We start from the raw sequence: 115,343 nt of genomic DNA, 5'->3' as shown, positions 1-115,343 counted from the left end.
TGTCTACTTCCGGGATTAAAAGCCAATTTAGTATCCGGCTTTGTTTTCAGATAATCCAAAAAATGATTATAAAATGGTCTGAAACTCTCGCCCATCGACGTGAGATAAACCCAGCCAACTTGCGGCAACGTTACCGGAAACTCATAGCTTCTTGGTGCATGGTAAGTAAAAATCGTTCTTTCGCCTTGATAACTGAGAATTGTTGACGAATTGGTCAAAGCATTTTCTTGCCTAATCGTATACGTCAGATCAACGCCTTCTTTGTTTAATTTCTCAAGAATCTGGTTGCCAATACTATCTCCGCCAAGTGTTGACACTAAACCGACCTTTAAACCGAGACGAGAAACCCCGACGGCATTGTTGCCCGCATTACCTCCGACGGAAATACTAAGTGACTTCACAGGTATTTTATCTCCATACGAAAAACATATCAGTGATTCTTTGCTGTCAACCATGCATAAAGTGTCACTTTCTTGAGGCACTAAATACGTATCTAGCGCGACGTCTCCAACTGATAATAAATCATACTTTGTTTCTTCCATACTAGAATTGTGTAACATTAAGACCGCTTTCTTTAGCTTTATTTAATCTCTCGTTAATACTTGTCAAATCAAGTAAACCTTGTTGCGGGCCGATAAATCCAATAACACTTGCGGCATTAATCGTACCACACAACAAACTGTCTTCGATACCAAATCCATTTATCGTAGCCGCCAAAAATCCTGTACTATATGCATCTCCGGCACCAGTTCTTTCAACCGAGGTAACAGGAATTACGCCGACTTTGTAGAAGTTACCATTATGCGCTGCATAACTACCCCCTTCTCCGTCCGTTATTACAACCGTAGTTGGTCCTAATGCCAGATACTTTTCAAGCAATTCCTTTTCTTTTCCGTGTGACTCTGCTAGTCCCACTATTTTTTCTGCTTCTTCTCTATTTGAGAATACCACTTGCGTTCGAGATAGGTATTTAGCAAGCCAGCTTTTTCCCTTGGCGATTTGTCTACCTCCCGGATTAAACGCCAACTTAGCGCCCGTTGACATTAACCAGTTATAGACGTCCTCGTAAAAGCCTTCGAAGTTTTCTCCAACAGAAGTTAGATACGCCCAATCGGAAACTTCAAGATTATCAGGAAATGGTGGCTGTTTGGGTGCGTAATAAGAAAGTATTGTCCGTTCTCCCTGATATACTATTACCGCGCCAAATCCCTGATTGACTCCTTCCGATTGTGTCACATAGTCCAAAGTTATCTCGTGACTTAACACTTCCTTGACGTAATCTGCAAGTGCCCCTTCGCCCAGTTCCGCAACCAAAGCGCTTTCTACACCCATCCTTTTTGCACCAATTGCTACATTAGCGCCATTTCCACCTGCAAGAAATGTTACATTATTCATTGAAATTTTTGCGGCGTAACTTAATTCGATAACACATTTTTTGGTATCAAGCGAACACTTTTTGTTGGCTTTTCCATCGGGAATTTCCATAAATGCATCCACTCTCGCCGAACCAAAAATACTTAATTTATTCATACTAATAAATTTGCAAAACCGCTAGTCTCCTTAGACACTCTAACATTTTTATGGCTAAAGTGGCAACCATTTGCTAAACTGTAAATATGACCCAAAACGATGTCCCTAAACCACCCTATGCAGACAACAAAAAAGCGACAAACTCTTTTCTTTATTTGAAGAAACTATTGGATAATCCCATGATCGGAGCTCTCGTAATGCTCATGATTACCCTTATAATATCAATATTTATTGGAGTCGTCGTTGTACGATGAAAAATATGTTTACCAGCTTCATGCATTCGGGAGTAAAATCTCCGTGGTTGTTTCAAGGTTGGGGAAAAACCCCAAAAAGAGTAAAGCTACTATTCAGGAAAGAGAATGATGGTTTTAGTGCAGAGCGGGAGTTGGAAATTATTACACAGAAAGCCAAAAGTGGAAAGGTAAAGATTATGCGTAAACATCGAATTCCACGATCACGGTTACTTACACTTGCAAGTATATTGGTACTAATCGTTTGCATATCCGTAATTGTGTTTTGTGAATTTCAAAAGAATAAAAGTGAGATAATCGTTACCAACTTTGATGAGTGCGTCAACCAAAAAGGAAGTATCATTCGGGAAACCTACCCGGAAACATGCGTGACTAAAAATAATTTAATATTTACAAGAATAATAACCGATGAAATAGACAATTCGGATTACAAACCGGATTCGCTAATTAACCAAGACTCACCCGATAGCAAAATTATAAATTGCGGAGGACGTACAAACTATCCGTGCCCCGAAGGATTTACATGCGTAATAGTCGACAATCAACCAGATGCCGGTGGAACTTGTATAAAAAATAATTGACAATATCCACGGCAAACTTATCACTACCCTTTCGACATGAGGGTGTTTACAATAAGTAAAGTATTATGAAAAAAAACGGTCTTGACACCACGGCTCTACTAGTGGTTGTTGTAATGTTCATCCTCCTTGGTACCGGAACATATCTATTTATCAAAAGCAAAATAACAATTCCCGAAAGTCAAAAAATTGTATCTTTGGATAAAAAAACATGGAAAAATTACAATGATGACAAGTTGGGTATTTCTTTCAAGTATCCTGGTGAATGGCACACAACGCAACTTCCTCAAGCGGCAAGGATTGAAATAGCTCTCAATGACGGTGAAGAAGGTTCAGGCAAAATTGCTAAATTCGAGATAACGCGTGGTGTTTATGGCAATCAGGGCGACAACGAAAAGTTAACTTTTGATCAGTTTATCGAACTACGAGGTCTCTCAAAGTTAACCCAGGAAGAGATAGACAGAGCAAACTTTGTTACCGACAAGTACAATATCGGCAAATACCAAGGCATACGCTACACCTATAAACCGACAAGTCTTGCGTATTTCGTCACGGAAATTCATCTTGCACAGTCGCCTACCTCAACCGACATTATTACAATCACATATCGCCACAATGAGAAAGAAAGTGTATCTGAGAAAAGTATTCCGGTAACGTTAAGCCAAATTCTGTCGACGTTTAACTTTACCAAACAATGACAAACAAAGGTTTCATTCAAATTGTTGTTATTATCATCGTGTTTGTAGTGGTGGGCATATCAACTATTGTTTATCTTCATCCAACCGATTACCAATCTTGTATGAAACTCCCGGGAAGTTCTGCAACGAAAATGATTCCATCAACTTGCACAACTTTTTGGGGGATAAATTTTCGGCAAGACGATTCAAGTAATTCTGAAATTTCCCAAACTGCAACATCCCAAAACGGTGACTATGTTCACTATTACAACGACAGATATGGATTTTCCTTTGAATATCCCAAGTATTTAGTCCTCGAAGAAAAAAATGACGGATCATATATTAATCTAAAGCGAGAAGTTATCTCCGATCCGTCACACTACGATGATAATTTTTATCTCGACGTTAGTGTACAAACCATCTCAAATAAAAACCTGGGAGATTTCTATTTGGAGAGTTATTGTGAAACGTTAAGGGGTTCGTCTATAACCTTCGACACCGACCATATGGTTGCAAACTGCATACAGCAATTTGAGAAAAGCAAAAGTGAACTTGTTATCGCCGGCAAAGATGCCCTTCGAGCCAATAATATATATTTTGTTTCTGAGAGAATTATAACGGTGATAAATAACGGAAGCTACATAAACTTCATTCTTTACCCCGGTGGTGAAGAAGGTTCGGGTATAAGTAAAAAAGCGATCGATACTTACGATCACATACTTGCTTCTATTAAGTTTGACCAGTAGTTAGCCTGTCTTGCCAGTCAATATGTCGCAGATTGCAAACTTGGCAAATGCTGTTGTCCAATAGGAGCATTGTGTGATTAGGAGTTTTTCCTTTTAATCACCTTCTTGGCGGCAATCACAATATCATCGGATTTCATGCCGTATTTTTTTAGCAATTGATCCGGTTTTCCGCTTTCTCCAAAGGTGTCATGCATACCAATAAATTCCATTGGTACGGGATAATTTTGAGAAAGTGTTTCAGCTATCGCTCCACCCAAGCCCCCTGCAATTTGGTGCTCTTCAACCGTTACAACACACCCCGTTGCCATAACCGATTGCAAAATAGTATCGGTATCAAGTGGTTTTATGGTGTGACAATTTATTACCGTGCTTTCAATTCCAAGTTTATCTAATTTATTTGCTGCACTTAGGGCTTCATATACCAAAGGCCCTGCGGCAATTATCGTTACTTGCGGATTTTTGCTCTCCCAAAAAACCTGCGCTTTTCCAATCTCGAAGGGAGTATCTTTAGATGTAATTACCGGCGTAGCCTCTCGTGCAAATCTTATATATGTCGGCTTTGAATTAAATGCAGCTTCATAAGTAACTTTCACTGCTTCATTAACATCACATGGATAGACAACGATCATATTCGGAATTACACGCATCGTTGCGATATCTTCTAGTGCTTGATGAGTTGCCCCGTCTTCTCCAACCGAAACCCCTGCATGACAACCGGCAATTTTAACCGGAACATCATTTAGTGCTATTGCCGTTCTTATTTGTTCCCAATTTCTTCCCGGTGAAAAAGCCGCGTAACTGGCAATAAAAGGAATTTTTCCGTAAGCGGCAAATCCTGCACCAAGTGTCGCAAGTAATTGTTCGGCTACACCTACTTCGATAAACCTATTTGGATATTTATCTCTAAAAACCGATGCCCTGGTACTTTCGGCAAGATCAGCACACAAAACCACAATCCTATCGTCTTTTTCCCCAGCCAAAACCAGTCCCTCACCAAACCCATTTCTGGTTGGCGATTTCTCAACATCTTTGTTAAATACACTTTCGTTTAGTTTTAATTTTTTGTTTAACATATAAATACAGTAAACAAGTAATTTTAGTTAATTGGTTGATTTAGATTTTCTAATACTAAGGATGTAACTATTAATCCCTTTTGCTAAACCTTGGTATTCAATGTCCAATAAGTCATAATCCGACTTTTCCAAATATCCCAGATTGTATGCTACAGACAAATGACTCTGAGTTTCAAAGCATTCACCCCTACTGATATATAGCACTCGTATCTTATCAGAATAATGATATCTTCCACTCGATTCGGCAATATTAGCAATCACACTATTTGATGACCTATTGGTTTGTTCAACCAAACCAAACCTCTCATCAATTGGATATCTAGATGTTAGTTTTCTTACTTTCATAGACAATTCCAAACCCTTCTGCCAAATTATCAAATCTTTAAAAGTTCCCACCATTCAAATATACTCAATTAACTAATTCGCTTCATTAACTTATAGTCCATCACTCATGCTCACTAACAATCTTTCCTCCCAATGTTCTAATATCATGTAACGCTTTTTGGGCTTCCTCACTATTTGGCGGTTTGCCATGCCACTCAAATTTATTCTCCATAAAACTTACCCCTCTTCCCGGAATTGTGTGGCAAATAATTGCCGTTGGTTTTTCATAAACTGCTCTTGCATGATTTACTGCATCGATTATTTCTTCCATGTTGTGGCCGTTAATATGCAGAGTATGCCAATTAAAGGATCTGTATTTTTCTTCCAAAGGCTCAAGAGGCATCACGTCCTCTGTAAATCCATCTATTTGAATATTATTTCGGTCGATAAAAGTAGTTAAATTGGACATTCTGTTTTTCCCAGCAAAAAGTACCGCTTCCCAGTGATTGCCGGCATTATGTTCACCGTCACTTGTAACACAATAAACTCTGTATCTTTTACCATCCATCCTGGCCGCATAAGCATACCCCGCTGCTTGGGCAAGGCCTTCACCCAAAGGACCCGACGTACTTTCAAGCGAGTGCATTTTAGTTCTTTCGGGGTGTCCTTGGAGTTTTGACCCAAGCTTTCTAAGTGTTTTAAGTTCTGACTTGGGAAAATATCCCGCTCTTGCCATTACAACGTAGCGAATTGGTGCGTAATGTCCACAAGACAAAAACAACCGATCCCTATCTTCCCAGTCAGGTTTTTCGGGATCGTGATTTAAAATAGCAAAGTAAAGTGCCGTAAAAAGATCAGCCGTCCCCAAAGGCCCTGCAGAATGCCCAGACCCGGCAGTAAGTAGCATGTTAATTAGATCAATGCGTGCTTTATTTGCTTCTTTTTCCAATTCTTCAATCGTCATCTTTTATATCAGTGTAGCAAAAGTATTTTGATTGCTCTATTGCTAGTTTAATTAGAATTCAAAGTGAAGAGGACAAAATCATTAAACCGAAGTTTCTACAGCTGGAAGGGCTTTTCGGGAGGATTAAAAACTCGGTTTTCGTTTTTGGCAAGCATTTCTTCAAAATACAAAATTGCTTCATAAGCTTCGTCGGGAGTTTCGACAATTCTAAATACTTTAAAGGCAATATCCCCAACGTGCATATTGTCTCGGAAAGCATTTACTATATTGTGCCAAAATTTACCGTACAAAATAAGTGGTTTGTGACGGCCAAAATAAAGTTTTGCCATTGCCCACGTCATACCAAATTCAGAAACAGTCCCTGTTCCTCCATTGAAGACTACATAAATATCCCCAAGTTCCAGAAGTTTAAGTGTCCTTTCCAGATAATTTTCTGTAACAATTTCTTGGTCAAATTTGTTTTCCATGTCCCTTCCTTCGAAATTAGTAATATCTTTGGGATAAAAAGTAACACCAATTGCGGTTCCTCCTGCTTCTTTAGCTCCTTCTGTCACTGCCCGCATGGTACCAGGCCCACCGCCGTTAATTGCAACATATCCCTTTTGCGTTAAAAATTTGGCACATTCAACGGCTTCTTCGTACAACGGATCTTCCCTTTGTGTGTCTGCCCATCCAAAATATGCAACTTGCCTGATTAGCTTTGCATTGATTGGTTGATGTCCGCCGATTGTTTGATCTGTCATATAATTTAGATTAATGCTTTTTCGTATTTTAATATATTAGCGTTAAAGTCTCCTTTTAACAACCGTCTTCCAATTACTACTTCATCAGCTCCTGCTTGAAAAATATTTCTAATGTTATCTTCGTTAACTCCCCCATCAACACCGATTGAAAAATTTAAATTATTTTCCTTTCTTATTTTTGCCAAGGAGCTAATTTTGTTAAGTGCCAAATTATCAAACTTCTGACCTCCAAATCCGGCTTTAACACTCATAACCAAAACCGTTTGGATATTTTTATAAATATTTGTATTTGTAGGTATGTCAGTATTAAGATCAAAAGCGATTCCGGCAATTTTCCCAGCTTGAGCTATTGTTGCCAAGTACTTTTCAAACTGATTTATACTTTCGTACTGAGTTATAATTCTGTCAAAGCCAGCGTTAATGGATTCCTCAACCCAATTATCCAAACTGTCAGAGGCAACCTGCACATGCGCATCAAAGAATCTGTTATCGTATTTAGTTAGATCAATTTCTGTGGGTGTGATTGTTGTGTTGTCCGCATAAACTCCGTCAATAAAATCTATATGAATTCCTTTTGAACTTCGTGCAACCTGCATTAAGCTTTCAAATTCGTCTAACTTTCCTGTAAGAATCGAGGGTATTATTATCATTTCAAAATTCTTTTAATTAAATAAGCCAACCAAAGTCACTTAAATCATTAGCTTTCCATTTGGTGGGAAAGGGAAATCGGATCACTGGGGGCAATTTCAGATCCTAATGTATGACCAACTCTTACTACTTGTTCCACCAATCTATTGGTATATCCCCACTCATTATCATACCAGGCAAAAACTTTTACTAAATTGCCGGCAACCACTTGCGTTAGCGGTAAATCAACAATTGCACTTTCCGTCCTTCCAATAATGTCAGAAGAAACCAACGGCTCCTCGGTAACTGCCAGAATTCCTTTGTATATTGCATTGTTTTCAGCTGCATTTTTGAGAGCTTCGTTTACTTCTTCTTTGGTGACATTTCTTTTAAGAAGTATTGTAAAGTCTGTTATTGAACCTGTGGCAACCGGAACTCTTAGTGACATGCCATCAAACAAACCTTTCAGCTCAGGAATTGTCTCGGTTGTAGCAATAGCCGCTCCCGTTGATGCCGGGATAATATTTTCGGCAGCGGCTCTAGCTCGTCGCAAGTCTTTATGCGAGTTATCTTTTAATCTTTGATCATCGGTGTAACCATGAATTGTCGTCATTAATGCCTTCTCAATCCCAAATGCAGAATGAAGAACCGACGCAACAGGTGCAACGCAATTTGTTGTACAACTCGCATTTGAAATTACTTCCGGATTCCCTTTTACTTCATTGACACCAATCACATACGTTCCCACATTTTCACCTTTACTCGGAGCAGAAATTACTACCCTTCTTGCTCCCGCTATCGCGTGTTTATGTGCACCTTCTTGTGTGGTAAATGCACCGGTTGCTTCAATCACAACATCGACGTTGTACTTTTTCCAAGGAAGTTTCTCGGGGTCTTTTTGTGCCAAAACGGGAACCTTTTTGTCGTGATATAGAAAGTTGCCAATTTCGGGATTATCATCTGTTGCCTCTTTGAGGTCTTTTGTTTCTTCCGATCTAATTACAGTTTCAAATTTTCCGTACGAAGTATCGTAATTAGTCAAATATGCCCAACCGGCAGTATTCATGCTACCAGAGGTGTTTATCGCGACTAATTCCAGTTCACTCTCGTGGGCTTTGGCAATCACGCGAAAAGCAAGTCTTCCGATTCTTCCGTAACCATTAATAGCAACTCTAATCATAATTATTGTTTTACTACAAGCTTAGATTGCAGCAACGTAGATCTATATTCAGTCTATCAAGGCAGGTTGTAAAGGTAAAGACATTAAATGAAATTGAAATATATTCCTACAGGAATCAACATGAAGTCGAAAATTAAACCAGCTATTGGATATGAAAAGGTTAGTAAAGCAATAATACCAAACCAAGAAAGGAGATTATCATATATCTCAGATCTTTGCCCTCTCCTGTGATAAATGTAGCTTACAACTATAAGTAAAGGTAAAACTACTGGAATAATTAATGTATAACCAAAATTAATATAAGTCTTCCATAAATTGACATTCGAGCATGGTTCAAAATAGTTTTGAAAACTATGCATCACTTCCTTGTCCATTGCTGGATCCAATGGGATGCGATATTTCACACAAGGAACAGCGAACATGATAATTAACAAAACAATCCACCACTTCCACAACTTTCTAAAGGACTTGTTCAACCAAAGGATCAAAGTCCCAATCGAAGGTTTCTGTATAAAATCTCTCAACTTTTCATAGTTATTTACCTTGTTCATTGTTGCACTTCTACTCCAATAGTATTCTCACCTGAGTTTGCAGTTACATCCTTAGGATCTGAAATTTCTTCAGACCTAATAACCGTTTCAAACTTTCCATATGAACTATCGTAATTCGTTAAATACGCTCAACCAGCGGTATTCATACTACCTGATGTGTTAATTGCAACCAATTCTATTTCGCTTTCGTGACTTTTGGCAATTACACGAAAGGCAAGTCTTCCTATTCTTCCGTAACCATTAATAGCAACTCTAATCATAATTTATAACCCACGACACCCACGTTAGTAGCATTAGGGTCATATATTCAGTCTAGTAGACGCGCCCCACCTTATCAAGTGTGTGTTATAGTATTACTCTAAAATGTATTTTACTATTGAAAATGATCCACCTGACAGAAAGGACGAGTACGATGATAATACGAACCCGCCTCTAGAAGATGAAACAGGTCATAATTATGACAAGGAAGATGCCACAGGAATTGGCAACGATGGATCTTTCATAACTGGTGACATAGAAACGGATCCCATTAGACATTCAGACAATTAAAGACTTACATCAATTCCCGGCATTGTCTTATTCTCCAAATAATAAAGCATTGCTCCTCCACCTGTACTAATCCAATCAAATTTGTTTTCCAGTTTAAAATATTTAATTGCTTCTTCGGTATCTCCACCCCCTGCTATCTTATAAGCATTAGAATTGGCAATTGCCGTAAACACTCTCTTTGTTCCCAATCTTTGACCTTCATCCTCGAATTTTCCAATCGGGCCTGAGACAATAATTGTCTTTGCCCCTTTGGCTGCTTCTTCAAAAATTTCAATTGATCTAATTGTGATATCTTCTTTATCTTGATTAAGATTTGCCACAACAACGTTTGAATTAATTAGCCTTTGCGTAATCGGGTCTTTGTCTATTTCTCCCATCAAATCGGGAAGCCGACCTGCAACCAACACTTCATCAAACTTATCCTTAAAAGCATCAATGTATTTTAGTTTATCTTCCTTGATACCGCTGATATAAACACGCGACGGTTTAGATGAATCGTTTAATACCTTTTCCAGCATTTCAATCTCTTTTATGAATCTTTCTCCAAAAACAATTTGACCGCCTTTGGTTTTAATAAGTTTAGGCAAACCAAAGATAGATGCATGCTCTCTATGACTACTGGCAAATGCTTCATTGATGTATATTTCAGGGCTAAAATAACTGTATAGATTGTCCACAAACTCACTTGCATTACCGGTTTCTCCTTCCCAAAATCTTAAGTTTTCCATTAAAAAAACTTGGTGATCTGACGAGCTGAATTTATTACCAAACGGAAAATCTTCGTAGGTGATAAATTCTACATGTCTTTTCATTTCATTCTCAAAAAACGCTTTGAAAATAGACATTGACAGCTTATCGACTTTTCCCTTTGGTCGTCCTCTGTGTCCGCAAATTACCAATTTTTTGGGATTTTGTTTTAGTAATTCTTTTGAAACCTGGAGGGCGACTTTTATTCTTGGATTGTCAAAATTGTCTTCATCCAAATCTACACGAAGAAACGCAAGCTTTCCTTGTGCATTTATTTGTTTACTCGCAATAAGGCTCATATCTCATGATAAAACTTACGCATATTAACTACAAGGTATAGCATAAGAAGTTTATTGATAAAGTTGAAATTTACTAACCTAAATCCTATGACACCTTTCATGGAACATAAAACTTGCGATGGGTGTGTGCTCTTTACATACTATTCTCCACCGGCTAGTTTGTTTAAGATGAGGCAGGAAATTTATTTGTTAGAACCAAGATTGAGAAGATTTAACACAAATCCACAATCTGACGAATGGGGAAAGCGCGGATGTAAGTTTGGTGGTGGGTGTCCATCCGCAAGCACTTGCATGTCTCCTAAAGACTTCGTGCAAAAATAACATACTTAAAAAAGGACGCTTGTTATTTCTTTTTAATTATTCGCCTCGATTCTTTTTATATCCTCCAATCTTCTTACGTGTCTAACCTCCCCATCAAACCGTGTTTGAAGAAAAGTCTCTATCATTTCTTTAGCTTCCGTTTCACTTGTGAAGTCAGCCGCAATAACCAAAATGTTTAAGTCATCATCACATCTGCCCGCTTTTACCTGATCAACTTCTTTGCCTACCGATGCTCGTATATTATCAAACTTATTGGCAGCTACTGCCATTCCGACTCCAGAACCACACAAAAGAATTCCAAAAGCTTCTTTCTCGCGTGCGACGACTGAGGCAACCTTTTCGGCATGCAAAGTATAATCATCATCAGGATTTAGTTCATATGCACCATAGTCTTCAACCAAATGTCCCCCATCAACAAGCCACTGAAAAATATTCTCTTTTAATTTGTAACCCCTGTGATCTGTTCCCAAATAGATTGTCATACCGGTGTGTTTCTAAGAGCTATTTTTAAAACCTTCAACCAAATCCATTAAACTCGCCATTGGATCTTCCGATTTGACAATACCGCTTGCAACGGCAATACCTGTAGCCCCCAAATCAAGCGCCGTTGTTACGTCTTTTTTTGACTTGATACCGGCTCCAACGATTAAAGGTAAACTATTTGCTTTTGCGATTTTTGAAGCCTCAGCTATTACTTCCGGTTTTGCTTCACTTACTGATGTTTCTTCGTTCCCTACAAGTTCGGGAGGTTCATATGAAACGAAATCGGGTTTCAAATTTATTATCTTTACTAATTCGTCTGTATCCTCGGCAAAAATCAATGTAGATAAATTTACCTCTTCGCATCTTGCCCTGGCTTTTACCAGACTTTCCCAATCGGCAAATTTATGTTCCGAATGATTCAAAAATACTCCTTTTATCCCGATGCGGACAACTTCTTCCGGTAAAGTCCAACCGGTATGAGCTCCATAACTAATCGGGTCAATGTGTTGTACCCAAACATCCAACCGCGTACTGTCAATCACTAATTCAGCATCAATCGCTTGAACAACAGGAATAATTTTTATGTGTTCACTTCTTGAAACCTCTTCAAGAATTTTTGTTAATGACACAGCACTTAGTCCGCTTCCCTTGCTATAGGTTTTGTAGTTTACAAAAATCATATTATTTTAAGATTTCATCTAATTTGTTTTTATCAAAACCAACCACTTTTTCTACCAAACCATCCTTGTCGACTACCGTATAAGGAACACCCAAAAAACCCCCGGAGATATTTGCCATTTCATTTTTGGCATCCTCATCCTGGTCGACTAATTTTTTGGTATAGTGAATTTGTTTTTCATCCAAATAATCCATTAGCATTTTGCAATACGGACATGTCATTGTTGAATAAACTGTTACTGTCATTAGTACCACCTCCTTTTTTTATCAAATACTTTAGCGATATCTTTATTCTACTAAATGAGGAGTTTTTTTCATACTATAAATAATCTATCCTTTTTCGAAAATTTATTAGTTTAATAAATTGGACACATAAGTATTTAAATACCGATAAGTATTAGTGACAAGCATTAGCCCAACTATCACAAGTATTGATCCTGCTATTATCGAAATGATATGAGTATATTTTGTAAATATTTTCAAATATTTCGGTGCCGAAATTAACGTAAATGTAACAATCAAAAACGGTATAGAAATACCAAGTGAATATACAAATAATAGCATCGCCCCACTTAACGCCTGATGCGTAGTGGCAGCCAAAGCCAATATCGACCCTAAAACTACTCCTACACACGGTGACCATGCAGTCGCAAAAATCACACCGACCAAAAACGACTTGACGTAATGTGTTTTTTCAACCCATGTCGGAAGAGAAAACTTATATGTTTTTGATAGAAATGGAAGTCGAATCAGACCAGAAAATTCGAGTCCAAAAAAAATAATAATTAATCCTCCTATTTGCTGTATCGGCAAACTGTATTGCCGAAAGATTACACCTAAGCCGGCAGCGGTTGTACCAAGCAATACAAAAACCGTCGAGAAACCCAAAGTGTAGAGCAGACTAGCCAGAATCATTTTCTTGCGATATGGTTTATATCCTTTCTTTTTGAGATCTTCAATTGCAATCCCGGTTACATAACCTATGTAAGTCGGTAATAAACCAACAGCACACGGAGACAAAAAGGATACAACTCCAGCCATTAACGCGATCGGATAAGTTATCTCAACCATGTAGTAGTAATAAATTTACAATAAGGAATATTATGCATCATTGTTATTATTAACCGTACTTTCTTTTTTGACCAAAATGAAAAGCTATCAACTTGCTCTCGTTACCAATACTTGACTTCTTCGGGTTTGGTTGAAGTATGATTCGATTAAATAAATCAGTTTTATTGTCATACTTATCGCAAGTATGTAAAACCCGACGGTGATTGTCAAGCACGCTTTAATATAAATGAATGACGTCCTCTACCGACAAAAGTCGGTAGTATCCGTCTTCTCAATAAGGATTCGATCTAAAACCACTGATTGAAATCAGTGGTTTTAGACTTAACGAGAATAAGCCCTAAGTTGAGACGGTTAAGAAAACAAAAATCCGATAACTCTAAACCACGAAGGTTGATCCACGGCAACTATTTCGCCCGTAAGCGCCGAAACACTTGCCGTAATACTAACGGGGTATGTATAAAAATTAAACACATTAATTTCTTTGGCACCAGCAATCTTGTAGGCGAGATCTCCTCCCGGTATTTCTTCTATCGTCACGCCGTCGTTGTCGTACTTAGTTAACGTTTTTGCCCGAAGCAAAGTCTGTGTTGCTTCTTTGGGATTAACGGATAAAAACCGCTTTCCACTTGGGGCATTAAGCATTAATCTTGCGCTTGCCGGATCAACCGTAATTTCATAATCGGTCGTAGCCCTGACACCCGATTCTTCGATGTTAAATTTATTTTCTTTGATAAATATTGACATTTTATTTACTTGAGGTCGTTCCTCGATTTTTACAACTTCGTCCCGATAATCCGAAACGTCCATTTTATGACTGGCTCCATCGGTCTCGACATTAAGAACAATTAGACCGTTTTCTTTGGTTAAGGTTACCGTAGAGTCGGATTTCTGATTTGACGAAGCTGTACTTGTCACAGTGACTTGTTCACTTACGGGAATTTCCAAACCGCTTTCGTCTTCCAACGATAAAACGTTTACAATCAATTCTCCCGACGACTCGACAACAACAATTGAAGCCATGGCAAGTTTGCTGGAAATTGAAAAAGCTAAAACTGCTAAAAAAAGAGAGAGAAATATTTTGCTTGTCATTACTAATACTATAGTAGACCAAAGAATGATTTAAAAAAAGTTTCGTTTTATTATTGCTATATAAATTATTTTGTTAATGTTACTATTCAAAGTGATTATTCTAATTCTCTCGATAACTTTTAAACAATAATGCTTTAAAATATATTTTTTGTAACTATGAACGCTTTGCGCTCTATTAAACACCATGGATGAAACTCTAACGTATGAAAAAAAACGCGAAATAGAACTAAATGCAAGAGATTTCAAAGGTCCCATAACTTCTCCCGATCACCCCTTGCATCATACAGTGCAAAATATTACACAACATTTAAGGTTAAGCGACAACTTCGTTCTAAGGGCAAACCGAGAATTGCCTTTAGAGATAAGTGAAAGAATTCCCATGGGAAGCGGATTTTTCCAAGTCGTTCAAAGAGAAAGAAAAACCGTTGGTCATGTTGGTTTTGAACCCGGAATACTTACTAGTAATCATACCCCTGACATCGAAACAAGAGTCGAAGAAACAATACATTGGCTCCATGATGCTGCAAATCCATTTACAAGAAATGAGTCACTCCAAATTTCAAGAAACCGAGAAACGTGGTACAGAATGAAAAGTGAAGGTGTCAACGAATCAGCGGCAATTATAGACAAAGTACGCGACGCTCAACTGATACAACTGAGAATCTTTTCGGAAAAAATTGGAATCACACCCCGGACGAAACCTGTAAGTGAATCTGATTTTGAACACGCAATTGGCTACTTAATTGAAAAAAATCAATCTGGAAAACACATTGTCAGAATGTCGATGGGTCAAGTTGCCAGGCTTCATTCTGCATTTGACGCCATGCAATTATCTGTTGACTCAAAAACAACCTCACTGGTAAGTAGTTGTTGTGCAAGTTTTGAATATTGTCAAAATCAGATCGCAATAACAGAAGGTGAACACTTTAGTGAAAAGATGAGAATGGATAGTGATCATGAATTATTGATTTACAAACTCGATAAAAGAATTGTTGGTGCTAGTGAAGATGGTGTCCAATGGACGCAAATTGCTAAAGCATTTGAGATTGCAGGAGTCAATCTAGACGACCCTGACTATCTACAAAGACAACTTGAAAATAAAATACGCAGTCTTAATCCTGATCAGCTTAGAAAATCAATTAGTAATTATATTCTACGAAAACCTTTATCGCCAACAGAAATTGGAATTCTTTCCAAGTTATTTGCAGACACACAACAACACGGCAATTTGACAGCTCTGCGTCAGGAATTAGTAAATGCAGAAGGAGAAAGACTTGAGGATATTAGAGATCGCACACAAAGTGTAATAGTCAGAGCTATTGATGAAATAACACCGCAAACAATAGAGGAAGATGGGGCAAGTATATTAATAAAGTTACTTAATAATCACCAGCGTTCAGTTATTAAAGAGCAGTATGTTAATTCTACTAGTGTTTTCTTTTTCGACGATTTACCTGGTGATGCGATAGCACGAGATAATTTACTCAGAAACCCACAATATCTTCTATATGCAAGAAAAGCGGCTTTGAAAGCAATAAATGAAGGAAACGAAAACCATCCGTTCCAGCCTGCAAAAGTAGCCTCAGGAATCACAACTTCCACAAGTGTACGTAATAGTTTTCTGGGCAAATCTTTTGGTAATCTTGCAAGTGCGGCATATGTTTCTGACACAACACGAAAAATTGAACGAGATAATTTTTATTCCGGCTATAGACAATTATCGGTAACGGCAAATGCGCATTACGACTCAGTCTTAACAAACAAACACAATGGACACAAACACGCTCTTCACGAAATCCCCACACAAGACGCTTTTTCAAGTAGCCGCCGCATAGCACAGGGGCAAAGTAATGAACTTATGCGATTAGCCCAAGTAATTCAATCGCATGCACACAGGAGAGATGTTTTAAAAGAACCAATTGCAAAAGTTATTCGTAAACAAATGGTACAAGGAAAACCTGAAGATATTGAATTTCCAAGTGCCATGATGGGCGAATACAGTGCAACACTTAGGACGGAGGGGGGACGCGAATGGGTCGATAAACTTTGGAGGTTTGTCGACAAACTACGTAGTAAAAAAAATGGTGAAGATGTTTTACTAAAATTCTTTGCGGCAGTAGATTTATCTCAACAACAAACTATTGTAAACGGTTACTTGGCTTGAAAGACACCAATTCTACTAGATTCGCTTTATTTTACGCATAATTCAAAATATTATTGCTTTCCAAACAAAGATTTCAAATTCCCTAATTTACAATCACTTAAAATTCGTTTTATACTTAAAACATGTTAGATACTCCTCAAGGATTTGAAAATTTGCAAAACGTTGAAATATCCCCCATTGTTCAGTACCTAATTACAATTATTTTTGTTCTTGCAGTTGTTTTATTCTTTTTTATGTTTCTAACGGGTGGAATAAGATGGATGCTATCAATGGGTAACAAAGAAAAAATAGAAGCAGCCAAGGGTCAATTAAAAAGTGCGTTTGTCGGTTTATTGATAGTTTTTCTCTCTTGGACGGTTATGCAGTTTATCGGTCAAGCACTCGGGGTCAATCTTCTCACGTTTAGCGTCCCGGGTCTGTAACTACACTAACTTCCATTGTTAGTTATTAGGATTAGCAATATCAAACTACGCCACCTTCTCACATTATGTAGACTCGCTACTTACTCACTATTCGTGTTTTCATCTCACTTTATCTATCCATCCTCAAATACACACCAAAAAGAGCAAGAACAGCTGCTACCAATAACCATTGCGTCGAAGCCAGCCAGATGTCGGTTCCGAGATATCCAAGACCCGACAACAAAACCGCGACTATTGCTCCACCCATTAACATTTGTGCAATCACCCGCATGTCTTTTTTTGATACCTTCATTTTAATCACCTCCAACCATCCCTATACTACGAAATGATCGAGCAAAAATCCGATGCCATACGCTGTAAGCGCCGCAAATCCACCCACCAACAAAGTCTCCATGGCAGCTTGTAGACTGTGTTTATTGGCATACTTCCCCCTTATATATCCGGTTGTAAACAGTGCAATAAAAACCATAACAATTGAAATCTCGAAAGCGTTAGTCAAGTGAAGTAAAAAAGAGATTAACGGAATTAAACCAATTATCACAAAGGACGAGAGTGTAATTAAGCCATGAACAAAAGGAGTACCATTATCATCGTCGTCGTCTCCGTTGGCAGCTCTATACTGTTTTTCCGATTTAACTCCTAAATAGTTTCCTGCCCCCATTGAAATGCCATCAGCCAATAAATTGGCAATTCCCATAATCAAGATAACGGAAGTTGAAAAAGAAGCGCCTTGTGCTCCTGCAACAATTGCAAAGGTTGTGATTATTCCATCATTTGCCGCAAATACACAGTCACGCAAAAAAGCAGCTTTTGTTGGAATAGACTTGTCTCTCACTGAGTTAATAATAATCTTATGTGTAGTTTAAGGCAAACGTTTGAAGAACAAAGAAGATCAGATATTATGCTACAAAACACAAAACCGTATTTGCCAAAAGACAAGTAAGGAGTGTGTTTTGTAGCAATAATCTGGAAACTATTAGTTTTCTCTAGGCTCTTTAGGACGAGCTTCGTTTACAACCAAGTTTCTTCCCTGGAAGTCTTTACCATTAAACATTTCAATTGCTTTTTTGGCCTCTTCGTCATTTTCGAATTCCACAAAACCAAAACCTTTACTTCTTCCGGAATATTTATCTGTGATAACTACGGCATCAAGTATCTTTCCTGCTGTAGCAAAAAGATCTCTAAGCTGATCGCCAGTTACATTGTAATCAAGATTACCTACGTATAATTTACTCAAATTTACTCACCTCCGCAAAACTGCTCTATTGGGAACTTGCATCTTTAGGAAACCTAACCAATGAAGTATCAAAAGAACTTTGACAAGTATAGCATTTTATTTTACAAACAAGAAATATCCGAGCGTTGTTGTTATACTTAGCACAATGAAACATGAATTTTTTAAATCCAAGGAGAAAAATATTAGACTACCTGTATTCTTCCCCGATGCTACACGTGCCGTAATTCGAACACTTGACCAAACTGATATTGCAAACACCCATACCCCGGGAATTTTGGTAAACACCTGGCACTTATATCGGGAACTGGGCAAAGATATTTTTAAAAAAGTAAACGGTGTCCGCGAGTTTATGAATTGGAATGGTGGTCTAATTTCCGATTCCGGCGGTTTCCAGGTAATGAGCATTGCAAAAAAAGATAGCAAAAAAAAGGCGGTTACAGATATTGGGGTAACTTTTCGTCTCTCAAGAAACAAAAAGGTGCTATTTACTCCTGAGAAATCAATTCAATTTCAAATGTTAATCAAACCCGACATGGCGGTTGTACTTGACGATTTCACCGATCCTGAAGCAACTGAAAAGTCAGCCAGAGAAACGGTCGAAAGAACTATTCTCTGGGCAAAAAAAAGCAAAGACGAATTCGACAGGCAATGCACAAGATTGAAATTGTCGGAAGACAACAAACCTTACTTACTGGCCGTTGTTCAGGGGGGTGAATTTCTCGACCTTAGAAAAGAATGTACGCAAAGGCTTGTCGAGATCGGTTTTGATGGTTTAGGTTACGGTGGTTGGCCAATCGACAAAGACAACAATTTTAATTACCAAGTCGCAAAAGTAATCGCCGAAAACGCACCCGAAAACTATTTGCTCTACGGGCTGGGTGTCGGCAAACCCGATGAAATTGTAGGTTGCGTAAAGCTTGGATATCAGATTTTTGATTGTGTTCTCCCCACTCGAGATGCGCGACACAAAAGACTGTACGTTTATAACGCAGATACGATTAACAATATCGACGTTCACGCTGAGAATTTTTATTCTTACTACGTTCCCGACAAAGAAAAACATTTTAAAGATCTGTCTCCGGTAAGTACCGCATGCGATTGTCTTTTGTGCACCAAATATTCAAGGAGTTACCTTGCACACCTATTTAGAATCAAAGAGCAGTCAGCTCTAAGGCTTTCGACAATACACAATTTGAGATTTTATTCTATCTTAATGGAAAAATTACAGCAGTAATCTTTGCCCCGCGTGTTAAACTTAAACCATGTCTAAAATGCCCAAAACAGCAAAAGCGTCTTTGTTGATTGTATTTTTCTTTCTCGCCTCTGCCGCAGTTTCTTACACCACTTTGGGTTTTACCAACGTCTTCTCGAAAAAAAATACCTTTCAGGAAACCAATAATTTTCCATCAAAACCCATCCCCACTCCCAAAACCGAAAGTGTGATAAGTGTACTTTTGCTTGGTTATGGAGGGGCAGGACATGATGGAGGCACCTTGTCTGATGTGTTAATGCTGGTTCGGTTGGATTATGCATCCAAACAGGTTGCACTAATCTCTATACCCCGTGATCTATGGGTTAATTTGCCAGTTAGATCTGATTTATCGCAACATTTTAAAATAAACATGGCACACGCGATTGGCTTAGATGATTCTCAATATGGTTTAAAACAACCGCAATACCAAGGTGAACTGGGTGGCGGTGAAATGGCAAAATATGCAGTTACCACTGTAACGGGTATTCCTGTAGATTATTTTGTATCGGTAGATTTTGCCAAATTTTCTCAGGCAATCGATCTTTTAGACGGGATAGAGGTTGAGATACCGGTTGATTTTGACGATTATTTTTATCCCATAAAGGGCTTAGAAAACGAAACATGCGGATTTTCTCCTGAAGAAATTGATAAATTTCATGTTGATTTCTCGGGTTTCGATCTGGAAAAACAATTTACATGCAGATATGAACATTTACATTTTGAAAAAGGCACAAGCCATATGGATGGCCAAACGGCTCTGAAGTTTGTCAGATCCAGACACTCCGACCAACACGGTGGAGACTTTGCTCGCAGTATTAGACAACAAGCAATCTTGGTTGCTACAAAAAACAAATTATTAGCACTTGGAGCATTAAACAACCCAATGGAATTTGTAAATACAATTGGAAGTATTATAAGAACTGATTTTGATTTCGCGGGAGTAACGGATTTAATTAACGTTGTCGGTAATACTGATGAGTATGAAATTAACAGTATTAATCTAACCACAGACAATGTTTTTTCCAATACAACCAGTGAAGCGGGGGCTTACATTCTGATCCCGAAAGAAGGCGCGGACAAGTGGAATCCCGTTCATGCGTTTATAGCAAACAGTTTAAATTCACACTAACTTCAGCAAATCGATAACAAAAAAAGTATAATTATGGAGTGAAAATACTAATAATTGAAGATGAAGCCAAAATTGCTAACTCGCTAAAAAAAGGTCTTCAACAAGAATCTTATGCAGTCGATATTGCACTGGATGGTTTAACTGGTTACGACATGGCGGGAAGTGAAAATTACGATGTGATCTTGCTTGATTTAATGCTCCCCGGAATGGATGGTATGCAAGTATGTTCTAAGTTAAGAAAGGAAAAAGTTAATACCCCAATACTCATGCTTACAGCCAAAGCGGAAATTGACAATAAAGTTGAGGGCTTGAATCTGGGTGCCGATGATTATCTTTCCAAGCCGTTTGCCTTTGAAGAATTGCTGGCACGGATCAAAGCGCTGTCAAGACGGCCCTCTCAAAGTACCGGACTTGTACTAACGGCAAACAACCTTAGTCTTGATACGGTTACTTATAAAGTAAAACGAAACGGGAAAAGCATTAAATTGTCAAAGAAGGAATTCGCACTGCTTAATTATTTATTGAGAAACAAAGGCGCAATAGTAACGAAAAACCAAATTATTCAGAATGTTTGGAATTTCGATGCCGATGTATTACCAAACACTGTCGAAGTTTATGTCGGATATTTAAGAAACAAAATTGACAAGAAATTTCCGAATATGAAACCAATGATTAAAACCTTAAGAGGATTTGGTTATAGAATTGATTAATACCATATGCGATTTAATTTAGGTAACATGTTCCAATCTGCCAGGATAAAACTTACAATCTGGTATGTAATTTTTGCGTTGGTGGTAAGTACTATCTTTAGTCTTATTATTTATAAGGAAATAACAGTAGTGCTGGAAAAGCAATTCTATTTAATCGAACAACAATTCAAAAGCGGTGCTTATGGATTCGAGGTTACACCAATACCTTCCCCGTTTTTTGAAAAAGACCTCGAAAAGGTTAATGAAAAATTAATCATAAGTCTGGTTTACCTAAATGGTTTCATTTTATTGTTTGCTACCGTAGCCGGTTCGTTTCTGGCCAGCAAAACACTTGAACCGATTGAAAGTACTCTGGAAAACCAAAAAAGATTTGTTATCGACGCATCACATGAGCTAAAAACTCCTGTTACCGCAATCAAAACAACAATCGAGGTAACCCTGCGAAACAAAAAACTGAAACTGGTGGATGCCAGATCGGTTTTGCTTGATTGTTTAGAGGAGGCGGACAATCTGCACAAATTGATTACTAATCTATTAAATCTCGCGCGTCTTCATGACAAAGACACCAATTTAAAGGTAGAAAAATTTGAAACTTCAAAATGCATCACAAACGTCGTTAGCAAATTCGAGTCCGTAGCAACACTTGCTGAAGTAGACATACACACACATCTAATATTCGGCAAAATTGAAGCTGAAAAAGAAAATTTTGAGAAAATTATAACTATCCTTCTCGACAATGCGCTTAAATATACGGGTAAAAAAGGAAAAATCGATATTACGTCCAAAATAAAGGGTAAATATTTTGTACTTTCACTTAGCGATACAGGGGTCGGAATACCCAAAAAAGATATTCCCCACGTATTTGACCGATTCTATCGCGTCGACAGATCCAGAAGTAAAGCTAACATTGACGGTTTCGGATTAGGATTGTCACTTGCCAAAAATATTGTCGATAACCATAACGGAAAAATTACTGTCAAAAGTAAAATCGGTAAAGGTACAACATTTACCACCAAACTCCCCGTCAAACAACAACGCAAATTCTAAGCAAATTCTCAACTTATCTTGCTAAGGTTATCCTAATTCTAATTTAAGACCAAACCAAATCAATCTAACAATCTTGGCATTGGGTTTTAAATTGGATACATAAGTTTATGGATAACAACTTAGTGTTATATATGCTGACTCTGGGTACTTTAGTCTCACTAACCAGAGCAACAAACCATGCCCTAAAAACAAGGAAAAATAACACACAAAAACCGGTTTACAAAAGACTCGCGGATAACTTTAATTTAAGTTCGCTTGATGTTCAAGCGGTTGTCGACGCTGTAAACGAAGAAAGAAAGACGGATTTCATGAGCAATTTTCCCCAGAGATTAGACCAACTAGTCAGCGACAAAACGATTACGGCAGGACAAAAAAGGATAATCCTTTTCAAAAAAGATGACATAGCGGAGGCATTTTTGTTAACAAACGGTAGTTTTGAATACGGTAATAACAAGGGAAAATTTGCCAACAAACTAAAGGCACTCAAGGCATGGGCGAAATACCATAATCTGGATTTAAAATTATTCAGTGTACTTTGCACAAATTATGTAAACGAGGTCGAAGGAATTTATATCTAAGAAAATTATTTTCGTTCGTTGACAAATTAATTTGTCAATCCTTTATTGTTTAAATATATTAGTATTCCTTTAGAAATCGCTCCGGCAGGTACTTCGGGATTGGTAAACAACAATCTCCTGTCGGATGAGTTTGTTAGAAAACCGGTTTCAATAATGAGCGAGGTAGTTGCAGGGTGTACCGAGTGCTCATATTTCCACCAAGAAAAAGCATAGTATCCGCGCATATTTCTTGTTATATTTGGATCTTTTTCTAAACCAGTAGCCTGTGCGTACTCCTCCTCGATAATTCGGACAATTTCTGCGGAGTTGCCAGTATAATCACGCCAGGGAGACGCCAGCTTGAAACCCGATTTTCTTGTGTCCTCACTTCCATCAGCGTGTATAGCTACAAAAAGATCAGCTTGATAACTTACGGGGACGGTTGCGGGGAGAATATCAACGATAACGCCTTCCTTTTCCAACATCGCAGCTGTTTCTTCAGCAATCTTTTTGTTTACTTCCCATTCAGCAATTCCCCCACCCGTTGCTCCCGTATTGTTTCTTAGTTTTGCAAGTTCATCGGGAAAGTCTTTGCTCCCCCAATGTCCCACCTGTAAACCAACTCTTGCTGGCCCATCCGGACGCTTCCAATTTTTTACCCAAGCATAGGGATCCAAGTTGGGAATCTCACTTTCAAATTCCCCGTATGGCGGCGCGCCGGTAATTGCTTCATTGCTTGCAGTAAAATAAATAACACCATTAAATACAAGCAACAATCCTGCAACTGCCAATAATATTGTTAATCTATTAGTCACAAGCAATAAGTTTACCATTTATAAAATTAATTTTTAGCAGATAAATCTTAACTTAAGCTGTGATTTACACAAGATGTTGTACGGATCACTTATATATACCACTTACAATGTAAATACCGGAAATGGCTAAGCTAAACAATAACCGCGTGAATCAAACACCAATTTAAGTAGAATATTATATAAGTTAGCCACAAAGCACATAAAAATGTCTACGGATATCGCTATCTACAGTTACTGATCCTAAGAAATTTCTAAATGTAAATTAAAAGCCATTTCGAATAAAACAGCTCAAGCAAATAAATTCCCAATCTCACAAATGACAAAAAACTATTACACAAAGTGTAGCCGTATTTTTAAGTAATTATTATTCGAGCAATAAGTTATACTTTGCTTGTGAGTAATAAACACATAGTATTAGCCATAGTTACCTTATTTACTATTTTCCAGGTGGTTAATTTATCAACCAAAAAAGAAAATCGTGTTACTTACTTAGATAAACTAACAAATCCATCAACGCCTACTCCAACCCCTTACATATTTCCGTACAAAATTCCCCAAATACCCAAAAGTCGATCGTATAGAACTGTAATTGTTGGCGATTCAATCGTTGAAAGTTTGGGGCTAAATGCAAACATTTTACGTGAATACTTGATTTACTATTACCCCGACAGTGAATTCGTGAATTACAATTACGGTTACGGGGCAACAAATATTTTATCACTACCGGAAAGATTAACTAGTTGGACGAAAAACCGCGAGTCATCAAATCAAGCAATATTAAAACAAGGCTTTGAGCTGATAATACTTGAAAGTTTTGCATATAACCCGCTTTCTGAATATCCCCTTGAGGAAGGATTAAAAATGCAGACTGACGTTTTGGAACAAAGCGTTTTACAAATCCTAAAAGAAAAACCCGGTTCGGTTATCGCTTTTATGACACCAATAGCTCCCAATCCGGACAATTTTGCCAGGGACGTTTATCATTTGTCGCAAGAGCAAAGTAGCTATTGGGTCAAAGAACGTATCGCCTACATAGAAAATCATAAACGCTTCGCGCTTGAAAAAGGAATCCCGCTTATTGATGTGTATACTGCTTCACTTAAGGATGATGGTTTGGTCGATACGCAATATATTTCAAATGATTTTATCCACCCTTCCAATGAGGGGCTTAATCTTATGAGCCGTCAGATTGCCGACTTTATTTACTACAACAAAATCTTTCCTGAGTAATAATCGATTTCTTAATTTGTATATTTTATTAAATAGTGTTCACGAAGATCCGAGTGCAAATACTCGCGGTTTTTGGGATTTGCACCTAATAACAACTCGACAATCTTACGATCAATAATCTGCAAACCAATGTTCCACATCTTGCAACATAATTAATTGAGAGTCTAATTAAAATATTAAGGAATATTGTCGGGTATTTTACTTTTTTTGCCTTAGATAATCCAACAAAAGTGTCATAAATAAGTGTGGAATTTTTTCAATTTTGTCTGGTGTCTCGGTGTATGCCAAGCGCATCTTGGTTGACGCTTTTTTCTTGTCTTTAGATGAATTATAAAAACCGCTCATAGGTGAAACCAACAAAGTCCAGTAAGTATCATCCATTTTTACTTTGCCGTATTTTGCACAATATTTTACGAAATCTGTCGCATCGAAATTACTTCCGGTAATATTTTTAACATCAACTACCGAGTAAATCGATGACTCAGGAAGAGACACAATTAGTCTTTTATCCAATGATTTAAAGGCCGATACAGTTTTTTCTATTAGACTTTTATAATACCCTCTTTGACTTCGAAACCATGCACTTAAGTCTTTTTTCGTTTCATCCAATAATCCCGTATACACGTATTGTCCGATTGTGTTTGCACAAAGATTAGCTGTTTGTTCGGCTACACATTTTTCATGAAATTCGAAGTTATCTGTGACAACTGCACCGATCCTTAAACCACATGCATTCCAAACTTTTGACGCACTTTCAATACTTATTCTCCGACCGGTTATTCCGGGTACCATTTTCTCGGTTATCGACCAAATGCTTACCGGTTTCTTTTTGGTAAAGTATAACTCTCGATATGCTTCGTCACTTACTATCCACAGATTATTTTTTACGGCAATTTTAGTTAGACCAATAAGTTCGTCAAACAACCAGTGTTGTCCCGTCGGGTTGTCGTAGGGGATAATTAACACTGCATTGGGTTTATATCTTTTTATCGCTTTCACAATTTCTTCTTCTTTGGGTAATTCAAACAGACCATTATTGTTTAATGTTCTTGTAATACTTACCGTTTTTCTTCTAAGGCGTTTGGCAAAAGAGTTGTAGTTTGCATACGTGGGGTCTATCGTTAAAATTGGTCTTTCGGTATTTTTCACTCTTCCGCTAATTCCAGCTAAAACCAGTTCCATTGCCATACTCCCCCCATCTGTAATTTGACTAAATAATAATTTCGTATCAATCCCTGAAGCTTGCATGACATGTAAAAGCGTTTTGTTCGCTTCACTAATTCCGATTGTCGCCGAGTAGCTGACTTCTCCTTGCGCAAATGGGCTTTCCTGCCCGGTCAAGTGCTTCATCTTGTCAAACATTGCAGGATGAATTGGAAGAGTAACATTCCCTATCGCAGCATTAATTGCCTTCACACCGTCTTTTCTTTTGCTAAATATAATTTGAGCAACTCTAATTACTGAAGGTTGAATATTTTCAAAATGGTCGGAGAAAACGGGTTTCATATTTATGTGGATTATAACATCATGTAAGTGTTTACAGACTATTTATATTTATACGAATTAGCTTGTCGTCAGTATCATCAGGATCGCCCCTACCGTCTTTGTTGCTCGTTGTTATATATACATAATTGTCAGGACCGAAAATCACCTCTCTTATTCTTCCAAATTGATCTTTGTATAATTCCTCGATTTCTACTACATTCTTTTTTGTGTCAACTTTATACAATGCTTGTCCGCGCAAACCACCAAAATAAAGAATGCCGTTTTTAATCGCAATTCCTGCAGGAGCCCAGGTCGTAAAATCCCCGGAATGTATATAGGGAGAAACCATACCTGTCCTTTTCTCATCACCCTGAATTTCCGGCCAACCATAATTTACACCCTTTTCAATTCTATTTATTTCATCACGTCCGGACAAAACACCCGATCTTCCATGTTCTGTTGCCCACAAATTTCCGTTTTCGTCCCAAGAAATTCCTTGCGGGTTTCTATGTCCGTATGAGTAGACAAGATTACCAAATGGGTTGTCGTCGGGCACCCGACCATCATCACCAACACGAAGAATTTTTCCTGCCAAACTGGTAATATCCTGAGCCAAAGAAGGTTCTTGTGCATCACCGGTTGTGATGTATAAATAATTATCCGGGCCAAACTTAATTCTTCCGCCGTTGTGGTTTGCGGCACCTTCAATTTTGTCAACAATTGTCATTTCTTCTCTAAGAGACTCATGTTCAAAAACCATTCGCGTCACTTTGTTTAAAGTAGATTCTTCGTTTCCACTGTAGGTATAGTAAAAATACACAAAGTGGTTTTCGACAAAATTGGGATGTGCTGCAATTCCCAAAAGACCCCCTTCTCCTATTTGCTTTACATCCAGTGTTGCTATTGGGGTATTTTGTTTTGAATCAACGCCAATTTGTCTGACTTTTCCAGAGCGTTCCGTAACAAGCATTGTGTTGTCGGGTAAAAATGTTATTGCCCAAGGTACTTCTAGATTACTTGCCAGTATTTCAAGAAATTCCACGGTTTCTTTTTCGACAACTGTGTTTTCGGTCGATTCAAGCTTAACCATCCCCAAAAGATCTTTTTTTGATAAATATAACTTATCAACCAAAACCAACAAAACGAAAGAGGAAAAGATAATTGACGCTACAATGAAACTTTTGACTTTCATCTTTTATATTTTACCATTTATACCAAAATACTCTCATAATTCTGCTATCTAGTATTTACAACAATATATGAGTATAATCTACTTCGTGAGAGATAATAATCGAAATAGAGGTGGAAGACCCAGTTGGAGAAATTCAAATCAGCGTGATTTCAATGATCGTGGCGACCGTGGTGGCAGAGGCGGATTTGGCGGCGGTAGGAGAGAAAGACCAATGATGCACAAAGCTGTATGCGATACATGCGGCAATGAATGCGAAGTTCCTTTCCAACCAACAAGCGGTAAACCTATTTATTGCGACAACTGCTTTACTAAAAAAAGCGGTGGTGGTCAACAGAGACGACCTAGCGGAAATGGTCAAATGGAAACAGTCATTGCTAAACTCGATAAAATTTTAGCATTACTTCAACCCACCCAACCGGTCGAAGCAAAGACTCTGTCAGAGGTTGAGGCAAAAGTCGTCGAAGAAAAACCCGAAGTAACCGAAGCAAAAGAAGTTGAGATTAAAAAAGCTCCCGAAAAAAAGGTAGTTAAGGTAAAAAAGCCTACCGAAGAAGCTTCAGAATAATTCCACAAGCTTTTCTTTTATCGTGTTTCATACATTGTTCGCGTAATGTCTCGAACTGTTATTTGGCAAAGTAATAACTGCACGACCTATTGTCCTCTATTAATACACTCCGGGGGATAAGATATAATAAATACATGAAATTTTTCTCTTCCCGATTATCCAGAATTATTTGGTTAACAATTTTGGCAGGCGTTATATTTTCCAAATTCGTATGGCTTGATAGATTTCCTGCCGGCATGGCACATGACGAAGCGATTTATCTGGCAAACGGGGTTAGTTATATGACAAACGGGTCTGATCTAAGCGGTTATTCCTTCCCGCTGTCACTTTTTCGCACCAAGACAGAAGGAGCAATAAGTTTTGTCCCTACCTATATATACGGCATATATTCCCTATTAACTCCTCTTACACCATTTTCAACCAGACTGTTACTGACACTGGTAAACTTAATGACCGCTTATATACTTTTCCTGTTTACAAAAAAAATCTTTAACAATACAAAACTTGCCACAACAAGCGCACTTCTATTTTTAATCAATCCCTGGAGTTATTTTTTGGCAAGATGGGCTGTCGACACTCCTTGGGCACTTCTTTTTTCGCTTGCATCTTTTCACTTCTTAATTAGGGCTAAAACAAAGTCGTATTTTGTTCTCTCAAGCGTTTTTTTCATATTGGCATTTTTTTCTTATCAAGGTGCCAAAATAATTCTTCTTCCTTTTATGTTAATCATCGCAGTTTACAAATTTAAACAAGACGGACAAGTTGCAAAAAAGATAACTGTTTGGTCTACTCTTCTTGTGACAATGTTTGTGATTTCGTATTTCGCAATCGACTCAATGCTTCCGGGTGATAGATTAACTGGACGAAAAAACGATATCGTTATTTTCAGACAGGATGACATTGCCCACACAGTTGATGCTATTAGAAGAAATTCTATCGAATTTCCGTATTCACATATATTAATCAATAAACCATCAGTTATGCTGGAAACGGTTGCAAAGAAATATTTTTCCGTCTTCTCTCCAGAAGTACTATTTTTTTCGGGTGACACTAGAGCAACATACCGATACGAAGATCATGGTCTATTCTTTGTTATTGATAGTGTGTTTATTTTTGTTGGAGCATTTGCACTCTTTAGGAAAAGAAGAAAGATTTTTTATTTACTTACCTCACTACTACTTGTATCACCACTCACTACCGCTCTCGGTGCCGTTGACACTTCCCAGGTAAACAGATCATTTCTGGCTCTACCGATTATGACAATGTTTGTAGCGTATGGTATTAATTACGCGTTTGGTGTCAAAAATAGAAGTTTCCAAAAAGCTGCGGCGGTCCTCATTTTCCTGCTTTACTTAATTTCGTATGTCAAATTTTTACATTTTTACTATTTTCAATTACCGATTTCTCAACAGGAAAACTATTTTTTAACCGACAAGATAATCTCAAGGTACATTGATTTCACAGACCCCGACCGTTCAATTTACGTTGTAACAAACACTCCCAGATCAAGTTTCTGTGGATATGCGCTATATACTAATAAACTAGAAAATCTCGCTTCACCCGACACAGCACGTGATTCATTTAGCTTAGATTCGCGGGTTATTTTCAGTGCCAACTGCCCCACGTTTAATGACAGCTCCACCTATATCATTATCGCCGGATCGGATTGCCATAAAGACAAAAAACAAGACAATGCTATTTTGGACCACAAAGATGCCGGTACGCTTTATAATATTTACAACGATGCAACGTGTAATAAAAATGATGCCATGTATCGTAGATTTCACCTATTGGACGACTATGACCTTGATAGTCTGGATAAGACAAGGTTTTGCGAGTCGTGGATTCATGCTCCCAAAATTTAATAACTGTTCTGCTCACTACTTTCGGTAATATTTAAAACAATGCAGTTTTTTAACGTAACACTTTTTATGTTAATTAGTTTTCTTTAATTATTACTTTCTCGTTTTCGTCGTCCGGCTTTTTCAAATATTTTAATAAGCGGCATTACGTTTTCGGCATGAGTTGCTACCTGTTTATTGGGATGATGCATGCCGTCGACATACTTTTCACGAAGCTTTCTCTCTGCATCTTGTGCAACACCATCATCAATTTTACTAGTCTCAACTTCGCGAGGCATCTAAATTCACTATATTCCAAATTTAGGAGAACGCAAATAATAACTTTGAGTTAGTTTCGCCAAGATAGATATTTTGCGGCGTTAATTTTTTTAGGGGGTAAGAAAAGTTTGCTTATTGATAACCCGGGTGTTTTTTACCCAAGAGCGTATCCGTGATATATTTTTCCGGATCAAAATCTATTCCAAAAATCGTGTCTAGAATTACTTTGGCGATATAGGAATTACCCAACTGATTTGGGTGCCACACATCCGGATCCCCTTCTTTGACGTTTTCCTCCGGTATTTCTTCCGATATAAAAGTAAAAAATTTCTCAACCGGGAAAGCGGAATATTTACCAAACATATCAATTTTAAAAAAAGACGTGGTGTCGGGAATTTGCATGAACAAATGCGTATATGGTTTATACTTCGTATTAATCTGCGTACTGATCGAGGCGATGGTATTTGACCAAGCAACTTTTACGCGTGAATCATTTATCGTCTTTGAAAACTTCATGATATTTTCAACAGATTGTTCGGGAGTTACGTGGTATGTCTTATCATTTCCTCCCATTAAACAAATTACCAGGTTGGGATTTACCATCATTATCTCATCAGTCTTGGTAACAATGTCACTCGTAGTTGAACCATCGTAAGCAAAGTTAAAACCCTTCAGTCCCCACTCAACAGTCTTCCAGTCACCGTCCATATACTTTGTAAATTCACACTGAAGTACATAGATGACAATATCGCGCCAATTTGGATGCACCCATTCACAGCTGGCAATTGAATCCCCTGTAAAGCTAATGTAGTACTTTCCACCTGTTCGTAAACTACGAATAATTTCTTCCTTATCAATAAACGACATGTCCAAAGTATACCAAATACGCTTAACGCGACGCACTAAAACACAGATTCAAAAACTATGATCTTTAATTAGTGAAGGATGTTGTTTCCAATAATTACTATTTAAACAAGCAACACAAGTCAGTGCGGTATTTCATAAGCAGCTTAATAAGTTGTATTACACAGCAAACCCGTCGACAAAATCCTTTCACAAGTTTAATTTTGTAAAGTTATTTTGTTGTTAAGATATTTGAGTGTCGCACTAAGGGAGTTATACCACTGAAGGCTAGTTCTCGGAGAAAATATTTGGATATAATCCTTCAAAAGTTTGCCTCATGCCGGGTAATTTATCAGCCACTACTCCACTAAAATTCTACTTGATCGACTTTGGTTTCATATTTTGGTAAATCACGTCTTCTGGCATACTCTATAATTAATTCAGTCGCGGTCTTACTGGGTAAATCCAATCGCCTGCAAAACGAAACTCCTTGTTGTACTAAAGGTTCAGATAATCTTTTTCCAAACTCCCCTGTCATTAGCTCAGAATTATACACCAAAGTACGTATCAAATATATTTATTGCGAAATTTTAATGTTATTTAATTAAGATACTTATTAAAATATCCAACTGACCGATCCAATGCCAGTTTTATGTAATCGCTTATAAAAATGTTTATGGCTGATCACAACCGCACAGGCATTTTCATCACTTGGTTTACAAATTCATCATCATCTCTCTAACCACCAAGGCAAAATAATAATATACCAGGTAAACCCAAAAGGCTTGAAGCAGTACACCAAAAAGAACATGCCGAGCACGTATTTTTCTTTTTAATTTCCTTTGCCTTATCACATATAATCCGGTAACAAACACAGGAATGCTTAAAAAGCAACCAATAAGAAAAATATTAACCATGCCGTTTAAGTTCATTTAAATGAAGCACTGTTTGACAAAAATTTCTCAATTAATTGTTTAGCGTCATCTAAATTGGTATACGTTACCAAGTTAAATTCTGGCGCTTCTTCTTCGGTGATTCCCCGAACCATACTGCTTAGATTGTGTAATAGATCTTCACGAACCAAACAAAGTATATAAGTTTTATTTAATCCCCTTTTGGCTTTTCCAATTGCACGCTCTATTTCCATACCTACTCCCAAACTTGGACTGTTTACTATGGCAACCAGATGCGTCGCTTCATCTACCCATGCCATGTCGACTTTTCTCGCCATCTCCCAAGGATTTTCCACCTCATCCCATTTAATTCCAACACGTTGCTCAAACACCTTGTCTATCTCTTTCTGATTTCTTCCGGCCACGTGTTCACTTAAAACATCAGCTCCATTATTTTTCATAAATTGCACCAGCTCGTACCCAAAATTCGGGTCGATATCGGGGACACCTTTGATCGAATTGGAAAAATACACCTTACAACCATCAAAAAGTTTATTCATGTAACTAGTTTAATCTAAACCTCTGTAATAATCTTGCCTTTGTTTGAAAAGTTTTGCAAACAGATCCAGGGCGTAATCGGTTATAAACAAAGGGTATCTTTTGGTATAAACACTTCTCATGTACCTAGCATTTGACACTGCATCAAAAGACGGCTTTACACTTTTTACATCTAATCCCGCTAGTGTATCTGCCTCCATCAACACCAATTCATCCGTGTCTTGTAAAATATCTAGGTTGTCATGAACGCGGACTAGATGCTCCACCCGACGTTTTTGTTTGTTGGACAAAAAATCAAACTCATCACTCGTCAGCAGATTTTTTATGTTATCGGCTCCGATAATCATATGAACCTTTTTAGCTTTATTGATATCCTCCAAACTTAAGCGCTTGCCCTTTTCAAACAACCTCGCATATCCCCAATCGTGGGCATAAGCGGCGATAATCAAAACGTCCTCGTCTAGATTCAATTCCTTTGATTTTTCAATAATTTTTTTAACATAGCAAACAACGGTTTCGGTGTGCGGCTTATCCCAATTGGGTCGACCCTTTTCAAGCTCGGGAAAAATTGCGTCTTGCAATACTTTTTCGTAAGGTTTCATAACAAAAAGTATATATTATTTGCACATTTGATACACAACAATACTCATACAGCTTTTGTCCTAATTAACTCTGTTGGTGAATTTTTACACTAACTAATATATAATCTAGACGTCCAAGGCTTATTGGGCAATATAACCAAAAATGACAGAAAGAGTTAGTAAGGAGTCAACAACAAGTATTACCCATGCTGATCGTGCGGCGGCTCTTGTTGGAGTGCTGCCAGAAGATGTAAGTAAGTTTATAAGTGAAGCAGTCAAAGCAAAACCAGAGATGATTGAACTTTTTGGAGAAAATGGACCAGAAATGCACGAAGGAGGTGTACACACCAATGTAATTGTTAAAGCCACTCCTGACGGAGGTGTATCTTTCCCGAACGGTTATACAGAACAACCTGAGGGTCAAACCGAATGGGACCAAGCTCATGACCCCAGGCCAATTCATGAAAAACAAATTCGAACTTGGGCAGCTTCATCTAGACAGGTGGGGTGGCTAAAAAAGAAAACTGTCGATATTCCTGACAGCAAAATGGTAAATCATCAGCATATCGGTTTCACTGAATTAGTCGGTACTGATGGACAAGTCGAAGACAAAAAACCAAAGGGGGAGGTAAATGGTGGAACCTATATTGTCATACGCGCGTTACATGCATCACCAACAGCCGGAGCTGCCCGAGAGCTCGAGGGAAAGCGTGGAACGGGTGTTTCAGCCTCTGATTTATGGAAAAATATGCCAAATACTATTCTCGCTAGATATATGGGTGTTGATACAGTAATTGAAGCCAGGCTAGTTGAAAATATTACGGTGTATTTGGCTCCTGAAAAAATGGGGCAGTATGAAGAAAATCTCACAAAACAAGTCAAACCCGCAAACGAATAACAGATATGTTTCAGAAACTTGTCTTATTTCTGTGACTTAATATTTAAAAGCCATTCTGTAAACACAGAGAATTTCCTAACTAATTGTATCTTTTCTTATATATTTCAATCCCTCTTTCCACGTTTTCTTTTCTTTTTGCGGTATGCTCGGGATCATTGCCTTGATAAATAGTCGCAACATTATCCAAATATCTACCCGCCAATTCGATTAATCTTGCCATAGAGCGACTAAAAAACAATAAGGAACCCGACGATTCTTTTATCAGGTCTCTTGCCGAAGCAGTGTCGACACGCCTTGCCAATTCACATACACCAATCAGAAACCTGGGCGGAAAAGAATTTACGACACCCGACGATCCTGATGCGGAATTTGCTGTGTATGGTTTAAGGGGTCAGGGTGTAACGCTTGGCAGTGTAAGGCGTGCTGTAACGACGATGATACTTGAGGCAGGTAACGTTAATCCACACTCCGAGCTCGCCCGTCAAGCTGAAAAAGAAATTTTCTTGGCACTGAATAACTTAAGGGAAAAATACTAATCCTTCCTACAAAGATTATTACATCAACAAAGCAAGTATTAAGGTACCTACTATTGCAGAAATCAAATTAGCACCAAAACTTAAAAGTAATATCTTTCTTACACGTATAGTTTTTATAACTAATTTTATAAACCATGCTTCAAAAACAACCACCGCTAATTCCATACCCAAAACTATTAAATAATTTGAATACGGGAGTGTTAGTGTAGCAAGGTACAATAAAGATACGGAAACCAAGTTGGCAAAAACTAGTGATAAAAATTGTTTCTTATTTTTAAACCCAACAAGAAAGTAAAAAATTGATTCAAGCGCAATTGTGATTATCACTAATGAAAATAACTTCTTTAAGTTTAAGAGTAAAAAATTAACTGAGTCGCCCTGCGTGTAGCAATATTTCTCCTTTCCCCCAAAGGAATGGCCTTCGCTTGTTAAATATGAGTAATTGGAATCATTCTTGTATTTGGCACACCCATCAAAAGTTTTTGGTCCAAACGGCTTACTGCTTCGATAACTGCATTCAACTTCGATTTTCCCCGGTGAACATTTTTTGGTTAAATAATCAGGATTTATTAAATCTGCCTTGATACTTGTAACGAAAATATGAAGAAGGATAAGTTGAAAGAAAACGACAAAAACTAATTTTTTCATAAACATCTTGTTTCAATCTCACATTCCCAAAAATACAATAACCGCAAATTAATAAAGTGCTGGATTCACAAAGGGAATCAGAGCAAATATCACAGCCGGTTCATAATACGACGTCCTAGTAATAACGTTTTTGGTTAGATTACCAACAGTACCATTTGATTGCTTTGAATTTACCTGTCCAAAAACTATATCATCCGCCTCGCCAAGTTCTTTTCCTTGCTTTACATGTTTTGCTATCTTTTCAGGTAATATAAATGATCCCGTTCTCCCTTCACCGACTACTCCGGATTTTGATCTTATTGTAACCCACGCAAAGGCTTCCATCTTCCCCTTTCTGATCTTTAATCCTCCTTCTACCCCAACACAAAAATTTGCGTTTGGATGTGTTTTGAATGCATTTCGCACCCTTTGTTGTGCACCCTTTCGGGTTTCTTCTTCAGATATTGGTTGATCTGATACTCCTGATTTAACATAAAATACCCTCAAAAGAAAATTTATTATCAGGAAACATTTTTCTGAATCCATGTTTGACACAATTTATTTTTACTGGATTTGTTGAAGCTATAATCACTTTTTTCATTATTTACTTAATCTACTTTAATATGTTGTGCCGGGTACCAGGCAGGGGTGCAAGGCATGAACATCGTCAACCTTCCTTCCCAGAAAAACTTTTCCCCCGGTTCTATCAGAATAACACTCCCTTTCCTGAGTTGAAATACTTTTTCTTCGATCACAACTTTTCCCCGTCCGGCTATTACTAAAACCAATTCTTTACAGGCTTTATTTACCGTATAGCCTTTATCGGGATATCTTCCAGTTATTGTAACCAGTGCAGCATTTATATCCTTATCATTTAAGCCATATTCAAGCACCTCACAATATCGACTATTCTGGAATTTTTTTGCTTTGCTTTGTGGAATTACCTTCACAACAGCGATTATACTACATACGATATTCAACAAACCTGGATACGCGGTATCTTTTGCGCCTTCGACGGCAAGACTATTCTCCACCCACACGATAAATCAGGTTGTATTGCCGAAAAGAAAAAATAAAGCACTTTTAGTATTTCTTGCTATCACTTTTTATCTCCCCATCTTTAATTTCAATAATTCTATTTGCGCGTTTGGCGATTTCTTCACTATGGGTAATTATGACAAAGGTGGTTTTTAAATCGTGATTAATCTTTTTAAATATCTCATATATATTGTCGGAGTTTTTTGTATCCAAATTTCCCGTCGGCTCATCAGCTAAGATTATTTTTGGTTTGTTCATCAAAGCTCGGGCAATTGCCGTCCTTTGCCTTTGTCCGCCGGAAATTTTTGTCGACAGTTTGTTTGCTTCCTCTTTTAGACCCACAAGGTCGATAAGCGTATCTGCCCACTTGTCGTCTTGGCTTCTTGTTTTGCCGCATCTTATCCAACACGGCATTTTGACGTTTTCAATTACGCTAAATTCAGGCAGAAGATAATGAAATTGGAAAACAAAACCCATTACTTCGTTCCTAAATTCGGCACGTTGGTCGTTTGTCAGATTTCGCACATCTTGTCCGTTTATCGTTATATTTCCATTAGTTGGAGTATCAAGCAATCCTATCATGTTAAGAAGCGTTGTCTTGCCACTTCCCGACTGGCCAATAATCGCCGTAATTTCTCCTTCGTTAATCTCCAGATTGATGTTTTTTAGTGCAACAGTGGGAGAAATATCTCCGTATGTTTTATTTAAATTGCTGATTTGAATTATTTTATTCATTTTGAATGATATCGATGGGATTTAAATTAGCCGACTTTCTTGCCGGTATATATCCCGCAAGAGTCGATGCAACAACAGTTAAAAGATAAGTTCCTGCTACATACGTCCATCTCACCGTAGGTTCAAACAACTTTGTTCCATTTATAAATCCCAGGAAAAGACCAAACCCACCCGCAATCCCAAGCGTTGACCCCAACAAACCGATAGCAAAACTTTCAATAATAAATATCGACATTGAATCACTATCTTTGATCCCCATGGCTTTTAATATTCCCAGTTGGCGTTGTTTTTGCATGACGGTAATACTCAAAATACTCGTAATTGCAATAATTACCGAAACAAGTACAAAAAACTGAATCATAAAGCTACTTGCTGTTTGACTAGATAAGGCACTTAAAAAATCCCGGTTTTCGTCTTTCCAATTGGTTACTTTGATCGATTCTTCTTTGATAGTCTGGTCAATTGTTAAGGCTAGCGTATCGGCAGCAAAAATGTCATCGACCTGAATTGCTATCTGATTAATATATTTCCTCAATCCAAAGAAATTTTGGACCGTTTCAACGTCCGCAGCAATCCAGTTTTCGTTAATCGCGCTGTTGCCTATATCGAAAATACCTGAAATCCTAAACCCTCCACCTGCTTGCGAAACATCGTCTAAAAATATTCTGTCGCCCAACTTGAGATTGAGAGTTTGCGCCAGTTGTGTTCCCACCAACACTTCACTCTGGGTTGTGGGCAGGGATCCTTCAACTAAACTTTCTGAAATTCCAAAAATATCATTATTAATTAATTCCACACCTTTGAAAATTACCCGTTTACTATCATCGCTTCCTATTGCCAACACACTCCCCTCAACTACTTTCTGAGCAATTTTTATACCCTCGATCGGCTTAATTAGTTCTAGAATGTTGTCGGAATTTTTTATATATTCTTTTTCTTTTTCTGCAATCACAGTAATATGAGCAGACCGACCAACCGTCTGATCAATCAAATTTGTTTGCAAACTATCAATCAATAGACCTACAAACATCTGCACGGTTACCCCAACTCCAATACCAATTGAAATAAACAGAGTCTGCAACTTATTGAAAGTAAGAAATCTCCACGCAACACGAAAATTAAAATTCATCACTTCAGTATATATTAACCATAGTTATCTTAATTACCGACTTTTGTTAAGACAAGCGTAAACTAAATTGATAAAATCTCTTTTACTTGACCCACGGATAAATTTGACAGGAAGTTGTTTTATTGTAGATATAGTATTATATATTTATGGAGTGGATGTCAGACTTACACGTCTTTCTGGTAAAGTATTTTCTTCTGGGTGGAACAATTAGTAGCTTCCTGGCTCTACTTGAAATTCAAATCGAAGGAAAAGATGGTTGGGCAAAAAATTTATCCACTTGGCGCCTTCACCCGAAGTGGTTTAATTATTTTCCGGGTGCCAACAAACCTCTAACCGGATATCACACCTTTTTATGGCTCTTTATACTTACACTTGCCCATACACCTCTACTTTTTTCCGCGTGGAGTTTAGCCAACGAATTCCTTATCATCTCGTTTGTATTGTTTGTCTTGAGACTGGGCGACTTTCTGTGGTTTGTTTTTAATCCCCACTATGGATTGAAAAAATTCAATAAAGAGGCAATCCCCTGGCATACTTCATGGTTTATCCTGCTACCGTCCCAATACTGGATATCCTTCGTTTTTATTGCTTTGTTTTTGTACCTAGGAATAGCTTTGCGATAATTAACCATAATTGCTCCGAACACGAGTTTGAAGTAAAGTTATATTTGACGTAAGTTATAAAAATACCCCGAGCGATCCTCGTGGAAAGTCTATAAATACATGAATTCACGTAAATTACAAACCAAGAAGAAACTTCGCCTGCCCAACGGAGCCGTCGGCAAAGACATTACAACCAAAATACCGGTAGTTGATAGCAACATGACAATTGGAGAAATAAGAAACAAGCTGTCAGAATTTACCCAAAACACAGACAGTGTCGATTATATTTACGTAAATAATATAAACAGTCAGTTAGCCGGTGTAATTTCCATAAAAGAATTATTCCAAAACGACCCCGCCAAAAAGGTCAAAGACATTATGATAACGGATCTGGTCGTTAGTCATCCAAAAATAAACAAAGGAAAAGTTGCGCACATGGCAATAAAACATAACATCAAAGCCGTTCCCATTGTCGATACTACCAATCACCTTGTGGGTGTACTCACGAACGATAAAGTGTTGGCAATTCTTTACAATCAATACAGGAACAGCTTTCATCATTTCGCAGGAGTCGTTTCAATTGGAGACAAATACCAAACAATTCTTGACTATGGTATTTTTAAAAACATCATCTCTCGTTTACCGTGGATATTAGTGGGATTAATTGGAGGAATTTTCTCCGCACAAGTAATTGGATTTTTCGAACACACCTTATCGGCAAATGTGGTTCTTGCGATATTCATTCCTCTTGTCGTTTATATAGGCAATGCAGTGGGTGCTCAGACCCAAACTTTCCTTGTTCGTGATTTAGCTTTTAGTCCCAAACTGACAATCCTTCCGTATTTTGCAAAGCAACTCGTCTCCAGTACTTGTATTGGCCTAATATGCGGTACTTTAATTTGGTTGGTAATCGCTACATTTTGGAAATTGTCTTTTATTGGAATTGTGGTTGGTTTGGCATCATTTGTTGCCATTTCCGTATCGACAATTGTCGCGGTCTTAATTCCCTACCTTCTTTTCAAGCTAAACCAAGAACCCGCGTCAGGTAGTGGCCCGTTTGCTACTATTTTACAAGATCTTCTGAGTGTTTCGATTTACTTTGGCGTTGCGAGCGTTTTTCTTTAATTTCATGCGTGCCTATTCTCACCATCACAAAAACATTAATCATACGGGTCAGATCGATGATGTTTTCAAACTATCACTGACAAAATCCCTCAAACACCGACTTCCGTGGCTATTTATTGGTTTACTTGGAGGACTTCTCGCTTCCAAAATTGTTGGAGGATTTGAAGAACTTCTCTCGACAAACATCGTTTTGGCGGGATTTATACCTTTGATTGTCTATATGAGCGATGCCGTGGGAACACAAATGGAATCGTATGTCATTCGCGATTTCGCCATGCATCCAAAGATAAATTTTATAAAATATTTCATGAAACATCTGACAACGGTCACCTTTGTTGGATTGATTGTCAGTTTACTTTTATTTCTCTCTACGCTGATACTTAATCACGAACTAACAATAAGCATGGTTTTATCAATCTCTTTATTTTTCTCAATTCTTTCTTCTGTTTTTACCGGTCTTATCATGCCGAGAATCTTTGAAAAAACAAATACGGATCCCGCTAACGCCAGTGGCCCAATTGCAACCATTATCCAGGACATCTTGAGTATCACGATTTATTTCTTTGTGGCGTCACTTATTTTGTAGATTTGTGGTGTACTAAAACACTTTAGTTGAACTGTTTAAATCTTGTTTTGCTTCAATAAACCAGTTCCTTTCATGAAATTACGCTGAGGATTTTAAATTATAAAATTGTTACACCCATACTTTACTAGTTTTCAATTCCGTATTTCCAAAAAAGCGAAGTGATATTAATTCCCCCGCTTGCGAGCTTTATTGCTTTTTTAAGTTCATATTGGCTAATGCTGTCACTAAGCGGCTCTCTTTCGGGAATGACACCTGTATAATAACTCTCCAAGACAGGCAAAGCCTTTTTATCTCCCAATTGACCTAACGCCCAAATCGCAGAATTTCTTGCTTTAAATCCTCTGTTTTCATCATCCAATAAGCTGGAAAGTGCTTCCGTGCAATCACCTCCATATTCTTCTTTTGCACTTTGACATGTAGTTTTTACATCAAAGCCTATCCATGTGCACGTAATAACGAAAAATAGCACAAGTACACTAACACCGATTGCACTCATGAATATTATTTTATTTACAACCTGATCTTTAAGTGTCATTTTTTGTCATCAAGAAAAATATCTTCAATTTTAACCTTAAACAAGTTTGCAATTTTGAAGGCTAATCCCAAAGACGGTAAGTATCTATTGCTCTCAATGGCATTGACAGTTTGTCTTGTTACTCCGATGTTTTTAGCCAATTGCTCTTGAGTCATAGCGTGCATTGCTCTTTGTACTTTAATATTATTCTTCATTGCCGCCCGAAAACTTTCGGTTTATAAAATGATATGAAATTGCATACACTGTTATTAAAAATAGCGTTAAATATGCAAATATTACCCCAAGAGACTCCAGATAAGTAAATTCACCATTGGCAAATACGGACAGATCACTTAGTGTGGGAAACATGATAAGGAATGTACCTATTGCCAAAGTCGGTGTGAAAATCGCATATGCCATCTGTGCGGCTTTTTCTCGTATCAATTTATCCCGTTCGTCAATTTTTATTCCCGCTTTTGACCGTACAATAACTAGAAAAATACATCCTGTCACAATCCCCGTCAGTGCCAATAAATAACTGCCGCGAACTGTTGCCATTGCGACAATCAAGCCAACGGTAAATGTGATTAACCTCCGCAATACAGTGTATGTTTTGAGATTCATTCGCTTAAATGTATATTATTTTTTACATTATGTCAACTATATTTTACAAATAATTCCAATCCATGTGAAGTCGGGAAAAGATTAGCTACTAGAATCCATAAGAACACCGCTTTTTGACACGCCGGGTACACAACACATATTGCGATTAAAACAGCATGGTCTTTTTTCCCCTTTAGCTAGTTTTGCAATCGCCAGATTAATTCTTTTTTCCCTAGTCGCTTTGTTACCTGTAGACTGAATCCAACGTATCCACTCCCATTTGGCATTTGGAGTAATACTGTCCCAGTGCTGTTTAATACTTAAGGTATTAAATATCCTATCAACATCTTTGGGTATTTTGGGATCCGGCCAATCGTCAATAGGTCCAAGTTTCAGATCAATCGTATCGCCTGCTTTGGCATTAATTTTTTTAAGTAAAACATCATCTACTCTAAACCAGTGACTCCCTTTCCCGTCCGGTTCAAGCGGTGTCTGGAAATACACACCATTAATCCTTCCTTCCACCATCACCATTCCTCGGGACGGAAGCTTTTTGCTGATATTTTCAGGTAATCTTGCAATTGTCCACAAACCAATGTTATATAGTTTTGTTGTACAAGTGTCCATTTATGTATTTAGCTTACCCCGTTTAACCAACATGGTGTAAGCAAGCTTTTCCGTTACGGCTTTGGAGGTATCTCCACTATTTGACATCTTTGACCTCAGGGTATTTATCCGGATTATCAAGGTAATACGAAACCCACTTGGTAACTTCGTCTGAAGTTTCTACTGTGTCAATATATTGTCTTTTCTTGAACGAACCTCGGTCTTCATTCTTTTTCTTCTGAACTTCTGCAAATTTTTCTTTTGAAATCTTTAGCGCTTCCAACAAGTTGTCAATTATTTCCTGTATGTCTGCCAATTCCTTAACTACTTCCGCTGGGTCATTTGTCCGTGGTACTTCCAAAGCCTCCTCGACAATCTTTTTCTTTAGCTCATGAACAAACTCTGAGTCGGATAGGGTTTTCCAGTTTGGTTTGTTACCCACTGCGATAATGCCTTCTACAATTTTGTCTCTTACCAGTTTTTTGAATTCAAATTTTCTCATGCCTTATTATGCCATGTAATAAAAATCGTTAAAATAGTAAACCTGAAAATTACTTAAACTCATATGTATAATTTGCGGTTAATACAGATACAGCTTCACAGGAATTTATGGAAGCGGAGAAAAAATATTTTATTGAAGGAATTTGCAAGCTAGCAAACATTACAGATGACTTTGGTGTTAACTAGTATATCACCCGTCGGGTGAAATGGCTTCACACCCTTCGGTGCTTTTCAAATAGTTATTTTTAATTACTATCTGGCTCCCCCTAATAGGCACATTTATAAATAACCCTAGTTCGCAATATCTTGATAAGCAAAGCGAGGTTATGCTTCAATGCCTACTTGCCTATCAGCAAGATTATAGTAAAGCCAATTACCTTACTGCAAATTAACCTTTATAATATGCTTATGCTTTATATTTTGATAGGACTTCCTTACTCAGGAAAAACTACACTTACCAAAGAACTCACTAAACGGTTTGGTTTTAGTGGTGTTTCTATGGACGATATTATGGACGAAAAAGGTTACGAGGTTGAAGAAATGACACAGGACGACTGGAACATAGTTTACTCAGAAGGATATAAGGAGCTTAAAAAGTTATTGTCCGAAGGTAAGACTGTCGTATTAGACCTCGGCAATCTTAAAAGGAGTGAACGAGAAACTGCTAAAAATATAGCAAAAAGCTTAAATGTTGGGTCAAAACTTATATACCTAAATACACCACTAAACGAAATTAGGGCTAGGTGGGAAAGGAATGAACAAACCAAAGAACGAGGTCAACTTGAAGAAGTAACCCTTAAAAGAGCCTTAGGTATGTTTGAAGCTCCAAGTGCTGACGAAAATTACATTACCTACAATATCAATATGGACTTAGACGAGTGGGTTAAGGAGAATATAGAAGCTAACTAATAGTAACAATTGTAGGCTTTTGACCCAATACTCCAATTGTTAATTTCCCTATTTTTCTATTAGGAAAATACTTTTTGGCGAGTTTTACAAGTAAATCTGGGTTTGAAACTAAAAGGCATATACTTCCTAACGGTTTAACCATACGAGCATACTCAGATAAGGTTCCGATATAAAGGTTCGTAACGCTATCAATTTTTATTTGTTTGTCCCAAGGTAAGTTTGAAATAGCAAAGTCAAAGTAATTGTCAGGCCAGTTTGTTTTAGTTGCATCCTGCTCTTTAATTTTGTCGCTAGGTTCGTAACCCATATTTCTTAATGTAGTTTTACAAACTTCTATGGCCTCGCCACTTATATCACCTCCATAGACCTCATTACCCGCGCCTAACGCCTCGGCTAAAATAGTGCCACTACCACAGAAACTATCCACCACAAGACCTTTAGTGCCTTGTATGGCTAATCTAACCATCGCAGAAGCTATTGTTGGCTTTAATGCGCCTATGACCGAAGCAACTTTATAAGTCCTGTGAAATAACGGCTTCTCGGTTAGCCTAACTGACACATAAATATCTTTTTTATCAATAAAAACCCGCACATCAAAAGTAGTATGGTCTAGTTGGGTATATTCCCATTTGTATTTATCAATTAAAGCATTAGCAATTTTTACTTGAAGATCATTTGTATCAATCTGGGTTCTTGCTTTACTAACCGTAACTGAAAAAGTATCTTCTATTTTGCGTATGTCACGAAGTTTGTCTTTAGCTTCACCAAAGTTAAGTTCTAATATATTAGAAGTGATTTCATCAATGTTTATCCCTTTATATTGGCTTACTAGCAAACCAATATCGTCCACTGTAGTTAGCTTTAATAAAGGCATTGCCTCATCAATTTCAAAAATAATCCTTTTGGGACCTACTTCCAGAACCTCAGCATTTGGCGTAAGTTGAAACAACTCGTCTTTTGCAATTTCTTCTAACCCCTTCACTGTATATGCAATAAACTTCATAAAAAATATTGGTCACTTTTTAGCCAAATCAAACTCGTCAAATAACCTACGCATTGCGATAACTTTGTCTTCTGGGAAATCTTTATTAACTTTCTCGCAATAAGTTCTTGTAGTTATTTCAAACAAATCAAAAAGCTCTCTAGTGGCTTTAGCTAAGTTGTTTGGATTATATCACCCGTCGGGTGAAATGGCTTCACACCCTTCGGTGCTTTTCAAATAGTTATTTTTAATTACTATCTGGCTCCCCGGGTAGGATTCGAACCTACGACCTTAGAGTTAACAGCTCTCTGCTCTGCCGCTGAGCTACCGGGGAATAATTATATTAATGTACTCGCCTTGCAAAACTACAAAGCGAGTAAAGTATATCAATTAAGCCTGATTTTATCCAGATCATACTTTCGATTCCTTAAAATCAAATTCTCTTGATATAATTCACATGTGATAAAAGAAATTAAAGTAAAAGCAATGTGCATAATTAAGCACAATGACAAACTTCTTTTGAATAAAGGTTTTGACAGTATCAAAAACGAAACCTTTTACCGACTAATTGGAGGACACGTCGAATTTGGAGAAAAAGCAATTGATACACTTAAAAGAGAAATATTTGAAGAGCTGGGTGTAGAAATATTTAATCTAGAATTTGTAACACCAATTGAGGAAATTTTTATTTATCAAGGCGAAAGAGGTCATGAAGTAATTTTTGTCTTTGAGGGTGAATTAAGAGACGAAAAGGTATTAGGCAGTGAGACAATTCCCAACCCCGACTCGCCCAACTTCCCTGCAGTGTGGATACCTGTTTCTTTGGTAAAGGATAAAAGCATAATCTGCTACCCCACGTTTGAAATTGAAAAGTATATTTAAAAGAAACGCAGAATGGCGTTTGTTGTTTGACTTTTACGACACCTATTTCTTTCAAGAGTTTTGTTGGCTCGTTTAATGACAGTTTGATATTCAGACCGAAATTTTTAAAATACCGTTATTGTAAAAGGGGGCACATAACGCTTAAGATGAGAGTATGGATGAAGGTATTCCTCCCGTAAACCAAATTTCCGATAATCCTCAAAACACAGAAAATATCAATGGAGAGCAAAGTGTGTTTAATAAAACTGATCCCGTTGCCCACACACCCAAAACAAAACCTATTACTTTAAAAAGGGTGTTATTGGCTATTTCTATCCTTGTCGCAATCGGGTTATTTACAATCACACACCTAGCAAAAAACAGGGCTGACTCAACCAATAATCTTGATACAAAACACAGTTTCCGTATTACAAGCCCAGGCGTCTTCGCAGAGTACAAAGAGATTAAATCAACTATTAAACCTTCCCTGCCTGCTTACACCATTTCTGTTCCTGAAATAACTAATTTATCGGAAGTATCACAAAGCGGAGGTTTTCAGATCGATGAAAATCTCACGTCCCAACTAACACGGAATGGTTTTTTTATAAAACCAACGCAAATCACATATTCAGACCCCGAGACTCCAATTTTTGAACCCCGATCCGGCAACGGAAACAGAGTCGACGATATGATTGATATATACATGAAGGTTGGTGGATCAACTAGTCAATATGACCGACAACCTGAAAATGCGGTTTTTATAACTTCGGACTTACTCCTTCATACGTACCATGTGCTTATTGATCGAACATTTCAAAAGATTGAAGAAACAAAAATGCATTCCAAATTACATACTTTGACCAAAGCACTATATGAAAGTTCTATCGTGAGTTACAAAGAAAATAAGGATTCCGAACTAACGAGCAGCCTGTCGCGAATTACTACTTATTATCTGATTCCACTCGTAATTCTTGACACCAGCAACACAGAAAACAAAACTATGTACTTCGAAACAGTCGAAGAACAGCAATCAGCATTGGAGACCGACGAATCAGTAGATACAAAAGAGCGCATGTTAACCAATCTGGAAAAATACAAGAATGATGTTCCGGATGAAATTTATTCTCTTGCAGAAAAAGAACTGAATTTAATTTTCGACGCACAAGCACCAAGCGAGTCTCCCCTTTTTGGAAAATTTACACCGGATTTACTTGAGGATTATACCCAGTACACTCCGCGCGGCCATTATACAAAAAATTCGACACTTCGAAGTTATTTCAGAGCTATGATGTGGTATGGCAGGCGCAATTTTGAATTGAGAAACGAATTCCTCACGCAAGATGCGGCAATAATTGCATGGCAACTTGGACATGTCGACTACGACAAAACAAGAGCATCAAGTCTCTGGGAAGATATTTACTTACCGACCGTGTTTTTTGTGGGACAAAGTGATGATCTTACTTACTACCAGTATTCCGATTTGGTAAACGAGGTTTATGGCGATAGTGTTAAACTAACCGATTTTAAAGATCTGGCTAAATTGGAGATCTTAAGACAAAAGGCACAGCTGTTGGCGGGTCCAAAAATTCTATCTGAAATAAAAACTTTTGATCCGCTGCAGGCACCCACAAAAGACGAGTTACTGCAAAGTACCAAAGGTTTCAGATTTATGGGACAGCGCTTTATTCCTGACAGTTATATGTTTAGTGAGTTAACACAAGGAGACGAAAAACCCGATGAGACAACAGGTCAATATTTACCTTCCACTCCGACATCGTTAATGGTCATGTCAATTCTCGGCAATAAAACCGCTGACCCACTTTTAGACGACTGGGTGAAAGAAAATGCCCCCGATTCGGATAGGGTTATTGCACAAGTACAAAATAAATTAAAGGGTGAATTTTTGTCATTGGATGAAAAAACATGGACGCAAAATATCTATTGGGCGTGGCTTTATAACTTTATGCCGCTTTTCGAAGAGCACGGTGATGGTTATCCCGGTTTTATGAGAAATTATGCCTGGAACAAAAAATCGCTCAATACCGTACTTGGTTCATGGACAGAACTACGACACGATACACTCTTGTATGCCAAACAATCGTATGCAGAAATGGGAGGTGGGCCGGAGGAGGGAGAAATTCCACCCGTCCCCAAAGGATATGTTGAACCCGATTTGTCTTTCATAACGAGACTTATTGCTTTAAACAAAATGACTCTCGAAGGTTTGGATGATAACGACCTTCTCATTGACGGAATGAAACAAAAATTCGAAAACTTCGACAAAGCGCTTAATTTCTTTAAAGAAATTGCCGAAAAAGAGTTGACTGACCAAAAAATTTCGGATGAAGAATTTGAGAAACTTAGAAATTACGTTACCTATAATTTCCCCAACATCGTATGGAGCTTAGATGGAGATATCATGCGCGAAAAAGATGCGCGCATGGGAATTGTTGCCGATGTACATACCGATGCGACAAAGAATCAAATTTTATATGAGGCAACGGGTACTCCGATGATTATCTATGTTGCCGTAAAAGACACCAACGGCACCAGATTGACACGGGGCGCAGTATATAGCTATTACGAGTTTACTCAACCGCTTGAACGAAGGTTAACAGATGAAAAATGGCAAGAAATAGTGTATGAGGGAAAGGAGCAATTACCCCCTACACCAAGTTGGGTGACAGACATCATTACTCCATAACATGAAGTGGTTGCTGATTGTTTTTTCTAGTTTTGTAATCCTATCTTTGTTTGGACAAATCTACCTCGTACACCGCGACAACAATGTCGACTCTAATCACACTCTTACTCATTCCTCGAGGCAGTATGATCTTGATTTTTACAATCAAGCCGAAGAAAAAGCCGTCAAATACCGCATATCTCCAAATGGAAAAGTACTTGGCGGAATTATCCCCCACCACTTACTTGCGGCACCGATAATTCAAGCATTTTTTGACGGTATCGAAGAAAATTTCGACACCATTATTTTGATTACGCCAAATCATTACAATGCAGGATATGACAATATCCAGGTTTCTTATGCGAGGTGGGAAACACCTTACGGTGAGTTAAACCCCAATGTGGAAATATTGGATAACATATCTAAAGACACAGCCGGACACAATGAAAATGTTTTCGAAAACGAACACGCCGTTTACGGAACAGTCGCCTTTATAAAAAAGAAATTTCCGTCTGCGAAACTTGTACCAATTACCGTCAAATCGACCACTACCAAAGAGGAATGTGACCAATTGACTGAAATTTTACGATCATTGAGTGAGGATGTTTTGGTTCTCGTAAGTGCCGATTTCTCGCATTACCAAACATCAAACATGGCAGACGGTTTTGACAAACAAAGCATAGAGGTAATTACCAACTTCCACCTTGATAAAATTTACAATTTAGATTCCGTAAAACATGTCGATACACCCGCCTCTGTGTATATTATCTCCAAACTTATGAAGGAAAACACCGCTACGCCACAGTTACTTGTAAACACAAATTCGGCTAAACTGGTAGATATCGATAATTTAGACGGCACAACCAGTTACATAACTTTTTATTTCGTGAAGTAATTGTTGTCAAAGTTTATTCGGGTGTCTTTAGATAATTCCAATTATTCCAAATAATCCTGAAGTTTTTTCCTTCTACTGGGGTGTTTGAGTTTTCTTAACGCCTTTGCTTCGATTTGTCTAATTCGTTCACGAGTTACACCGAAGACTTTTCCAACTTCTTCCAAGGTCATTTGTTTACTGCCCTCAAGTCCAAAACGGAGTTTAAGAACCTTTGCTTCTCTTTCCGAAAGAGTCGCCAACACTTCATCAAGGTGATCTTTTAAAAGTTGCTTGCTCGCGGCATCCACTGGAGACAATTGGTTATCATCGGGTATGAAATCCCCAAGAAAACTCTCTTTGTCCTCTCCGACGGGAGCTTCCAATGAGGCAACTTCTTGAGCTATTTTAAAGATTTCGCGTACACGTTCCGGTTCTACTTCCGCTTCTTCTGCAATCTCGTCAGCAGTCGGTTCTCTACCTTTTTCTTGCATTAAACGCCTGCTAATTCGGTAAAGTTTATTGATCGTTTCCACCATGTGGACAGGAATTCTAATCGTCCTTGCTTGATCTGCGATCGCTCGTGTTATCGCCTGTCTTATCCACCATGTTGCATAAGTTGAGAATTTATATCCTTTTCTCCAGTCGTATTTTTCTACCGCACGAATAAGACCCTGATTACCTTCTTGGATTAAATCAAGGAGAGAAAGTCCGCGACCGATATATTTTTTGGCAATCGAAACGACTAACCTCAAATTGCTTTCTGTAAGTTTATCTTTAGCAAATTTCTCACCCTTCTCAAAACGTTTCGCCAATTCCACTTCTTCTTCTGCAAAAAGTAAGGGTACTTTTCCAATCTCACGTAAATATTGTCTGACGGGATCGGTGCTTTCCGCACCTGAGAGTTTGGAAAGAATTTCGATTTCTTTGTCCAATTTATCCCGTGCCAAGTCATCGGTTTCAAATTCTTCACCGACAACACTCTCGAAAACATCCAATCCTTCGGCAATTAGGATATCGTACAAAGCATCCAATTCATCAAGATGTTTTTCTGCCTCGGGGTACACTTCCAAGATATTGTCTTGTGTCAAAAATCCCTGCTCTTTACCTTGTTTTATTAGATCTTCTTGCGATTTGGTTAATTTCGAAGGTTTTGAATTTGTTTTCGTATTTGTCATAAATTTCTTTAAGCTAGGGTGAATTATACAGCGATAAGCTCATTTGAGCAAAGAGCGTTTTTCAATTTCCGCCAGTTGGTGCGACTTTTCCCTAAACAATTTTTGTGCTTCCTTCAATTCTTTTTTCTGTTTAGTGCTTTCTAATTTTATAAATGACTCCGCGAGAGTTTCAAGTTCTTGTTTGATATCCAGTTTGTTTAATTCAACAACCAGCATGTTAAATTCTCGATCCGGGGAAGCATTTTTACCTTGATTGGATAAGTCCTCCATAATTGCGTCGCTGAAACCTTCATACAACTCTTGTGGTAAATATGAAGAAAATCCCGACAGATTATATTGTTTATTAATACGCATAAACGACTTGTAACAATCGATTATTTTTATTGCCAATACAGTACGGAAACTGGACTTGATTTCATTGGTTAATAAATTTGTCGGATCATTAGCAAAAGCAACCGCCAACAATCTTCGTTCAATCAGATCACGCCTATGAGTCCCTTCTTTCGGTTGAACAAATTCCAGTTTTGGAACCTGTGCGTTTTTTTCGACATGGTAACCAGCTACTTGTTTAGTTACGGCCTCGACCGGCACGCCGAGTTTTTTTGCTGCAATTCCGATATAATGCGCCTTTACAATCTGGTCATTAATCAAAGCGAGGACAGGAACAATTTCTTTACTGACTTTCGATTTTTGAACACCTGTAGAATCACCGTACCTTGCAATTGCACTTTCAATTAAAAAGTCCCAAATGGGTACCGCTGTTGCGATGATTTTTCTAAAATCGTCAGGGTTTGCCTTGACCGCATCATCGGGATCTTTATATTTACCAAGTTGCGCAATCCTAACTTCTAAACCGGCTTTTTCGGCAATTGCAATCCCCCGTCTTGCAGCAGCATCACCCGCAATATCAGCATCAAGTGCCAGGATAACCCTATCGGCAAATCGTCTTATCAAAAAAGACTGCTCTTGGGTAATTGCGCTTCCTTTAATTGCAACAGTGTTTTTTATCCCTGCTTGCCAAACCGAAATCAAATCAAGTTCACCCTCAACCATAATCACTTCCCGTTTCTTTTTAATGTCACTTCTGGTTATGTTTAATCCATACAAATGGAACGATTTTTGATACAAGGGGGTTTGGGGAGAATTGATGTACTTACCAACTTTTCCGGAATCAAACTGCGGTAATATCCGTCCTGCAAAACCAATCGGTTCACCCCTGTGATCAATTAGAGGAAAAATTATTCTTCCCCTGAATCTATCCCAGATCTTTTTCTCATCAACTAAAATTCCCAAGGTATGTAGAATTTTTGTGTCAATCTTTTTTTTGCCAATTATAAACTGACGAAAAATACTGCTGTCTTCCGGAGAAAATCCCAACTGAAATGTCTCAAGTGTTTCTCTTTTCAATTTTCTTATATCAAGAAGATAGTGCAAAGCGGGCTTGCCAATGGGATGTTTGACCAATAAATAATGATAAAATTTTGCCAACAGACTATTAACCTCAAGGAGCTTTTCTTTATCGCTTTTGTTTCCGGTCGGTTTTTTAAGTTTAATATTGGCTTTACTGGCTAGACTTTTCAGGGCTTCGTAAAATTCAAGTCCCTCGTATTCTTCTAAAAAAGTGAAAACATCACCTGACACACCGCAACCAAAACATTTGTAGCGTTGCATCTCGGGTGACACTATAAAAGATGGGGATTTTTCGTTGTGAAATGGACAATTAGCCTTGTAATTGCGGCCTGCTTTCGTCAAATTCACGTATTCTCCAATAACGGTCACGATGTCCGTTTTTGCCTTTACTTCCTCGACTTGATTATCTGTCATCCTTTGCCGATTTTAACACAAACGCAAAGTGCGTGGATTAAGTAATGCTATTTATCAATTACTTGTAATTTGAAAGTATACTACCTCTCTTTCCCGAAGTATCTATCTATAACAGATCTTCCAACTTCGTCACCTGCTATAACATGCTTTACGTCGCGATGTGCTTGTGTAAGTAACTGTGTATCGTCTACGTCTTTAGGCCATGGATCGGCTTCAGATTGCCGAACAAAGTCTGAAAATGGGACGTCTGATTCAATCATTCCTTCCGTAACAGCCTGGGCGTGTGCTTCGGGTAAAAAGTGACTTGTAATAAATCTAAACATATTCGCTCTTCTCATTATAACTCAAGGTAATAGTTATTGCCAATTTGTTTATCAACAGTGCTTGTACAGAAAATAACTACCAAGTCTGAAATGTATACATGCATATAATAATTTGAATTATAAAGTAAAAAAACTCTGTTAAAGAGTTGACCATGCTGCCACAAATATCATTAGAATTAGCATAAATTTTCCAGCAAACAAATATCCCTCCATACTTACATTTCAAAACAGTTTCAAGGTTACGAAAGGTCGTGAACCAAAACATGTTAATCTATAATCTTCAACAATCTTGTACATTTCTCAACAAGAAATATTTGTTGGTTTTTTAGTGTACATTTTTCATAACCCACTCCACGTTTATTGTTTAAACTAAATTAATAATGTGTACAAGATTGGGTTGAAAAACCCCAAATGAATTTAACTCTTAATATTTATATCCCTTCATCTCCAAAATTCTAAATGGATATCCTCTTAGATCCTCTTCTCCAACGCGTGCATTTAATTTCTTAAGTGTTTCAAAAAGTAACTTCTTTCCGTCTCGTGGATTTTCAAAATACGTTTTTGCCTCAAGTTCAATAAAATCGCCTAAATTTTTAACCTTATCAACCACAACCTCCACACCTTCGAATATCCAAGTTGTTCTCGTTTTTTCTACCGTCACAATTTCTTTAATATCTAGACTTTGAAGAATTTTTTTCATAACAGTAACGTCGTCGATTTTTGTCTCATACTCATCACAGTAATCGGTCTTTTTTACGTTCTCAGGGTAAAAATGTTTGTAATTTAGTGAAAAACCTTTTGAAGATTCCCTGAGCCTTAGCCACTCAAAAGGAAATTTAACATCTAAAAAATTCCTATGTATCGGTACAAAGTAAGTATCTTTTTGGAATATGTCGCGCGCTACTAACTTCCCTTTTTTATTAAGAAACTTCTTAACTTCCAACGCATTTTTTAAGGGTAGTTTTATTTCGATTTCAATATCTTTATTTGCCATATTGGAGTACGGATTTATATTTATTGGTTAAGTTATCTTATAATACAATGAAATCGATAAGCGCGGTAGAACAGTTTAATGGAGTTTCTTTAACATTACACCTCTTCGATAAACAAACTCATTGAAAGTTCGCTGTTTGTACTTTTTGACAACTTTAAAACCATTCTTTAGATAGAATCTTATCGTTTTGTCATAACTTCCATCAGCCGGTAACTGTTCTATAACCGTATCAACTCTTAACTCTTTTACTCCGAGATCTTTCAAGATGTTCTCCGCATGTTTCAATAAGTTAGTTCCAAACAATTGTCCTTGGAAACTTAAATCTACACCTATCCAATTTATCCACACTTTGCCTTCAAGTGACGAAAGAATAATGAAACCTTTAATTTTCTTATTATCTTGTGCGACAAAAGATCTTCCAAGCTGTGCATCTATCGGAATATTAACCACGGCGTTATTGTCAAACCACTTTGGATGTAATGAAGCTACAATTTCACTAATTTGCAACAAGTCGCTTGTCTGGAATGGTCTAATAATCATAATTCAATTTCGTGCGGAGGGTACAGGATTCGAACCTGTGCAGGGAAAAATCCCTCGGGTTTTCGAGACCCGTGCATTTGTCCACTCTGCCAACCCTCCACTAAAAAAGTTTTCTGGTAAGTTAATGTTTAACTCGAAAGCACATGAAATACTTATTAAGTGCTCCCGGCAGGAATCGAACCTGCATCTAGGCTTCCGCAAAGCCTTGTTCTGTCCATTAAACTACGGGAGCTTATTGGCTATTATACCGCACAGAAAGTATTTGATGAAGTTATTTATTTGCGGGGATTTTCTTTGACAACCATTCTGTCGCTTTATCGGTTCTCGTTGGAGAATCGGTTAGTTCCGGTAGATACGGGGAAAGCACCTTGCGCAATTTCTCTTTATCTTCTAATTTGTAAACCAAATCAAGTCTGCCGGGCATATTAACAGAGCCCAAAACCAACACTTCATTTCCAAGACTTTGTCCGAACCAGAACCAAATAAAATTCTCTAGTGGATTTTTCTCACCGGCAATAATAATACTTTTGTTTGTAATTTCATAGTCGATTTCTCCGGGTTCTACCGTGCTCAAAACGTAATATAGAAACAAGATTGAAATAATAAGTATTACAGAAATTATCCCTTCAATAATAAAAAGTATAAAACCGGTCACCGATGCAATGGCAATAACTGACACCCAAAAATCTCGATCACGTTTTTTAAAAGCTCGTGCGCTCCCCCGCCATTTATAAAGCGATTTTTCGTTTGGGGTCTCAACAATTACACGCTTGATATCATCTTCTTGTTCTACCGGTTTTTCAAGCTTAACGTTTTCCTTTTCCATGCTAGTACTTTAAGTATACATTATTATTTATTTTTTCAAACTTAATATTGCTACCCATTCGAGAAATTAAATTGCTGGTAAACTAACAATTGGTTGATTATGAAAATGCTTAAAACTATCTGCTTACAAAATTTGATTTAAGCAAATTCAAAACTACTGATAAGTCTTTAACTTTGGTATAATGACTTGCCAAAGCGTTAGTTGAAGTAAAGTTAACAATATTTCTGGTGCATTACTTTAAGCGTTTTTAAATAATTTAGGAGGAGTCGCATAAAAACCTCACTACGTGAGAACTTTGTGCACTCTCCTCAATGATTACATTTTGGAGGAGTCGCATAAGCGAAAGCTTGTCCGACTCTTGATTTATAAATAAGTTTTGGAGGAGTCGCATAAGCGGAAGCTTGTCCGACTCTTGATTTGTAAAAAAGATTTGGAGGAGTCGCATAGCGGCCAATTGCACAGGATTGCTAATCCTGAGCCCTTACCGGCTACGTGGGTTCGAATCCCACCTCCTCCGCTCACGAGGTTCGCGTCACAGTTGGCGTTCGATGGACACAACAAGTAAGGAATTTTATTTGTGTGTAGCGAATCCCACCTCCTCCGCAAACGAGAAAATCCTCACCAAAGTGTGAAGTTTTATGTTTTATGTATCGGGACGAGAAGCTTGCCTTGAGCGAACATAGTGAGCGAAAGGAATCCCACCTCCTCCGCTAACAAGAAAATCCTCACCAAAGTGTGAAGTTTTATGTATCGGGATGAGAGGCTTGCCTTGAGCGAACATAGTGAGCCGAAAGGAATCCCACCTCCTCCGCTAACAAAAATCCTCACCAAAGTGTGAAGTTTTATGTTTTATGCATCGGGATGAGAAGCTTGCCTTGAGCGAACATAGTGAGCCGAAAGAAATCCCACCTCCTTGCCCCATGTTCATCAAAGCTCACTTCGGTGGACACAATCCACCAACATTGCACGAGCGAATCATAAAAACACGAGACTTAAACCTCAATCAGGCTTCATAACTTACAAACTTCGTGTATAATAACAACAATGGATAAAAGTTTAGTGCTAATTTCAAGTACGGTTACTGCAAAACAAAAGGGTGAAAAAGATGATTGGTTTTTAGTTAAAACATCTGACGATGGTGAGTGGGAATTTCCCAAAACAATTGTCAGAAAAGGTGAATCATCCGTAAGAGCCGCAATCAGACTAATGGGCGAACAGGCGGGAATGACCGCACGAGTCTTAGAAGAAGCCGGTCGAGCCGGTGGAGTAACAACAATAAACGACAAAACCGTTCCGCAAAGACATTTGTATTATTTAATGATTGAGCTTTCCAGTGCAGGAGAAGCTGTCGGTTTTACCAAGGGCGAATGGTTTCCGTATGCACAAGCAACGAGAAAGCTATCATCAAAAAGAGATCAATCTATGCTGAAAGCTGCACGCAAAGAACTTGCCGAATGGAAAAAAAGCGGTAAAGACAAACAGATGGAAGAAGATGATCTCAAGTAATTTTATCTTCACTTTTTGATATAATACCCTCATTCCTGTTAACCTTTAGTAGTATATATTTATTGACCAACAATTTTATAACATTTACTAACGTAACATTCTTGTAGGTGATCATATTAGTAAATAAATTATATCTTGATAAATATTAGGTTAATGACATATAAGCAGTGTTTTATAAATAAGTTTTGGAGGAGTCGCATAAGCGAAAGCTTGTCCGACTCTTGATTTGTAAAAAAGATTTGGAGGAGTCGCATAAGCGAAAGCTTGTCCGACTCTTGATTTGTAAATAAGTTTTGGAGGAGTCGCATAAGCGAAAGCTTGAGCGACATCTTTTGAATAATAATGGAGGAGTCGCATAGCGGCCAATTGCACGGGCTTGGAAAGCCCGAGTCCTTACGGGCTACGTGGGTTCGAATCCCACCTCCTCCGCTAACAAAAATCCTCACCAAAGTGTGAGGTATTTTGTTTTATAAATCGGGATGAGAAGCTTGCCTTGAGCGAACATAGTGAGCCGAAAGGAATCCCACCTCCTCCGCTCACCTCCAACTTTTCTTAATTTCTTATGTTTTAGTCATCGTAATTTTATATTCTTCCCCTGATGTGTTGAATTTATTTACCAAACAGGCTAATGTAGCGTAAATGACAAAAAATCTTCCGTACTACAAAGTGTCAGGAAACTACGAAAAAGTAGGTGAATTTTTGGGAAACACATTTAGGGATAAAATCACACAAAGGATAAAGGAAAGAAGACGCTCCATTCCTAATTATGAAAGTTATTTAACCAAATCCCAAAAATGTTTGGATATAACAAGATACTTCTTTCCTCATTTAATGAAAGAAACAACAGAAATTGCCAAGGCTGCAGGTATTCCGCTTGTTGAATATTTTTTCATGAATAACCGAGAAGTGTTCGACGAAGCCGAAGCACACGACAAAAAACATTCAGCTAATATCGATCATTGCACCGTGGTGGCTGGGTTTGACAAGGGAAAACTTGTCATTGGACACAACGAAGACTGGTCGATTAGCGCACTGAGTGAAATATGTATTCTTGAAATTGAAATTGAGAATATTGCTTTTATTGGACTTAACTATATGTCTGTAATTCCAGGTTCCGCCGCTTCGTTAAACAACGCGGGATTGGTTCAATGCATAAACGATATTTATCAAACAGCACAAATTGGTGTCCCTAAAAACTACGTTGCCAGAGCAATATTGGAAACAAAAAGTCTTGATGAAGCCGAAAGGTTAATTAGAAATACCAATAAGGCGTCCGGGTTTAACCATGTCTTGGCGTGCGGAAATGAAATTAGAAATATTGAAATCGCGGGAGATAAACTCGGAATTCAAAATATTATTAACGAACCGTATGTGCACACCAATCATTATCTAACTAATGAGTTAAAACCGCTTGAAAAGTTTCACACCAAAAGTTCGGATGCACGATATGAAAGAGCATATTCGTTGTTAACAACCAATATGACTGACGAGGATATAAAACGGATTCTCTCCGACACGAATGACAATGAATATCCCATTTGCCGCGAGAACGAGACAATCGGTTCGGCAATTTTTATTCCATCCGAACTACAAGCAAGTTTTTGCTATGGACATCCCTGCAAGGGAACGTATATAAGTTACAATCTTTATTAACCGTGAATTGAATAGTGAAAACGTTTATGAATATGTTTAAAGAAAGTAGGGCTACTTCAATATCAACATACCTTGCTTTGGTGCCTGATGAAAGAAAAGAGATGGTAAATACTCTACATAACTTTATCCACAAGGCGGCTCCAAACTTAAGGGTGTACTTTGCACACAATATGCTTGGGTATGGCTCTTTCCCCTACACTAATTACAAGAAAGAAAAATTAAACTGGCCAATCATAGCTCTGGCTAATCAGAAAAATTACGTAAGTATTTATATTTGTGCAATCGAAGGTGGTGAGTATATTGCAGAGAAATACAAAGAAAAATTTGGAAAAGTGAGTGTCGGGAAAAGCTGTATTAGGTTTAGAAAATTAGAAGACATAAACCTACCTGCATTAAAAATGATTATTCAAAAAGCCGCAAAAAATCCTGGGTTAATTTCTAAATAATTACAATATACCTCATTCGCGAGTAATCGAAAAAGAGTATCATTAGACAATGAATCGTAATGAAAAAGTACTATTAATTAGTAGTAATATGTGGAATTTCGCAGACGGCATGTTGGGTCCTCTTTTTGCAATATTTGCTGAAAAAGTAGGAGGCGACATTCTCGACGTCGCTTGGGCTTGGGCGATTTATCTTATTGTTACCGGTATGTTTGTAATAATAATTGGTAAATACTCAGACCATCACAAAAAAGAGAAGATTCTTGTTTTAGGTTATTTTTTGACAGCTTTGTTTACTTTCTGCTACTTATTTGTCGCAACACCACTTCACCTAATTTTAGTTCAGGCCGGTTTAGGCCTAGCACTTTCTCTTAGCAACCCTACTTGGTATGCGCTTTACGACAAATATTCAAACCCAAAAACAACAGGAACAGTCTGGGGTCTAGCAGACGGCGAGGGAAAAATACTGGGCGGATTGGCCATTATTGTTGGCGGGCTGATTGTTCAGAATTTTTCATTTGACGTCCTTTTATCACAATGGGTACTATTCAACTTGCTGCTGCCTTCTATCAAATTCAACTGACTAGACAAGGCAAACTGGTTTAGTGAGCCAGGGTAATTCCCCAGACTTTTCCCGAACCGTGTCTTTTTAATACTTTAGTCGCCTCTTTCATCGTAGATCCCGTTGTCCACACATCATCCAACAATACAAAATTGGCATTTTGCACACTCTTGTTTTCGGAAACAGAAAATATCCCAAGCACGTTTTTACTTCTTTCATCTTTGGCAAGTTTTGATTGAGGGAGCGTATTTGCATGTCGAACCAACAAATCAGGTTCAAATCCCCACCGGTAATATTTCGCCAGGTGTTGTCCAATAATCTCCACTTGATTAAAACCTCTCCAGTTTTTCCTAATTCTATGAAGCGGAATCGGTATCAAGGTAACATTTATTGGCAACGGTTTATCGGCTGATCTCATTGAAATCACAAAGCCTTTGGTTAGTTCATTGGCAATTTCTGTCGCAAACTGAAACTTGAGCTTGCCGATTGCCTTTTTTATTACCCCTGTATATTCCCACAACGAGGTAAGCCCATCCATACCCAAGGGTTTTAGGCATGCTACATGTGTCACGCCATCTATTGAACTCTTCCCACACATTGGACAAATAGATTTCGCATACTTGACTTTCATCAGGCATTGCCTGCATACATATACGCCTTGCCTACCGCAAGTTATACACTTTTTAGGAAACAAAAAGTCAGAAACACTCATTAACTGATAGAATATAGTATTACCATGAATATCGTAAACAAAAAGGTTAATTTTAATTACATTCTGTTTGATAAGTATGAGGCAGGAATTGCGCTTTTAGGCGGTGAAGTAAAAGCAATTCGGGGAGGTCATGCCAATCTTTCCAACTCACATGTAAAAGTTATGGAAGATGAACTTTTTCTAATCAATGCGGATATACCGGTGGAAGGTAAGAAAAATTACAACCAAGCAAGAATCAGAAAGCTCCTACTTCATAAAAGTGAAATCGTTTCCATAAAAACCAAAATCAAGGCTAAAAAATTGACTATCGTGCCTACAAGACTGTATACTAAGAAGCGCTTAATAAAAATAGAGATTGCTTTGGCAAAATCTAAACTCAAACACCAGAAAAAAGAAAGTATCAAAAAACACGACATCGAAAGAGAAATAGAAAGAGAATTTAGGGGCGAGAAAGATAAGAATAGAATTTAAAAAATTAAAGTATTATCCCAATTTTACAAAATAAAATTGGAAAGGAGCAACCGACATGCGTTTGAAGTCCTTAAGCTTGGCGATGGACGAAAAATTGTTTGTCTGGTTGTATTAGATATTTCTAACAAATCGCATTGCGATTTGAGAGGAGGAATTGCATAGTGAAAAGCAAAAAGCATAAGCAATTTGCGGTAAACGAAGCATATTCCGACGAGGGGACGTACAGGTTTCGACGGAAAGTACATTTAAAAGATGCAAGTCGAGTTTGATCACAACTCGTTAATACAGGATCAAAAAATACATGCTGACGACGAAAGTCCCAGTCTGGCAGAGCGCTTTAATGCGCTTTTCGGCACCTTGGGGCAACCTAATGCTGCCGCAAGTTACGCATTAGCGTAACACCAGTGTCCGCAAGAAGCGCTTCTTAGCCGCATCTTGACCGGGCATAATAAAGCTAAGATAAGTAATAAGCGTTGACTGGCGTTTGTTATCTAATAAAATATTAGTCTTACCCAAATACATCCTGCAAGCCGGTAAGTAATTGGGAACATAAAAAGGTTTGCTAAACTTGTAGAAATTTCTTGAGTTGCTTTTACGGACGCGGGTTCAAATCCCGCCGTCTCCACCAAAAGTAAATATTTTATGTTATTCGTAAATGAATTGTCGTGGAAGTAATTTTACCTCACAAGGGCATGCTTAGAAATGTTTGAGGTCAATACTTTCCAATTTATCCCCTGTCAAAAATATTACTTTTTTACTTTTTTCACTTACTGCAAAATCTATTGCTCCTGTAAGTTTTTCCGAAATATATTGCGCTACAAATACTCCTTCTTTGTTTGTAACGACGACTCTTTTTTGTGAGGGTTCCAAAATATATAGGTATTCCAATTCATCGGTGGTAAATATTTGTGACGCATTCTCTATCTGGGGAAAGACACCACTCACTTCAAAGTTAATTTGATTCCCTAGTGAGAATTTGTAAATTCCGCCCGTTTCACTCACCATCCAAATTGATCCATCAATTGATAGAGATTTTATTTTTGATAAATCGGGATCAGCCGATGCAACAAGCCAGCTTTTTCCTTCACTGAAACCTCCCTCATAAGCCGAATAGCGAATAATTTCCGAATTTGCAGTATCGACTATATACAGGTTGGCTGCATATGAATACGGCAGATCGGCATAAGTTAAGTCCTCCTCACCAACAAGCTCTTTCCCCTCGTCTACTCTGTAAATGCCATCCTTTGTGCTGACATATACTCTATCGGCTGAGGAAGCTATATAGAAAGCTTCCTCGTCAATTGCGCCGGGTCCCGCCAACACTTCACTGCGTTTAGTTTCGATAGCCACGCTGATAAGTTTTCTGCCAACTCTGTCTAATACATATACTTTTTCATCGCTTGCCACCAAATCGTCTCCATGGAAATTGTCACTCAACAAAGTTAGGTCAACAAAACCCTGTGATTCTTCGATATATTCACCCAAGATTTTCCCCCTATTTATTTGTAATTCGTTAGTCAAATTTATCAATCGTTCATCATCAACCTTCTCTTGCACAAGCTGATCAAGAACGGTTTGACTTAGAAAAAAATGTTCCCGTGCTCTTTCGGGGCTTAAACTAAACAAACTCATTGCTTCATTAAAATCATGTTGAGCCGCCATAAGACGAGGTTCGTATAGCGTAACGGCATCTTTTTTCTTTTTTTGCCAAACACCCAATACAATACTAGTAAGAAGCAAAAGTGTGATAATTAAACCAATTGACAGTGTTAATTTTTTCTTTTTGACTGTCTTTGAATCCATCCTGCTACGGTCTTCAAACGACACGATTTTGTCTTTTGAGACCCGGTTTTTAAGACCAAATAGTAGCTTTGGTGTAATTTGAGAAATAAAGGACGATTTTTGACTAATAATGTTTCCGCCGAAAGGTTCATTGTTTTCCCTGGGTGAAACGCGATGAATTGTTTGTATTTCTTTATTAAAATCATCAACTTCGAAGGAATTTAAAGCATCATCTGTCTCTTCAGATATCGATTCTGATTCCTCTTCAAATTTCAAAAAACATGCTCCTAAGTTATGACTCTTTGTGTTGGCATATTTCTCAAGTTGATCAACTGTATTATGTAATAGCAACACCTTCTCGTCCGTATGTGTCAAAAAAGTATTTCGCAGTAATGACTCCGAATACGTGTTGGTAAATTGATCGGTAGCAATTACTAAAACATCGTTTCTTTTTGGATAACCTGACGCGCTAACAACATCAGCATTAGCAGTGATAATTTTCGAGAAACTAGTATCTCGGTATATCAATACACTTGCATTAAACGCTGCTACATAGAGCGTATTATTATAATAAGAAATGGCACCAATACTTACGTCACTTGATGTCTTGACAGCCTCTTTCTCGGCAATTTTGACCGCATTCGTAAGTGCATTAAATGCGGTAAGAGTTAGGTTCTTATAGTACTGTTCATATAACAATTTAACCAATGTCCTTTGAATTGACACCAACTCCACACCACTTGCTTCTGAAGTTGCGGTAATAAGTACAAACAAACTACCTCTTTTTTTATCAACCGAGGGGTCAAACGTAAAGCTGTTGAAAACATTCCAGTTTTTCTCGCCAAGAGATACATTCAGTTTTCTGGATACTACTTTGAGAAGCTTTGGTTTCATTTAACGAACATTCGCAAAAGAAAATACACATTACAAAAGTGCCAATCCGATCAACAAGGCTAGAATTGCAAAAAACAAATGTGCATATGCCAAATAAACCAACTGTTTCTCGTAATTTACAACAAGTGTTTCGGTCATTATCTTTATTTGCTTAACAACGATTACAGCAAAGACAATATAAAGTGCCATAAAAATTAAAGCACCTGTTTCGAGTACGCCTGTAATAATACTTGTTGGATCAAACTCTAAATTCATCTTACCCTTCCTTCCAGTTGTTCTTGTTCCTCTTCAAGTCGTAACTCGCGTAAAATTTTGGCAACCACATCCGGACGCGGTACATCTTCAAATTTTATCTGAGGTATTTCCGCCGATGTTTGTATTTGCACATCTCCGAAGTTGAAAAGGGTCCTTAATCCGCCACCAATTTTTACCGTTACGTCTTCTATTCTATCGATATTGCAGTCGGTTATTTCGCGATAAATTAAATTCAGGAAATCAACTTCAATAATCCTTTCATCCGTAACAATGTTTACATGAAAATACCAACTTAAAAACTCCTCCAGGACAAGTGCGGTTACAATCATATACCAGACGATATATGCCATTATTTGAAAACCAACAGCCATTTGATCAAAGAACGGAAAAACACTCAAAAACGCGGGTAAAATAAGCAATACAAAGACGAGCAAAATCCAACCAATATTTGTAAACGGATGTTTGCGAAGAAGTAGTATTATCTCTTCTTCCGGATCCTCACCGGCAAACTTTATCTTACTTGGATAGTAGCAAAATGTCGTACAAAACGAGCTTTCGGAATCGGGTGCTTTTTTCCTGAAATCGTTTTCCAAAACCATATCGAGCCGTTTCCGTCGTCTAGCACGTTCGGGAGCAAAACGCTTACGGTTATCGATATTATTTAGTTCCGAATGATGTTTGTCTTGCGTGGTTGTAACAGTCATAAATGAAGTATACCACCAAAGCCGGGAAGCGGTTAGAAGGTTAAGCTTAAAAGACCATTTCCCAAAAAACTTTAATTACAAATATATCTCAGATTTTTTCGATGTTGAAAAGTGAACTTTTTATACCAATATAACCCGGTGCTCTCAAGTTAAAAGCTCGCTTTAGTTCTTCCCCTGTCATAGAAACGCTTCCTTTGTTGGTACCAAAGGTAACAGACTGTGTAAAACCGGAATTGGAGTACACCACAGATACACCGGAGACCGAAGTATAACCACCAATACCAACCAAATCACTTTGACTATAAGGATTTCCGCCCCAACAGCTTACATCTAGTGGTGAAATTCTGCCCGCATCACCCCCGCCTTTATACAACACATGCCAAGCATTTAGAATATCTGCCATTTCATTGCTTGTCAGCCAAGGATTTCCTCGTCCACAACTTGCTCCCCCGCGGCTTTTATACCATCCTTTGTAGAACCAGGGAGATCCCGATATTTTTTCATATGCGGTTTCCGGCCATGCTCCCGAAGTATCTTTTATTCCATTCCATCCCCACTGAGAAATCGTATATCCTCCCGTGGTTGACGAATAATACGCCTTGGCGGGAACACCACCTTTGGTTAAAACCCATCCTCGTGTTGCTCGAACAGCTTCAGCCCACTTACCGCTTTTAAGTTGCGGTTTATAAACTTGACAGCTTTCCGTTGTACAAATAGATCCGGCACCATTGTTGGTGACCGCAAGTGCATAACTTCTTGCTGCAACAGCTTGTGCTTTCAACGCTTCAAGTCCACCGCTATCTCCCCAACTTTCGGGCACTTCGTAAATTCCCAAAAGATAATTATCCTCAAGCGAAATTGTTCCATAGCCGTCGACATTGATAGTAGAAGATGCGGCAAATCCTTTCGTAAGATCGGCACCACTAAAGTAAGCCGCTAAAATTTGCTCTGCACTTTGTCCCGATTTACTTCTACCGTAAGCACCATATTGGCTCATGCCAACTCGATGTGGCGCTCCGAATGAAAATGCTGCAAATGCAGGGCTAAAACCCGGTGCACAATAATTTGACGATCCTGCCGGACCTGAACATGGCTCAAGGGTTGGAGGCGTATTCCCAATCGAAGTTTGGAACCCTCCCTCTTTCAATGCTTTAAGTGACTCCTGTTTTGAAGATAAATTTGCAAGATGACTCTCAGTCGCTTCCACTTCACCTTCCAGAAACTCCGCTCTTTTGGCAACTTGTGCTTTAGCCGATGCCAAATTCTCTTGGTTTTTCTTTAGTTCTTCACGGTCGTTTTTTAGATTTACAAGATCTTCCGCGTATTTTTCAATAGAAGACCTATCTTCCTCTGCCGCAATTTTTCTAAAGTTCATTTCCCGCAATGCCTCCGAAGCTTCTTTGGATGATAAAAAGGACAAGACGGGGTCATAAACACGCAACAATTTGTAGTGGTTGTGAGTTTTCTCTTCGAAAATTTCTTTTGTATAGGCAAGATCTTCCTCTCTTTTCAAAATACTGATGTTAAGATCGGAAAGCTGTACAGAAAGGTTATTTATTCGACTTTCCAAGCTTTTTACTTGATTTCGCAGATCCCCCAGTTCTTTTTTGTTATATTCTTGCGCGGGTCGAAGGGCATCGATTTCTCTTTGAATTTCGGCGATCTGGCAATCATAATTTGCACTATCGCAATTTGACGCCGTTACAGAAATAACCTCCACCAGAAAAAATAAACTGCAAAGAATAAAAAGTGTTGTAAAAAGTGGTTTTCGTAATAATCGGTAAGACTTTATTTGCATCAATAATAAATTATAGCAAAGACTAATCAAACTAGGTGTTTAAAAATTGAAAGGTCGCACGATGTATGTTGTCACATCAACTAATTTCCACCTCAATCGCCGACTCTACCTTGGTTATTTACATTACTCTTCACGTTCTTGGTTTATTGGCAATGTCCACGATTTGTTTCGCATTATTAATATCCATTTTTAACAATTCAAAGGACGACATATGTCGTGATACAATTCTTATATGAAGCGTTTTCTTTTTATATTGGCTATTTTGTTTGTATTACCAACTTCTGTTTATGCAAACAATCCGACTGTAGGATGTCCCGATGCACATATTAATACCGCCATTGGTTGTATCCCCGTCGGAAGCGAATCTGCTTTTGCTATTTTTATTTTGAGATGGGGTTTAAGAATCGCGGGTGGTATCGCCCTGGTTCTTATGGCATATGCCGGAATCATCCTCACAACTGCTGCCGGTAATCCACAAAAAGTACAAGGAGGCAAGGAACTCCTGACAGCTGCAATCGCCGGTCTCCTGATGGTAATTTTCTCGGCGTTTATTTTAAGATTGGTGGGTATTAATATTCTGGGCATCCCCAATTTATCTATCTAGATACCCAAATGGCTATACTATATAAAAATGTGTATTCGCAATTTTTTTCGCTTGATTAAATTCACAAGAACATTTTTTATTTTTGGTGGCATTCTTTTTATTTGGTTCTTCTTATTAAACACCCAAGTACAAGCGCTTTGTGGAATATTGACAGGTAGTGATTGCTATATCGTTGCTTCGGGTACACTACTGGAACCACCATTCGTCGAATGTGGAGAAGTTTATGGAAATACTGTTTGTTGTCAGGAAACAGCTCAATGTCCCCACGGATGTGTAAATTCACAGTGTGTTCCCGGATGTCCCGATGGCTCATCTTGTTATACTCAGGGGCTTGCTTCGTGTTTGGCATCAGGTTGCCAACCAACTCCTACACCAATTCCCAGCCCGACAGTCGGCCCGGGCACACCGACACCCAGTTTACCAAGTTGCCCAGGTGTTAATTGCTATATAGGCCAATGTCCATCCCCTTGGGTTCCTGATCCCGGATATTCATGCAATACCCCGTCCGAGGTGTGTTGTATTCAACAACAAGTTGCAGGATGTGGAGTTGTTGATGATCAAGGTGACTGTGTCGGAGTAAGTGGCGTAATTAATCCATCATATGCCTGTGGAGTTGATTATGTTAACCCGGAAACAGAAATCTGCTGTTCTTCGCAGGGGGAATGTCCCTCATTGGATCCAGGCGATAATTATGATGTATGTCCGAATTACGCTAACGGCACCGGGGTATATACGATAGGATCAGGATGTATTGATATCATAACCAGCTTTCCCATCTGTCCGGCGGTGTATTGCGGAGTGCAGGGTTTAAATCACACTTGTGCCTGGCCACCAGAACTGTGTGCAGGATATACTCCCCCTACATCAGATGCTGAATGTGGAAGAATTAGCGGTGTTGATTGTATCGACGCAAATGGTGCTTCTATAGGCATACACGCTGTTGATTGTACTGACCTAAACTGTGATCCTAACGACTGGGATTGCCGGCGAGAGAGGGTCGACGGAACGGAATGTTGTATTATTTATCCCGCATGTTCCAACTACAGCATAAGTTTATGGAGGCCAAAACTCTTCTGTAATGAAGACGGCGACCCGACCTCATCTTCCGCAACCGGTTTGCTCTATACCGCCGTTGGCTGTATACCGATGATAAATGATGCTGACACTTTCTTCTCGACACAATTTTCGGTTTTTTGGTTGAGAATCGGTCTTTCAATGGCGGGTGGACTAGCACTATTAATTATTGCCGTTTCCGGAATTTTAATAAAAATATCTGTTGGTAATCCACAGAAAATTAAGTACGCACAAGAATTAATGCTCGGCGCAATTGCCGCTCTTATTTTAGTAATATTTTCCGCATACTTATTAAGAGTAGTCGGGATAAGCATTCTTGGTATTCCCGGTTTACAATAAAGAAAATACTTTGTTATGAAAATTAAAATAGTAAAAATCATACCCTTTCTACTTATTCTGTTTGTTCTTGTTAATATACATGTGCAATCCGCCCATGCATTTTTGTTGGATAATACCGATTGTGATCCTACAGATCCAACTTATCCATATTTAGGATATTGCCACGATGCGTGTGTTGGCGAAGTTGGTAGCATCCCAACTGTTGACAATTGGTGTACAAACAGTGTTAGTGGCGAATGTACATATGAAGAAAGCCCTAACGGAAGAACGAATATCTGCAACTGCTTTTGCACTTTCCCGGCAAAAAATATCGAATGCCGTCAGTCGGGTGACTGTCCACCGGACGAAAGCTGCGTGGTCGGTGAATGTCAATCTTCCGGAGGGTCTACCTGTGATCCCATGCTATCCGGTCTTGACTGCTGGAGCCCGATGGGACCCTGTGATCCGGATGATCCGGCAAACAACATAACTTATTGTATCGACGAAGACATGGATGGTAGCGGTATATGCTTATGTAATTCACGACAATTTTTTGGAGAAATTACTCCACTTGAAATATTTTGCGATCAACAAGGAAATCCGACTAAAGACGCACAATGGGGAAAAATGTGGACGGCAATCGGTTGTATACCCATCGTAGATTCGCAAGGCGATCCTGTCTTGACCGAATTTTCAAAGTTTTGGTTGAGGATGGGTCTTTCAATGGGAGGCGGACTGGCACTTATTCTTATTGCAATCTCGGGAATTTTAATGAAATTGTCAGCAGGTAATCCGGAAAGGGCAAAATTAGCCAAGGCAATTTTTGCCGCGGCACTGGCAGGTTTGTTTGTTCTCATTTTTTCAGCATTTATTCTACGGCTCTCAGGAGTTCAAATTTTAGGTATTCCTGGTCTGGGAATATAAGTTTGTACAATTGAGTTTTCGAGCAATACCAACTAAACTTACATTATGAAACTGGCACAAATAGACTTTACACAGCTTGAAAACGAGGCATTTATTAACGATCCGGCGGCAACCAGGTTCACGGGGAAAGGAATAGATGCAGTAATCATTAAGTTAATTCCCTACTTTTATACCTTTGCCGGAATACTGCTTTTGCTTTATTTGTTATTTGGTGGATTCCAACTTATGACCTCTGCGGGTAATCCTAAAGCAGTTGAGGCGGGAAAAGCAAAAATAACGTATGCTTTTTTGGGATTTTTCATTGTTTTTGTGTCGTATTGGATAGTGAAAGTTGTTGGACTGCTGTTTGACATTGATGTAATTTTTACTATCTTTACTTAATTAATTAACCAAAGACAATTGCAAATATTGGTTTACTAAGTATAAAATCAGATAATGCAAAAACTTGCAGTCGATATCGGAGCGGAATATCATGCACCTATCGTATCCGGCGAAACGGGTCCGATAATAGCGAATTTAATTATCGTCGTCTATACGATAGCTGGAGTAATAATACTTTTTGCGATCGTTAGTGCAGGATTCAATATGGTCAAAGGTGCCGGTAATAATTCGCCCGATGATATGGCCAAAAGTAAGAAAACGATTACTTTTGCTTTGATTGGTTTTTTTGTTATGTTTATGTCTTACTGGATAATACAATATATCGAATTTATATCAGGATCGGAATTTATCACGAATTCAGTTATCTAAAATTATGTTTGGCTTAATTGGACCTATTGAAGAACCGGATCAGCTCCAAAGTTTGGGTGGGTTTGGTGGTGGGTTTGGAGTATTAATAAACATTGGATTAAACCTTCTAATAGTCGGTGCGGGAATTTATGCTCTTTTCAACTTCATATTTGCGGGTTACGGTTTTTTGTCTGCGAGTGGTGATCCCAAGAAAATCCAAATGGCGTGGGCTAAAATTTGGCAATCAATTCTCGGACTAACTCTTTCGGCGGGAGGCTTTATCATCGCTGCAATCATTAGCAGACTTATTTTCCGAGATCAGAATTTTATATTAAGTCCCGTTTTACCCGGCGTATAAATATGGATAAATTTTCAAAAATCGCTGCAGATGTTTCAGTTGGACCTTTACGCGGTCAGGGCAATCTCGGATTCGAAGATCGACCGACATTTGTTCATTTCCTTGATGGGCCCAAAAGGCTTGAGATGGTTATATCTGTTGTCATCGGAACTTTAACCGTCATTGCTTTCATTCTTTTTGTTATAAAAATTTTGACGGGCGGAATAGCAATCGTTACGGCAGGTGGAGACAAGGGAAAAGTGGCTGCGGGAAGAGACGATATCACTTATGGCGTAATTGGGCTGGTTATTGTCGTATCCGCGATTTTTATCGCGGGTATAGTTGGGGCAGTAATTGGTGTAGACGTTCTTGAAATAAACAATTCTATTAGAGCCATAATGGCAATTACTTAATTTATGATAGTTGCTTCTACACTATATGCTCTGGAAAACACAGCTACTCCCGATATTGCAAAAAATTATACCTTCGGACAGTTTATTAGCGGTTTAGTAAGAGCGGGTATCGCAATCGGTATTATGGTTGCCGCAATGATTTTACTTTTTATGCTTATGACTGGTGGCATCGGATGGATTACTTCTAGCGGCGAAAGAGGAAAAATCGAAGTTGCTAAGAAAAAAATATATGCAGGACTAACCGGAATGGCAGTACTTTTACTTCTTTTTATCATAATCCAACTTATACAAGCAGCGTTTGATGTCTCTTTGGTTAATATAAACTTGGAGAACTTTTTCCTAAATACACCCTAAAGTGCGTGTAAAATGAGGCTATTTTTCCCTATTGACAAGAAAAAGATCTCACTGCATAATACATACAGCTTAAGAGAAATAAGCAAAAAAATAACATGATGAATATTTTAACAGGATTGGTTTTAGCAGGAGACGGTTCAGGACAAGTTTCTTTAGATGCTCCAGCAGGTTTTTCTAATTTACAATCTGTTTCTTTTGGAGCAGTAATTGAATGGGCAATTGCTGTAGTCTTAGTTTTAGCATCGGTAATTTTCTTCTTTATGCTAGTTCTCGGAGGAATCAAATGGATAACTTCCGGTGGGGATAAAGGTAAAACTGAAGCAGCTAGAAATCAAATTACTGCAGCTTTGGTTGGACTTATAATAGTATTTGCATCTTGGGCTATTCTCCAGCTTGTAAATCTAGTATTTGGAGTCGATATAATAAGCAACTTAACTATACCACCTCTTAATGCCGAATAGGTAGTGGTTTTTCAAAATAGCGACGAAAGTCGCTTTTTTTGTGGGCAAATTTATTTTACGATAGCTTCGATTTACAAGACATATAGAGTATAATTGGACAGTAGCTGTAATGAAAGCATATAAAAATAAAATCTATTTGTCAGTAATAATCCCTATTTTTAATGAAGACAAGAATATCATCAGGTTACACCGCGAAATAGTTAGAGCCCTCTCCTCTTGTAACATTAAATATGAAATTATTTACATAAACGATGGATCGACCGATACCTCTTCTGAAAAATTATGCAAACTAAAAAGCGTAACAGTGGTTACGTTCCGTAAAAACTATGGACAAACGGCAGCTTTATCAGCTGGAATCGAAACAAGTTCAGGTGAGGTTGTTGCAACACTTGATGGTGACGGTCAGAATGACCCAGATGACATTTGCAAATTGTTACTCAAGCTAAATGATGGTTGGGATGTTGTGTGCGGATGGAGAAAAAATAGGCATGACACCTATTCAAAAAAGCTTGTTTCAAAAATAGCATACTATTTCCGTAGCTATTTTATAAAAGACAGCTTACACGATTACGGATGTACACTACGGGTGTACAGTCGCGATGCAGCCAGATCGTTATTGGGTATGAATGGTGAAATTCATCGGTTTATACCGGTCTTATTAAACATTGAAGGTTATAATGTTGCAGAAATTGAAGTAAACCATAGAGATCGATTCTCAGGCAACACCAAATATAATTACACCAGAATAGTACGGGGTTTTATTGATTTCTTGGGTATATATTTTTGGTACAAATTTTCAAGTCGACCCTTGCACCTGTTTGGATTCATTGGTCTGTCATTGTCAATTGCCGGATTAAGCATAACTGCAATTTTATTCATACTTAGATTATTATTCACCTACCCCCTTAATGACAAAGTGTGGCCTCTGGTTTCTGTGTTTTTAACAGTTTCGGGTATACAATTTTTTGTGTCAGGAATCATACTCGATGTTCTTGTCAAACAATATTATTCAACCAACAATAAAAGTTTTTACAAAATTGACAATGTTAAAATCACAAAATAAACTTTCTACAACCTTGCGGTTAGGCATTTCCAAACTTCGTCTTCGACAAGTTTGGGTTTGTTCAATTCGTCCGCAAGCTGACGAATATTGTTTTATTAAATTTATAAATGAAAACCGAACTTGAAAGATTCCAGCTTTCTGAATTTTCAGAAGATTATAGACTGAATAACTTATTTAAGCTTATACCTAAACATAAAGGTTCCGCATTTGATATTGGTACTGGAAATGCCCATATATATAAATTTTTGAAAGGTATTTATTGCCCAATCGTGTTGAGCGACATCTCACCTGTAATTGTAAGAAAGATTCGCAAGCTTCTAAAAAATGATAGCTGTGTGAAAGTTGTGATTATAGACATTTCAAAATATGTATCTAAGATAAAAGTTGATCTAATTACAGCCTTTGATGTAATAGAACACGTTGAGGAAGATGAAAATGCACTTAAAAACATTCATTCAAGCCTCAACCAAAATGGCAATTTATTACTATCTGTCCCTGCGCACCCTTTCTTGTTTGGGAAACGTGATTTAAAATACGGACACTTCAGAAGATATTCAAAAAGAGAGTTACATCAAAAACTAAAATATGCAGGTTTTTCAAATATTAGAATATACTACTGGAATTTAATTGGTGTAATTCCATATTTTTTGTTTGAAAAAGTATTTAAAAAGGAACTTAATAGTATAGCTAGAAAAAATAATAAAACCTTTCTTGGCAAGGCTACAAATAGATTGCTCTTTATTGTTTTAAGCTTAGAAACTAAAATATATACAAGGTTACCTTTTGGGTTAACACTAATTGCCAAGGCAAGTAAATGAAAAACGTGCTAATAAATGAAAACATAACTTTCAAAGATCTGTTGTTTAAATATACAGTCAGAGATTTTGTCTTAGGCACCCTATCCATTACCCCTTCAAGTGTGGGAATTGTGTTAAGAATGCTTGCCTATAAAATATTTTTAAAAAAATGCGGCAGGGGTTTAATTATTAAAAGTCTAGTTACTATAAAATTTCCGGAGCGTATTGCAATCGGAAATCATGTTGGAATAGGTGAATATTCGATTCTACACGGGGACGGGGGGATTTCAATTGGAAACTACACTCGAATAGCAGACCATGTATCCATAGTTTCGTTTAGACATGAATTCAGAAAAAGAAATACAATAATCAAGCTTCAAGAAAAAATAAAAGAGGGAGTGTATATAGGAAGTGATTGCTGGATAGGTTCTGGAGTTAAAATACTATCTGGGGTCAAAATTGGAAATGGTTCAGTTGTGGGTGCTTCAAGCGTGGTAACAAAGGATATCCCACCTTATACCGTATCTGTTGGTATACCCGCTAGAGCAATAAAAAAAAGATAACTGTCACCATTCTTTTAAAACCAACTTGTTTATAAAACGATGAACATATATTGCGCTTACTATTGGCTAAGAAAGTATGTATTGTGTGTATGAGTAAAATGAAAAAATATTTCTCTAAAGAAATAGTTGGTTTTTCGATAATCATGTTGCTAATGATTATTTTATATATGGTTTTCTATTTAATAGAACCAAGTTTCAAGTATACGAACACGCTATATTTTAGTCAGCAGATAATAATAAGTTGTTTTTTCTTGCTAAGCCTCATAACAATACTTTATTATTTCGCCTCATGCTTAATCAATGACAAGACAAGTTTCTTAATCATTCTCATGTTTAGTCTTTGCCTGCACCTTGGTTTGCTTTTCATAACTCCTCGTACAAGTGATGACATAAAAAACTATGTAGCACGGGGAAGGGTTATGGCAGTTTATATGGAAAATCCATTTTTCAATTCACTTGCAGACCTAGATCCAAACTATCCCCCTGAACTTAGAACAAAGTGGTCCAAGACAACATCTGCCACTGGTCCTGTGTTTTTGTATATAAGCGCAGGTTTGTCACGTCTTGCATCCGGTAATTTACAGTTTGAGATGATTTACTACCGACTTTTTATTTCATTAACAAGTATCCTAACGGGTTTGCTAATCTACAAAATCACGAACAACCCCAAGTCGGCGTACCTCTATCTTGTCAATCCGCTTGTTGTTTTTGATACTATTATAAATTCCCACATGGAAAGTGTAATGGTTTCGCTTATCTTGTTGGGTTTATACATCATTTACCGTTCAAGAGGACTATCAAGCTGGATCCTATCCCTAACATTCTTGTCATTATCTAGCCTTACAAAAATATTTTCTTTACAAATACTGCCTTTATTTGTGATATTTACCATAACTAACATGAAATCAAAATTACACAAACTGTCAAGTATATTCTTTTCATTGATTCTATTTTGCTCCTTGACCGCACTTGTATATTATCCCTTTTGGGAAGGTATCATAACACTAAAAAGATATTCAGAAGTGTATAACTATTCAAGCTATCAAAGTTCTTTGTTTATAAAAATTGTCATAATAATTCTAACGTTCATCGACAAACCCGTTCTGATCCCTTTGTTCACTAACTTAAGCAGATTAATCTACGTTGCCCTAGTGGCGTGTGTTTATTGTTATGCGATCAAAAAAGGAGTTATAAGTTCATTTGAAAAACTTGTTTACTTCATAATAATTTCGTACGGTTTATTTCTCGCGTTCGCATTAAATTGGTTAATGCCATGGTACTATATAACACTTATTTCTTTTATTGCTCTGCACTATGGAATAATAAACAATGTCAAGTATGTATATATAATTGTCGGAGTCACTATTTATGCAATTTCTGGTTATGTGTTTTAGATTTCCAAAACCACTAAAACACGACAAATAATAATTACTAGGGAAAACAATAGTGCTGAGTGCATTGATACTTTCTTGTTACCACCTGAAGCCGCCAAATACGATTTGGCGAGGGATCGGTAACAAAACGAAATATAAACTTAATGGGTTTTTTCAAGTACTGAAAAGATTACAAAGGAAGCCATATAACCTTTCGGAATTGTGGCCATATCGCAGCCTAATCAGTTAATACCATCTACATAAACTGTGAAAGGGCTTAGTAAAGAATGTTCCTCACAGGATGCAAAATAATATTTATGGATTTGTGAATTGGCAAGTATAAAAACTACCTGCAATATACTTTGTTTCATGAAAAAATATGTGTAAAACTAAACACCTTTGGTCCACGTAAAGAGTTGAAAACATAATTAATTGGCCAATTCTTACTCTATTGCCCCACTCTTCCTAGGCGGTATAATTTTCACATGATGAGGATCATCAAAAAAAGCCTACCAACTAATTTATATATCTGGATATTCTTGACAGAAATCACATATTTGGCGTTTTACTTAACTGGGTTTCTTAAGAAAACGGTAGGAGATAATTCATTGGTCGTCTCAAATAATCTAATATATTTTTTCATTACTTCTCTCATGCTTGTGTTGTTTTACTTATACACAACTGGCCATAAGATATTCCTCAACGACAAAATAAAATTCAAGCATGTTTTTATGGCGTCTTTGGTTTTTAACATTACTTTATTTTTTGTCTGGCCTTTAACTTCCAATGACATTTTTTCATATATATATCAAACAAGGGTAATTACGACTCACCACCTTAATCCGTTTGTTGTGCCATTCTCCACGCTCACTTCGGACATATTGTTTAGTGTTATTTCAAACAAATGGTCGGTCGATACTGCGATATACGGACCGGCTTTCTTTTTCATTACAGCTCCATTTGTAAAAATCGCACAAGACAACTTAATATTGATCGTATACTTACTAAAACTATTATTTGTCTTAGTAAATTTAGTAAATGTAGTCTTGGTTTACAAAATATCAAACAACAAAATTGCTGCATACTTGTACGCTATTTGTCCGACTTTTGTTTTTGAATTTGCAGGTAATGGTCATCATGAAACAATTATTATCTTCTTTGTACTTTTGAGCTTGTTGTTTCTAATAAAAGAAAGAAAAATAAAGTGGTATCTTATGTCAATTGTATTTTTAGTTGTCGCGGCACTGATTAAGTTTTACATTATAATATTATTGCCGCTTTATGCGTTGTTTATACTACGACAACTAAAAAACAAACAAAGTTCTATGATTTTTATGTTGCTTGCTGGTCTGATTTCAATTTTGGAAGTCATGATTTTTTATCTACCGTTTTGGGAAGGATTTGTTGTCTTTTCTAGGTATCCAAACGTCCTAAATTTATCTAATCTTCTTGCATCTCCCTTGGTTCTATTAAACTACGTATTGCTTAAACAATTTGGTGTTGATGAATTTTTGTATTGGGGGAGAGTTCTTGCCAGATATAGTTTTATTTTAATTTATTTTATCTATGGCGTCAGGTTGTTATTAAAGAACAAACTTAACAACACCGAAGAATTGCTGTATTCCATAAGCGTGGTAATAATTATGCTATTTACTACCTCTTTCAACTGGCTTATGCCCTGGTATACTACCCTACTTACTACACTAGTATTTATATATATGGGTTATACAAATAACTTCAAATGGCTAACAAAAACTTATGCATTAATTTTTGTTACAATTCTTGTTTATATAATTCTTCGATGAAAAGTAAAATTATTATTTTAATAGGATACCTTGTTTTGTTTCTGATAATTTTTCATAAATCTTATATCCTTTTGGATCCCGACTTTGGTTACCGTCTCGTCACGGGTCAAAAAATTCTTGCCGGCAATATTCCCAAAATCGACATTTACTCATACACAATGCCGAGTTTCCCATACGTGGAACATTCATTCCTTATTGCCGCTTTCTGGGCATTTGTATACAAATATGTCGGATATGCGGGTCTTGCGTTTGCAAATAGTATTATCGCATTGAGTGCTCTTATTGTCGCAACAACCGTTTACTCCGCCGGTAAACCTAAAACATATCACTTTTTAAATAAACCTTTTGGGCGAGACTGGAGTTTGTTGGGACAATTCACCTTTATACTGGCGTTTTGTTTGATGCTCCCATTCATTGGGATACGAGCACAAATAGTGAGCTGGTTAATTATATCCATATTTTTGAAATTTCTGCTGACACCTAAACTTTGGGAAAAATATAAACTGCTTACACCTTTGTTTTTTCTTTTTTGGGCAAACACTCATGGTAGTTTCATGGCCGGCTTATCCATGCTTTTTTTGGTAACCGTAGTACGTATTTATAAATTACTTTTTAACACAACAAATATCTTTTTGGAGATAAAAACACATGGAGTAAAAGTATTTTCGAAAACTCTAGCCACATTATCAAAGACTAAAGCTGGAAAGATAATCACCCTTGAATTATCAATTGTCGTACTTTCTGGTGTAATAACATTACTTAACCCATACCGATTCGGTTTATGGCGTGAGGTTTGGTTGTCTGTTTCCGATTCGTCCCTTAGATGGAAAATCCTTGAGTGGATGCCTCCATTTTTGTCCGTCGATCTTGGTTTTGTAAGCTTTTTTTCAATTTCTTTGTTTTTCGTCTTTCGCTATCGAAAAAAATTTCCTGTGGAAAACTTTGTCCTTTATGTTTTCGTACTCTCACAAGCACTCGTTACTAAAAGGCACGTCCCACTGTGGATGCTCGTTGCACTTCCAATGACCACACAAGCAATCACGTTTTTATATACCGACGTGTCAAACATCACACTGGGGAAAGAAAGGTTTAGAACTTTTTACAAAATCATGTGGATGATTGCCATAATTATTTTTTCTGTATCAATTTATTCATCTTTCAAAGGTGCGCAATATATGGCAGTCGACAAATTTTACCCGGTTGGGGCAGTTAACTATTTAAACGAGTACACACCTAATGGTCAAATATACTCACTATATGGTTGGGGTGGGTATTTAATATGGCAGCTACCCGAGAAAAAGGTTTTCGTTGACGGGCGCATGCCAAGCTGGAGATGGAAAAACGCACCCGACAATGAATCGAACAACGCCTTTAGTGAATACGACGACATCCTAAGGGGAAAACTTGACTTGTCCTGGGCTGTCGACAGGTATGGCATCGATACCGTACTTATCTCACCTAAAAAAGAAAAACTTAACTCTTATGAGGAAATAAAGAAAAAACTAAACTCATTTCTTCTCGGAGACAAAGATAATAATTTCAATTTTTATGAAGCTCTTGAAAAAAACGGCTTTGAAATTGTTTACAAAGATACAAACTCTGTTATATACCATCGTCATCCGATTTGACTTTTCGCTTGAATAAATCTCTTGTTCGCTTGCTCTTGATAAGCTAAACTAGAAGTGTTAGCTAAGTTTACATTTATCGTCAACGTCAAATGAATATCTTTGTATCTTTCTTACATGCTGCAACACTGCCGTGCATTACACCTACCGGAGGTGGTACGGGTTGTGCCGTTCCCATAAGTGGATTTAATATGTTATTTTCGAACATCCTTAATGTAATTGTCGAGATTGCCGCTGTTGTCCTTTTTTTGATGCTTGTTGTTGGAGGCTTTAAATATTTAACGTCAGGGGGAAATCCAAAGGCGACAGAATCGGCAAAACAAACACTTACATATGCGATTTTCGGTATGATTATCGTGGCCGGTGCGTTTTTAATTATCCAAGTTATTGAACAGTTCACGGGTGCACCGATAAACAATTTCAATGTGGTTGCCCCGTAACCCTAATCATGAAATATTTTGGGAAAATAACATTTGCTTTTCTACTTTTTGTTGGGGTAATGCAGGCAAGCGGGTCTGACGTATATGCCTTGTGCGGGCTTGAAACTGTCGGTGTGTGCGACCCAGACGAATCGGTTAGTATTTGTTCCAATGTCTGCGGTGGTAGTGATAATGTTTTAGGGTGTGCAGAACAATTCGGTGTGACAAATCCGGGTTACTCACATTACTGTGTATGTGATAATGGCACTTGTCAAATCGAACCGACACTTACTTGTCCTGTGGTTGAAATCGGCAATGTTTGTTATGACTACGGAAGTGGTCAGTATATAGATGACTTTGTTAGTTGCGGAGGCGCTGGTGGAGCCGATATTTGTTGTAGTTTAACTTCGGAATGCGGCGATCCCCCACCGCTTTGCCCCATTAACACTGTCTGTATCGATACCGATACCCCTGCACAGTGCACTACTCTTCAAGGAACATCAAGACCATGTTCAAGCCTTGCCGGACTTAACGGCAACTGTTGTATGAACACAAATTTCCCGACCGCAATACCTACACCTATTTTTACTCCTACACCCACCGCTCCACCAGTAGTGTGTGATTCGGGCTTTTCTTGTATTGGAATAAGTCGGGGATTGTGTTTTCAAGAAGGTGGCGATTATGTTTATTGCATCAATCCTCAAACAAGTGCAACCGGAACATGTTGCTATCCCGAGGAGGCTCCATTACCCTCTCCAACCGGTCCGCCTCCTGCTGGTCCTTGGCCAAATCCATACATTCCCTGTGAAGGAGACGCTGAACGAGATCCTTTAGCCTATCCTGAGTATCATTCACTTCGCCCCTTTCAAGCAAGTCCATGTCGTCAACATGGACTAAGTGCAGGTACGGGCGGGCAACTAAAGCAATATTGTGGAAACGATATTATTGTCACTGAGACACTAAATGTCGGACCTGGTGACGGAACTTGCACAAGAAACGGAAACACTTTGGATTGTGATTTCGAAATTGATAGTAGCGTCGACGTTAATATTGATTTAACCGATGCAGAACTTCCAATCATGGGCAACACCCAACTTGTACCAAACCAAATAAATGGAGGCAGTCCTCAACCGGAACAATTTGCGTGGAACAGACGCGTCAACGAATATTTCAGCTGGTGGTTAGAAGGTGCACCCTACAAAGCCGACGAAGAATTAATCGACCCGGATGAGGTAAACATCGAATTTCCTCACCGACACATCGAAGCTTACGCCGGACCCATAAGAAAACTTTATCCATATCCGCGTGGGTATAGGAGATTTTACTGGCTACCCATCCCGCATTTTGTTTTTAGTTTCGCCCCCAATCCCAGAAGCGATAGGGTAGGACAATCAAGAGTCGGCGAGCTTCATGACCAGATATTTGAATGTACACTTGGAAGTAACCAAGTACCGTGTCGATGGAATTTTACAAGCGAAAGATATGAGATTATCGACACAAGGGGCACAGATCAACCCGGTGATGACATTGTCTATCCGACAAATGCACACTGGGTAACTGAACCGGGGTCACCCGAAAGTCCATATATGCTTATGACTTCGACCGATGACATGCTGGGTAGTGTTTTTACTAGTGCACTTCAAACGCCACAAGTTCCAAATACCGATCCTCGTCAGCAGGTAGTCATCCAGAACTTTGAATTTGTACCCGAAATCGATACGGATCTTTTGTATTTTGCACACATGGAAGAAAACGTCGGATTAGCGGAACTTTTGCAACGAACATATCGTTCACGCTTTATCGGACAAGACGGGGGAACTCATGAGCCAATTGTTTATTACAATACATATAGGTGTGACCTCGATGACGTCAGGTGGAATACAGGTGATGATCTTTTCGGTGAACTGACTACCAGAACCAGCTTTGGTGGCTATCAGGATCTCACCCCGGTTGCCAATCCTGATAATACCGAAGGCGTTACCGACCCTGTCACAGGTGAATCAATAAGAGGCAACATAAACTATACTGCCAGTTTTTCGTGTGAATTCCAGTGTAACGGCAATATTATTAACAACCAGTGTATTGATCTGTCTGCTGTGGGTTCGTGTGTAACCCAGTGTGATTTAGGACTAAATACCTGCGCTACCGAAGTTGCACAGGGTATATACAGTGACTGTTATGGCTGCTGCCTTGACCATAATGCAAGTGATTTAAGTTGTGAAAGAGATGCCGTAACCGCTGCGTCAGTCTACACAAGAACACCGAAGGCGGAAGAACTTTGGCGTCAAACGGTCATCGGGGACGCTTCCTTGGTTCACAGAATGTACCCAAAACTAGGCGTAAACGGTATGTTTGACGAGCTAAAAGATTTTCCGGCAGTGACAGCTGCAAGATATTGGTCAAGTAAAACCGGTGATCCCAACGGTACTGTTTCCGAAGTACAAGTACTCGCAGGCGATCCTTCCAACGAGAGACCTGGCGACGAAGCAGAAATTTTCATCCCCCACATCGGAGGAATCTACGAATTTGCCATGGTGTCCATGCAGGATTTACTTAGACCCTATGTTATGAATACTTTATATCTAAGACACGGTATGCCTCCAGGATCGGGAGATCCTGTACCGCCAACTCAACCTGGTAATTGCGCTCCCGTTGAAAACGGACCGTGCAGCGTTACCAACTTGCTAAATTACTTCCCCAACCAAGTTGCTGCCGAAAACGCCAGTCAGATTTGCGCACAAGAATCGGGAGGTAATCCAACAAGAACTAACTATGGGTGCTTAACGGGAGTCTCACCCGACTACAGCGTCGGTCTTTTCCAGATAAATCTCCATCCCCTAGCAACGTTTACCCCTCGCTGCCCAGGGTCATTTGTGATTGATTATTTACCCTCGGGGACCCACCCGTTAAACTGGTGCGAGGTTGCAAATCAATCCTTACTTGATGCGTGTGTTGAAAACTACATCGATCCAGAAAGAAATATTCGTGAGGCAGTAAGACTGGCTTGTGGATCATATAACCCACCTTCAAATGCAATATGTAATTTCAGCAGTAACTGGACAATCGCAGCAACAAGATGCGGAATTCCATAAAGATATGTTTATAATAAAATTATGAAGAAAGGAAATATGATAATTGCCGGGTTTGTAATATTTGCGTTGTTTGTAACGGTAATGGCGATATTACTTCCCAAACATACCACTAGTCAAACGGGTGTAATGCCAACAAGTGACATTAACGAGACCGAAACCTCTTTTCTTAACTCTTTTTCCGACTTAATCCCGGGTAACAAGAAAAATGAGGAGGAAAAAACCAATGAAGTTCTTCCGACTAAAACCCCATCCATACCCAAAAAATCTACTGCAGAAGTGGTTGAAAGTGAACTTTATTACAAAGACGGAAATCCAATAAACAAAAACGGTGATTATCTCACTTACGATTCCGACAATTTCCAAATATTATATTTTAGTAGTGATGACAGCTTTTTAATTTCTATCCTCAATTCTGATTTTGATAAATACCAGAAAGAGGCTGAACAAGAACTGTTGGAGATTTTAAGAATCGAAGAAAGCAAAGCATGTGCCTTAAAAATATTTACGACTACATCGCGAAGTGTCAACGAAGACAAAGCCGGCAAATCATATCCACTTAGTTTTTGCAATTAATAGATACACTTTTACAATCTGATGTGGAATATACCGAAAGACGCTTGTACAATAAATTAGTCTGAGTTAATATTAGTTTAATGAGAAAATTTATCAATAAATCTTTGCTTGTTTTCCTTTCTCTAATTATCTTTGCATTCCCTCTCATGCATTTGACTGCTCAACCTGTTAAGGCACAGTGGTACAAACAAACATATCCCGAATTTGTGAACACAGTACAATCCGGAACCGAATCGGAACTTTTCGGTGAACGCTATACCGCCGCTCAGGTTAAATGGGTAATTTATGGATTAATCTACTCGATTGACCACCCTTTTATCACCTGTATTGTGATGGCTGGTATTCAGGGAAATGCCGCGGAGTGTATAGTGATATTAGCACGAGAACTGACGGGCATCGGACAAATTGAAACCACTTCACCTGTTGCTACGCTTAACATCCACTCCGTATCGTCACTTAGTTACTTTGCAAATATTGCTAACAGGTGGCATTTAACTCCCGAGGCAAGCGCACAAGGCTTTGGTTTTGACAATGGTGGTGCTCTCATTTTTAATCTTTGGCAAGCTACACGAAATGTTTCCTACAGCTTTCTAATTCTTATTATTATCATTATGTCTTTCATGATTATGTTCCGTGTTAAAATTTCTCCTCAAACCGTTATCACCGTCCAGTCGGCTCTACCAAAGGTGTTTACCACATTAATACTGATTACTTTTTCTTACGCCATTGCCGGCTTTATGATTGACCTCATGTACGTGGTTATTGGTTTACTTGCTGCAATTTTGCAATCGGCCAATGTGGTGGCTAGTGGTACAACACAGTCTTGGTCAGAATTATTCGGACAATTAACTTACGCCCAGAGTGCATTCATGGTTATGTTTAAATACTGGCTTTTCTTCACCGGTGCACTTTTCTGGACACTCGTTTCAAACCCCGCCGGTATCGTAATGGCAATTACCTCACAGGGATCGGCAATTGGCCTGCTTGTAGCCATAGTGTCAATTATCATGTCAATTGTCATTCTTATTCTTGCCTTTAGAGTAACCTGGATGCTTTTAAAAACTTTTGTTTTAATTATGTTTGCAATTATTTTTGGACCGATTCAAATTCTTTTGGGCGCGATCGGCGGAAGTGGTTTTTCCGGGTGGATAAAAAATCTAGCTTCACTCCTTGCTGTTTACCCAACAGTTGGTTTTATGTATGTTTTGGCATTTGTATTTTTGAGAGCAGCGTATACTAATATGTTTACCCGAATAGTTGATATCGCAACCTTGGGTCAATTGGATAATCTATGGCCATTTGATGTTTTAGATCCCGGACTTGAAGGAAGAGCTTGGACACCTCCATTTCTCAATGGTGGAGGTACAGGGGACACCGATCTTATTTGGCTAGGAGCAAGCGTAGCAATCATTGCTCTTGCACCCAAAGCAGCAGACATTGTAAAAGGTATGGTAGCAGGCAGGCCTTATGACATGGGTCGCGGAATTGGTGAAGGTTTGGCGTTTGCCTCAGGAGCACTGTCAGCTGGAGTTGCTGCTTCTCGCGAAGGCGCCAAGACTGGAGCTTATAGTTTTGTATCCAAAAAGGCAGGAAAGGCTGGAACACCTGGAGGTACAAGTGCTAGATGGCTAGATGTCCAACACTGGATGCAACTTAAAAAATGGGGTATTTAATATCTCAATTATTATTCTGTGCCTCTTTTACTTAGGGTTAAATTGTGTAAATTGAAATTTTGCGTCATTAACAGCTTCATTCATTAAGTCTATACCACGAGTTCTGGAATCAATCTGGTCCATGTGATCCCTTCTAAGCCACTGGTTTTGTCTCGTGTTCACACCGTATACAAAAAGTCCTTTTATCCTTAGTGCCATATTAGCAGTAGCTGTTCTCAATTGATCCATCCGACCATCCCAGTCTCGGTAATTACCCCCAGTTACCAGTGAGTCATGTACCACAATTCCAACCGCCTTATTTAGAGTTTGCCAAAATTCATAATTAGTCAATTCGTCGGGGGTAAACCTGACTCTCTTGAGTAACTCTGCCAAACCGGTTCTATCTCGTCCACCATAATACATTCTAAGTTTGTGTTCCTGCCATAATTCTGGAGGAAAACTCTTCCAATCTACTTCACCCAATAAGTGACCGGCGTCGAGGTCGTGTACACCATCTCCTCCACCCCACATATATTCACGAAGTGACCTTTTCACTTTTATACTCCCTTTTGCTCCTTCAACAGTTTGAAAAGACCAAAAATCAGCAAGAAGATCTGGATAAAGTCCACATGTATAAATTACCCCACAAGGACTACCTTTCTCGCGGTCTTTTATTTGCTTAGCCTTAAATTGTGTTAGAGCAACCAGGTCATCAGAACCTGCCGGGTATCCTTCCACTTCCGGTAAATATCTATTGCCATCTTTATAAATTTCAGCACCTGCTGCAGCTGCTGCACCCGACACCCGATATAAGTTTTTTGCTATTAATTGTGCAGTTTGGTTTCCTCCTACCAATTGACACACAATATCGTCGACCACTTGCCTTGTTCTAGTCGATTCTTTGTGGGCAAAAACATTCCCTGCGACTGTTAACAACCCTCTATCATTTGCTTCTATCTTGAGATCTTCTTTTGTTCTTTCGCCTGTATAAAGAGATTGAGACGGATTGTTTGCGTTTTCTACTTTTTTATTTTCTTCCTTCCAATTACTGGGATTACCTATAAACCTTTTAGTGAAGCCACGAAGAACTTCCCCCTCTTTCTCCCCTGCTACTATTCGCTTAAAACCAGGTGATTGTATATAGTCCAACATCTTGGTTTTATTTTCTGACGCGGCAACCAGATCATACAACATAATCGCCATGCTAACATCATTGCCTAAATGGCGCGCATTGGGGTTATTCCGAAATTCGTTTCTTTTATCCGGTGACAAAACCAAACCCGGACCAGCGGTAAATATTGCCTCAAAATCTTCAGCATTAATCTGATAAGGAGCTGGGGCGAGAAAACCTTTCGCAATTTCAGTAATTGAGCCTCCTGCATTGTGGTAGTTTGCTGTTTCTCGAGTGAGTTTCGCACGTGCAGCAAACAAGCGACATTCTCTTCTTAGTGTGTCAATAACACCATCTCGATTTTCCTCAATAATCGCTCTTTCCTCTTGGTTTTTTTGGTTATGTGTCAGAGCTTGTCGGTTTCTTGCTTCGATTTCTTGTTTCTGCTTATCACTCATACTATCAAGTATCTGTACTTGATCAATTTGCAAGTCAGGCACTATTTCGTGCGCTGTCAAATCAGTAAAACCAAGCGCCGCCAGTTCAGCTCTCTTCTTTCTGGTTCCCGCTTCCCATGATCTAAGTTTTCCTTCCGCTGTCAAAAAGAAATTTAACTGGCCATATCTGTCATAAAACTCCGGATGATCATTATTCGCCGCCTCCGTTTGATCCGAAAATAATCTCATAGCATAAGTAACCTGTTCCGCAGTTCTTGCTTTTTCCAACATTTCTCTTTCAGGTGCAATTTGGCGTTGTTCAGCCCTGAGTTTCATTGTTTCTTCGTATCGTTGAAATTCGCGCTGTGCCCGTTCATCATACCCCAACGTCTCAGCAGCGCGTATTATCGAAAGATCACCGTCATTTTCTTCTATACTCATAAATAATTATAACATTTTACTCGTTGTTTATTCAAAATGTACCTTCATTCAATTTCGTACATTCTAATTGGACCGTAAACAACTCCCCTTCCATCAAACTTCACTTCTTTCCAACCCGCAAACTTAAAAGCAATAGAAATCACTTTGGTGCCTGGTTTTAATTCCTTTTCCAACTTTTTTTGCAAAGCATCGTTAGTTTCCTGAAGCAAATAACAAATTACAACTGTTGCTTTCGATAAATCTGTCTTAAAAATATCTTGCCTTATAATTTTAGCTGTCTTGTCGATTCTAAGTATTCTAAACCAAACCCTAGCATATATGCTTCTTAGTAAATTGAGTTCTACTCCCACAGCGCTTGCACCTTTCATGGCTGCAGCTAAAACAAATCTACCATCTCCTGCGCCTAGATCATAAACAACATCACCCTTCTTAACTTCAGCCATCTCCATTACTCTTTCAACCACATCCGCGTCGGATGGCACATACGGAGCGTTGTTTCCGTAAAAAAAGTCACGTTTCACAAAATAAAATACAACAAATACTACAATTAAGATTGAAATATACACCATGATTAGTTATCGTTGAAATAATATTAACACTCATCGTGCGATTTCGTTAGTTCCCAATCCTGTGAAAACCCTAATACTTGAATTACTTTGTTCACACTGTAAGCTTAATTTAGCAGAACTAATACAAGAACACGTTTCTTGTATTCGTTGGTGTTATTAGTCACACTAAATTATGTCAGTAGAATTCGAAGTCCAGCATCCAATTCCGCAAGAAATTACCTCCTATCAATTTAGGCTTGTTGGTGACATGACCTTAAAACAATTTTTTCAAGTAGCAGCGGGTGCACTGATTGCACTGCTCCTGTATTCGACAAATTTACTCACCTTCATAAAACTTCCACTCATGCTAATTTCATTCCTCTTTGGGATTGCTTTGGCTTTTTTCCCGTTCGAGGACAGACCGCTTGAAAAGTGGTTAATATTATTTGTTAAATCGATTTATTCACCAACTATTTTTACATGGATAAAAACAAAACCGCTTTCCTTTTTTGCCTCCGACGCCGAAATGATGGAAACATTGGCACAAAACCAAACTCCGGCTCAAATCCAACAACAAATGTCGCAGAAAGTACCTTCCGAGCCCACAGAGTCTGCAATGGCGCCAGTAGGTATTCAAGTGGAGGCAACCAAAGCATTGTCGGGACTTGAAACAACAGAGAAACAATTTTTAGTTAAAATATCGGAGCATTTCGGTAACACCAATCAACCGGTAATGCCCACTAATACAGATACGATTAAAGTCCCGCTTGCAACACCAACACCGGTTAGTAGTAACGCAATAAATCAAAAAGCAACTCAGCCGTTAATTGACCATGCTGTCAATATCACGGTAAGTGACAACGACGTAGCAAAAGCTACGACTACAGTTACCGGTTCGCTTGCAAGCCAAGCAAACAGTTTCGTAAAACAAGCCGTCTTCTCTTCGGAGTCTGCTCCTCCAATTCCACCAACCCAGCCAAACATCTTGGTCGGTCAAGTGATGGATGGTGCCGGAAAAATAATTAGTGGGGCAATTCTGGAAATACGAGATGAAGACAATCGCCCGGTAAGAGCTCTAAAAAGCAATACGCTTGGACATTTTGGCATTGTAACACCACTGCCAAGCGGTACATACGAAATTATTACAGAAAAGGAAGGGTTAATGTTTGATCCTGTAAAACTAAACGTAACCGGATCTCTAATCGACCCAATAGCAATAACGGCGACAAACAGCAATTTAACCAACTAATATGAAATTACCATTATTTTTTCCCGATCGTCCATTATCAACAACAACACAAAATCATTTGCCCATTGCCGAAATTTTTGAAGACCTGGTGCTTTACAAAAACGGTGCCGTAACACTTATTTTGGAATCCACCTCGCTTAACTTCGGCCTACTTAGCGAAAACGAACAGGAAGCTGTAATTGCCGGTTATGCGGGACTTTTGAATTCTCTTACTTTTCATATTCAAATTGTGGTCAGAAGTCTTCAAAAAGACATTTCTAATTACTTAATTTTGCTGGACGACGCTGAAAAAAGCATATCTAATCCCAAACTAACAGAAATTATGCGTGGTTACAAAAAGTTCATGAGCGATTCAATAAAGAAGAAAAATGTTTTAAGTAAAAAGTTTTATATTGTACTGCCGTTTACTCAATACGAACTTGGTGTTTCAAAATCGTTTTCTTTACCTGGTAGTAAACAAACACAACCCGGTGTCCCGTATACAAAAGCTTATGTCGTAAGGAAAGCTAAAATAGCTCTCTACCCCAAGCGTGAACATATCGCAAGACAGGCTAGGAGATTAGGTTTAAATTTAAGGCAACTTAAAACAGATGAGCTTATCGATTTGGTTTATAACATTTACAATCCCGAGCCGCCCATAAAAGAAAGGGGGATATTTAACTGATATGAAACTGTTTGGTAAAAAAAATACTCAGAAAGAGACGGAGGTGCACAATGTTGTTGATCCCACTCCCGAAACAGACGGAAAAACTCCGCAACAGAAGTTGGTTAATCAAATCCAAGATAAAACATCCAAATCAAACAAAGAAGGAGGAATAACTCGCGACGAATTTGTAAAACCAAAGTTCCGCGATCCGATATCCGAAATTCTCGACAAGGATGCAAATGTCCTCGATGTGGTTGCCCCTCAAGAAATAGAGGTTGATTTTAACCATCTTAGAATTAACAATGTCTATTTTCGCACGCTATTTATTGCAGGTTACCCACGCTATGTTTCACCTGGATGGTTAGAGCAAATTATTAATTTTAACGCTTCATTAGATATTGCCTTTTTTGTCTATCCGGTTGAAATAAAAGGTATTCTTGAAGATTTCAGACACAAAATCGCCGAAATGGAAGCCGAAATCATAACCGATTTGGAACGCGGTAAAATTGTCAACCCTTCAACACAGGCAAAGTTGGATGACGCCCGGATGTTACAAGAGTCTCTTGTAAAAGGGGTTGAACATTTTTTTGAATTTGGATTTTATATAACAATTAGAGCAGCAGATATTGAACAATTAAATTTCGTAACAAGACAGGTTGCATCCACTCTTCAGTCACTGCTTGCTATTCCAAGAAATGCAACACTTGATATGAACAACGGATTTTTGTCAACTTCTCCTCTTGGACTTGATAGGTTAAATATCACCAGAAACATGGATACTACCTCCCTTGCTACTACTTTCCCTCTTACGTCCACAGAACTAACCAGTGACAGCGGAATATTGTATGGTATTAATCCCCAGAATGACTCTTTCATTATTTTTGACAGATTCTCTTTGGAAAATCACAACATGACAGTGTTTGCGACTTCCGGAGCAGGAAAAAGCTATTTTGTAAAATTGGAATCCGTGCGATCACTCATGCTTGGTGTTGAAATCATCGCTGTTGATCCCGAATCCGAATACAAAGTACTCGCCGATGCTGTTGATGGACAGTATATTGATTTCTCTTTCAGCTCACCGCAAAGAATTAATCCATTTGATTTGTCACAGATTTACGAGGAGGGTGAAAATAATTTGGGCCTAAAGATTTTGTCATTGCACTCACTCTTTAAAATTATTATGGGAAGCTTAAACGCCCAACAAGACGCCATGCTCGACCGAGCTCTTGTTGCAACTTACAAAGCCAAGGGAATCACCCAAGACCCAGAAACTCAAAAGAAAGAACCTCCGCTGATGGAAGATCTTTACAAGGCGTTAATCGGCATGGAAGTCGAAACCGCACTCGACCTGGCTGCGCGTATCGAAAAATTTGTTAAAGGAAGTTATGTTGGAATTTTTGACCAACACACCAACATTGAAATCAACAACCCGTTTACGGTTTTTGGTGTCCGTGAATTACGGGACGAATTAAGACCGATTGCCATGTTTATTATTCTTGATTTTATTTGGACCAAAGTAAAAAGAGATATGAGAAAACGTATTCTAATTGTCGACGAAGCATGGCATATGATGAGGTACGAAGACAGTGCACAATTCCTATGGTCGATCGTAAAAAGAGCGAGAAAGTACTATCTTGGATTAACGACAATCACTCAAGACGTGGAGGATTTTTTGGCACAAGATATTGGTAAAGCTATTGTTACAAACAGTGCCCTTAGAATTCTCCTCAAGCAGTCTCCTGCCGCAATCGACCGCATTGGTGATGTGTTCTATTTATCTCAGGGAGAGAGGCAGTTACTGCTTGGAGCAAACATCGGAGAAGGAATATTTTTTGCCGGCAATCACCATGTTCCAATCCGTATTGTTGCATCACCTGAAGAACACGGCTTAATCACAACTAATCCAAGAGAGATTTTGCAAAAACAAAAAAATACAGTTATAAAACAAAATAATCAGATACCGTCACCAAGTACGATCAATGCAATCAGGCAAACAGATGTCGGTACAAATATTATAAAATAACATTATGGCAAAAGATCAGGAAAATCAAAGACCAAGTACTACTGGACAAATTGCCGGAAGCGCCGCCAAAACAGTCACCAAAAAAGTTGTAACCAAGGCAGCCACCAAAGCAACAGTAAGAGCGGCTGGACAAGCCTTGGGAAGTTTAGCTCCCGGGGTAGGAAATGCGATCGCCGCTGTTGCCGCTGAGATAGCCGGAGAATTAATCGCTCGCATGGTTAACGCTATGCAAAAATTCAGTAAAGATGCACGCGATCTACTCGGTGGATTGGCTCTGGCATCAGCACACGCGTTTTCCATAACATTAAGTATTTTAGCGGCGGTTGGTGTCGCCCTTGCGTCGCCGATTATCATCGTTTTTGTAATTATCCCCATTGCCGTATCGATAATTCTGTTTATTATCAATTCCGGCGCATGGGTTGTACCACCGTGGAGTGGACAATCAGATCCGTTCCTTGTCGATTCAGCGTTTATTGAAGTTAGTAAAACAGCAAGTATCACAAATATACCTAATGAGAATTTACCTTGGACTGTTCAGTACACCGTCTCGATAATAGCAGAGAGATCGGTTCTTACAGACATCAACATCGAATACCGATGTTATGTTTCAAAACGACAAGGAACCCCTCCCTCCTGTCCCCCAATTAATCCAGGCTTACCTACACCACCTCAGGAAATTTCCCCTGGGACACCTTTTGTATTTACTTATAGTCAAGCATTTCCAGACAGCACCAGCTACTACGACACAGCGGTGACCGATATAATTACAATTACAGCAACAGCAGAAGGATTAACAGGAGAATCATCACAAGCCTCAGCAACTGTAAGAATTGGTAATGCTCCCGATGAATGTTTGGGTCCGGCAGCTAATCCTAACACAAGACCAAGTGCCACCGGAGTCATTGCCTCGGGTAACTACTACTTCCCAATGGCTGAATATGGTAGACTTGGTTACGATTGTTATCACCACGACGGTAATCTAGCTGTTGACATAGGGGTACAGGGCAACCCTGGAGATGCACATTTGCCACTACTTGCATACACCAGTGGACGAATTTATTTAACATTACAAACAGCAGCAGGAGGAAATGGCGTGTTTCTTGCAGGTGACGATGGAAGAAATTACTATTATGCTCATACGTGCGATATTTACTCTAAGGTCGGTGATTTTGTTCAAGCAGGAGAAGTCATCGCCACCTCAGACAACACCGGCAATTCAACAGCGGAGCATTTACACTTTGCCATAAATAATGGTTCACTAAATTTTCCCGGTGGAGACGGAACGATTTGCCCTCAAACAGACTTTGAACAAAAATTCGGTTTGGGCGTCTGCCCTAATTACTCGACAAACTGTGTTATACCATGATTAAAAAAATAAAGTATTTATTAATTGTTGCAGCAGTATTATCAACGGGGATATTGTTGTATATTTTATTCAACGATAATTCAGCTGACATCGACATCGACAATTCAAGTGTAGTTGTAAACAAACTTGATATAATCGATGGAAACAAATCGCTAACTCATTTAAACAATATTGCCGGTCAACTTATTGGCATAAATACAAACAACGGAAAGCTTGTCCGCATTACGAATAATGAAACTAGCATATTATTTGAAAAAGTAGTTGAAAAATATTCACAAGACGGTCGTTATATTCTCGTAAAAGAACACAACAACGCAAGTTCATTAACATTAATAGATACATCAACAAATCTAACATCCATAATCCAACTTACGAAATACAGTCCAATAGTCTCAGCAACAATTTCAGAACAAGAAGGAAAAATTTACTTTATCGGAAACTACAATCCAAACACGGAAAAGTCGATTCTATACTCACTCCCAATTAATAGCAACTCACCAATCTCATTACTAGAAACAACTGCAAGCGATGTTGATTGTATAGTTAAAAACCGACTTGTTCTCTTTGAAGATTATGATTCTCCCAATGCAAGCAAGGTAAGCATTCTCGATTTGCTAACACTTGAAAACACTGTGTTGTCATTAGGGAATACATATTCTCTGACTCCTGATAAAGCAAAGATTGCAATACAATCATCCAGCAATCTGACGATATATGATCTTAACGATATGGCCATAATGGGAAATTCGCAAATACGTCCAGGTAACAAGACTATCTGGATTAATAATTCGCAAATATTTATACTTACAAATTTACCTAATACTACTTACGCCATCCTTGATGTTTCAAACATGTCTTTGTCAGAACAAAAACCGATAGAAAATATTGGTTACATAAGAGAAATTTCGGCTTACATTAACGGAATAATGTATATGGTCGATTATAACGACAACCTATACAGTGTAGAACTGTAAAAAACCGAAGAGCATTAATTACAACTTCACAGGCATGATAAGGTGAAGATAATCTTTGTCTTGCGGATCCTCAAATACTCCCGGTGCATTAGCTGAAGTTAATTTTACGACGACTCTATCCCCTTTTACAGACGACAGAAAATCTTCTATAAATTTATAATTAAAGGCTATTTCAAGTACATCATCATTGCCTTCTAAATATTCAACTCGTGCATCAATTTGAATATCCTGCTTCCCGGCTTGTCTGCTTTGTGATGTCGCAACCAATCCCGTCTTATCTATTTTGAAAGTAATTGCATTAGCACTGTCACGAGCTAATACACTCGCCAGTTTAACCGACCTAACCAACTCTTCTTTGTCCAAATCAATTTTTATATTTGTCGTTTGGGGAATGATTTTTGAAAAATTTGGAAATTCACCTTGAATAATTCTCGAAGAAAGAACAATATCTCCTAGTCCAAAAAGTGCCAAACTTTCGTTTTTTGGAAATGCAATATCAATACTCGAGCTCTCGTTGGCTAATCTAAGCAGTTCAAGTAATGTATTTTTAGGAAGAATTACCTGGTCAGTATCCCCCACTCCAGTTGCAACAACCGACTTCTGAGAAAGTCTAAATCCGTCTGTGGCAACAAACACTAATGAATTCTTTTGAAAAATAATTAGTACACCTGTTAAAACAGGTCTCGTTTCGTCAGAGCTAGCCGCAAAAATCACCTGAGACAATGCGCCGGTAAACAATTCCTTTGGAAAACTTGATTTCTCCTTTCCCAAGGCTGTCGGAACACTTGGAAAATCGGCATCGTTTGTCCCCGATATAGTTGATGTATATTTTTCGCAAGAAACTACCAGGTTTTCTTTAGCGGCTTCCAAATTTATTTGTCCTCTCGGTAAATTTGCAACAATATCCGTTATTACTCTTGCAGGAATCGTTATATTACCCATTTCTTTGACACTTGCTCCAATTGGAATAGATACTGATGTTTCAAGATTTGTAGCACAAAGTGTTAGTTTTGTTTTTTGAACATTAAACAAAATATTTCCTAGTATTGGTAATTGCGATCTGGGACTTGCAAATCGAGCAGCAATATTTAATCCACGCGTCAGATCTTCTTGAAGTACCTGTAGTTTCATTATAAAAAAAGTATACGAAATAAGTCCGACTTTTCCAAGTGTGTATAAAATTTACAAATTGTGTTTCTTTCTTATTAAATAGTAGTTGTAGTAGTAGGTAGTGTTGACAAGTGGATATCGCTTCCTACTTGTGCACAAAGCCGAATGTGGATATGTACCTCAAGGATATGTTAATAAAGATGTTTATAAGTGTGTGTAATTTGTTGATATGTTGATACTACTAAATATTTATCCTCAAAGGATGTTTTTTATCCCCCTAATGTCCTGTCGTGTTTGCACATCAAGCGAAGCTAGTTTGGTTATTTTATCCACAGCGTGTATAACGGTGGTGTGATCTCGTCCTCCAACAAGTCGCCCAACCTCTTCGAGCGGCAGCGCTAACTCCATCCGTAAAAGATACATGAGTATTTGACGTGGTCTGGCAACAGGTCGCGCTCGTGAAGCGCCCAATAGACTTCTTTTGCCAAGCGTATAATACTTTGACACGGCGGCGACAACTTCTTGCGGTTGAGCTTTGATTTGAGTATCACCGTTTAGTACGCCTTTTTTCGACAAAATGGTTTCAATTAGATTTTTGCTTATTTCGTTTTTATTAAGTATCACCTCGGATGATAATTTGGTGAGAAATCCTTCGATTTCGCGCGCCGAATCAATATTGCCGGCAATTAATTGAATCAAGTCCATGGGAATATTAATTCCCCTATCAGCAGCTTTTATTTGGACAATTGCGCATCTTAATTCAAAATCGGGATTTCCGATATCTACAATAAGCCCTGCTTCAAATCTGCTTCGTAAGCGTTCTTCCAGTTTCGAGATCTCGCTTGGAGGTCTGTCCGAGGTGATAATAATTTGTCCCCCAACGGAAACAATCGAATTAAAAGTATGAAAGAATTCTTCTTGAACAGTATCTTTGCCGGCAATGAATTGAATGTCGTCAACCAACAGGGCATCCAGTTTTCGATATTTATTGCGTACATTTTTTGTATTTTTGTGTCTAATTCCCTCTACGATATCGTTGGTAAAATCTTCACCCGTACAACTGAGAATTTTTGAACTTGAATTTTTGATTAACGCACAATGGCCGACAGCGTGCATTAGATGTGTTTTGCCCACCCCTACCCCACCCCAGATGAAAAGTGGATTATATGCATTTCCCAAATTTTTAGAAACCGCGTCTGCAGCTGCCCACGCCATTTGATTTGTAGAAGAAACCGCGTAATTATCAAAAGTGAAGTTCTTTCTTAGATTAGATTTTGAAATTAAGAATAATATTCCTTCCTCGTTTTTTTCAGGTTCTTGGAAAAGAGGAACAGAAGAAAAATCTTGTGAAGCTGATTGTTGTTTTACTATAAAAAGCACGTCACATTCTTTATCGAGAGTTTTGTTCAAAGCATCCTGTATTAAGCCGAAATATCTCCCCTCAAGTGTGGTTCTGACAAAACTAGACGAACATCCCACCTCAGCTAAATATCTGCTTCCAACATTTTTTAGTTCCGATAAATGGGTTTGGGTAAACCAGGTTGAGAAGATAGCTCCGGAAACTGAAACTTTAATACTTTCCAATATCTCGTGCCAGATTTTAAGTTTGTTGCCCGGACTGTTGATAACTGTGTCGTCTTCTGTGTGGACACTAGAATTATTTGATGGTTTACTTAAATCATCATTTGTTTCTACCTCTTGGTCGGAGGTGCTATTTACATCATGATCCATAATTTGAAGGCAGAAGAAGAAACATCAAATACATCTACATCCTATGGAAGTTATCCACAATTTTCAACCCCGAAAAGATCCGAAGCCTAACCGACAACTGAGCCGATATTTCGATTGCTTATAAATGTAGTATGCCCAAACTTCATTTCGGAAATAGTTTTGCTTTAATAATATTAGAACCTGCTGCTTTTTGTTTTGATAAACAACTTTGTTCGCACTGGAAATTAGCATTATTAATATATATAATGTGCACATGACAAAAAGGACATATCAACCGAGTAAAATTAAAAGAAAAAGAAGGCATGGCTATAGGAGTCGATCGACTACAAAGTTGGGGAAAATAACACTTAAAAATCGTCGAGCGAAGGGTCGGAGCAAATTGTCCGAATAAGCTGTTTAAGATGACTGCGACGGCGAGGTTCTTCTTTATAAAAAACGCCATATCGAATTTCTCTAATGTGATATTTTGCTGGGCAGAATAAATTGTTCACTTCGTTTTTTGATTTCCATGTGGTAATCTACATATAGAAACTATGCTTGCCGGAAAATACAGAATGCGAGGACATTATTATATTTCTCGCGCAAAAGAAAAAGGTACGATGTATCAGTTCCCTAATTTTGGTATGGCTGTTTACAAAAGAAAAGATGATGATAAACCACCCAAGTTTTCATTTATAGTGTCAACGAAAATTGCAAAACACGCTGTCGACAGAAATAGAATAAAACGAACACTTAGTGAAGCTGTGCGATTTGAATCAAAATATTTAATTAATGGATATGATGTCGTATTTCTCGCAAAAACACAAATTACCCGCACTCCGACCGACGACACCATGAAAGAAGTAAAACAAGCCCTCAAGAAAGCAAAATTAATCTGAAGATGAAAACTTCCATTATTGTAATTTTAAAACTGTATAAAAAATTTGTATCCCCGATTTTCCAATCTTTTTTTGGTCAAGCGTGTGTTTATACTCCAAATAGTCTAAGCTGTGGCGATTATGCGATTAAAGCAGTGGAAAAGTACGGCGTTATAACGGGACTTGGAAAAACAGCGTTGAGACTTGCTACATGTAATCCATTGACGAAAAGCGATAATCCGAAGATAATACACATTTAGTCCTTACTATGTTTAACACACTACTCATACAACCTTTGGCAAACGGATTGGTTGTTTTTTATAAACTTCTCTTTTCAGATATGGGACTTGCGATTATTGGTTTTAGTGTTTTTTTGAGATATGCACTCAATCCTCTTACCAAACCTTATATGGAGTCGATGAAGAAAATGAAAGATATTGCCCCATCGCTTGACAAACTAAAAAAGAAATACAAAGACGACAAGGTTAAACTTACAAAAGCACAGGCGGATTTGTATAAGTCTAAAGGCATTAATCCCGGAGCAGGGTGTCTTCCCTATTTGCTCCAAATAGTAGTGCTGATTGCATTTTTTAATATGTTCAACAAAACGCTGTCGTCTGAAAATCCAACGGTGGCATTTAATAGTCTTCTTTATAACCCATTAAGATTTCCCGACGGTGAAATAATTAATACCGGTTTTTTAGGAATGGATATGACCAAACCCGCTGTTTTCCAAATACCCGGAATAGATTTTAACATTCCTGGTCCGCTGTTAATTTTGTCGGCATTGGCACAATTTGTCTCGGCAAAAATTATGGCTCCTTACGAAAAGGTTCAAGAGAAAATTGCCAAAAAGACTCCTGAAGCAAGTGATGATTTTCAAGTTGGTATGCAAAAATCTATGATCTACATGTTTCCTTTGATGACTTTGTTTATTGGACTTAGATTTCCATCGGGCTTGGCACTATATTGGTTAGTGTTTTCTGTTTTTCAAGCATATCAACAATACCGCTCCCAAGGGTGGGGAGGTATGACCCCTTGGATTATTAAGCTTGGTCTGCTAAAATCCGAAAGTAACACTAAAGATGTCAAAAAAAATTGAAACAGTAAAACAAGATCCCGCATCAATTGTCGAAGAGATTGCGCGCGAACTGCTTCGCTTGATGGGGTCTGGTGCGGATCTGGAGGTAAAGGAAGATAGTGTAAACGATGCGATATTAGTTGATATAAAAACCGAAAAAGAATCTGGACTTCTTATTGGAAGCAGAGGAGAAACTCTGTTGGCACTTCAGACAGTAATTTCCATGATTTATAAATCCAAAACGGGGGAGTGGGTAAGGGTACTGATTAATGTTGCGGATTGGAGAGAAAAACAAAATGAAAAACTAAATCATTTGGCAGTTACGTCAGCACAGCGGGCAGCCGAAACTGGCGAGGATGTTCCGCTTTTCAATCTTTCTCCCGCCCAAAGAAGGATTGTACATATGGCACTTGTAGACAACAAAGAAGTTGAAACCGAATCGGTTGGCGAAGGACAAGATAGACATCTTGTTATACACCCCAAAAGATAATCCTTCATTTATTATGGAAACAATAGAAATATTTGGTGATGGTGGATCCAGAGGAAATCCGGGACCTGCAGCAAGCGCATTTGTTGTTTTGAAAAACGGAATTGAAATATACAACCAGTCAAAGTACTTAGGAGAAACAACAAACAACGTTGCCGAATACAACTCCGTACTAATGGCGCTCGAATGGATTAAGGCAGATCGGAAAGAAATAATTAACAGTGAAAAAATATACTTTAAACTTGATTCTGAATTGATAACAAAACAGATACTCGGAATTTATAAAATTAAAAGTGAACATCTGATAACCTTGCACCAAAAAGTAATAACATTACTTCAAGACATTGATAAAGAAATTGTTTTTTCTTCCGTCCCAAGATTGTTAAACAAAACTGCAGATTCTTTAGTTAACAGGGAATTGGATAAACACAAACATCTTTCTTGATTAATCTTTCATTGGTCTTCAACACTTATAGAATTATAAAATCGTTAAAAAAAATTGCTATTTTAGAAAAACACCTCAACTGACAATTTAATATTTACTACTTATATCAATAGATTATAAGAAATTGTTAAAGTGTAATTTTGATAAAATTTACTCCAAAAGAAACGATGATGTTTGTAAATTTTACTCACTTATTATTGCTTACACGTTTCTGATGTATGGAACATGTTTTTACCCATAAAAGATATCGATGCGGTAATTACTACAAGATATCCTCGTGAATACTTTTAAAATTTCACGTCGAAATGTTGAGTAAAATATGTGTTCTATATTATTAACACTAAAACAACACCAGTATTACCATAAAATTGAAATGTTTAGGTAATTGAATTAGCATTAATTACAATGGACAACCAACAAACTAAAACGACCAAACCGCGGGCGCTCGTAATTACGAAATTCAACTACTTGTCATTAAACATTGTCAAGAGATTTGTTGATCTATCGTGTGAAGTAGACGTTGTAACAGACAACATCGATCTGTGGAATATCATTGTTGATGAAACCAAATTTGACGGCTGGCGTTTAATGGACATTGAAAAATTTTCATATCAAGACAAATATGACTATTTTATTTATATCGACCTTGAACAATTTGGTAATACGTCTCGCGTTAAATTATCGGATTTGGCGCAACTGGTTATTAAACATCAAGACTTAAAAAAGGTATTTGTTTTTTCCTATATAGCGTCAAAAGAGAAACACATAGATAACAACAATTTGTTACTAAAAATAAATTTAGACAAACCGAAATACCGAGCTTTGTATCTTGGTGACGTGGTTGAACTAAAGAAAGGGTTTGTAAAAAATACAGTAGCCGAGAAGTTATATTTTGAAGAAGACTTACCTTGTATTAACAACTGGAAATTTTTACCAATCGGAATAGCCGACGCACTCTATCACGTTGAACGATCGATTTTTTCGTTTATGAGTGAAAGTACTAAGCATGCAGTAATATCACATGTTAATTATGCTAATGAATTTCAACAAACGGTAAACAAGAATTTAACAAGTCGGAATGATTCTATTAATATAAGTTTTGAAGATGCTTTTGTAGAAGAAAAAGCTTTTGTTCAATTTGACAAAAACGTACTAATGTCGTTTCTTGAGGAATATCTGATCCGCGTTAAAAGCGAAAAAGAAAATGCAAATACTCATCGCTACAAAGCAGTAGTTGTTACACACAATGATGATGCCGAAAAAACATCATCCAACCCAAACGACACTTTGGTAAATAGAAGTACCCAAAAAGATTTAGTACCACCTCAACATACACCACTTTATTCAAATGAACAAGACTCGTCAAAAGTAGTTAATAGAAATACTAACGAAATAGAATCCAACAAAATAATTGACCAACAAACTTCCAACAAAGGTAGTAAAATTGTTCACTCATTAACCCCGGCTATAAACGACAAAAAGCAATCAAGAAAAGTTTTACTAGCGCTAAAAAAGTATTATTTAGTTATTAAAAAGAGGGTTAAGAAACCAGTTTTGTATGTAGTGTTTTTTGCGGTGTTGGGATATTTTATAGTGCCGTTATTTCTTATTACCACGTCAATATTTTTAGTAAGTTTCAATAAAAACAGATTGTTGTCGTATGATTTGAAAACCGCCCGTACAACAGTTGGTGTATCAAACAGAGTTGTTGCATTAACCGAAAACTACATATTTATATTATCGACAACTCCCCACATAGGTAGTATTTTTGGCGACCTTCATGCTTTAACGTTGGTACTTTTGAGGGTGTCAACAGTTGAAGAAAAAATTGTTGTTTCGTTAAGTGCGACCAACGTGTTAGTTGACAATGCTTTTGGTGTTGATGGAAGTGTTGAAGATATCACTAGCTCGATACTGCTTGTTAATAAATCGTTGGTAGAAGAATTGGGATTTTTGGAAGGACAAATTAAAGCACTTTCAGGGAACAATAAAAAAGTGATTCTCAACATAATATCTTCAGTTGATATTTCTCGAACGAAATCGCTTGCATATTTTATACAACAAATTTCAGCAGACCTGCCGAACATGTTGGGTGAAGACAAGACCAAGAGTTATGCCCTTGTATTCCAAGATGAGAATGTAATCCGCCCTTCGGGTGGAATAGCTAACTATATTGCAATTATAGTTTTTAGTGAAGGAAAACTGGCAGATATATATGTTTATACACCTGAATTTTTAGATAAACAAATTAAGGGAGAAATCATACCTCCCGCAAATTTGTTATCGGGTCTAAATACTGATAAGTGGTCGTCGAAGGATTTTGGTTGGCACGTAAATTACATAAACTCTGCAGAACAGCTTAAGTGGTTTATATCAAAATCGGTTGATATTGAGGTAGATGGAGTTGTGGTTTTAAATCAGGAAATTATTAATAGACTAGAAGAAAACATGGCAAATGAGTATAAGAAAGTTTTCAACGACGAGTTAAGTACTTCCGATTTACACACAGCGGTCGCCGAGAAACAACAAGACCCCAAATTGGTAAAAGAATATATAAAAAGAATTTTTGAAACACTTGTGGAATTAGACGAGAATCAAAAATTATCAATTTATGGATTAGTATTTGAAGGAAGTAATAATAAAAATATTCAGCTTATGACAACAGATGACAATTTCAACAACAAATTGCAATCAGCAAATTTGTTTGGAAACAAGAATTCCCAAAAATGTAGTTTTAATTGCTTTTCTGACGAGATCGGTGTTTTTGACTCGAGCGTAAACGCCAATGCTCAATCAATTAAACGAGAAATAAATCTTACGGTTTACATAGAAGAGGGAATTGTAAAACACTCGATGCAATATGTATTTACAAATCCGAAAGACAATTCCCAACCCTATCAAGCTTATGTAAAAATATTGGTTAACAAAGAAAGTGGCTTTGAAGACATTTACCGTACAAACGAGAGTGGAACCGTTTTGGTTAAACCGGATATCTCTGTAGAGAAAGAAGGCAAGACCGCTGGTTTTATTATAGAAATTATGCCAGGCCAAACGGAACGATATCTAATTAATTGGGAAACAACGTCGGTGCTAGATCTGACGAGAGACGGGGAATATGATATTCGATTTATTAAACAATCCGGGATGAAAAATGTACCCTTGTCGGTTAGTATAAAAACACCCGAGAGATTAACAATATTTCCAACGAATATTTTTCGCTTGACCAATGAGGGACTATACGGATATAATACCACCTTAGACAAAGATATTAATCTTAAGGTAAATCTGAAATATGACTAAGCAAATACTAAAAGCACAAAACAGGGAAATCGTTGGAAGAAAGGTAAAAAAACTAAGAAGAGAGGGAATTTTACCCGCAAATGTTTTTGGGAAAAAAGTAAAATCTCTATCCATCCAGATTGCAACAAAGGAGTTTGCGGATGTTTATAAAAAAGTGGGGGAGACCGGACTGATCGAATTAGAAGTGGGAAGCACAAAAAAACCCGTTCTTGTTCATGATGTTCAGGTTGATCCTGTTACCGGTGAACTTCTTCATGCCGATTTTTTCCAAGTTAATTTGACAGAAAAAGTAACCGCACACGTGCCGGTAGAATTAGTAGGGGAATCACCGGCCGACAAATCCGGTCTGGGAACATTGGTTCAGCACGTTGACGAAGTTGAAGTAGAAGCACTACCTGCTGATTTACCCGACAAATTCGAAGTAGATGTCTCAAAACTAACGGAAGTTGAAAGTTCTGTTTCGATTGCCGATTTGAGGACGGATAAAAAAGTAGAGATTTTAGCTGACGATGATTTGATTATCGCCAAGGTAGAAGCTCTCAGAGAAGAAGAGCCGGAGGTTGTTGTCGAAGCCGTAGAAGGAGAAGTTAAAGAAGCCGTTGACGATAAAGCAAAAGGTGAAACTGTTACAGAATCTTCGGAAGAAAAGAAATAATCGGAAATTACTCTGATTAACTTCAACTTATTCAAGCCATATTTATCAAAGGTTCAACCATGGGGGATTTAGCGTCGAATAATTTAATTTATTTATGTTAGGCGCTATTTAGATGTAGGCCAAGTGGAGATGATCAAAGGGCTGGTACTCTTGTGTGTTGTTTCTTGCCAGACCGCCTCGGTTACAAAGGGCATAAAAGGATGAAGCAGTTTCATGCTGTTAAGAAATACATGTTTTAAAACAATTAATCCAACCCGCTTATTGTTTCCTTTTCTTAACTTAACATCTTCAATGTAATTTGAAGCAACTTCATTCCATATGTAATGATAGATTGCTTCGGAAGCATCGGAAAAACGATATTTGTTAAGCGAAGAATCAACTTTGTTGATTGTCTCATCGAGGAGTTTAAGAATATTTCTGTCGTTAATGTTTAACTGCTCATCAGAAGCGGGACTTGAAGCAAGATCGTCAAATTCTTCGATGTCTTCGTTTTCGAATTCTTCAAACAACATATTCATAAATCGGGCGATATTCCAAATTTTGTTTGCAAAGTTTCTGTACGATTTGACTTTGTCGTGTGGAAAATTAAAATCTTTGCCATTTGCTGTTCCGGCAATAAGTCCCATGCGAAGTGCATCCACACCGTATTCTTTGATGTATTCATCCGGATTAATGTTGTTTCCTAAGCTTTTGCTCATTTTTCGTCCATCTATTGCACGAACCATTCCGTGAAGATAAACGTTTTTGAAAGGTACATCGTTTGCTAAATATAATCCGAACATAATCATTCGGGATATCCAAAGTCGGAGTATTTCCCAACCTGTTTCGAGAACTGCTGTGGGGTAAAAATACTTAAAATCCAAAGATTCTGGATATCCTAGTGTAACGAGTGGCCACTGACCAGACGAAAACCATGTGTCAAAAGTGTCGGTTTCAGGCAAATAATTTTCTCCGGGTTGATCGCTGGAAATAACATATTTGCTGTCTTTGGTTGCAACAAGTGTTTGAAGACCGTTTTTAATTTCACCAAGCGCGTGATCCTTTAATATCTCGCTAAGTTTGCCGGTTATAACGTTTCTTTTCTCTGTAAGAAATGTAATTACTAAATTTGGATTTTGTGACACCTCGTACCACACTGGTATTCTAATTCCCCAAACTACTTGCCGGGAAATAGGCCAATCATGCATGGTTTCCATCCATCTGTGATATTTAATTTCCTGCCATTTTGGGTAGATAGTGACTCTGCCGTCTTTAACGGCTTCGTGTGCAGGTTTTTTAAGACTGTCGACTTTAACAAACCAATTGGGTATTATCATTGGTTCAATTTGGTGTTTACCTTTGCACAAAGCGACGGTGTTGACATAATTTTCATCTATCTTGTCAATTTTTCCACTTTTTATTAGTTGTTCTACTACTTTTTCTCGAGCTTGTTTAATATACAATCCTTCAAATTCACGCGCGTTGCTATTCATTTTCCCATCCATCCCAAAAACCTGAATTATTGGAAGGTTGATTTTTTTGGCCACCTCGTAATCATTTTTGTCGTGCGCTGGCGTTAACTTGACGATTCCGGTTCCAAATTTTGGATCTACAAATTCATCGGCAACAATATCCATCACATTTTCGGTGAGAGGATTTAGGACTTTTTTGCCAATCAATTCTGTTTTGGTTGTATCGCTGGGATTAATTGCCACATGAGTATCTACGTAAATCGTTTCTGGGCGAGTAGTGGCGATTACAATATAAGCCTTTTTCTGATAAGTGATATCAACGAGTTGATATTTAACGTAGTACAAAGGCGAAATTTTAGTTTTATGTGACACCTCAGCGTCTGCAAACGTCGTTCCGCAAAAGGTGCAGTAGTTGACCATGTAGTCGTCTTTGTAAATTAAGCCGTCATTGTGAAGTTTACTAAAGGTTTCATAAACAGTCCGTATAACCTTATCGTCCAAGGTGAAGGTATACCTATTCCAATCAACACTTGCACCCATTTCTTTGATTTGATTTTCTATTAAGTGTTTGTTTCCTTGTACAAATTCCCAAATCATATTGTACAAAGTTTGTCTGTCGTAGTTTAGGCGTGAATCACCTTTTTCAGCCAGTTGTTTCTCAAAAGTAATTTGTGTTTCAAATCCTGCATGGTCTGTTCCAGGGATCCAAAGTGCGGCGTAACCCTGCATACGCTTCCACCTGATAAGTAAGTCTTCAATTGCAATCATAAGAACGTTGCCTGTATGCATTTTTCCACTAGCGTTGGGCGGTGGAAGAAGAATTGTATATGGCTTTTTATTAAGATCAATTTCGGCCTTAAAATATCCACCATCTTCCCACATCTTATAGATTTTCTTTTCATAATCACAATGATTATATTGTTTTTCCATACATTTATATTAACTTTTTAATCATAAAAAAACACGCCAATCTCAGCGTGTTGCGGATCCCGTTTCCGGGACAGGTACCACCTCAACTATTACTTAATTTTGCAGATTACGGCTTGCATCCGTGTAACTTAAGTTTCTTGTCAGCTACAGGCTAATTTGGGGACTAACCAAATTTAAAGCGCCTTAATTAGTCAATTATATCTTATTGTTAAGTATTTATAAACCCAAGATATACTTTACTTGTTTATTGGTTATGGGCCCTTCCCTTAACATTTCGTAAGGCATTTTGGTTACATCAACTATAGTAGACGGTGGGTTGTGGGGAAGAAATCCGGCATCAAGAATTAGATCAACTTTATTTAGATCTAAAACCTTCATGACCTCCTCAAAGGAATATGGGGATGGCTCTCCCGTTCTGTTGGCGGATGGGGTGGTGTATGGGAAATCTACCAATTTTGACAACTTGCTTGTTAAGTGACTATTTGGAATGCGGACACCAAGTGTCGAAAGTCCACCTGTTAAAATATCCAAAACATTTGGTTTTTTGTTTAAAATCATCGTAAGCGGACCTGGAAGAAATTTATCAAATAATGTTTTGGCGAGGCTGTTGGGGTAAGCTAAATCTTCAATCATTTTCCAATCTCTAACCACCACATGTGTCGGCTTAGTAACATCTCTGCCTTTTATATCATAAAGTTTATTAACGGCATGTATATTAAAAGCGTTTACACCGATACCATAACACGTATCGGTTGGATAAACGACAACACCTCCATTAGTTAAAACCGACACGGCTTTGTTGATAGCATCATTGCTTAATGAAGTGAAATCAATTTTTAATATCATATTTAGACTACATCTAATTCTGGATCAGCAATAACGTTTTTCCATGATACAACGTTTTGGAAATGATAAGCACACGCTGCTATTGCAGCTGCATTATCGGTGCAGAATTTCGGAAGGGGTACGAAAAAATCAATCCTTTTTTTCGCTAGTGTTTTTTTAAAACGAGCAACCAGATGTTCATTTGCGGCAACTCCACCGCCTAATAAAAAGGTATTTATATGGTAATAATCAAGTGCTTTGATGGATTTATCAACTAAACAATCAACGATCGCTTCTTGGATTTCGGCACTTAGCATGCCAACGTTGTCATTGACATTTTTCATCGATTTTACTTTGTTTAAGACTGACGTTTTCAGACCCGAGAAACTGAAATCAAAGTCGGGTGAGTCTATCATTGGTCGTGGAAACATCTTTAGATCCGCATCAATCACTTCACTGTGAGCTTCGCGATAAGTGCTTGCTTTACTAGCTATCGATGGACCCCCAGGATAGGGAAGCGTAAGAAGTCTTGCTGTTTTATCAAAGGCTTCACCGGCGGCATCGTCTCTGGTGCCACCGATACGCTTGAGTGTTTTGTTTTTATCAAGTAGAACGAGTTCGGTGTGTCCTCCGCTTACAATTAGTGAAATGGCCGGTAAATTAATGGATTCACTATTTTCTAAATAATTTGCAAAAATATGAGCGATTAAATGATTAACGGGAATTAGAGGTTTTTTCCAAAGGAAAGAAAGTGTTTTGGCGACCTCTACGCCAACCAACAATGAACCGATTAACCCTGGTCCGTAGGTGACTGCAATAGCATCAATATCTGGAGGATTTGTATTGGGTCGGTAGTTTAATCCATTAAACAACGCCTCGTTGATAACCGGAAGAATATATTCAACCTGTTTTCTGGCGGCACTTTCAGGAATAATTCCGCCCGTTGTTGCATGAATATTTATGGAACTTGCAATTACATTAGAAATAATCTTGCTACCGTTTTCAACAAGCGCTGCACCGGTTTCGTCGCAACTGGTTTCGATACCAAGTATTCTCATGGTGATATTGTATCAAAATTCAATTAAAGGAATTGGCAAAATATCGTACCATCACTTCCCTGTTTGGTAAAATCACGTGGTTTGTCGCGTGGATGGAGAATAATTTCGATATCGACGACGTAAAAAAAGTTCCCACAGACCAAAGTCCGTTGCATGTCATTTTTCGGTTTCATTTTCCCGACTTACATACCAATAAATAATTGCTACGGTGACAAACAGGATTATCCATCCCAGAAAACCGAGAGCGGCTAAATTGGAATCCAGCCTTTCCTTTTCTTCACCGGCAACATATCCAACAAAAACGAGAATGAAATTCCATGCAAACGACGTAAAAGCTGCATATATGATAAATTTGTTTCGGCTGTATTTTTGCGCTCCACACACATAAGCTACCCAGAAGCGGGTCAAGCTGGCAAGAAGTGATGTTGTTAGAACAGTAGCGCCATGTTTTTCAATTAATCGTTTTGCCTTGGCGGCATTTTTTTCCTGATGAAGAATTTTTGCCAAACGCATACCGCTTTTAGATCCAAGATAATATGCTGTTAATAGAACAGAAAAAAGTCCTAGCCAGCCAGCAATCAAGACACCGCCCAAAGACAGTATGTTACTTTGAGCAAAAAATCCACCAAGAGCTACAAGTACCCCTCCGGGAATTGCCCATCCCAACGGAGATGCTTCAATGTAATTACTGATGAAAACAATAAAGTAACCATGGGTTATGTAAATTACTTCTAAAAATTCCACAGGATGTGTTGCGATGCTGTTCATTAGATTACTGGTCCTGTACCCCGCAAAAATTTTGCCTGCCAGGGTCGGTAGTTGGAAAAAAATGTTTTTTCTTGAAGCACTTCGCCATTTCTTGTTACTTTATAATTAAATTGCACCTTTGCTCCCCAAGCTGCCCAATCAATTTGTTTAACTGTACCTATTGGTAAACCGGGATCGTCTTGAAAAAAATCTTCAGGAGGAGGAGATTGGCTTGTAATGATCGGCTTGGTTAAAGATACGATTCTGCCATCAGAAGTACCGTATATTTCAACATCCAGTGTTGCCAATTTTGGATCAAAAAGTGTTTGGATCAGTATGTGTGAAGGGGTGTCGTTTTGTATTTTTAAATCGGTTGTTGGTGCATATACGGTTGCGTCTAATCCGGGAGCTGAATTTTGCTCGTAATAACTAACACGATAGGAATGCGAACGTCTTTCAACGATTGGTAAACCAGCATTTAGAGCAGCCCTGAAAAGGGTCGTTGAAACTTGACATACTCCACCACCATCTCCTAATACTGTTTTTCCATCCTTGATTACATATGCTTGGAGATAGCCGGTTAAGGTAGAGACATCTCCCAAAATAGCATTAAAAGATAATGTATCACCCGGTGCTACCAGAACACCGTTGAAATTTTTGGCGGCTACACCAATGTTGTGAATTCTTGATGAAATTGACCCGGTAAAAGAAGATTCACCCAACCCTATTCGTTCGTTAATTCCGAGGTTGTTTACATCCCCCGTGTCAATTTCAGGGAGCGTTTTAATCACCGGTATATCAACGACCTTCTTGACAGTGTCGGTGGTTTCAAGTTCCCAAACTGCTGATTCAAGTAAAGTGGCGAAATCATCTTTTACAATAGTAATGCCTTTGGTCGCCGGTTTAAATTCTGTAACTTTGTTGTTTTCAAAGACAAAAACTGGATTAAGAGGGGAGCGTTCAACCTTAATTGCCAAGTCGGAATATACTTTATCCACCTCCTCTTCTTTATATTTGCCCAACGGATCAATTAACAAAAGCAGTTGTGACCCGTCATATGTGAAGTCGGTGTCATCTAAAACAAATGTTAATTGTTTTGAAAAAATGGAATTTCCGCGGTTTTGATAATGTAAGGCTTGATCATCATTTAAGGTTGGGTCAATTTCGGAAACCTGAATTAAGGTATCGGAAAAATTGCCGGTTGAAAGCTTGTCGAGGATGGTTTGTGTTAATTGATTAACATTAATATCGGTTCCTTTTGATCCTTTAGAAATGTCGATTTTTTTGTTTGTTGCAATTAATGAAGGAAAAACCGGTTGCGTCACAATTTCATCAGCGATAACTGATATGTGACTATTAAGGACGGTTTCGTCAATCTTGTAAACCAACTCAATCTCTTTTATTGTATTTAAGCTCTGTATAACTTCGAGAAGATTAGGTTTCGTGGATGACCTGTGAGCTTTATAGGCATTTTCGACGGTTTGGTCGAAATCGTATTCAAGTTTTAAATCGGCAAGAGGTATGCTGTACCTTGTTTCATTGTAAAAAAGACCCATGGTGTCTGGGACACTAACCGAGTTTTTTATGATGTTTTTTGCGGTGTCCACCTTGTGATTTTCAATAACCACCCCCGCTATCCAGATATTTGGATAAATACGTTCCTGATAATAGAGGGTTGCCGATAGAGTGGTTATTACAATGGCGATTAATACACCAAGAAGCGTGGCAAAAAATATTTTTCGTTTGCTTATTTTTTTCGTCATAAAACTTCTACATACGCCTTTAGTATGATAACATTTATTATGTTGGGCTATCATCCAAATTGCATTCAATAATACTAGCTACTGCTAGATTATCTAGGGTGCAAGACCTATGGAAATATTGCCTTGATCATATAAATCAAACATGCAAAATCAAAATACCACTACAGGTCAATCTCAACAGCCTAATTTGTCACAAAATGTTGGCGGTGATCAATCTTTAAATACCGCTAGTACGAATGTGCAACCTCTTTACAAATCCAATATTGATATCAACCCGTCGAATTTATCAAATACAAACATGCAAAAACCCAACGAAACAAAGACCCAAGAGCCCTCTCTTTTTAAAAATAAGGATTTGCTGGGGGTATTTAATTCCGGCTCAACAAGTTCTGCTACTAATAAGACTGATTTGAAAGGCAATAACGCAAACCAAGATTTTGTCGGCAAAAAAAAGAAAAAACCGCCCGTGTTAATTATCTTTGCGATTTTTCTTCTCGTTATAGTCGGGTTATTGTTTGCGATACTATTAACGAAAAACCGAGGAACAGAAGAAACAACCGAACCTACCGATACCGAGGGCGAAATAGTATGGTGGGGCTTGGAAGATGCAAATATCTACAAATCAGTTATTACTAAATTTGAAAGTGAGAACAAAAATACAAAAATTACATATATCCAGCAGTCACCGGATAATTATCGTGAGCGTTTGACAAATTCACTGGCGAAGGGGAGCGGACCGGACGTTTTCGCTTATCACAATAGTTGGGTTCCGATGTTTAGGGGTGAGTTGGATATAATGCCTTCGTTTGTCATGGGCGCGCAAGAATTCGCTGACACATACTATCCAATTATTGCTGCCGACTTGACCCGATCTGACGGTGTTGTTGGACTTCCGCTTGAGTACGATGGGCTTGTTTTATATATGAATGAGGACATATTCGCGTCAGCCGGTAAAAGTCCACCCGTAACATGGGATGAATTTCGAAACTTGGCGAGAGAGTTAACCCAAAAAGATAAACAAGGAAATATTATTCAATCGGGGGTTTCTCTTGGGCCAACTCAAAACATGGATCATTGGCAAGAGTTAATCGCATTCATGATTTTCCAAAACCACGGCACACCGTCAAACCCGGGAAGCAGCGAAGCAAGTGAAGCACTTGCTTATTATATAAAACTGAAAAACGATGGCAATTGGAGTGATTTATTGCCGCAATCAACTGTGGCTTTTGCCAATGGCCAGGTCGCAATGTACTTTGGTACAACAAAAAGCGTAACAGCAATAGTAAAAACCAACCCAGATTTAAATTTCAAATCCATACCGCTACCGCAATTGCGAAGAGACGATCCTCTTGAACCGGATTTGTCTTATGCATCGTATTGGGTACAGGGTGTTTGGAAAAGAAGTCTAAGTAGGGGCGTTGCCTGGAGGTTTCTTGATTTTATTTCTCAACCTGATAACTTAGAAGACGTGAACGATCAAAGTGTTGCAATTAACAAAGTCGGAAAACCGTATCCAATAGTAAATATGGCTCAACTTCTCAAGAATGATATGTTTTCAGCTAACCTTATTAATTTAGCTCCCTTTGCACGAAGTTGGTATTTAGCCGACATGACATACGATGGAAATACGGGGATTAATGCGCAATTTGCCGATTTGTATGAGCCGATTATCAATGACAAGGGATTGAGTAATATGGATACATTTACCGTTAAAGTAAACGACGTATTGGTGAGATTTGGTTTGACAAAATAAGGTATACACAGTATCCTCCAGAGAGTAGGTGTTTGTTTCATACAAAAAGTACTTGACAAAAATAATTTTACTTTTTACAATAGCAGTCGATAGTTAGGAATGCTAACAAAGAAATATGAAAAATAAAAAATTAAATATTCTCCCCGTAGCCGGGCACATCATAATTCAGCCTCTTGAGGCAGAAACAAAAACTTCTTCGGGTATCTACCTTCCTGATAATGCTAACGAGAAACCTCAAAAAGGAAAGGTGTTGGCGGTAGGCGGTGAAGAAATTACAGATTCCGGAACCGTGAGAAAATCACCCGTACAAGTAGGAGACGTGGTTATTTACAAGAAGTGGGGAGGAAATGAAGTTAAAATTGAAGGAACAGAATATTTATTTGCCAAGTTTGATGATATACTGGCGATTGTTAACTAATTACTATGGCTAAACAACTACAATTTTCTGACGAAGCAAGACAGTCCTTGATGAAAGGTATTAACTTAGTCGCTAAAGCAGTCGTTACAACGCTTGGGCCAAAAGGAAGAAATATTGCCATCGACAAAAAATGGGGTTCTCCCAGCATTATTCATGACGGAGTTACCGTTGCCAAAGAGATTGAATTACAAGATCCCTTTGAAAACATGGGAGCGCAGTTGGTTAAAGCAGCAGCCGAAAAAACCAATGACATTGCGGGTGATGGTACTACCACAGCAACACTTCTTGCACAACAAATGACTCAAGCCGGTATGAAAAACATCACAGCTGGTGCGAATCCTATGATGGTGAAAAAGGGTATGGAAAAAGCAGTTGCCTTGGTTTTGGAAGAACTGGAAAAGATGGCAAAACCACTTAAAGGCAAAGAAGAAATAGCTCAAGTAGCCACAATTTCTGCAGGTGATGAATTAATTGGTGCAAAAATTGCCGAAGCGCTTGAAAAAGTTGGCCGAGATGGAGTTGTTACCGTAGAGGAAGGGAAAGGTTTTACTATAGATATAGAGTACAAAGAAGGTATGGAATTTGACAGAGGATATGCCTCACTCTACTTTGTTACCAATTCGGAGAAAATGGAGGCAGAAGTTGAAGATGCATATATTCTTTTGACCGACAAAAAGATATCTTCAGTTCAAGAAATGCTTCCGTTTTTGGAAAAATTTGTAAAAGTAAGCAAAAACTTGGTTATTATAGCGGACGATGTCGATGGTGAAGCACTTGCTACTCTTGTTGTTAATAAACTTAAAGGCATGTTTAACGTTCTCGTTGTTAAGGCTCCCGGGTTTGGTGATAGGCGAAAAGCGATGCTTGAAGATATCGCTATTTTAACCGGCGGAAAAGTTATTTCGGAAGATACCGGTGCCAGTTTTGAAAACATTGAGCTTTCTGATTTGGGAAGAGCTGATAAAGTGTGGTCAGACAAAGACAAGACTCAAATTGTTGGCGGTAAAGGACAGGCTTCTGATCTTAAGGCACGAGTTAATATGTTAAAAAGCCAGATTGAGGCTAGTGACTCAGACTTTGATCGTGAGAAACTTGAAGAGCGCCTAGCAAAGCTGGCAGGAGGAGTCGCTGTAATAAATGTTGGTGCGGCAACGGAAGTTGAATTAAACGACAAAAAAGAAAGAGTTAAAGATGCTGTTGGTGCAACCAAAGCTGCAATCGAAGCAGGAATTGTGCCTGGTGGAGGAGTAGCCTTGCTTAAAGCCCGTAAAGCACTTAAGAAACTTAAAGATGACTCAAAGGCCAGTGGAGACGAGGCAACAGGTATTAATATTGTTTTTGACGCTCTTGATTCCCCGGTTCGTTATCTTGCAATTAATTCCGGAGAAGGCGGAGAAGGATATCACATAATAAAGGCTATCGAAGAATCTTCTATTATTGATTATGGATATAATGCACTAGATGGTTCTATGGGTTCGGTGATGAAAAAAGGAATATTAGACCCAGTGAAGGTAACTCGTTCGGCTCTTATTAATGCCGCCTCGGTAGCAATGATGGTTCTGACAACCGAAGGATTGATTACGGATATCCCCGAGAAAGAGCCACAATCGCCAGCCGGAGGAATGCCCGGTGGTGGAATGATGGGTATGTAAGATTCTCCAAACTTCGCTTCTTAAGATATTATCGATAGAGAGTTTCTCTGTTGTAATAACTGAATCAATGGTCACTTTATTCTCGTTAAGTCTAAAACCACTGATTTCAACCAGTAGTTTTAGGTCGAATCCTTATTGAGAAGACGGATACTACCGACTTTTGTCGACAGGGGACGTCATTCAGATTATTGTAAACCAGGTAGTAAACCGAGAGGATTTGTCGGTTTACCGTTTATATGGATCTCAAGATGCAAATGATCACCCGATGACCGACCGGTTGACCCCATTGTACCGATTGGATCGTTAAAATCAACGAACGTACCCACCTTAACAAAAATATGTGACAAATGAGCATATAACGACGTGGTTGTGTCGTTATGTCTTATGTATGCCGCATTTCCATAGCCAATATTTGAGTAGTTTATTTCTTCCACATATCCCGACATAATTGGGTAGATAATATCACCTGTATTTCCGTCAAAATCTATACCAGGATGGTAAATTTTATAACCTTGTGAAATATTAATCGATCTCACGGGGTATTGAATTTTTTTATTCGTAGTTATGACCAAGGGACTACTGGTGTGGATGATTTCTCCTTCGTTTGTTATTTCACCCGAAGCTCCGACGAGGAAGGGTTGATTGGTTTGTGGAATGTAATTTGCCGCAATAATCATTATTGCTAAATTTGTTGCAAAGATTTTTTTAATCTGTATGCGTTCGAGGATATATCTAAGATATCGTGATACCTTGCTCCCTTTTCGTACACTAGAAATCATACCCGGGTTGGGAAAAAGGGCTTTGATTGCCACCTTGTTAGTATAAACAAGGTGGTGTAATTGAGGCAGAATCAGCCTTTTTTGTTTCATATTACCCAAATTTACGTAAAGGGTGAACGCTGTGTATCAAGTAAACGCAGTATGTACTTTGTTCAGGACAAATCTTGAGACACAAAAAATCTCGCTTAGATGCGAGATTGTCTGTATTCTAGCCGAAAAATAGCCAAAAAGCAAGTTTTTAAGATAGAGGTGTTAGTTGAAGATGAAAAAACAATACTATTAGTAGCCGCAATCGAAATTTGGGTTATTTTAAGGATGTAATCTTATGTTTAACGACTTAGTCAAGGTAATGAACTCTTGCATAATTTGCATCTTTTCAATTTCATTTGCCTTGCGGGGTTGTCCGTAGTTTTCGATAATTATCGGATGAAAATCAATATCCAGCGTTTCATTGTTGTAAATGAAAACGCGGGCAGATAAACCATATGATGTTTTACGAGACCACATCTGATCAAAGACAAAATTGCCAAGTGAATAGAAAATTGGTTTTGTGTTGTATATTTCCAGTGGTTGAATCCAGTGGGGGTGATTGCCGACAATTAAATCTGCACCATTATCAATTGCTGTGTGTGCAAGCTCAATTTGACGCTGTGTTGGTGTTTCTTGGTATTCGTTACCCCAATGAAACGACACAACTACAAAATCTGCCTCATCTTTAGCGCGAGAGATTTTATTCTTAACATTTTCATTTGTTACCTCTTCGACTAGGTTTGTGTGGGGTGGAATGTCATTAAATCCTAAAAATGCAATAACCGTGTCCTTTCGTGTTATAAATGCAGGTTTTTCCATTCCCGATATGGCAATATTTGCATCCATTAGTACCTCTTGTGTTCGTTTGAAACCCGTTTTGCCCTGATCGGATATATGGTTATTTGCAATATTTGCCACATCCACTCCAAAGTCTGAAATTCCCGTAACCAGTTTTTCGTCGGCGCAAAACCGCATTCCGGTATTTGTGCGTTCGCATTTTGAATTAAAAGGGCTTTCAAGATTAATAAGAGTTATATCACCAAAGTTTGTTAGATTGCTAATATTGCGAAATGCCCATTGATAATCGTTTTTTGATATAGAATTGCTGTTTATTGATCGGCCGAGCATAATATCGCCTGTTATAAATATCGATATCACTTCCTCGCTAGTTTCATCAGTTAACTCAGTTGTATTATCAAATATTCTGCTGTAATTTATGGGTGATGGTATGCTTTTTGTTAGTTGTTTGGTAGTTGGTTTATTTTCTCCATTTCTAATCGGAAAAATCGTTTTAATACTTGAGGCAAGATAAAGAAAAAGCGTTGCAAGCATAAAAGAAAAGATAAGAAAAAAGTAGTAGGTTTTCATGTGTTCCGAAACATGGAGGCCTGGGTGGGAATCGAACCCACGAATAGGGGATTTGCAGTCCCCTGCCTTCCCACTTGGCTACCAGGCCGAATGCGAACGGTTACATTTTATCATTGGTTAAGAAAATAGCATAGACTAAATGCGGCAATTTATATATAGTGTAGGCAGGTATGGATTATCATTTTATCGTCCCCAAAGACAAGCCGGAGAAAAGAAGGTACGATTTAAAGATTGTATCTTTTACAAAAAAGTTACTCCCCGTCTTTTTGCTGGCAGCAATATTGCCAGCCTTCATTTTCTTTATAACAACTCCACCAAACTTAAGATTTTCACCACAGGCTCAATCGGATGCCGAACTCAGATTGTGGTTCGAACCCGGG

At 38.2% G+C, this 115,343-nt stretch carries 127 protein-coding genes, 6 tRNA genes, 1 other RNA gene and 1 pseudogene (2 of these 135 cut by a window edge); 68 read left to right on the top strand and 67 right to left on the bottom strand.

What is annotated here, in order from left to right; all coding sequences use genetic code 11:
• Together IPM62_00925 and IPM62_00920 are read right to left on the bottom strand one after the other, a co-directional pair.
• A protein-coding gene (locus tag IPM62_00925; protein QQS39163.1) for a carbohydrate kinase family protein crosses the window boundary here: on the bottom strand, positions 1-542 show its 5' portion. Its footprint begins 448 nt before the window's first position; 542 of the gene's 990 nt are visible here — the first part of the coding sequence; its start codon is at positions 540-542; the stop codon falls past the left edge of the window.
• Position 543: 1 nt separating this feature from the next.
• Complete coding sequence (locus tag IPM62_00920) at positions 544-1,530, bottom strand: carbohydrate kinase family protein (GenBank protein ID QQS39162.1); 987 nt, start codon at positions 1,528-1,530, stop codon at positions 544-546.
• An 86-nt stretch (positions 1,531-1,616) separates the two neighbouring features.
• Here IPM62_00920 and IPM62_00915 point away from each other — a divergent pair, with 86 nt between their 5' ends.
• From IPM62_00915 to IPM62_00900, 4 genes are all read left to right on the top strand, one after another.
• A complete protein-coding gene (locus IPM62_00915) occupies positions 1,617-1,784 on the top strand; it encodes a hypothetical protein (protein ID QQS39161.1) in 168 nt (55 codons plus the stop codon).
• Positions 1,781-2,362, top strand: coding sequence for a hypothetical protein (locus IPM62_00910; GenBank protein ID QQS39160.1), 582 nt, complete (start codon positions 1,781-1,783; stop codon positions 2,360-2,362). Before IPM62_00915 ends, IPM62_00910 begins: the two co-directional genes overlap by 4 nt.
• Before the next feature lie 65 nt (positions 2,363-2,427).
• Positions 2,428-3,057 carry a hypothetical protein gene (locus tag IPM62_00905; protein ID QQS39159.1) on the top strand — a complete coding sequence of 210 codons (630 nt, stop codon included), beginning with the start codon at positions 2,428-2,430 and terminating at the stop codon, positions 3,055-3,057.
• The gene (locus tag IPM62_00900) at positions 3,054-3,782 is read left to right on the top strand and encodes a hypothetical protein (GenBank protein ID QQS39158.1); all 729 of its coding nucleotides are present in this window, start codon (positions 3,054-3,056) and stop codon (positions 3,780-3,782) included. Before IPM62_00905 ends, IPM62_00900 begins: the two co-directional genes overlap by 4 nt.
• A 77-nt stretch (positions 3,783-3,859) precedes the next feature.
• Here IPM62_00900 and IPM62_00895 read toward each other — a convergent pair whose 3' ends face one another.
• The 7 genes from IPM62_00895 to IPM62_00865 all read right to left on the bottom strand — a co-directional run bounded on the left by IPM62_00895 (position 3,860) and on the right by IPM62_00865 (position 9,507).
• Positions 3,860-4,855: a transketolase family protein gene (locus IPM62_00895; protein QQS39157.1), complete on the bottom strand. Its 996-nt coding sequence runs from the start codon at positions 4,853-4,855 to the stop codon at positions 3,860-3,862.
• Positions 4,856-4,882: 27 nt separating this feature from the next.
• Entirely contained in the window at positions 4,883-5,254 is a 372-nt protein-coding gene (locus tag IPM62_00890) for a four helix bundle protein (protein QQS39156.1), read from the bottom strand.
• A 46-nt stretch (positions 5,255-5,300) separates the two neighbouring features.
• A complete protein-coding gene (locus IPM62_00885; GenBank protein QQS39155.1) occupies positions 5,301-6,143 on the bottom strand; it encodes a transketolase in 843 nt (280 codons plus the stop codon).
• 95 nt (positions 6,144-6,238) lie between these two features.
• The gene (locus tag IPM62_00880; protein ID QQS39154.1) at positions 6,239-6,886 is read right to left on the bottom strand and encodes an LOG family protein; all 648 of its coding nucleotides are present in this window, start codon (positions 6,884-6,886) and stop codon (positions 6,239-6,241) included.
• 5 nt (positions 6,887-6,891) lie between these two features.
• Positions 6,892-7,536: a hypothetical protein gene (locus tag IPM62_00875; GenBank protein ID QQS39153.1), complete on the bottom strand. Its 645-nt coding sequence runs from the start codon at positions 7,534-7,536 to the stop codon at positions 6,892-6,894.
• Between the two features lie 47 nt (positions 7,537-7,583).
• Positions 7,584-8,696: a type I glyceraldehyde-3-phosphate dehydrogenase gene (gene gap / locus IPM62_00870; protein ID QQS39581.1), complete on the bottom strand. Its 1,113-nt coding sequence runs from the start codon at positions 8,694-8,696 to the stop codon at positions 7,584-7,586.
• Positions 8,697-9,372: 676 nt separating this feature from the next.
• Entirely contained in the window at positions 9,373-9,507 is a 135-nt protein-coding gene (locus IPM62_00865; protein QQS39580.1) for a hypothetical protein, read from the bottom strand.
• A gap of 100 nt (positions 9,508-9,607) precedes the next feature.
• Between IPM62_00865 and IPM62_00860 the strand changes: the two genes are divergently transcribed.
• The gene (locus IPM62_00860) at positions 9,608-9,793 is read left to right on the top strand and encodes a hypothetical protein (GenBank protein ID QQS39152.1); all 186 of its coding nucleotides are present in this window, start codon (positions 9,608-9,610) and stop codon (positions 9,791-9,793) included.
• On the opposite strand, the gene pgk is transcribed toward IPM62_00860, so the two are convergent.
• From pgk to IPM62_00830, 6 genes are all read right to left on the bottom strand, one after another.
• Complete coding sequence (pgk, locus tag IPM62_00855) at positions 9,790-10,839, bottom strand: phosphoglycerate kinase (protein ID QQS39151.1); 1,050 nt, start codon at positions 10,837-10,839, stop codon at positions 9,790-9,792. The genes IPM62_00860 and pgk overlap by 4 nt on opposite strands.
• Positions 10,840-11,192: 353 nt before the next feature.
• Positions 11,193-11,642, bottom strand: a complete 450-nt coding sequence (locus IPM62_00850) for an RpiB/LacA/LacB family sugar-phosphate isomerase (GenBank protein QQS39150.1) — start codon at positions 11,640-11,642, stop codon at positions 11,193-11,195.
• 12 nt (positions 11,643-11,654) lie between these two features.
• Entirely contained in the window at positions 11,655-12,323 is a 669-nt protein-coding gene (locus IPM62_00845; GenBank protein QQS39149.1) for a triose-phosphate isomerase, read from the bottom strand.
• Position 12,324: 1 nt separating this feature from the next.
• Positions 12,325-12,567 (bottom strand): glutaredoxin family protein, encoded by a 243-nt coding sequence (locus IPM62_00840; protein QQS39148.1) that lies wholly within the window; start codon positions 12,565-12,567, stop codon positions 12,325-12,327.
• A gap of 105 nt (positions 12,568-12,672) precedes the next feature.
• Positions 12,673-13,392 (bottom strand): sulfite exporter TauE/SafE family protein, encoded by a 720-nt coding sequence (locus tag IPM62_00835; GenBank protein QQS39147.1) that lies wholly within the window; start codon positions 13,390-13,392, stop codon positions 12,673-12,675.
• Positions 13,393-13,743: 351 nt separating this feature from the next.
• On the bottom strand, positions 13,744-14,481 hold the full coding sequence (locus tag IPM62_00830; GenBank protein ID QQS39146.1) for a hypothetical protein: 738 nt from the start codon (positions 14,479-14,481) through the stop codon (positions 13,744-13,746).
• 184 nt (positions 14,482-14,665) lie between these two features.
• On the opposite strand from IPM62_00830, the gene IPM62_00825 reads away from it, so the two are divergent.
• Positions 14,666-16,645: a hypothetical protein gene (locus IPM62_00825; GenBank protein ID QQS39145.1), complete on the top strand. Its 1,980-nt coding sequence runs from the start codon at positions 14,666-14,668 to the stop codon at positions 16,643-16,645.
• A 122-nt stretch (positions 16,646-16,767) separates the two neighbouring features.
• A complete protein-coding gene (locus IPM62_00820) occupies positions 16,768-17,067 on the top strand; it encodes a hypothetical protein (GenBank protein ID QQS39144.1) in 300 nt (99 codons plus the stop codon).
• Between the two features lie 109 nt (positions 17,068-17,176).
• Here the strand turns inward: IPM62_00820 and IPM62_00815 are convergent, their stop codons facing one another.
• The 3 genes from IPM62_00815 to IPM62_00805 all read right to left on the bottom strand — a co-directional run bounded on the left by IPM62_00815 (position 17,177) and on the right by IPM62_00805 (position 18,304).
• On the bottom strand, positions 17,177-17,359 hold the full coding sequence (locus IPM62_00815; GenBank protein QQS39143.1) for a hypothetical protein: 183 nt from the start codon (positions 17,357-17,359) through the stop codon (positions 17,177-17,179).
• A 21-nt stretch (positions 17,360-17,380) separates the two neighbouring features.
• On the bottom strand, positions 17,381-17,902 hold the full coding sequence (locus IPM62_00810; GenBank protein QQS39142.1) for a VIT1/CCC1 transporter family protein: 522 nt from the start codon (positions 17,900-17,902) through the stop codon (positions 17,381-17,383).
• Between the two features lie 141 nt (positions 17,903-18,043).
• Complete coding sequence (locus IPM62_00805; GenBank protein QQS39141.1) at positions 18,044-18,304, bottom strand: RNA-binding protein; 261 nt, start codon at positions 18,302-18,304, stop codon at positions 18,044-18,046.
• Positions 18,305-18,449: 145 nt separating this feature from the next.
• Between IPM62_00805 and IPM62_00800 the strand changes: the two genes are divergently transcribed.
• From IPM62_00800 to IPM62_00780, 5 genes are all read left to right on the top strand, one after another.
• Positions 18,450-19,538: a queuine tRNA-ribosyltransferase family protein gene (locus IPM62_00800; GenBank protein QQS39140.1), complete on the top strand. Its 1,089-nt coding sequence runs from the start codon at positions 18,450-18,452 to the stop codon at positions 19,536-19,538.
• A 28-nt stretch (positions 19,539-19,566) separates the two neighbouring features.
• Entirely contained in the window at positions 19,567-20,685 is a 1,119-nt protein-coding gene (locus IPM62_00795) for an LCP family protein (protein ID QQS39139.1), read from the top strand.
• Between the two features lie 38 nt (positions 20,686-20,723).
• Positions 20,724-21,395, top strand: coding sequence for a response regulator transcription factor (locus IPM62_00790; GenBank protein QQS39138.1), 672 nt, complete (start codon positions 20,724-20,726; stop codon positions 21,393-21,395).
• A 6-nt stretch (positions 21,396-21,401) separates the two neighbouring features.
• On the top strand, positions 21,402-22,442 hold the full coding sequence (locus IPM62_00785; GenBank protein QQS39137.1) for a HAMP domain-containing histidine kinase: 1,041 nt from the start codon (positions 21,402-21,404) through the stop codon (positions 22,440-22,442).
• 107 nt (positions 22,443-22,549) lie between these two features.
• Positions 22,550-23,020 (top strand): hypothetical protein, encoded by a 471-nt coding sequence (locus tag IPM62_00780; protein ID QQS39136.1) that lies wholly within the window; start codon positions 22,550-22,552, stop codon positions 23,018-23,020.
• A gap of 26 nt (positions 23,021-23,046) precedes the next feature.
• Here the strand turns inward: IPM62_00780 and IPM62_00775 are convergent, their stop codons facing one another.
• Positions 23,047-23,814, bottom strand: coding sequence for an N-acetylmuramoyl-L-alanine amidase (locus IPM62_00775; protein QQS39135.1), 768 nt, complete (start codon positions 23,812-23,814; stop codon positions 23,047-23,049).
• 393 nt (positions 23,815-24,207) lie between these two features.
• Between IPM62_00775 and IPM62_00770 the strand changes: the two genes are divergently transcribed.
• Positions 24,208-25,044: a hypothetical protein gene (locus IPM62_00770; protein QQS39134.1), complete on the top strand. Its 837-nt coding sequence runs from the start codon at positions 24,208-24,210 to the stop codon at positions 25,042-25,044.
• A 198-nt stretch (positions 25,045-25,242) separates the two neighbouring features.
• Here IPM62_00770 and IPM62_00765 read toward each other — a convergent pair whose 3' ends face one another.
• Together IPM62_00765 and IPM62_00760 are read right to left on the bottom strand one after the other, a co-directional pair.
• On the bottom strand, positions 25,243-26,550 hold the full coding sequence (locus tag IPM62_00765) for an aminotransferase class I/II-fold pyridoxal phosphate-dependent enzyme (protein QQS39133.1): 1,308 nt from the start codon (positions 26,548-26,550) through the stop codon (positions 25,243-25,245).
• A 31-nt stretch (positions 26,551-26,581) separates the two neighbouring features.
• The gene (locus IPM62_00760) at positions 26,582-27,721 is read right to left on the bottom strand and encodes a PQQ-dependent sugar dehydrogenase (GenBank protein ID QQS39132.1); all 1,140 of its coding nucleotides are present in this window, start codon (positions 27,719-27,721) and stop codon (positions 26,582-26,584) included.
• A 67-nt stretch (positions 27,722-27,788) separates the two neighbouring features.
• On the opposite strand from IPM62_00760, the gene IPM62_00755 reads away from it, so the two are divergent.
• Entirely contained in the window at positions 27,789-28,286 is a 498-nt protein-coding gene (locus tag IPM62_00755; protein QQS39131.1) for a hypothetical protein, read from the top strand.
• A gap of 134 nt (positions 28,287-28,420) precedes the next feature.
• Positions 28,421-30,151 carry a hypothetical protein gene (locus tag IPM62_00750; GenBank protein QQS39130.1) on the top strand — a complete coding sequence of 577 codons (1,731 nt, stop codon included), beginning with the start codon at positions 28,421-28,423 and terminating at the stop codon, positions 30,149-30,151.
• Positions 30,152-30,234: 83 nt separating this feature from the next.
• Here IPM62_00750 and IPM62_00745 read toward each other — a convergent pair whose 3' ends face one another.
• The 6 genes from IPM62_00745 to IPM62_00720 form a co-directional block, all read right to left on the bottom strand.
• A complete protein-coding gene (locus tag IPM62_00745; GenBank protein ID QQS39129.1) occupies positions 30,235-30,426 on the bottom strand; it encodes a hypothetical protein in 192 nt (63 codons plus the stop codon).
• 112 nt (positions 30,427-30,538) lie between these two features.
• Positions 30,539-31,273 carry an SGNH/GDSL hydrolase family protein gene (locus tag IPM62_00740; protein QQS39128.1) on the bottom strand — a complete coding sequence of 245 codons (735 nt, stop codon included), beginning with the start codon at positions 31,271-31,273 and terminating at the stop codon, positions 30,539-30,541.
• Positions 31,274-31,616: 343 nt separating this feature from the next.
• Positions 31,617-31,787: a hypothetical protein gene (locus IPM62_00735; protein QQS39127.1), complete on the bottom strand. Its 171-nt coding sequence runs from the start codon at positions 31,785-31,787 to the stop codon at positions 31,617-31,619.
• Positions 31,788-31,965: 178 nt separating this feature from the next.
• Positions 31,966-32,181: a hypothetical protein gene (locus IPM62_00730; protein QQS39126.1), complete on the bottom strand. Its 216-nt coding sequence runs from the start codon at positions 32,179-32,181 to the stop codon at positions 31,966-31,968.
• Positions 32,178-32,702 carry a hypothetical protein gene (locus tag IPM62_00725; protein QQS39125.1) on the bottom strand — a complete coding sequence of 175 codons (525 nt, stop codon included), beginning with the start codon at positions 32,700-32,702 and terminating at the stop codon, positions 32,178-32,180. Before IPM62_00725 ends, IPM62_00730 begins: the two co-directional genes overlap by 4 nt.
• A 9-nt stretch (positions 32,703-32,711) precedes the next feature.
• Positions 32,712-33,302, bottom strand: coding sequence for an HD domain-containing protein (locus tag IPM62_00720; GenBank protein QQS39124.1), 591 nt, complete (start codon positions 33,300-33,302; stop codon positions 32,712-32,714).
• 142 nt (positions 33,303-33,444) lie between these two features.
• Between IPM62_00720 and IPM62_00715 the strand changes: the two genes are divergently transcribed.
• Complete coding sequence (locus IPM62_00715; GenBank protein ID QQS39123.1) at positions 33,445-34,179, top strand: hypothetical protein; 735 nt, start codon at positions 33,445-33,447, stop codon at positions 34,177-34,179.
• A 79-nt stretch (positions 34,180-34,258) separates the two neighbouring features.
• Here IPM62_00715 and IPM62_00710 read toward each other — a convergent pair whose 3' ends face one another.
• Complete coding sequence (locus IPM62_00710) at positions 34,259-34,399, bottom strand: hypothetical protein (protein ID QQS39122.1); 141 nt, start codon at positions 34,397-34,399, stop codon at positions 34,259-34,261.
• 61 nt (positions 34,400-34,460) lie between these two features.
• Between IPM62_00710 and IPM62_00705 the strand changes: the two genes are divergently transcribed.
• Positions 34,461-34,715 carry a hypothetical protein gene (locus IPM62_00705; GenBank protein ID QQS39121.1) on the top strand — a complete coding sequence of 85 codons (255 nt, stop codon included), beginning with the start codon at positions 34,461-34,463 and terminating at the stop codon, positions 34,713-34,715.
• An 18-nt stretch (positions 34,716-34,733) separates the two neighbouring features.
• Here IPM62_00705 and IPM62_00700 read toward each other — a convergent pair whose 3' ends face one another.
• The 5 genes and pseudogenes from IPM62_00700 to IPM62_00680 all read right to left on the bottom strand — a co-directional run bounded on the left by IPM62_00700 (position 34,734) and on the right by IPM62_00680 (position 38,244).
• A complete protein-coding gene (locus IPM62_00700) occupies positions 34,734-35,363 on the bottom strand; it encodes a hypothetical protein (protein ID QQS39120.1) in 630 nt (209 codons plus the stop codon).
• A 48-nt stretch (positions 35,364-35,411) separates the two neighbouring features.
• A pseudogene (gene yjjX, locus IPM62_00695) lies at positions 35,412-35,943 on the bottom strand (inosine/xanthosine triphosphatase).
• 7 nt (positions 35,944-35,950) lie between these two features.
• Positions 35,951-36,292, bottom strand: coding sequence for an AraC family ligand binding domain-containing protein (locus tag IPM62_00690; protein ID QQS39119.1), 342 nt, complete (start codon positions 36,290-36,292; stop codon positions 35,951-35,953).
• Between the two features lie 133 nt (positions 36,293-36,425).
• Positions 36,426-37,115: an ABC transporter ATP-binding protein gene (locus IPM62_00685; GenBank protein ID QQS39118.1), complete on the bottom strand. Its 690-nt coding sequence runs from the start codon at positions 37,113-37,115 to the stop codon at positions 36,426-36,428.
• A complete protein-coding gene (locus tag IPM62_00680; protein QQS39117.1) occupies positions 37,108-38,244 on the bottom strand; it encodes an ABC transporter permease in 1,137 nt (378 codons plus the stop codon). The genes IPM62_00685 and IPM62_00680 overlap by 8 nt, the downstream gene beginning before the upstream one ends.
• A 146-nt stretch (positions 38,245-38,390) precedes the next feature.
• On the opposite strand from IPM62_00680, the gene IPM62_00675 reads away from it, so the two are divergent.
• The 3 genes from IPM62_00675 (at position 38,391) to IPM62_00665 (ending at position 40,557) form a co-directional block, all read left to right on the top strand.
• Complete coding sequence (locus IPM62_00675) at positions 38,391-38,867, top strand: hypothetical protein (protein QQS39116.1); 477 nt, start codon at positions 38,391-38,393, stop codon at positions 38,865-38,867.
• Positions 38,868-38,966: 99 nt separating this feature from the next.
• Positions 38,967-39,971: a magnesium transporter gene (locus IPM62_00670; GenBank protein ID QQS39115.1), complete on the top strand. Its 1,005-nt coding sequence runs from the start codon at positions 38,967-38,969 to the stop codon at positions 39,969-39,971.
• A gap of 4 nt (positions 39,972-39,975) precedes the next feature.
• Positions 39,976-40,557: a magnesium transporter gene (locus IPM62_00665; GenBank protein QQS39114.1), complete on the top strand. Its 582-nt coding sequence runs from the start codon at positions 39,976-39,978 to the stop codon at positions 40,555-40,557.
• Positions 40,558-40,681: 124 nt separating this feature from the next.
• Here IPM62_00665 and IPM62_00660 read toward each other — a convergent pair whose 3' ends face one another.
• The 5 genes from IPM62_00660 to IPM62_00640 form a co-directional block, all read right to left on the bottom strand.
• Positions 40,682-41,053: a HEAT repeat domain-containing protein gene (locus IPM62_00660; GenBank protein QQS39113.1), complete on the bottom strand. Its 372-nt coding sequence runs from the start codon at positions 41,051-41,053 to the stop codon at positions 40,682-40,684.
• 35 nt (positions 41,054-41,088) lie between these two features.
• Positions 41,089-41,286, bottom strand: a complete 198-nt coding sequence (locus tag IPM62_00655) for a helix-turn-helix transcriptional regulator (GenBank protein QQS39112.1) — start codon at positions 41,284-41,286, stop codon at positions 41,089-41,091.
• Positions 41,276-41,695: a DUF2178 domain-containing protein gene (locus IPM62_00650; GenBank protein ID QQS39111.1), complete on the bottom strand. Its 420-nt coding sequence runs from the start codon at positions 41,693-41,695 to the stop codon at positions 41,276-41,278. The genes IPM62_00655 and IPM62_00650 overlap by 11 nt, the downstream gene beginning before the upstream one ends.
• Before the next feature lie 81 nt (positions 41,696-41,776).
• Complete coding sequence (locus IPM62_00645; GenBank protein ID QQS39110.1) at positions 41,777-42,301, bottom strand: DUF1905 domain-containing protein; 525 nt, start codon at positions 42,299-42,301, stop codon at positions 41,777-41,779.
• Between the two features lie 76 nt (positions 42,302-42,377).
• Complete coding sequence (locus IPM62_00640; protein QQS39109.1) at positions 42,378-42,782, bottom strand: nucleoside triphosphate pyrophosphohydrolase; 405 nt, start codon at positions 42,780-42,782, stop codon at positions 42,378-42,380.
• A gap of 407 nt (positions 42,783-43,189) precedes the next feature.
• Between IPM62_00640 and IPM62_00635 the strand changes: the two genes are divergently transcribed.
• Entirely contained in the window at positions 43,190-43,690 is a 501-nt protein-coding gene (locus tag IPM62_00635; GenBank protein ID QQS39108.1) for an ATP-binding protein, read from the top strand.
• Here IPM62_00635 and IPM62_00630 read toward each other — a convergent pair.
• Positions 43,683-44,693 (bottom strand): methyltransferase domain-containing protein, encoded by a 1,011-nt coding sequence (locus tag IPM62_00630; protein ID QQS39107.1) that lies wholly within the window; start codon positions 44,691-44,693, stop codon positions 43,683-43,685. The two genes, IPM62_00635 and IPM62_00630, sit on opposite strands and share 8 nt — an antisense overlap.
• A gap of 238 nt (positions 44,694-44,931) precedes the next feature.
• Positions 44,932-45,006: transfer RNA gene (locus tag IPM62_00625), tRNA-Asn, on the bottom strand.
• Between the two features lie 125 nt (positions 45,007-45,131).
• On the opposite strand from IPM62_00625, the gene IPM62_00620 reads away from it, so the two are divergent.
• The 3 genes from IPM62_00620 (at position 45,132) to amrB (ending at position 49,111) form a co-directional block, all read left to right on the top strand.
• Positions 45,132-45,554 (top strand): NUDIX domain-containing protein, encoded by a 423-nt coding sequence (locus tag IPM62_00620; protein ID QQS39106.1) that lies wholly within the window; start codon positions 45,132-45,134, stop codon positions 45,552-45,554.
• 154 nt (positions 45,555-45,708) lie between these two features.
• A complete protein-coding gene (locus tag IPM62_00615; GenBank protein QQS39105.1) occupies positions 45,709-48,237 on the top strand; it encodes a DUF3160 domain-containing protein in 2,529 nt (842 codons plus the stop codon).
• Position 48,238: 1 nt separating this feature from the next.
• On the top strand, positions 48,239-49,111 hold the full coding sequence (gene amrB / locus IPM62_00610; protein ID QQS39104.1) for an AmmeMemoRadiSam system protein B: 873 nt from the start codon (positions 48,239-48,241) through the stop codon (positions 49,109-49,111).
• 41 nt (positions 49,112-49,152) lie between these two features.
• Here the strand turns inward: amrB and rpoD are convergent, their stop codons facing one another.
• From rpoD to IPM62_00570, 8 genes are all read right to left on the bottom strand, one after another.
• A complete protein-coding gene (gene rpoD / locus IPM62_00605) occupies positions 49,153-50,265 on the bottom strand; it encodes an RNA polymerase sigma factor RpoD (GenBank protein QQS39103.1) in 1,113 nt (370 codons plus the stop codon).
• A 39-nt stretch (positions 50,266-50,304) separates the two neighbouring features.
• Complete coding sequence (locus tag IPM62_00600) at positions 50,305-52,089, bottom strand: DNA primase (protein ID QQS39102.1); 1,785 nt, start codon at positions 52,087-52,089, stop codon at positions 50,305-50,307.
• A gap of 80 nt (positions 52,090-52,169) precedes the next feature.
• On the bottom strand, positions 52,170-52,412 hold the full coding sequence (locus IPM62_00595; GenBank protein ID QQS39101.1) for a hypothetical protein: 243 nt from the start codon (positions 52,410-52,412) through the stop codon (positions 52,170-52,172).
• Between the two features lie 424 nt (positions 52,413-52,836).
• Complete coding sequence (gene cyaB, locus IPM62_00590; protein ID QQS39100.1) at positions 52,837-53,406, bottom strand: class IV adenylate cyclase; 570 nt, start codon at positions 53,404-53,406, stop codon at positions 52,837-52,839.
• Between the two features lie 75 nt (positions 53,407-53,481).
• Positions 53,482-53,946 (bottom strand): GNAT family N-acetyltransferase, encoded by a 465-nt coding sequence (locus IPM62_00585; GenBank protein QQS39099.1) that lies wholly within the window; start codon positions 53,944-53,946, stop codon positions 53,482-53,484.
• 14 nt (positions 53,947-53,960) lie between these two features.
• Positions 53,961-54,045, bottom strand: a tRNA-Ser gene (locus IPM62_00580).
• Positions 54,046-54,106: 61 nt separating this feature from the next.
• A tRNA-Arg gene (locus tag IPM62_00575) sits at positions 54,107-54,178 on the bottom strand.
• Positions 54,179-54,217: 39 nt separating this feature from the next.
• The gene (locus IPM62_00570) at positions 54,218-54,772 is read right to left on the bottom strand and encodes a hypothetical protein (GenBank protein QQS39098.1); all 555 of its coding nucleotides are present in this window, start codon (positions 54,770-54,772) and stop codon (positions 54,218-54,220) included.
• Positions 54,773-55,204: 432 nt separating this feature from the next.
• Between IPM62_00570 and IPM62_00565 the strand changes: the two genes are divergently transcribed.
• Positions 55,205-55,289: transfer RNA gene (locus tag IPM62_00565), tRNA-Ser, on the top strand.
• Positions 55,290-55,816: 527 nt separating this feature from the next.
• Entirely contained in the window at positions 55,817-56,278 is a 462-nt protein-coding gene (locus IPM62_00560; protein QQS39097.1) for an NUDIX domain-containing protein, read from the top strand.
• Positions 56,279-56,428: 150 nt separating this feature from the next.
• Here the strand turns inward: IPM62_00560 and IPM62_00555 are convergent, their stop codons facing one another.
• Positions 56,429-56,635 carry a hypothetical protein gene (locus tag IPM62_00555; GenBank protein ID QQS39096.1) on the bottom strand — a complete coding sequence of 69 codons (207 nt, stop codon included), beginning with the start codon at positions 56,633-56,635 and terminating at the stop codon, positions 56,429-56,431.
• Between IPM62_00555 and IPM62_00550 the strand changes: the two genes are divergently transcribed.
• The 4 genes from IPM62_00550 (at position 56,623) to IPM62_00535 (ending at position 58,957) form a co-directional block, all read left to right on the top strand.
• Positions 56,623-56,707, top strand: a tRNA-Ser gene (locus IPM62_00550). The genes IPM62_00555 and IPM62_00550 overlap by 13 nt on opposite strands.
• A 210-nt stretch (positions 56,708-56,917) precedes the next feature.
• The gene (locus IPM62_00545) at positions 56,918-57,931 is read left to right on the top strand and encodes a hypothetical protein (protein QQS39095.1); all 1,014 of its coding nucleotides are present in this window, start codon (positions 56,918-56,920) and stop codon (positions 57,929-57,931) included.
• A 32-nt stretch (positions 57,932-57,963) separates the two neighbouring features.
• Positions 57,964-58,377 carry a DUF1801 domain-containing protein gene (locus IPM62_00540; protein QQS39094.1) on the top strand — a complete coding sequence of 138 codons (414 nt, stop codon included), beginning with the start codon at positions 57,964-57,966 and terminating at the stop codon, positions 58,375-58,377.
• 49 nt (positions 58,378-58,426) lie between these two features.
• Positions 58,427-58,957, top strand: a complete 531-nt coding sequence (locus IPM62_00535; GenBank protein QQS39093.1) for an MFS transporter — start codon at positions 58,427-58,429, stop codon at positions 58,955-58,957.
• Between the two features lie 19 nt (positions 58,958-58,976).
• On the opposite strand, the gene IPM62_00530 is transcribed toward IPM62_00535, so the two are convergent.
• Positions 58,977-59,474 carry a ComF family protein gene (locus IPM62_00530; protein QQS39092.1) on the bottom strand — a complete coding sequence of 166 codons (498 nt, stop codon included), beginning with the start codon at positions 59,472-59,474 and terminating at the stop codon, positions 58,977-58,979.
• A gap of 198 nt (positions 59,475-59,672) precedes the next feature.
• Between IPM62_00530 and smpB the strand changes: the two genes are divergently transcribed.
• Both smpB and ssrA read left to right on the top strand, forming a co-directional pair.
• Entirely contained in the window at positions 59,673-60,119 is a 447-nt protein-coding gene (smpB, locus tag IPM62_00525) for an SsrA-binding protein (protein QQS39091.1), read from the top strand.
• Positions 60,120-60,333: 214 nt separating this feature from the next.
• Positions 60,334-60,747, top strand: a transfer-messenger RNA (tmRNA) gene (gene ssrA, locus IPM62_00520).
• A 68-nt stretch (positions 60,748-60,815) separates the two neighbouring features.
• Here ssrA and IPM62_00515 read toward each other — a convergent pair.
• The 4 genes from IPM62_00515 to IPM62_00500 all read right to left on the bottom strand — a co-directional run bounded on the left by IPM62_00515 (position 60,816) and on the right by IPM62_00500 (position 65,552).
• Positions 60,816-62,795, bottom strand: coding sequence for a hypothetical protein (locus IPM62_00515; protein ID QQS39090.1), 1,980 nt, complete (start codon positions 62,793-62,795; stop codon positions 60,816-60,818).
• A 30-nt stretch (positions 62,796-62,825) separates the two neighbouring features.
• Positions 62,826-63,050 carry a hypothetical protein gene (locus tag IPM62_00510; GenBank protein ID QQS39089.1) on the bottom strand — a complete coding sequence of 75 codons (225 nt, stop codon included), beginning with the start codon at positions 63,048-63,050 and terminating at the stop codon, positions 62,826-62,828.
• A complete protein-coding gene (locus IPM62_00505) occupies positions 63,047-63,754 on the bottom strand; it encodes a PH domain-containing protein (GenBank protein QQS39088.1) in 708 nt (235 codons plus the stop codon). The genes IPM62_00510 and IPM62_00505 overlap by 4 nt, the downstream gene beginning before the upstream one ends.
• An 88-nt stretch (positions 63,755-63,842) precedes the next feature.
• The gene (locus IPM62_00500) at positions 63,843-65,552 is read right to left on the bottom strand and encodes a hypothetical protein (GenBank protein ID QQS39087.1); all 1,710 of its coding nucleotides are present in this window, start codon (positions 65,550-65,552) and stop codon (positions 63,843-63,845) included.
• A 232-nt stretch (positions 65,553-65,784) separates the two neighbouring features.
• On the opposite strand from IPM62_00500, the gene IPM62_00495 reads away from it, so the two are divergent.
• From IPM62_00495 to IPM62_00405, 19 genes are all read left to right on the top strand, one after another.
• Complete coding sequence (locus IPM62_00495) at positions 65,785-66,156, top strand: hypothetical protein (GenBank protein QQS39086.1); 372 nt, start codon at positions 65,785-65,787, stop codon at positions 66,154-66,156.
• A 27-nt stretch (positions 66,157-66,183) separates the two neighbouring features.
• Positions 66,184-67,569: a hypothetical protein gene (locus IPM62_00490; GenBank protein ID QQS39085.1), complete on the top strand. Its 1,386-nt coding sequence runs from the start codon at positions 66,184-66,186 to the stop codon at positions 67,567-67,569.
• A gap of 15 nt (positions 67,570-67,584) precedes the next feature.
• Entirely contained in the window at positions 67,585-68,472 is an 888-nt protein-coding gene (locus IPM62_00485; protein ID QQS39084.1) for a hypothetical protein, read from the top strand.
• Positions 68,473-68,517: 45 nt separating this feature from the next.
• The gene (locus tag IPM62_00480; protein ID QQS39083.1) at positions 68,518-68,853 is read left to right on the top strand and encodes a hypothetical protein; all 336 of its coding nucleotides are present in this window, start codon (positions 68,518-68,520) and stop codon (positions 68,851-68,853) included.
• Positions 68,854-68,907: 54 nt separating this feature from the next.
• Positions 68,908-69,222 carry a hypothetical protein gene (locus tag IPM62_00475; protein QQS39082.1) on the top strand — a complete coding sequence of 105 codons (315 nt, stop codon included), beginning with the start codon at positions 68,908-68,910 and terminating at the stop codon, positions 69,220-69,222.
• Positions 69,223-69,226: 4 nt separating this feature from the next.
• Positions 69,227-69,559 carry a hypothetical protein gene (locus IPM62_00470; GenBank protein QQS39081.1) on the top strand — a complete coding sequence of 111 codons (333 nt, stop codon included), beginning with the start codon at positions 69,227-69,229 and terminating at the stop codon, positions 69,557-69,559.
• A 2-nt stretch (positions 69,560-69,561) separates the two neighbouring features.
• Positions 69,562-69,951: a hypothetical protein gene (locus IPM62_00465; protein ID QQS39080.1), complete on the top strand. Its 390-nt coding sequence runs from the start codon at positions 69,562-69,564 to the stop codon at positions 69,949-69,951.
• A 3-nt stretch (positions 69,952-69,954) separates the two neighbouring features.
• Complete coding sequence (locus IPM62_00460; GenBank protein ID QQS39079.1) at positions 69,955-70,305, top strand: hypothetical protein; 351 nt, start codon at positions 69,955-69,957, stop codon at positions 70,303-70,305.
• Between the two features lie 95 nt (positions 70,306-70,400).
• Positions 70,401-70,766: a hypothetical protein gene (locus IPM62_00455; GenBank protein QQS39078.1), complete on the top strand. Its 366-nt coding sequence runs from the start codon at positions 70,401-70,403 to the stop codon at positions 70,764-70,766.
• A 109-nt stretch (positions 70,767-70,875) separates the two neighbouring features.
• The gene (locus IPM62_00450; protein ID QQS39077.1) at positions 70,876-71,829 is read left to right on the top strand and encodes a glycosyltransferase family 2 protein; all 954 of its coding nucleotides are present in this window, start codon (positions 70,876-70,878) and stop codon (positions 71,827-71,829) included.
• A gap of 107 nt (positions 71,830-71,936) precedes the next feature.
• Positions 71,937-72,647 (top strand): class I SAM-dependent methyltransferase, encoded by a 711-nt coding sequence (locus IPM62_00445; protein ID QQS39076.1) that lies wholly within the window; start codon positions 71,937-71,939, stop codon positions 72,645-72,647.
• Positions 72,644-73,189 carry an acyltransferase gene (locus IPM62_00440; GenBank protein ID QQS39075.1) on the top strand — a complete coding sequence of 182 codons (546 nt, stop codon included), beginning with the start codon at positions 72,644-72,646 and terminating at the stop codon, positions 73,187-73,189. Before IPM62_00445 ends, IPM62_00440 begins: the two co-directional genes overlap by 4 nt.
• An 89-nt stretch (positions 73,190-73,278) precedes the next feature.
• The gene (locus IPM62_00435; protein QQS39074.1) at positions 73,279-74,583 is read left to right on the top strand and encodes a hypothetical protein; all 1,305 of its coding nucleotides are present in this window, start codon (positions 73,279-73,281) and stop codon (positions 74,581-74,583) included.
• A gap of 464 nt (positions 74,584-75,047) precedes the next feature.
• A complete protein-coding gene (locus tag IPM62_00430; protein QQS39073.1) occupies positions 75,048-76,367 on the top strand; it encodes a glycosyltransferase family 39 protein in 1,320 nt (439 codons plus the stop codon).
• Complete coding sequence (locus IPM62_00425; protein QQS39072.1) at positions 76,364-77,995, top strand: hypothetical protein; 1,632 nt, start codon at positions 76,364-76,366, stop codon at positions 77,993-77,995. The genes IPM62_00430 and IPM62_00425 overlap by 4 nt, the downstream gene beginning before the upstream one ends.
• Before the next feature lie 89 nt (positions 77,996-78,084).
• Positions 78,085-78,432: a hypothetical protein gene (locus IPM62_00420; GenBank protein QQS39071.1), complete on the top strand. Its 348-nt coding sequence runs from the start codon at positions 78,085-78,087 to the stop codon at positions 78,430-78,432.
• An 8-nt stretch (positions 78,433-78,440) separates the two neighbouring features.
• Positions 78,441-81,503, top strand: coding sequence for a hypothetical protein (locus IPM62_00415; protein QQS39070.1), 3,063 nt, complete (start codon positions 78,441-78,443; stop codon positions 81,501-81,503).
• A 21-nt stretch (positions 81,504-81,524) separates the two neighbouring features.
• Positions 81,525-82,076 carry a hypothetical protein gene (locus IPM62_00410; protein QQS39069.1) on the top strand — a complete coding sequence of 184 codons (552 nt, stop codon included), beginning with the start codon at positions 81,525-81,527 and terminating at the stop codon, positions 82,074-82,076.
• A gap of 80 nt (positions 82,077-82,156) precedes the next feature.
• Positions 82,157-83,749, top strand: coding sequence for a hypothetical protein (locus IPM62_00405; GenBank protein QQS39068.1), 1,593 nt, complete (start codon positions 82,157-82,159; stop codon positions 83,747-83,749).
• A 27-nt stretch (positions 83,750-83,776) separates the two neighbouring features.
• Here IPM62_00405 and IPM62_00400 read toward each other — a convergent pair whose 3' ends face one another.
• Positions 83,777-85,717 carry a hypothetical protein gene (locus tag IPM62_00400; protein QQS39067.1) on the bottom strand — a complete coding sequence of 647 codons (1,941 nt, stop codon included), beginning with the start codon at positions 85,715-85,717 and terminating at the stop codon, positions 83,777-83,779.
• Between the two features lie 44 nt (positions 85,718-85,761).
• Entirely contained in the window at positions 85,762-86,238 is a 477-nt protein-coding gene (locus IPM62_00395) for an SAM-dependent methyltransferase (protein QQS39066.1), read from the bottom strand.
• A 220-nt stretch (positions 86,239-86,458) separates the two neighbouring features.
• On the opposite strand from IPM62_00395, the gene IPM62_00390 reads away from it, so the two are divergent.
• The 5 genes from IPM62_00390 to IPM62_00370 are packed head-to-tail and all read left to right on the top strand — an operon-like array spanning position 86,459 to position 92,523.
• The gene (locus tag IPM62_00390) at positions 86,459-87,514 is read left to right on the top strand and encodes a PrgI family protein (protein QQS39065.1); all 1,056 of its coding nucleotides are present in this window, start codon (positions 86,459-86,461) and stop codon (positions 87,512-87,514) included.
• A gap of 1 nt (position 87,515) precedes the next feature.
• A complete protein-coding gene (locus IPM62_00385; protein ID QQS39064.1) occupies positions 87,516-88,178 on the top strand; it encodes a hypothetical protein in 663 nt (220 codons plus the stop codon).
• Position 88,179: 1 nt separating this feature from the next.
• Positions 88,180-90,183, top strand: coding sequence for an ATP-binding protein (locus tag IPM62_00380; GenBank protein ID QQS39063.1), 2,004 nt, complete (start codon positions 88,180-88,182; stop codon positions 90,181-90,183).
• 4 nt (positions 90,184-90,187) lie between these two features.
• Positions 90,188-91,549: a M23 family metallopeptidase gene (locus IPM62_00375; protein ID QQS39062.1), complete on the top strand. Its 1,362-nt coding sequence runs from the start codon at positions 90,188-90,190 to the stop codon at positions 91,547-91,549.
• Positions 91,546-92,523 carry a hypothetical protein gene (locus tag IPM62_00370; GenBank protein QQS39061.1) on the top strand — a complete coding sequence of 326 codons (978 nt, stop codon included), beginning with the start codon at positions 91,546-91,548 and terminating at the stop codon, positions 92,521-92,523. The genes IPM62_00375 and IPM62_00370 overlap by 4 nt, the downstream gene beginning before the upstream one ends.
• A gap of 18 nt (positions 92,524-92,541) precedes the next feature.
• Here the strand turns inward: IPM62_00370 and dnaN are convergent, their stop codons facing one another.
• Together dnaN and dnaA are read right to left on the bottom strand one after the other, a co-directional pair.
• Positions 92,542-93,654: a DNA polymerase III subunit beta gene (gene dnaN, locus IPM62_00365; GenBank protein ID QQS39060.1), complete on the bottom strand. Its 1,113-nt coding sequence runs from the start codon at positions 93,652-93,654 to the stop codon at positions 92,542-92,544.
• Between the two features lie 234 nt (positions 93,655-93,888).
• A complete protein-coding gene (gene dnaA / locus IPM62_00360; protein ID QQS39059.1) occupies positions 93,889-95,364 on the bottom strand; it encodes a chromosomal replication initiator protein DnaA in 1,476 nt (491 codons plus the stop codon).
• Between the two features lie 253 nt (positions 95,365-95,617).
• Between dnaA and rpmH the strand changes: the two genes are divergently transcribed.
• From rpmH to IPM62_00320, 8 genes are all read left to right on the top strand, one after another.
• Positions 95,618-95,755, top strand: coding sequence for a 50S ribosomal protein L34 (gene rpmH / locus IPM62_00355; protein ID QQS39058.1), 138 nt, complete (start codon positions 95,618-95,620; stop codon positions 95,753-95,755).
• A 142-nt stretch (positions 95,756-95,897) separates the two neighbouring features.
• Positions 95,898-96,242, top strand: a complete 345-nt coding sequence (gene rnpA / locus IPM62_00350) for a ribonuclease P protein component (GenBank protein QQS39057.1) — start codon at positions 95,898-95,900, stop codon at positions 96,240-96,242.
• 2 nt (positions 96,243-96,244) lie between these two features.
• Positions 96,245-96,481 (top strand): membrane protein insertion efficiency factor YidD, encoded by a 237-nt coding sequence (locus tag IPM62_00345; protein ID QQS39056.1) that lies wholly within the window; start codon positions 96,245-96,247, stop codon positions 96,479-96,481.
• 8 nt (positions 96,482-96,489) lie between these two features.
• Positions 96,490-97,323 (top strand): membrane protein insertase YidC, encoded by an 834-nt coding sequence (yidC, locus tag IPM62_00340; protein ID QQS39055.1) that lies wholly within the window; start codon positions 96,490-96,492, stop codon positions 97,321-97,323.
• Positions 97,307-97,792 (top strand): KH domain-containing protein, encoded by a 486-nt coding sequence (locus IPM62_00335; GenBank protein ID QQS39054.1) that lies wholly within the window; start codon positions 97,307-97,309, stop codon positions 97,790-97,792. Before yidC ends, IPM62_00335 begins: the two co-directional genes overlap by 17 nt.
• 13 nt (positions 97,793-97,805) lie before the next feature.
• On the top strand, positions 97,806-98,234 hold the full coding sequence (locus IPM62_00330; protein QQS39053.1) for a ribonuclease HI family protein: 429 nt from the start codon (positions 97,806-97,808) through the stop codon (positions 98,232-98,234).
• A gap of 405 nt (positions 98,235-98,639) precedes the next feature.
• A complete protein-coding gene (locus IPM62_00325; GenBank protein QQS39052.1) occupies positions 98,640-101,534 on the top strand; it encodes a DUF4012 domain-containing protein in 2,895 nt (964 codons plus the stop codon).
• Positions 101,527-102,189: a 50S ribosomal protein L25 gene (locus IPM62_00320; protein ID QQS39051.1), complete on the top strand. Its 663-nt coding sequence runs from the start codon at positions 101,527-101,529 to the stop codon at positions 102,187-102,189. The genes IPM62_00325 and IPM62_00320 overlap by 8 nt, the downstream gene beginning before the upstream one ends.
• A gap of 104 nt (positions 102,190-102,293) precedes the next feature.
• Here IPM62_00320 and IPM62_00315 read toward each other — a convergent pair whose 3' ends face one another.
• From IPM62_00315 to IPM62_00290, 6 genes are all read right to left on the bottom strand, one after another.
• Positions 102,294-104,570 (bottom strand): valine--tRNA ligase, encoded by a 2,277-nt coding sequence (locus tag IPM62_00315; GenBank protein ID QQS39050.1) that lies wholly within the window; start codon positions 104,568-104,570, stop codon positions 102,294-102,296.
• A 216-nt stretch (positions 104,571-104,786) separates the two neighbouring features.
• Positions 104,787-105,416 (bottom strand): threonylcarbamoyl-AMP synthase, encoded by a 630-nt coding sequence (locus IPM62_00310; GenBank protein QQS39049.1) that lies wholly within the window; start codon positions 105,414-105,416, stop codon positions 104,787-104,789.
• Between the two features lie 2 nt (positions 105,417-105,418).
• Positions 105,419-106,453, bottom strand: coding sequence for a tRNA (adenosine(37)-N6)-threonylcarbamoyltransferase complex transferase subunit TsaD (gene tsaD, locus IPM62_00305; GenBank protein QQS39048.1), 1,035 nt, complete (start codon positions 106,451-106,453; stop codon positions 105,419-105,421).
• A gap of 23 nt (positions 106,454-106,476) precedes the next feature.
• Complete coding sequence (locus tag IPM62_00300; GenBank protein ID QQS39047.1) at positions 106,477-106,626, bottom strand: hypothetical protein; 150 nt, start codon at positions 106,624-106,626, stop codon at positions 106,477-106,479.
• Positions 106,610-107,221 carry a VTT domain-containing protein gene (locus IPM62_00295; GenBank protein ID QQS39046.1) on the bottom strand — a complete coding sequence of 204 codons (612 nt, stop codon included), beginning with the start codon at positions 107,219-107,221 and terminating at the stop codon, positions 106,610-106,612. Before IPM62_00295 ends, IPM62_00300 begins: the two co-directional genes overlap by 17 nt.
• Positions 107,221-108,963, bottom strand: coding sequence for a VanW family protein (locus IPM62_00290; protein QQS39045.1), 1,743 nt, complete (start codon positions 108,961-108,963; stop codon positions 107,221-107,223). Before IPM62_00290 ends, IPM62_00295 begins: the two co-directional genes overlap by 1 nt.
• 142 nt (positions 108,964-109,105) lie before the next feature.
• Between IPM62_00290 and IPM62_00285 the strand changes: the two genes are divergently transcribed.
• From IPM62_00285 to groL, 3 genes are all read left to right on the top strand, one after another.
• Positions 109,106-110,716: an extracellular solute-binding protein gene (locus IPM62_00285; protein ID QQS39044.1), complete on the top strand. Its 1,611-nt coding sequence runs from the start codon at positions 109,106-109,108 to the stop codon at positions 110,714-110,716.
• A gap of 115 nt (positions 110,717-110,831) precedes the next feature.
• The gene (locus IPM62_00280) at positions 110,832-111,134 is read left to right on the top strand and encodes a co-chaperone GroES (protein QQS39043.1); all 303 of its coding nucleotides are present in this window, start codon (positions 110,832-110,834) and stop codon (positions 111,132-111,134) included.
• A gap of 5 nt (positions 111,135-111,139) precedes the next feature.
• On the top strand, positions 111,140-112,786 hold the full coding sequence (gene groL, locus IPM62_00275) for a chaperonin GroEL (protein QQS39042.1): 1,647 nt from the start codon (positions 111,140-111,142) through the stop codon (positions 112,784-112,786).
• Positions 112,787-112,971: 185 nt separating this feature from the next.
• Here groL and IPM62_00270 read toward each other — a convergent pair whose 3' ends face one another.
• From IPM62_00270 to IPM62_00260, 3 genes are all read right to left on the bottom strand, one after another.
• Positions 112,972-113,655: a M23 family metallopeptidase gene (locus IPM62_00270; GenBank protein QQS39041.1), complete on the bottom strand. Its 684-nt coding sequence runs from the start codon at positions 113,653-113,655 to the stop codon at positions 112,972-112,974.
• Positions 113,656-113,874: 219 nt separating this feature from the next.
• A complete protein-coding gene (locus IPM62_00265; GenBank protein QQS39040.1) occupies positions 113,875-114,963 on the bottom strand; it encodes a CapA family protein in 1,089 nt (362 codons plus the stop codon).
• 13 nt (positions 114,964-114,976) lie between these two features.
• Positions 114,977-115,051 (bottom strand) — tRNA-Cys (locus IPM62_00260).
• Positions 115,052-115,133: 82 nt separating this feature from the next.
• On the opposite strand from IPM62_00260, the gene IPM62_00255 reads away from it, so the two are divergent.
• Positions 115,134-115,343, top strand: partial view of a hypothetical protein gene (locus IPM62_00255; GenBank protein ID QQS39039.1) — the 5' end (the start) only. The gene runs 300 nt beyond the window's last position; only the first 210 of its 510 coding nucleotides appear in the window; it begins with the start codon at positions 115,134-115,136; its stop codon lies off the right edge, out of view.

It is taken from the genome of Candidatus Woesebacteria bacterium (assembly GCA_016700095.1).
Taxonomy (GTDB): Bacteria; Patescibacteriota; Microgenomatia; order UBA8517; family UBA8517.
Note: the sequence above shows the minus strand (reverse complement) of the source record. Positions and strands in the feature narration are given on the sequence as shown.

Excerpts from the sequence above, each read along its gene's own strand:
- IPM62_00300 (QQS39047.1), bottom strand. The coding sequence starts at position 106,626 with ATGAAACCGAAAAATGACATGCAACGGACTTTGGTCTGTGGGAACTTT.
- IPM62_00435 (QQS39074.1), top strand. The coding sequence starts at position 73,279 with ATGAGTAAAATGAAAAAATATTTCTCTAAAGAAATAGTTGGTTTTTCG.
- IPM62_00800 (QQS39140.1), top strand. The coding sequence starts at position 18,450 with ATGAAACATGAATTTTTTAAATCCAAGGAGAAAAATATTAGACTACCT.
- IPM62_00755 (QQS39131.1), top strand. The coding sequence starts at position 27,789 with ATGAGTATAATCTACTTCGTGAGAGATAATAATCGAAATAGAGGTGGA.
- IPM62_00765 (QQS39133.1), bottom strand. The coding sequence starts at position 26,550 with ATGAAACCCGTTTTCTCCGACCATTTTGAAAATATTCAACCTTCAGTA.
- IPM62_00850 (QQS39150.1), bottom strand. The coding sequence starts at position 11,642 with ATGACAATCTATTTGGGAACAGATCACAGGGGTTACAAATTAAAAGAG.
- rpmH (QQS39058.1), top strand. The coding sequence starts at position 95,618 with ATGACAAAAAGGACATATCAACCGAGTAAAATTAAAAGAAAAAGAAGG.
- IPM62_00290 (QQS39045.1), bottom strand. The coding sequence starts at position 108,963 with ATGACGAAAAAAATAAGCAAACGAAAAATATTTTTTGCCACGCTTCTT.
- IPM62_00545 (QQS39095.1), top strand. The coding sequence starts at position 56,918 with ATGACAAAAAATCTTCCGTACTACAAAGTGTCAGGAAACTACGAAAAA.
- IPM62_00895 (QQS39157.1), bottom strand. The coding sequence starts at position 4,855 with ATGTTAAACAAAAAATTAAAACTAAACGAAAGTGTATTTAACAAAGAT.
- IPM62_00600 (QQS39102.1), bottom strand. The coding sequence starts at position 52,089 with ATGACAGATAATCAAGTCGAGGAAGTAAAGGCAAAAACGGACATCGTG.
- IPM62_00795 (QQS39139.1), top strand. The coding sequence starts at position 19,567 with ATGTCTAAAATGCCCAAAACAGCAAAAGCGTCTTTGTTGATTGTATTT.
- IPM62_00665 (QQS39114.1), top strand. The coding sequence starts at position 39,976 with ATGCGTGCCTATTCTCACCATCACAAAAACATTAATCATACGGGTCAG.
- IPM62_00415 (QQS39070.1), top strand. The coding sequence starts at position 78,441 with ATGAAATATTTTGGGAAAATAACATTTGCTTTTCTACTTTTTGTTGGG.
- IPM62_00370 (QQS39061.1), top strand. The coding sequence starts at position 91,546 with ATGATTAAAAAAATAAAGTATTTATTAATTGTTGCAGCAGTATTATCA.
- IPM62_00915 (QQS39161.1), top strand. The coding sequence starts at position 1,617 with ATGACCCAAAACGATGTCCCTAAACCACCCTATGCAGACAACAAAAAA.
- tsaD (QQS39048.1), bottom strand. The coding sequence starts at position 106,453 with ATGAGAATACTTGGTATCGAAACCAGTTGCGACGAAACCGGTGCAGCG.
- IPM62_00730 (QQS39126.1), bottom strand. The coding sequence starts at position 32,181 with ATGAACTTAAACGGCATGGTTAATATTTTTCTTATTGGTTGCTTTTTA.
- IPM62_00900 (QQS39158.1), top strand. The coding sequence starts at position 3,054 with ATGACAAACAAAGGTTTCATTCAAATTGTTGTTATTATCATCGTGTTT.
- IPM62_00380 (QQS39063.1), top strand. The coding sequence starts at position 88,180 with ATGAAACTGTTTGGTAAAAAAAATACTCAGAAAGAGACGGAGGTGCAC.
- IPM62_00815 (QQS39143.1), bottom strand. The coding sequence starts at position 17,359 with ATGAAGGTATCAAAAAAAGACATGCGGGTGATTGCACAAATGTTAATG.
- dnaN (QQS39060.1), bottom strand. The coding sequence starts at position 93,654 with ATGAAACTACAGGTACTTCAAGAAGATCTGACGCGTGGATTAAATATT.
- IPM62_00510 (QQS39089.1), bottom strand. The coding sequence starts at position 63,050 with ATGAATTTAGAGTTTGATCCAACAAGTATTATTACAGGCGTACTCGAA.
- IPM62_00880 (QQS39154.1), bottom strand. The coding sequence starts at position 6,886 with ATGACAGATCAAACAATCGGCGGACATCAACCAATCAATGCAAAGCTA.
- IPM62_00385 (QQS39064.1), top strand. The coding sequence starts at position 87,516 with ATGAAATTACCATTATTTTTTCCCGATCGTCCATTATCAACAACAACA.
- yidC (QQS39055.1), top strand. The coding sequence starts at position 96,490 with ATGTTTAACACACTACTCATACAACCTTTGGCAAACGGATTGGTTGTT.
- IPM62_00315 (QQS39050.1), bottom strand. The coding sequence starts at position 104,570 with ATGGAAAAACAATATAATCATTGTGATTATGAAAAGAAAATCTATAAG.
- IPM62_00630 (QQS39107.1), bottom strand. The coding sequence starts at position 44,693 with ATGAAGTTTATTGCATATACAGTGAAGGGGTTAGAAGAAATTGCAAAA.
- IPM62_00875 (QQS39153.1), bottom strand. The coding sequence starts at position 7,536 with ATGATAATAATACCCTCGATTCTTACAGGAAAGTTAGACGAATTTGAA.
- IPM62_00495 (QQS39086.1), top strand. The coding sequence starts at position 65,785 with ATGAAGCGTTTTCTTTTTATATTGGCTATTTTGTTTGTATTACCAACT.
- pgk (QQS39151.1), bottom strand. The coding sequence starts at position 10,839 with ATGAGCCTTATTGCGAGTAAACAAATAAATGCACAAGGAAAGCTTGCG.
- rnpA (QQS39057.1), top strand. The coding sequence starts at position 95,898 with ATGCTTGCCGGAAAATACAGAATGCGAGGACATTATTATATTTCTCGC.
- IPM62_00825 (QQS39145.1), top strand. The coding sequence starts at position 14,666 with ATGGATGAAACTCTAACGTATGAAAAAAAACGCGAAATAGAACTAAAT.
- IPM62_00335 (QQS39054.1), top strand. The coding sequence starts at position 97,307 with ATGTCAAAAAAAATTGAAACAGTAAAACAAGATCCCGCATCAATTGTC.
- IPM62_00555 (QQS39096.1), bottom strand. The coding sequence starts at position 56,635 with ATGCGACTCCTCCATTATTATTCAAAAGATGTCGCTCAAGCTTTCGCT.
- IPM62_00405 (QQS39068.1), top strand. The coding sequence starts at position 82,157 with ATGAGAAAATTTATCAATAAATCTTTGCTTGTTTTCCTTTCTCTAATT.
- IPM62_00460 (QQS39079.1), top strand. The coding sequence starts at position 69,955 with ATGATAGTTGCTTCTACACTATATGCTCTGGAAAACACAGCTACTCCC.
- IPM62_00860 (QQS39152.1), top strand. The coding sequence starts at position 9,608 with ATGTATTTTACTATTGAAAATGATCCACCTGACAGAAAGGACGAGTAC.
- IPM62_00490 (QQS39085.1), top strand. The coding sequence starts at position 66,184 with ATGTGTATTCGCAATTTTTTTCGCTTGATTAAATTCACAAGAACATTT.
- IPM62_00710 (QQS39122.1), bottom strand. The coding sequence starts at position 34,399 with ATGGCAAGATTAATCGAATTGGCGGGTAGATATTTGGATAATGTTGCG.
- IPM62_00645 (QQS39110.1), bottom strand. The coding sequence starts at position 42,301 with ATGGACACTTGTACAACAAAACTATATAACATTGGTTTGTGGACAATT.
- IPM62_00420 (QQS39071.1), top strand. The coding sequence starts at position 78,085 with ATGAATATCTTTGTATCTTTCTTACATGCTGCAACACTGCCGTGCATT.
- IPM62_00720 (QQS39124.1), bottom strand. The coding sequence starts at position 33,302 with ATGAAACCTTACGAAAAAGTATTGCAAGACGCAATTTTTCCCGAGCTT.
- IPM62_00345 (QQS39056.1), top strand. The coding sequence starts at position 96,245 with ATGAAAACTTCCATTATTGTAATTTTAAAACTGTATAAAAAATTTGTA.
- IPM62_00505 (QQS39088.1), bottom strand. The coding sequence starts at position 63,754 with ATGACTGTTACAACCACGCAAGACAAACATCATTCGGAACTAAATAAT.
- IPM62_00725 (QQS39125.1), bottom strand. The coding sequence starts at position 32,702 with ATGAATAAACTTTTTGATGGTTGTAAGGTGTATTTTTCCAATTCGATC.
- IPM62_00535 (QQS39093.1), top strand. The coding sequence starts at position 58,427 with ATGAATCGTAATGAAAAAGTACTATTAATTAGTAGTAATATGTGGAAT.
- IPM62_00475 (QQS39082.1), top strand. The coding sequence starts at position 68,908 with ATGCAAAAACTTGCAGTCGATATCGGAGCGGAATATCATGCACCTATC.
- IPM62_00515 (QQS39090.1), bottom strand. The coding sequence starts at position 62,795 with ATGAAACCAAAGCTTCTCAAAGTAGTATCCAGAAAACTGAATGTATCT.
- IPM62_00905 (QQS39159.1), top strand. The coding sequence starts at position 2,428 with ATGAAAAAAAACGGTCTTGACACCACGGCTCTACTAGTGGTTGTTGTA.
- rpoD (QQS39103.1), bottom strand. The coding sequence starts at position 50,265 with ATGACAAATACGAAAACAAATTCAAAACCTTCGAAATTAACCAAATCG.
- IPM62_00530 (QQS39092.1), bottom strand. The coding sequence starts at position 59,474 with ATGGATGGGCTTACCTCGTTGTGGGAATATACAGGGGTAATAAAAAAG.
- IPM62_00265 (QQS39040.1), bottom strand. The coding sequence starts at position 114,963 with ATGAAAACCTACTACTTTTTTCTTATCTTTTCTTTTATGCTTGCAACG.
- IPM62_00430 (QQS39073.1), top strand. The coding sequence starts at position 75,048 with ATGATGAGGATCATCAAAAAAAGCCTACCAACTAATTTATATATCTGG.
- IPM62_00465 (QQS39080.1), top strand. The coding sequence starts at position 69,562 with ATGGATAAATTTTCAAAAATCGCTGCAGATGTTTCAGTTGGACCTTTA.
- IPM62_00835 (QQS39147.1), bottom strand. The coding sequence starts at position 13,392 with ATGGTTGAGATAACTTATCCGATCGCGTTAATGGCTGGAGTTGTATCC.
- IPM62_00680 (QQS39117.1), bottom strand. The coding sequence starts at position 38,244 with ATGAATTTTAATTTTCGTGTTGCGTGGAGATTTCTTACTTTCAATAAG.
- IPM62_00635 (QQS39108.1), top strand. The coding sequence starts at position 43,190 with ATGCTTTATATTTTGATAGGACTTCCTTACTCAGGAAAAACTACACTT.
- IPM62_00425 (QQS39072.1), top strand. The coding sequence starts at position 76,364 with ATGAAAAGTAAAATTATTATTTTAATAGGATACCTTGTTTTGTTTCTG.
- IPM62_00455 (QQS39078.1), top strand. The coding sequence starts at position 70,401 with ATGATGAATATTTTAACAGGATTGGTTTTAGCAGGAGACGGTTCAGGA.
- IPM62_00745 (QQS39129.1), bottom strand. The coding sequence starts at position 30,426 with ATGCCTCGCGAAGTTGAGACTAGTAAAATTGATGATGGTGTTGCACAA.
- IPM62_00820 (QQS39144.1), top strand. The coding sequence starts at position 16,768 with ATGTTAGATACTCCTCAAGGATTTGAAAATTTGCAAAACGTTGAAATA.
- IPM62_00700 (QQS39120.1), bottom strand. The coding sequence starts at position 35,363 with ATGAAAAAATTAGTTTTTGTCGTTTTCTTTCAACTTATCCTTCTTCAT.
- IPM62_00325 (QQS39052.1), top strand. The coding sequence starts at position 98,640 with ATGGACAACCAACAAACTAAAACGACCAAACCGCGGGCGCTCGTAATT.
- IPM62_00675 (QQS39116.1), top strand. The coding sequence starts at position 38,391 with ATGGAGTGGATGTCAGACTTACACGTCTTTCTGGTAAAGTATTTTCTT.
- IPM62_00560 (QQS39097.1), top strand. The coding sequence starts at position 55,817 with ATGGATAAAAGTTTAGTGCTAATTTCAAGTACGGTTACTGCAAAACAA.
- IPM62_00310 (QQS39049.1), bottom strand. The coding sequence starts at position 105,416 with ATGATATTAAAAATTGATTTCACTTCATTAAGCAATGATGCTATCAAC.
- IPM62_00400 (QQS39067.1), bottom strand. The coding sequence starts at position 85,717 with ATGAGTATAGAAGAAAATGACGGTGATCTTTCGATAATACGCGCTGCT.
- IPM62_00540 (QQS39094.1), top strand. The coding sequence starts at position 57,964 with ATGTTTAAAGAAAGTAGGGCTACTTCAATATCAACATACCTTGCTTTG.
- IPM62_00655 (QQS39112.1), bottom strand. The coding sequence starts at position 41,286 with ATGAAGAATAATATTAAAGTACAAAGAGCAATGCACGCTATGACTCAA.
- IPM62_00615 (QQS39105.1), top strand. The coding sequence starts at position 45,709 with ATGGATGAAGGTATTCCTCCCGTAAACCAAATTTCCGATAATCCTCAA.
- smpB (QQS39091.1), top strand. The coding sequence starts at position 59,673 with ATGAATATCGTAAACAAAAAGGTTAATTTTAATTACATTCTGTTTGAT.
- IPM62_00845 (QQS39149.1), bottom strand. The coding sequence starts at position 12,323 with ATGATTTTTGTAAACTACAAAACCTATAGCAAGGGAAGCGGACTAAGT.
- IPM62_00285 (QQS39044.1), top strand. The coding sequence starts at position 109,106 with ATGCAAAATCAAAATACCACTACAGGTCAATCTCAACAGCCTAATTTG.
- IPM62_00760 (QQS39132.1), bottom strand. The coding sequence starts at position 27,721 with ATGAAAGTCAAAAGTTTCATTGTAGCGTCAATTATCTTTTCCTCTTTC.
- IPM62_00470 (QQS39081.1), top strand. The coding sequence starts at position 69,227 with ATGTTTGGCTTAATTGGACCTATTGAAGAACCGGATCAGCTCCAAAGT.
- IPM62_00735 (QQS39127.1), bottom strand. The coding sequence starts at position 31,787 with ATGACAGGGGAGTTTGGAAAAAGATTATCTGAACCTTTAGTACAACAA.
- IPM62_00280 (QQS39043.1), top strand. The coding sequence starts at position 110,832 with ATGAAAAATAAAAAATTAAATATTCTCCCCGTAGCCGGGCACATCATA.
- amrB (QQS39104.1), top strand. The coding sequence starts at position 48,239 with ATGAAGTGGTTGCTGATTGTTTTTTCTAGTTTTGTAATCCTATCTTTG.
- IPM62_00650 (QQS39111.1), bottom strand. The coding sequence starts at position 41,695 with ATGAATCTCAAAACATACACTGTATTGCGGAGGTTAATCACATTTACC.
- IPM62_00570 (QQS39098.1), bottom strand. The coding sequence starts at position 54,772 with ATGGAAAAGGAAAACGTTAAGCTTGAAAAACCGGTAGAACAAGAAGAT.
- IPM62_00450 (QQS39077.1), top strand. The coding sequence starts at position 70,876 with ATGAAAGCATATAAAAATAAAATCTATTTGTCAGTAATAATCCCTATT.
- IPM62_00670 (QQS39115.1), top strand. The coding sequence starts at position 38,967 with ATGAATTCACGTAAATTACAAACCAAGAAGAAACTTCGCCTGCCCAAC.
- IPM62_00685 (QQS39118.1), bottom strand. The coding sequence starts at position 37,115 with ATGAATAAAATAATTCAAATCAGCAATTTAAATAAAACATACGGAGAT.
- IPM62_00320 (QQS39051.1), top strand. The coding sequence starts at position 101,527 with ATGACTAAGCAAATACTAAAAGCACAAAACAGGGAAATCGTTGGAAGA.
- IPM62_00480 (QQS39083.1), top strand. The coding sequence starts at position 68,518 with ATGAAACTGGCACAAATAGACTTTACACAGCTTGAAAACGAGGCATTT.
- IPM62_00830 (QQS39146.1), bottom strand. The coding sequence starts at position 14,481 with ATGACAAGCAAAATATTTCTCTCTCTTTTTTTAGCAGTTTTAGCTTTT.
- IPM62_00390 (QQS39065.1), top strand. The coding sequence starts at position 86,459 with ATGTCAGTAGAATTCGAAGTCCAGCATCCAATTCCGCAAGAAATTACC.
- IPM62_00595 (QQS39101.1), bottom strand. The coding sequence starts at position 52,412 with ATGTTTAGATTTATTACAAGTCACTTTTTACCCGAAGCACACGCCCAG.
- IPM62_00500 (QQS39087.1), bottom strand. The coding sequence starts at position 65,552 with ATGCAAATAAAGTCTTACCGATTATTACGAAAACCACTTTTTACAACA.
- IPM62_00640 (QQS39109.1), bottom strand. The coding sequence starts at position 42,782 with ATGAGAAAATTTGAATTCAAAAAACTGGTAAGAGACAAAATTGTAGAA.
- IPM62_00740 (QQS39128.1), bottom strand. The coding sequence starts at position 31,273 with ATGTCGTTTATTGATAAGGAAGAAATTATTCGTAGTTTACGAACAGGT.
- IPM62_00885 (QQS39155.1), bottom strand. The coding sequence starts at position 6,143 with ATGACGATTGAAGAATTGGAAAAAGAAGCAAATAAAGCACGCATTGAT.
- IPM62_00750 (QQS39130.1), top strand. The coding sequence starts at position 28,421 with ATGAAATTTTTCTCTTCCCGATTATCCAGAATTATTTGGTTAACAATT.
- IPM62_00910 (QQS39160.1), top strand. The coding sequence starts at position 1,781 with ATGAAAAATATGTTTACCAGCTTCATGCATTCGGGAGTAAAATCTCCG.
- IPM62_00410 (QQS39069.1), top strand. The coding sequence starts at position 81,525 with ATGAAGAAAGGAAATATGATAATTGCCGGGTTTGTAATATTTGCGTTG.
- IPM62_00375 (QQS39062.1), top strand. The coding sequence starts at position 90,188 with ATGGCAAAAGATCAGGAAAATCAAAGACCAAGTACTACTGGACAAATT.
- IPM62_00445 (QQS39076.1), top strand. The coding sequence starts at position 71,937 with ATGAAAACCGAACTTGAAAGATTCCAGCTTTCTGAATTTTCAGAAGAT.
- IPM62_00295 (QQS39046.1), bottom strand. The coding sequence starts at position 107,221 with ATGAACAGCATCGCAACACATCCTGTGGAATTTTTAGAAGTAATTTAC.
- IPM62_00715 (QQS39123.1), top strand. The coding sequence starts at position 33,445 with ATGACAGAAAGAGTTAGTAAGGAGTCAACAACAAGTATTACCCATGCT.
- IPM62_00485 (QQS39084.1), top strand. The coding sequence starts at position 67,585 with ATGAAAATTAAAATAGTAAAAATCATACCCTTTCTACTTATTCTGTTT.
- IPM62_00330 (QQS39053.1), top strand. The coding sequence starts at position 97,806 with ATGGAAACAATAGAAATATTTGGTGATGGTGGATCCAGAGGAAATCCG.
- IPM62_00780 (QQS39136.1), top strand. The coding sequence starts at position 22,550 with ATGGATAACAACTTAGTGTTATATATGCTGACTCTGGGTACTTTAGTC.
- dnaA (QQS39059.1), bottom strand. The coding sequence starts at position 95,364 with ATGGATCATGATGTAAATAGCACCTCCGACCAAGAGGTAGAAACAAAT.
- cyaB (QQS39100.1), bottom strand. The coding sequence starts at position 53,406 with ATGGCAAATAAAGATATTGAAATCGAAATAAAACTACCCTTAAAAAAT.
- IPM62_00660 (QQS39113.1), bottom strand. The coding sequence starts at position 41,053 with ATGAGTGCAATCGGTGTTAGTGTACTTGTGCTATTTTTCGTTATTACG.
- IPM62_00785 (QQS39137.1), top strand. The coding sequence starts at position 21,402 with ATGCGATTTAATTTAGGTAACATGTTCCAATCTGCCAGGATAAAACTT.
- IPM62_00440 (QQS39075.1), top strand. The coding sequence starts at position 72,644 with ATGAAAAACGTGCTAATAAATGAAAACATAACTTTCAAAGATCTGTTG.
- IPM62_00585 (QQS39099.1), bottom strand. The coding sequence starts at position 53,946 with ATGATTATTAGACCATTCCAGACAAGCGACTTGTTGCAAATTAGTGAA.
- IPM62_00270 (QQS39041.1), bottom strand. The coding sequence starts at position 113,655 with ATGAAACAAAAAAGGCTGATTCTGCCTCAATTACACCACCTTGTTTAT.
- IPM62_00920 (QQS39162.1), bottom strand. The coding sequence starts at position 1,530 with ATGAATAAATTAAGTATTTTTGGTTCGGCGAGAGTGGATGCATTTATG.
- IPM62_00890 (QQS39156.1), bottom strand. The coding sequence starts at position 5,254 with ATGGTGGGAACTTTTAAAGATTTGATAATTTGGCAGAAGGGTTTGGAA.
- IPM62_00840 (QQS39148.1), bottom strand. The coding sequence starts at position 12,567 with ATGACAGTAACAGTTTATTCAACAATGACATGTCCGTATTGCAAAATG.
- groL (QQS39042.1), top strand. The coding sequence starts at position 111,140 with ATGGCTAAACAACTACAATTTTCTGACGAAGCAAGACAGTCCTTGATG.